Origin of the sequence: Paraburkholderia bryophila, assembly GCF_003269035.1 — a bacterium.
GTDB classification, from domain to species: domain Bacteria; phylum Pseudomonadota; class Gammaproteobacteria; order Burkholderiales; family Burkholderiaceae; genus Paraburkholderia; species Paraburkholderia bryophila.
In genome coordinates, this window is the sequence record NZ_QLTK01000009.1 from 55,203 (window position 1) to 170,545 (window position 115,343).

The following is a 115,343-nucleotide window of genomic DNA, read 5'->3' on the forward strand; positions in this document are numbered from 1 at the left end:
CTGACGCGCGGTCACGAAGACCTCGTGCGGCGTGCGTCGAGCATTTTCGACACGCTGGTGGTGGGCGTTGCCGACAGCCGTAACAAGAAGCCGTTCTTCACGCTGAAGGAGCGCCTCGACATCGCTCATGAAGTGCTCGGGCACTACCCGAACGTTCAGGTGATGAGCTTCAAGGGCCTGCTGAAGGACTTCGTGCGCAGCAACAACGCCCGGGTGATCGTGCGTGGCCTGCGCGCCGTGTCGGACTTCGAATACGAGTTTCAGATGGCCGGCATGAACCGCTATCTGCTGCCCGACGTCGAAACCATGTTCATGACGCCGTCCGATCAGTATCAGTTCATCTCCGGCACCATCGTGCGTGAAATCGCGCAATTGGGCGGCGATGTCAGCAAATTTGTGTTCCCGTCGGTCGAAAAATGGCTGAAAGAGAAGGTCGCCGCGCTGGATACCAGCGGCGAGGCGTCGGCGGGACAACCGTAACCGGCGTAAACTGTCGGTTTGACGGATCAAAGCCGGCTGCGGCCGGCGCGAAGTGAGAGAAGTATGGCCTTGATGATTACCGACGAGTGCATCAATTGCGACGTGTGCGAGCCCGAGTGCCCGAATGACGCGATTTCGATGGGCCCGGAAATCTATGTGATCGACCCGAAGAAATGCACCGAGTGCGTCGGCCATTTCGACGAGCCGCAGTGTATTCAGGTGTGTCCGGTGGAGTGCATTCCGCGCGATCCCGAGCATCTCGAAACGCCCGATGGGTTGATGGCGAAGTACCACGCGCTGGTGGCGGCGAAAGAGGCGTGATCGCTTTGAATTAACTCAAGGCGCGAATGGATGAACGGCGAGGCTTGGGCCTCGCCGTTTGCTTTTGGGGTTGCGCTTTTGCCACCGCGCAGAGCCTTGTCGGTCGCTTACCCGATGTAAGCCCCGAAAATATCGCGCAGCGCGGCCAGCAGAATGTCGCATTCGGCGTCGGTACCCACCGAGATCCGCAGATGCTGATCGATTCGCGGCGCCTTGAAATGGCGCACGAAAATGTCCCTTTCCCTGAGTCGCAACGCGAGCGTGGCGGCGTCGTAACCCTCATGGCGCGCGAACAGCAGATTCGCCGCCGACGGCACCACCTCGAAGCCCAGCGCGGTCAGTCCCCCGGCCAGCCGCTCGCGGCTCGCGATCACCTTGGCGCAACTGTCGCGAAACCACGCGTCGTCTTCGTAGGCCGCGGTAGCGGCGGCCTGGGCCAGCCGGTCGAGCGGATAAGAGTTGAAGCTGTCCTTCACGCGGTTAAGCGCGTCGATCAGCGCGGGATGGCCGAATGCAAAGCCGACGCGCATACCGGCAAGCGAGCGCGACTTCGACACGGTCTGAACGACCAGCAGATTGGAATAACGGTCGAGTAGCGCGATGGCCGACTCAGCGCCGAAATCCACGTAGGCCTCGTCGATCACCACGACGGAATCGGTGTTTCGCGCGACCAGGCGCTCGATATCGGCAAGCGGCAGCGGACGGCCCGTCGGCGCATTCGGATTCGGAAGCAGGACACCGCCGTTCGGCGTCGCGTAATCGTCGACGTGAATGGCGAAGCTGTCGTCGAGCGCAATGGTTGTGTAGTCCACCTCGAACAGCCGCGCGTAGGTCGGATAAAAGCTGTAGGTGATATCCGGGAACAGCAAGGGCTTGTCGTGCTTGAGCAGCGCCTGAAAGGTGAGCGCGAGCACTTCGTCCGAGCCGTTGCCCACGAAAATCTGCTCGGCGCGGATGCCATGATGCGCGGCCACGGTTTCGCGCAATTTGAGCGCCGTCGGATCCGGATAACGCCGCAAAGACTCGCCGGCGTCGCCCAACTCCCGGCGGATCGCCTCGACCACGCGCGGCGACGGCGGATAGGGATTCTCGTTGGTATTCAGCTTCACCGGATGCGCGGCGGCAGGCTGTTCGCCAGGCACATACGGCGTCAGGCGATGAACGACGTCACTCCAGTAGCGGCTCAAGCGATTCTCCTATCGAGGCGATGTAGCGTGAAACCCGATGCGAGCGGGACGAGACGAGTCGGCCCATATCTGGTCGCATCAAGTCAGGTCAGGTCAGCGATCGGTCACGGATTGCGATGCAGTTGTGTCATTGCCCGTTCCAGTTCACCTTTGATGATCTGGGGCATGACAGCGAGAGCGCGTTCGACCGACGCATCGATCACGTCCTGCTCTTCACGCCGCGGCGGCTTCAGCACGTAATTGGCGACATCCGGCTTGGCGCCGGCCCGCGCGCTTTCGGGAATCAGGTCACGCGGATGCCCGATGCCGATCCTCAGCCGCCAATATTGCTGCGACGACAAATGCGCGGAGATGTCCTTCAGACCGTTATGGCCGCCGCTGCCGCCGCCCAGTTTCAGCTTGACGCTGCCGGGTGGCATGTCGAGCTCGTCGTGCGCGACCAGAATCTCGTCGGGAAGAATTTTGAAGAACTGCGCCACCGCCACCACCGATTGACCCGAGCGGTTCATATAAGTCTGCGGTTCCAGCAGATGCACTTCCTCGCCGTGCAACCGCGCCTTTGCGTAGAAACCGTGGAAGCGCCGCTCGTCGCGCAGCGTCGTCCCTGCTTCGCGCGCCAATTGATCGACCAGCCAGAAGCCGGCGTTGTGGCGCGTCGCGGTGTATTCGGCGCCCGGATTGCCGAGCCCGACGATCAGCTTGATCATGATTGCGTTGGTCCGTCTGGCCCGGAAGCGGAATGCCGCCGCGCCGAAAAAAAAGCGAAAAAAAACCCGCCGGGGCGAACCTCGGCGGGTCACGTCGACCGTCTCATTGAAACGGATCGGGAGGATTACTTGTTCTTTGCCTGAGGTGCCCTTAAGCAGCCGGCGTTTCGCCTTCAGCAGCAGCGGCAGCGTCGCCTTCAGCGATTGCGCCAGCCGGGATCGTTGCAGCAGCGACCACCGGGTTTTCTGCTTCGACGTGAGCAACCAGCGACACACCTGCCGGCAGCTTGATGTCTTTAGCGTGAACCGAGTGACCTGCTTCGATCGTTGCCAGATCAACTTCGAGGAATTCCGGCAGTGCCGACGGCAGGCACTCGATTTCCAGTTCATTGATGACGTGCGAGATCACCGCGCTCGACAGCTTGACTGCCGGGTTCGATTCCTGGTTCATGAAGTGCAGCGGCACCTTGGTGTGCAGCTTCTTCTTCGCGTCGACACGTTGGAAGTCCACGTGCAGCACGAGCTGACGGAACGGGTGGTATTGCACGTCGCGCAGCAGAACCTGTTGCGACTTGCCGGCCACTTCCAATTCGAGGATCGACGAGTGGAAAACTTCTTTCTTCAGCGCGTGCCACAGCGCGTTGTGGTCCAGTTCGACCAATTGCGTTTCAGCACTAGCGCCATATACGATACCCGGGGTCTTACCCGCGACACGCAGGCGGCGGCTCGCACCCGTACCTTGCAAAGAACGCTCGAAAGCGACTACTTTCATGTTGAATCTCCAATGCACTGCCCGCGACCAGGCAGTAAAAACGGGGCCTCCAAGCCAATATGGCTGAGGCCCCAGAGCGGCGGCACAAACCTTCGTTCGTTCATGCCGATTGTGCAAAAGCGCCGCAGACCGCCGGAAGCGGCGCGCGGCGCCTTCGCAAATACTTAACTTTCAGCGAACAGTGACATGACCGAGTCGCCGCGGCGAATCCGCGAGAACGTTTCGGCCAGCAAACCGGCGCTGGTCAGCGAACGGATCTTTGCGCACGAGCGGGCTTCTTCGCCGAGCGGGATCGTGTCCGTGACAACCAGTTCGTCGAGTGCGGAAGCCGCGATACGCTCGCCTGCACCGCCCGACAGAACCGGGTGGGTAGCGTAAGCGAACACCTGCTTCGCACCGCGTTCTTTCAAAACCTGAGCTGCCTTGCAGAGCGTACCGGCGGTGTCGACCATGTCGTCCATGATCACGCAGGTACGGCCTTCGACTTCACCGATGATGTTCATCACTTCGGCAATGTTCGCCTTCGGGCGACGTTTGTCGATGATGGCAAGATCGCAATTCAGTTGCTTCGCCAAAGCCCGGGCACGCACCACGCCGCCGACGTCCGGCGAAACGACCAGCAGGTTCTCGTAGTTCTGCTTGCGCAGATCGCCGAGCAGCACGGGCGTAGCGTAGATATTGTCGACGGGGATGTCGAAGAAACCTTGAATCTGGTCAGCGTGCAGATCCATCGTGATGATCCGCTCGACGCCGGCGATTTCCAGCATGTTCGCCACGATCTTCGCCGAAATGGCGACGCGCGCGGAACGCGGGCGACGATCTTGACGGGCATAACCGAAGTAGGGGATGGCTGCGGTGATCCGGCCTGCGGATGCGCGTTTGAGCGCATCGACCATGATCATCAGTTCCATCAGGTTGTCGTTCGCTGGTGCGCATGTGGACTGCAGGACGAAGACATCCTTGCCACGCACGTTTTCCTGAATCTCGACCTGGATTTCACCGTCCGAGAAACGGCTAACCATTGCTTTGCCGAGGGGAATACCGAGGATTTTGACGACTTCCTGTGCAAGCGCGGGATTTGCGTTGCCAGTAAAAACCATCAGGCCGTCATGGCTGCTCATCGTGCACCTACTTCAGGCTGGGGGCGAGGGAAATGCGAGAATTTTTGGCAGGGGAGGAAGGAGTCGAACCTTCGAATGCCGGAATCAAAATCCGGTGCCTTAACCAACTTGGCGACTCCCCTACACTAACTTTGAGCCCCGCCGAACGTGGAGTTTCGTTCGACGACGCAAAACTATGACGCGAAAGTAAAGAGTGGATGTTGCTCTAGACTGGCGGCCACTGCACTGTTCCATTCGCCGGGCAGATTGGCTTGCGCAGCCTCTGCCTCAACTTTACTACGGAACGCTGCAAAGACACTTGCACCTGATCCAGACATCCGCGCTGGCGCGACGTTTTCAAACCATCGCAACACTTGCGCTACTTCCGCGTACTTCCCTACGACAACCTGCTGCATGTCATTCCGGCCAAAACTTTCCGGCCATTCAGTGTTGCAGCTAAGTTCTGCAGGAAAGTCCGTAATTATGAGAGGTTTCGAATCTCTTGTCAACGCTTTTTCGGAAAAAATCGCTGCAGTGGGAACCTGAACTCTCGGCGTCACTACTAGGAAATGGCGCGGCGGCAATTGTACAACGTCTAATGCTTCTCCGACACCCTCTGCGAACGCATTTTTTCCAAAAACAAAGAAAGGTACGTCCGCGCCGAGTTTCAGCGCCAGCTCCTGCAGTTCCAGGCGGGGTAGATCGAGCTTCCACAGGCGGTTCAGCGCAAGCAGCGTAGTCGCCGCGTCGGAACTGCCGCCGCCGAGGCCGGCGCCCATCGGCAGGCGCTTGTCGATTTCGATGTCGACGCCTTCGTGCGAGCCCGTATGCGCCTTCAACAGCGTTGCGGCGCGTACCGTGAGGTCGTGTTCCGCCGGTACGTCGGCGATCTCGGTGCTGCGCGTGATCAATCCGTCGTCGCGGCGCTTGAAGTGCAGCGTGTCGCCCCAGTCGAGCAACTGGAAGACCGTTTGCAGCGTGTGATAGCCGTCCGGCCGACGGCCCGTGATGTGCAGGAAGAGGTTGAGTTTCGCGGGCGCGAGGCAATCGCGTAGCGAATCGGTGGTTTCAATCATGAGTCATTCGAGGCTACGTGCGCCAGGGCGGCGCTAAAAACAAGGCCGCGCGACGACATCAGTCGACGCGCGGCGCGGGTCGAGACGTTACTGATCCAGTACGAGCTTGATGTCGAGCGGCGGCTCCGAGCGGCTGAGGTTCAGGCGCTTCACGCCGTTGGCCGGGGCGTCGGCATACGCAAGGTAGTCGATCGTCCAGCCGTCCTGAGTGATCTGCTTCAAACGCGACGGCTGGTCCGGATCCTTCTCGGTTTTGGCGCGCGAAGTCGGCGCCGGCGACGGTTGCAGCCAATAACGCAGCCCTTCGACCGGCAACGCAAAGCCAAGCGCGTTCTGCATCAACGTGGAGACGCTATCCGCGGTGAGCGGCTGTTTGTTCGGCAGTTCGAGCGTGGCCGAAGCCGGTGACGACGTCACGATTGCCAACGTCTGGCCGAGCGGATTGCGTAACTGCAGGGTCACGGTGTCGCCGGTTTCCTGCCACACGAAGTTGCCGTACGCGTTGCGCTGCTGGCCGTTCTGATCGTTGTACTGGATCGCGAACCGGCCTTGATAAGCGCGACTGGTCTGCGCGGTCACGGAAGTTGCCGCGTTCGACGTGGACGGCCCTTTCGGCGTGACCGATGCACAACCGGACAACGCCACAGCCGCCGCTGCTGCGAATCCGAGCGCCGCGCCACGCGGCGCCCGGGTAAAGGAAAGCAAACGGGAAAGACGCATCAAAGATCGTTCACCTGCAGTCGTTGGAGCGTTTTGACCAGCGTGTCGTTGTCCGGTTCGAGCTTGCGGGCGTCGCGGAAAGCCGCGCGTGCCTGGTCTTGCGCACCGGTTTTCCACAACACTTCGCCGAGATGCGCGCCGATTTCGGCGTTCGGCTGGATGTCGTATGCCTTGCGCAGCAGCTTGATCGCGTCCGTCGTATCGCCCATGCGGTATTTGACCCAGCCGACGCTGTCCATGATGAACGCGTCGTTAGGCGCCAGCGAAGACGCCTTCTCGACCAGCTTGTCCGCTTCCGGCAGACGCTGACCGCGATCGGCGAGCGAATAACCGAGTGCGTTGTATGCCTGGGGATTGTCCGGCTGCGTCTGGATCAGCTTGCGCAGTTGCGCTTCCATCACGTCGTAATGGCCGGTTTTTTCGGCGGCCATGGCGTAGTCGTAGGTCAGGTCGGGATCGTCGGGGAAGTTCGCCGTGGCCTGCTGCAGGCGCGATTCCGCCTCCGGGTAGCGCTTCGCGTCGAACAGGATCGCCGCGTCGGTGCGGGCGATCAGCGCCTGGTCACGCGGATCCTGCGCCGGCAACGTGGCCAGCAGCTTGCGTGCGTCGTCGGTCTTGCCTTGCTTGGCGAGCAACTGGGCACGCGTGATCTGCGCCGGCACGTATTGCTGGCTCTGCGGCGAAATCTTGTTCAGCCAGTCGCCCGCGGCCGCTTCGTTCTTCTGTTCGAGCGACAACTGCGCCAGATAGATATATGCCTGACCTGGATCAGCGCCCGGCGTTTTCTCGGCCTGCTGCGCGTATTGCGTCAGATAGGTTTGCGCGTCGGTGAAATTCTTCTGCTGGATCTTGATCAACGCGAGCGCCATGAGCGGCGTGAGATCTTTCGCGTCGTTCTTGTGCATGATCTCGAACTGCTTCTGCGCGTCGTCCAGACGGTCGCTTGCAAGGTACATCTGCGCGAGCGCGAGACGCGCGTCATGCGATTTCGGATTCTGCTGCACGTACTTTTCGAGCGACGCAATGCCTTCCTTGCGCTCTTCCGGGCCCATTTGCGACAGCATCAACGCGGCCGGCAGGTAATCCGGCTTGAGCGTGAGCGCCTGTTCGAGCGACTTGCGCGCGCCCGGCGCGTCGTCAGCCTGAATCTGCTGCCGCGCGATAGCCAGTTGCGCCTCGGGCCGGTCCATGTCGTTCTTCAACAGATCCTGCAGCACGTGCAGCCCGCCGACGCGATTCGGTCCGCGCGAGAGCAGCAACTGCAACGCCAGAATCGCGCTGCCGCGATTTTCGGCGGGTACCTTGGTGAGTTCGCGGGCGAGGATCGGCTCGGCGTCGTCAGGCTTGCCGGACAACACGAGCAGCGACGCGTCGAGTTGCGCGGCGCGTTCCGAACTCGGCGCATACTGCTGCCACAACTGCGCGGCCGCCAAGGCGTCCGACGGGCTCTGCGCGGCCAGCGCGATTTCGGTGGCGCGCTGCGCCATGCGCGGATCGTGCGTGTCGCGCGCGAGCGCAAGGTAGGTCTGGTAGGCGGGTGCAGGCTGATCGCGTTGCAACGCGACTTCGGCGGCAAGCACCTGGAATACGATCTGACTTGTCAGCGGTACATTCGGCAACGACTTCTGGTCTTCCGCCGACGCGGGCCCAAGCGGGTCCGGCAGGGTGACCGACGTGTCGTCCGAGTCCGGGGACGGGTCCTGCGCGTGCGCGGGCACGGCGGCCAGTGCCCAGACCGCGAGCGCGGCCGCACCTAGCATCCGGCGGGCGGACACGGCGTGAGGCACGCGGGATGCGCTAGCCGGGCGCTTCGAAAACAGCTTCACGAAGGACAAGTTCATGGAAATCCGTTCAATGTTTCGGACGATTGTAACGCGCTCGCTACAATACGCGCACAACCACTCACGCAAGTTGCAGACCAGTTAGACATGCCAGAGTTGCCAGAAGTTGAGGTTACCCGACGGGGAATCGAACCGTACGTGTCCGGCCGCAAGGTTGAGCGCGTCGACATCCGTACGCCCGCGCTGCGCTGGCCGATTCCGGCCGAGCTTGCGAAAACCTTGCGCGGCCATGTGGTCCGTCAGGTCGAGCGGCGCGGCAAGTACCTGCTGTTCGAAATCGACGCGGGCTGGTTCATTGTGCATCTTGGCATGACTGGCACGCTGCGGGTGCTGCGCCGCGTGCCACATCCGCCGGCCGCGGCAAAACATGATCACGTCGACTGGATTTTCGACGAATTCATTCTGCGTTATCGCGATCCCCGGCGCTTTGGCGCGGTGCTATGGCATTCGCGCGAAGCCGGCGACGTGCTCGAGCATCCGCTGCTCGCCGGGCTTGGCGTCGAGCCGTTTTCGCCGGCATTTTCCGGCGCGCTGATGCATCGTCTCACGCGCGGACGCAAGGTGTCGGTGAAACAGGCACTGCTGGCCGGCGAAATCGTGGTTGGCGTAGGAAATATCTATGCGTCGGAGAGTCTGTTTCGCGCCGGCATCCGGCCGACCACGGCGGCGGGCCGCGTCTCGCTGGTGCGCTACGACCTGCTCGCCGACGCCGTACGCGTGACGCTCGCCGCGGCGATCGAGAAGGGCGGCAGCACACTGCGCGATTTCGTCGGTAGCAATGGGGAAAGCGGGTACTTTCAACTCGACTATTTCGTCTATGATCGCGCGGGGCTGCCGTGCCGCGTGTGTGGAACGCCGATCAAACAGATCGTGCAGGGGCAGCGCTCCACGTATTTCTGTCCCACCTGTCAGCGTTAATTCCTCAATGCCTTCTCGCTTAACACCGCGTTCGAGTTCGTCCGCTGCGCCTCAAACCGCCTTCCCGGTCATGTCCGATTTTTCCGCGCGGCTGATCGCGTGGCAGCGTCAGCATGGGCGTCACGATCTGCCGTGGCAGAACACGCGCGACCCGTATCGCATCTGGCTGTCGGAAATCATGTTGCAGCAGACCCAGGTGTCGACGGTGATTCCGTACTACGCGAAGTTTCTCGCGCGTTGTCCCGATGTCGCCGCGCTCGCCGCCGCGCCGGTCGACGACGTCATGGCACTGTGGGCCGGCCTCGGCTATTACACGCGTGCGCGCAATCTGCATCGCTGCGCGCAAACCGTCGTCGAGCGGCATGGCGGCGCGTTTCCGGCTTCGGTCGAAGAACTCGCGGAGCTGCCGGGCATTGGCCGCTCCACGGCGGCGGCTATCGCGTCGTTCGCGTTCGGCGCGCGCGCGACGATTCTCGACGGCAATGTGAAGCGTGTGCTGGCGCGGGTGTTCGGTGTCGAAGGTTTCACCGGCGAAAAGAAAGTCGAAAACGCCATGTGGACGCTGGCGGAATCGCTGCTGCCGCTCAACGCGTCGGACGACGAAGTCAGCGCCTATACGCAAGGTCTGATGGATCTCGGCGCCACGCTGTGCGTGCGCGGCAAGCCCGATTGCCTGCGCTGCCCGTATGCGGTCGACTGCGTGGCCAACGTGACGGGACGTCAGCGCGAACTGCCCACGGCGCGTCCGAAGAAAACCGTGCCGACGCGGCGCACCTGGATGCTGGTGCTGCGCGACGGCAATGCGGTGATGCTTGAGAAGCGGCCGCCGTCGGGCATCTGGGGCGGCTTGTGGAGCTTGCCCGAAGCCGCCGACGAAGCCGCGCTCGCCGAGCGTGCGCGCGCGTTCGGCGGCGACGGTGCGGTGTCGCCGCTGGCGCCGCTCACGCATGTGTTCACGCACTTCAAGCTGGATATCGAGCCACGGCTCGCCGAGTTGGATCGCGAGGTAGGCGCACCGGCCGTGCTGGGCGACGCGGACACCGCGTGGGTCGCGTTGAGCGATCTCGATTCGTTCGGTGTGCCGGCGCCGGTGCGCAAGCTGCTGGACGGCTTGCAGGGTTCGTTGATCTGATCAATCGCCGGCGGGCGGCGGCTTGAGCGTCTGTCTGCCGGGAACGGATTCCCTTAGCGCCGGCTTTGCAACCCGCTCAAAGCAGTTGATGCTGCTGCATGTAGTGATGAACCACGTCGATCCGTGCGCCGGCGTCCTGCAATTCCATCAATTTCTGACGCGCGCGCAACGCGATCGGCAGCACTTCGGCGAGCCGGTTCGATACCCACGAAGGATCTTCGAGCCTGAACGGTTCGGCGAACGGCAGGCTGTCGGCGTCACGCTCACGGATCGTCGCGATGATCCGCTCGAGCACCTCCGCACACGCGCCGAATTTGGCCAGCAGTTCATTGCCCTCGAGCGGCATGTCTTCGCCGAGCGGTTCGGCCATGCCCACCAGCAAGCCGTTGTGTTCCACCCGATGCGACAGCAGCCGGAAGCGCCGCGTGCCGCGCGCGCGAATCAGCAGCATGCCGAAGGCTTCGACATCGCACTCTTCGATGTCGGCCAGACAGCCGATTGTTTCGGGTATCGAAGGCTCTTCGCTACGCGCGACCTCTGCGCCGCTTTTCAGCAGACAGACGCCGAACGGCGTTTTCTCACGCAGACAGTCGCGCGCCATGTCGAGATAGCGCGCTTCGAAGATCTTCAACGGCAGCAGACCGTCGGGAAACAGCACCGTATGCAGCGGAAACAGCGGCACATCGGCAAGCACAGTAGAAGTAGATGACATGGCGCAACGCTTCGAATTAAGGCCGCGCGATGCGGCCGGTTAAGCCACTAACTTCGATGATGCGCTGGCGTCGACCGGCGCATCGCGGTGCCGCACAATAATATTCGCCGAGCCTGCGAGACGCGCGGCAAGCGTCTCCGCGATGAACACCGAACGGTGCTGGCCACCCGTGCAACCGATCGCGACGGTCAGATAACTGCGGTTGTCGTCGCGGAAATGCGGGAGCCACTTGGCGAGAAACTTCTCGATGTCGTCGATCATTTCATGCACGACCGGCAACGCATCGAGAAAATCCATTACCGGTTTGTCGAGGCCGGTGAGCGGCCGCAATTCGTGATCGTAATACGGGTTCGGCAAGGTGCGCACGTCGAATACGAAATCGGCGTCGAGCGGCACGCCGCGCTTGAAGCCGAACGATTCGAACATCAGCACGAGCCCCGCATCTTCCTGCTCGATGAAGCGCTTGACCCACGCGCGCAATACGTTCGCGCGCAGATTGCTGGTGTCGATCTGATGGCCGAACTCCGCGAGACCCGAGACGAATTCGCGTTCACGTTCGATCGCTTCCGCGAGCGAGGTGAGCAGACCGACGTCCGCGTCGTGCGCGGTGGAACCGGATAGCGGATGGCGGCGGCGTGTTTCGGAAAAGCGCTGAATCAGCGACTGCGTACTGGCGTTCAGGAAGAGAACGCGTACGTCGTGAGCGCGCGACAGGTCGCGGATCATCGCGGGCATGTCGTCGAGCGAGGCGCTCGAACGGGCGTCGATGGCGACCGCGAGGCGGTCGTGCCCGCCTTCGGCGAGGTACGACGCCAGTTGCGGCAGGAAGCGCGGCGGCAAATTGTCGACGCAGTAATAGCCCGCGTCTTCAAGCGCGTTCAAGGCGACTGACTTGCCGGAGCCGGATATACCGGTGATCAGGATTATGCGCATGGAATCGTCAAAACCGTACATTTCATCATAGCATCTGGTCCCCAGGCTCGTAGCTGCGGCCTGCCGTGGACGGCGGATGCGTCACGGTGTCGCGCGGTGTGCCTGGTGTCGCGAACTCAGATCAGTTTGCCGGGAAACTGGCTGTCGGGGTCTTGCATGGCGAGGCGCTGACGATCCATGAAGTCGCGCAGCGTGTCGATGCCGCGCAGTTGCAGGATCGTGTTGCGCACCGCCGCCTCGACCAGCACCGCGAGATTTCGGCCGGCGGCCACCTGAATCGTGACCTTGCTGATCGGCAGGCCGAGCACATCGACGGTTTGGCTTTCCAACGGCAGGCGCTGGAATTCACCGTCGGGACGACGCACGAGTTGCACGATCAGCTTCAGCTTCATTTTTCGCCGCACAGCGGTTTCACCGAAGATCGTCTTGATGTCGAGCAGGCCGAGGCCGCGTACTTCGAGCAGATTTTGCAGCAGCGGCGGGCAACGGCCTTCGACGAAATCCGGGCCGAGGCGTACGAAGTCCACGGCGTCGTCGGCGACGAGGCCGTGGCCGCGGCTGATCAACTCCAGCCCGAGTTCGCTCTTGCCGAGGCCCGAGTCGCCGGTGAGCAGCACGCCCATGCCGAGAATGTCGAGAAACACGCCGTGCAGCGTGGCGCGCGGCGCGAGAATGCGCGACATGTACAAACGCAGGCTGTCGATCACCGCGGCGGCGGACATGGGCGTGGTGAAGAGCGGTGTGGACGAGCGCGTGCAGCGCAGCACCAGTTCCGGCGGTGCGGCAACGCCGCCCGCCACCACCAGAAACGGCGGCTCCAACGCGATCAGCTCGGCCATGTGGCGCGAGCGGTCTTCGTCGGTCTGGCGTTTGTAGTAGTCGATTTCGGCGTCGCCGAGCACCTGGATCCGGTTCGGGTGGATCAGGTTCAAGTGGCCGACAAGGTCGGCGCTCGACGTGGCATTAGCGACTGATTCCGAAGAAAAGCCGCGTTCCCAGCCTTCATGGCCCGTCAGCCAGCTCAGTTTCAGCATGGCGGCGTTGTCGTCGAAAATGCTCTGGGCGTTGATGCTGGACGTATCCATGAGTCAGTGACTCCAGTGTGGGCCGCTAGCCCGGCAACCAGGCGGCCGCGTAAACGCGGTCCGCTTCCGTTGCGAGACCTTACCCGCGCGCGGATGGCCACCGCGCATGCGGATCAGCGGCGTGCGGATAACCGCCGCTACATCAAGGTTGCCACTGAGTGAGCAGGCGATGCAATGATTCGCGGTCTTCTTCCGTGTGCAGGCGCTCGCGGGCTTCGCGATCGGACAGCAACTGGGCGATTTCCGAAAGAATTTCGAGGTGCTGCTGGGTGGCCTGTTCGGGCACGAGCAGGAAGATCAGCAGCGAAACCGGCTGACCGTCGGGCGATTCGAAGGGGATGGGTTCGGCAAGACGAACGAACGCGGCGAGCGGCTGCTTCAAGCCTTTGATCCGGCCATGCGGAATCGCGACGCCTTCGCCGAGCCCCGTCGATCCGAGGCGCTCACGCGCAAACAGATTGTCAGTGACCGTGCTACGGGCGATGCCGTTCTGGTTCTCGAAGATCAGGCCCGCTTGCTCGAATACACGTTTCTTGCTGGTGACCGATAGTCCGACGACGACGTTCTCGAGGGGAAGAAATTTGGCTAAACGATTCATGTTGACAGGCGAAAACGTGGCCTGGTTTCTCCTCGCTGGGGCGTTTGATTGGCGTTCCATTCGTTCGATGCTCGCGGCGACGTGCGTTGGAGTCCGAAAGCACAAGACTCCTGCCGACTTACGTTAGCGCTGGCTCGACCCCGATGGTAACCGGAACATTATAGAACAGGGTAGCAACAGATGGTGCGGCGCGCCATCGATGCGCGGCGGGTTTTTGAAGGATCGTTCGAGGTTGCACGATTCTCGCGGGGAACGTGCTCGCACAACGAAAAACCGCCCGGTCTCGGGCGGTTTGGCTAGGGTAGGGAATATGAAGCGGCGCTTCTAATTTGCCCTATTGCGGCGGAACGTCTATCTGCGGCGCCGGCTGATACTTGATCGCCTCATGCGCATGGCCTTGCAGACGATCCTTGTGACGTAACACCTGCCGATCGAGCTTGTCGATCATCAGATCGATCGCAGCGTAGAGGTCGCTGTCACAGCTCTCGACAAAGATGTCCTTGCCCTTCAGATGCAGGTTGATTTCAACCTTTTGACGCTTTTCCTTTTCCTTATGGTTGTCGACCGAGAGGACCACACTGCCGTCGATTACCTGATCGAAATGTCTTAGCACCCTATCCAGTTTGGTGATCACGTATTCGCGCAACGCAGGCGTTACTTCGAGGTGGTGTCCACTGATCTGCAGATTCATAGTGCTTCTCCAAGCTAATGGCCGCTTGTTCCGCACGATGACGTAGGTCCGGTCGATCTGTCGGCTTGCCTGAGTCGCCCCCCGGTGACTGACTTCTGGCAGGTCGCATCGGCCGGCCTGTCCGCCAACTGCGGAGCGGCCGGTAAATGCCCGCCACGGAAGGCGACGGGCTACAGAGACTTGCGCAGGTTGACTGCCGGAATCTTGAGTGCTTCGCGATACTTCGCCACGGTGCGGCGCGCGACCACGAAGCCCTGCTCCGCCAGCAGTTCGGCGATGCGGCTGTCTGAAAGAGGAGATTTCGGGTTTTCCGCTCCTATCAGTTGCTTGATGAGCGCACGGATCGCCGTTGAAGACGCCGCGCCGCCCGTGTCGGTCGAAACGTGTGATCCGAAGAAGTACTTAAATTCAAGCGTCCCGAATGGGGTCAGCATGTATTTACCGGTTGTCACACGCGAGACAGTTGACTCGTGTAGGCCTAGCGTATCAGCAATTTCTCGCAAGACCAAGGGGCGCATCGCAATTTCGCCGTGGACAAAAAAGCTCTTTTGACGTTCCACAATAGCTTGCGCGACCCGCAGAATGGTCTCGAAACGCTGCTGGATATTTTTGATCAGCCAGCGTGCTTCCTGCAGTTGCTGGCGCAACGAACCGCTGCCCGGATCGCCTCGGTTATTACGCAGGATATTGGCGTACAGATGGTTGATGCGCAGCTTCGGCACCACTTCCGGATTCAGTTCGGCCTGCCAACCCTGCGCCGTTTTGCGCACCATGATGTCGGGCACGACGTAGTCCGCTTCGGCCTTGCCGTAGGCGGCGCCGGGGAACGGCTCGAGCGAGCGGATCAGCACATGCGCGTCGCGCAGGTCGTCGTCGTTGGCCTTGAGCTGTTTGCGCAGGCGCGTGAAATCGCGAGCCGCGAGCAGTTCCAGGTGGTGGGCGACGATATCGAGCGCCAACGTACGCGTGGGCGACGTCTCGAGCCGCAGCAATTGCAGCTTGAGACATTCGGACGCAGAGCGTGCGCCCACACCCGCCGGGTCGAAGCTGTGCAGCAGCGCGAGCGCGGCATTCAGTTCGTCGGTATCGACTTCGAGTTCGTCGGGCAGATCGGCCAGCACTTCGTCGAGCGTGGCGGCGAGGTAGCCGTCGTCGTCGAGCGATTCGATCAGGAACGTGATCAGCGCGCGATCGCGTTGACCCGCCTGGGTCACGCGCAATTGCGCCATCAGATGATCGCGCAGCGAGGTGCTGGATTCGTGGATTTGCAGCGGCGGCAGATCGTCGTCGTCCGAGGCGTTGCCGGAGCGGCCGTAGTCGTCGAGATTCCATTGCGACGCGTCGCCGTTACTGTCGCCCGAGAGGCCGTTGTATTCGTCCACGCCTTGCGGTTCGCCGTTCTCGGCGCGCTCGCTGCTGCTCGACGATGACGCCGTATTGCCGCCCATCTGGTCGGGCGGTGTGGACGAATTGGGCGCTTGCGCAATCAGCGAACCGTCCGACGCCACGCGCAACGGGCTCGCGATCCAGTCGTCCTCGTTTTCGAGGAGCGGATTCTGCGAGATCGCCATGGAGACTTCCTGCTGCAGTTCGAGCGTAGACAGCTGAAGCAGCCGGATGGACTGCTGCAGTTGTGGCGTCAGCGCAAGATGCTGCGATAGGCGGAGTTGGAGGCTGGCTTTCATGGCAAATTGAGATTCATTGTAGAGAGTTTGCCACGACCGCGATACATTGCGACATTCGCAATTACGCGTGCGCCCGTTTTCGGCGGCGCCGGGCGCGAACGGCCCAGCTCGGAATGATGATGTGCAGTTGCCGCAAAGGGACCGGCCTATGCGCGTTGGCATAGCCGGCGTGTCCCTTGTGTGCTTACATGCGGAAGTGCTCGCCCAGATAGACGCGCCGCACGCTTTCGTTTTCGATGATGTCGCTCGGTGCACCGGCGGCCAGCACGCTGCCGTCGCTGATGATGTATGCGTGATCGCAGATGCCGAGCGTTTCGCGCACGTTGTGGTCGGTAATCAGCACGCCGATATTGCGTTGCTTCAGAAATTTGACAATCTTCTGGATTTCCAGCACCGCGATCGGGTCGACGCCCGCGAACGGTTCGTCGAGCAGAATGAAGCTCGGATTAGTGGCCAGCGCACGTGCGATCTCAACCCGACGGCGTTCGCCACCCGACAGCGACAGCGCCGGATTCTGCCGCAAATGCGCAATCTGCAACTCATCGAGCAGGGCTTCGGTACGGCTCGTGATGGTGTCTTTGTTCAGCCGCTTGCCGTTGTCTTCGTGCTGCAACTCCAGCACCGCGCGAATGTTTTCCTCGACGGTGAGCTTGCGGAACACCGACGCTTCTTGCGGCAGATACGACAAGCCCAGCGAGGCGCGTTTATGGATCGGCAGCAGGCTGATCGACTTGCCATCCAGATCGATTTCGCCGGCGTCGAGCGGCACGAGGCCGACGATCATATAGAACGAGGTCGTCTTGCCGGCGCCGTTAGGCCCAAGCAGACCGACCACTTCACCGCTTTTCACGTCCAGCGACACGTCTTTGACGACCGTGCGCGAACCATAGCGCTTCTTCAGATTACGTACGACCAGCGAACTGCTGGTGCCGGCCGGCTTGCGATTGGGGAGGGACGCGGAGGTGCTCACTGATTCGGCGCTCCCTGAATCGAGGTGGACGGCGCGAGCGTGGCCGACGCGCCGTTCAGCGGCGCGGCGCCGCCGTTGCGCGGCGACAGCATGGCGCGCACGCGGCCGCTCGGGTTCCCCGGGCCGGCGACGTCCTTGCCCGCCTTGGCGGTGTAGAAGTCGTTCTGGCCGTCATACGTAATGACGCTGCCGTGTACCTGGTCCATCACGGTGGCGAGGCCTTGCAGGCGTTTCACGGTCGCGTTGGTGGTGAGCGTGGTCAGGTCCTGCTTACCGTCGTAGTCGATGCGGATCGCCGTGCCTTCGATGTACTCGTCGAGGCCTTCACGCTTCTGGCGGAAATACGACAGGTTGCCGCCGCTCGACGTACCGGTCGCGTACTGATAACCCTGCGGATCTTGTGTCACTTCGACGCGATCGGCCTTGATCACGATCGTGCCTTTGGTGGCGACCACGTGGCCGGTGAAGATGTTGACCTGCTTGAGGTCGTCGTAAGTCATGTTGTCCGCTTCGACGTTCAGCGGCTTGTCCTTGTCGGCGCGGTCCGCGTGCGCAAGCGGCGCAAAGCCGGCGAGCGGCAACGCGACGAGCAGCGCGGCGAGTCCGGCGCGCCACGCGGACAAAGCGCGCGAGCGGCCGGTATTAAAACGGGGGAACGATTCGTTCATGCAGTCACGCCTGGAATGGATTACCCGGGTTGCTTGGGCGAGCTGCCACCGGCTTCGGACGGCGCGATCGAGCCTTTCACGTTGCCGAACAGCTGCATAACCCGGGTGACGTTGTTGTAATTCATGCCGCTGGCAGTCATCACCGACATGCCGCGCTGAAGTTTAACCGGCTTTTCGGTCTCGATCACATCGTCGTTGACCAGCACCTTAAAATGCTCCGAATCCGCCTGCATCTGCGGATCGCCGTAGCCTGGCGCCCGCAGAATGCGCGCATTGCCGTACAGATCGACGATCGAGGCGTCGCCGTTCACCTTGCCGGTGTCGCCGGTCGCCGTGACGATCGGTTTGCCGGGCTGGAACGCGCGCATGGCTGGCTTGACGAGGTCGCTCAGTTCGTCGTCTTCGTAATGAATCAGCGATTGGGCGGTCAGGCGGTATTGCGTCGAGCCCGATTGATCGAGTTCGGACACCGAGAAGTTGTCCGCGAAGTAGTCGGGCGTGTGCTCCTTGGGGCGCACCAGGCCTTCATTCTGCCGCGGCAGGGTGGCTTGCAGCAGCCACCAGGTGATACCGGCAAGCGCCGCCATGGCAACCAGCGGAATCAGCGAGGTCAGGCGAAACTGGTTCATCCGACGAGGCCCCGCTGTTCGCCGCTACAGGCCGCCGCGAGCAGCGCTTCGTATTTGTGCTGGGCGCGCAGCAGCGTGTCGACTACTTCGCGAGCCGCACCGTGGCCGCCGCGGGCCTCGCTCACCCAATGCGCGCGCGCGATCACTTCAGGATGCGAGTTGGCGGGCGCCGCGGCGAAACCGACCTTCAGCATGACCGCGAGATCGACCCAGTCGTCGCCCATGTAGCCGCATTCTTCCGCCGTCAGGCCGGTCTGCTGGAGCAGGTCCGCGAAGGCGGCCGGTTTGTCCTGCACGCCTTGATAAACGTGCGTGACGTTCATTTCTTTCGCCCGCACCGCGACGATGCCCGACTTGCGCCCGGTGATGATCGCCGTGTCGATGCCCGCCTGGCGCAGCAGCTTCATGCCGTGGCCGTCCATCGAGTGGAAGCCTTTCATCGTGTCGCCTTCCGCCGTGAACAGCAGGCCGCCGTCGGTCAGTACACCGTCGACGTCGAAAATCATCAGCTTCACGCGGCTCGCGCGTTCGGTAGCGGTTACGGGGGCGATGGCCATCAGATCACCTTCTTCGAGAACAGGTCGTGCATGTTGAGTGCGCCGATCAGCTTGCCTGCTTCGTCGACGACCAGCATCTGATTGATGCGGTGGCGCTCCATCAGTTCCACGGCTTCCACCGCGAGGTGATCCGGGCCGATGGTACGCGGACCGGCGGTCATGACCGAGGCGATCGACAGCCCACGGAAATCGCCGTCGCGTTCGAGCACGCGGCGCAGGTCGCCGTCGGTGAAGATGCCGGCAACGCGGTCTTCGTGATCGACGATCGCGGTCATGCCCATGCGCTTGGCGGTCAACTGGAACAGCGCGTCGCGCACGGTGGCCTCGGGCGTGACCTTCGGCACCTGGTCGCCGGTGCGCATGACGTCGCGGACATACGTGAGCAGCCGCCGGCCGAGCGCGCCGCCCGGATGCGAGCGCGCGAAGTCGTCGCGGCCGAAACCGCGCGCGTCGAGTACGACGACCGCGAGCGCGTCGCCGAGCGCGAGCGCGGCGGTGGTGCTGGCGGTGGGCGCAAGATTCATCGGGCAGGCTTCTTTCGACACCGCGGAATTCAGGTGCACGTCGGCCAGTTGTGCGAGACTCGACGACGGACGCCCGGTCATCGCGATCAGCTTCGCGCCGAGCCGCTTGATGAGCGGCAGGATCGCCACGAGTTCTTCGGTTTCACCGGAATTGGACAGGGCGAGAAACACGTCGTCGGCCGTGACCATGCCGAGGTCGCCATGACTGGCTTCCGCGGGATGCACGAAGAACGCCGGTGTGCCGGTGCTGGCGAGCGTGGCCGCGAGCTTGCGCGCCACGTGGCCGGATTTGCCGATGCCGGAAACGACCACGCGGCCACGGCAGCCCAGGATGAAATCGACCGCCCCGACGAAGCCTTCGTCGAGTTGATCGCGAAGCGCGCGCACGGCGTCCGCTTCGATGTCGAGCACGTCACGAGCGAGCGTGAGTGCCCGGTCGCCATTGATTTTCGCTATCATTCGCGGAGTATAGCAAAGGCGCTTGTTCGCCGCGCCGGGCCTGCTGTGCCATGCCGCTGCCTTTATTGCTGTTTTTTACGGCCCCTCAACCTTGTCGCACGGCGTTTTGCGTGCGCGGTTCCGCTGACGAACGAGGACGCTTTACCGATGCGTTTTTGCCGATGATTTCCCCCCTCGAAATGACGCTGTTCCTGCTGCTGGCATCGGTGGCGGGCGTGGTGATCTTTCGCTTCCTGAATCTTCCGCCGATGCTCGGTTATCTGTCGGTGGGGATCGTCGTCGGGCCGCATGCGTTCGGTTTGATCCCCGACTCGGCCGGCGCGCAGAACCTCGCCGAGTTCGGCGTGGTGTTCCTGATGTTTTCGATCGGGCTGGAGTTTTCGCTCGCCAAGCTGCGCTCCATGCGCCGGCTCGTGTTCGGCCTCGGTCTGTTGCAGGTGATCGGCACGATCGCGGTGGCCGTCACGCTCGGCTTCGTGCTGGAGCGTTGGGTGCATATCACGTGGCAGGCGAGCGTGGCGCTGGGCGGCGCGCTCGCCATGTCGTCCACGGCGATCGTCAGCAAGATGCTGGCGGAGCGGCTCGAAATCGAAACCGAGCATGGCCGCAATATCTTCGGCGTGCTGCTGTTTCAGGATCTGGCGGTGGTGCCGCTGTTGATCGTGATCGCGGCGCTCGGCGGCGATTCGAAAGACCTCGTGAGCGCGCTCGGCCTCGCGTCGATCAAGATCGTCGTGGCGTTGGCGCTACTGCTGATCGTCGGGCAGCGCTTCATGACGCGCTGGTTCAACGTGGTCGCGCGGCGCCGGTCGCAGGAACTGTTCATTCTCAATCTGCTGCTGGTCACGCTCGGTTCGGCATTCATCACCGACAAATTCGGTTTGTCGCTCGCGCTCGGCGCGTTTATCGCCGGTATGTTGATTGCCGAGACGCCGTACCGGCATCAGGTGGAAGAGGACATCAAGCCGTTTCGCGATGTGCTGCTGGGGCTGTTCTTCGTCACCACCGGCATGCTGCTGAATCCGCGCGTGATCTGGGAGCATCCGTTTATCGTGCTCGGCTTTCTGGTCGGTCCGATCATATTGAAAGCGGTGATGGTGACGGGGCTGTCGCGCCTGTTCGGCGCGTCGCCGGGCGTCGCGATGCGCACCGGTATCGGCCTTGCGCAAGCCGGCGAATTCGGCTTCGTGCTGCTGAATCTGATTCTCGACAAGCATCTCGTCGACGCCACGTTGCTGCAGGCGATTCTCGCGGCCATGCTGCTGTCCATGCTCGCCGCGCCGTTCCTGATCCAGAACGCCGACCGGATCGTGCTGCGCCTGTCGTCCACTGAATGGATGATGCAGTCGTTGCAAATGACGCGTATCGCCACGCAGAGTTTGAAACAGAGCGGTCACGTGATCATCTGCGGATACGGCCGGGCCGGCCAGAATCTGGCGCGCATGCTCGAACACGAAGGGCTCGCGTACGTCGCGCTCGATCTCGACCCCGATCGCGTGGCGGCTGCCGCGGCGGCGGGTGAATCCGTCGTGTTCGGCGACGCGGGGCGGCGCGAGTCGCTGCTCGCCGCCGGTATCCATCGCGCGGCCGCGATTGCGATCACCTACGCGAACACGCCGTCCGCCTTGCGCGTGCTGCATAACATTCACGAGCTGGAGCCGACGCTGCCGGTGATCGTGCGCACCGTCGACGACGCCGATCTGGAAAAGCTGCTGGCCGCCGGCGCGACCGAGGTGATCCCGGAAATCGTCGAAGGCAGTCTGATGCTGGCGTCGCACACGCTCGTGGTGATGGGCGTGCCGATGCGGCGCGTGGTGCGGCGCGTCGAGGAAATGCGCGACGAACGCTACGCGCTGCTGCGCGGTTATTTCCATGGCGCCGACGACGTGGAAGACGACGACGGCCACGAACAGGTGCGGCTACAATCGGTGCCGGTCGACGAAAATGCCGACGCCGTGGGCCGTACGCTTGCCGAACTGGGTCTGTTCGAAATGGGCGTCGAAGTCACGGCGATTCGCCGGCACGGCATTCGCGGCGTCGAGCCGGACCCGTCCACCAAGCTGCGCGCGAGCGACATCGTGGTGTTGCGCGGTTTGCCCGAGCAGTTGGCGAGCGCCGAGGAACGGTTGTCGAAGCACCGCCGCGCGGGCGCCGCCGCCGCGTAGGCGGGCGGCGGCCCGACCACCCCGAATTCGCTTTTCATCGGACCTGACAAGGTTCATCCGGAGACATCATGTCCAACGCGCTCCCGAGCGCGCCGCTCGATGCGGCCGACTACATCAAAAGCCACATTCGCACGGTGCCCGACTGGCCGCAACCGGGTGTGCAGTTCCGCGACATCACGCCGTTGTTGCAGGAGCGCAAGTCGCTGCGCGTGCTGATCGATCTGTTCGTGCAGCGCTATATCGACGCCAGGCTCGACTACATTGCCGGACTCGATGCGCGGGGCTTCATCATCGGGCCGATTCTCGCGTACGAGCTGAATCTCGGCTTTATTCCGATCCGCAAGGCGGGCAAGCTGCCGTACAAGCGGGTCGCGCAATCGTACGAACTCGAGTACGGCAGCGCGACCGTCGAGATTCACGAGGACGCCTGCAAGCCGGGCGATCGCGTCGTGATCGTCGACGATCTGATCGCCACCGGCGGCACGATGCTGGCCGGCAAGAAGCTGCTCGAGCGGCTCGGCGCGGTCGTGGTGGAAGGCGCGGCGATCATCGATCTGCCCGAGCTCGGCGGCTCGAAGCTGCTGCGCGACGGCGGCCTGCCGCTTTATACGGTGACGGGATTCGACGGTCATTGAGCCGTGGTAGCGAGTCTGCCGCGAACCGTGCTTCGCGTGGTGCATTGAGCGATGCGTTGAACCGGTTTCTTTCCTGAACACCATCACGAAGGTCAGAACGATGCCCAACTTCCTGCTGTTTCTCGCCACGTCGATCGCGATCACCATGGCGCCCGGTCCGGACAATCTGCAAGTGCTCGCACGCGGCATTTCCCAAGGCCGCGCGGCGGGTCTGATCGCCGCGCTCGGCTTCGCGGCCGGCATCACGTTTCACACCACGCTGGCCGCGCTCGGCGTCGCCGCATTGCTGCGTTCGTCGCCGGTTGCGTTCGAGGTGATCAAGCTGGCCGGCGCCGCCTATCTGGTCTGGATCGGTATCAAGGCGCTGCGCAGCCAGGGCCTCGCGACCGCGCACGAGCGTGCGCCGCAGCCGTTGTCGACGGTGTTTCGCCAAAGCGTGCTCGGCAATCTGCTGAATCCGAAAGTGACGTTGTTCTTCGTCGTGTTCCTGCCGCAGTTCGTGAAGCCGAACGGTACGCAAAGCGTGACGCTACAAATGCTCGAACTCGGCGTGCTGTTCATGCTGCAGACCGTGGTGGTGTTTTCGCTGTTTGGCGTGTGCGCGGGGGTGATCGGCGGCTGGTTGAAGCGCCGGCCGAGCGTGGGCGTGTGGCTCGACCGTCTGGCGGGCGTGACGTTCATTGCAATCGGAATTCGTGTCGCGCTGCGCGATTGAACACAGTTAGTCTGGAGTTTTGCATGACTTTGCCTTCTCTCATCGCCGCGCGCCGCTTCGACCCGCATGCGCACGTGCCGTTCTGGATCGACGCCGAACAGGTCGGCTGGATTCGTTCGAGCGATGTGCCCTTGCTCACGCGCTGGCCCGACGTGTTCGCGATCGACAGCGCTCGCGTCACGCTCGCGTCCGCGTTCGATACCGTCGATCTGCGCAGTGCGGCGCTCGGTTCCGTGATCGACGCGCTCGCCGCTGAAGGCCGCATTCCCGGTTGGCGCAACGAAACCTACGCGATCCGCAATGCGTTCGATGCACCGCCGCTCGCGTATATCGAGCGCGCGGCGTCGCGCTTCTTCGGCACGCAGACGTACGCGGTGCATCTGAACGGCGTCGTAGAATATGCCGATGGCGGCGCGCCGCAGTTGTGGATCGCGCGCCGCAGCGACACCAAGGCGACCGATCCGGGCATGCTGGACAACGTCGTTGCGGGCGGGATCGGCTGGGGCTTCGGCGTAGAGGCGACCATCATCAAGGAGTGCTGGGAAGAAGCCGGCATTCCGGAGGAAATCGCGGCGCGCGCCGTGGCGGGCCGCACCGCGCACGTGCTCCAATCGTTGCCGGAAGGCACGCAGGCCGAGCAGATTTTCATCTACGACCTCGCGCTGCCCGCCGATTTCACGCCGCGCAACCAGGATGGCGAAGTGGGCGAGCATCGCCTCGCACGCATCGACGAAGTCGCGCGCTGGATCGAGGAAGACGCCATGACGGTCGACGCGAGCCTCGCTACGCTCGATTGCCTGCTGCGCCGCCGCTGGATCGACGAAGAAGCGTGCGCGGGTATCGAAGTCCTGTTCACGCCGCCGGTGCTTGCATAAGATAGACGCTCGCGCCGCGTGGCGCGGCCCGTGCACGTTGCCGCTGCGTCTGAAATCGCGTCGGGAACACTGCATCGAGCCGCACACACTGAATAAACCACGCATTGAAGAAGGGAGTCATCCAGGTCATGTCGACCGATCACAGCTTTATTCTCAAACTGTCGTGCGCCGACCGGCCCGGCATCGTCCATGCGGTGTCGGGCTTTCTGTTCGAGCGCGGTAGCAATATTCTCGACTCCGCGCAGTTCGGCGACAGCCGCACCGGCGAGTTCTTCATGCGCGTGCATTTCCAGCAGGTGGGCGGCGATCCGGGTCTGGAGGCGCTGCGCGCGTCGTTCGTGACGCTCGCTGAACAGTTCGGCATGCGTTGGGAGTTGCACGACGCGTCGGTGAAGCCGCGCGTGGTGATCATGGTGTCGAAGATCGGCCATTGCCTGAACGATCTGCTGTTTCGCTATCGCACTGGCCAGTTGGGTATCGAGATTGCGGCGATCATCTCGAACCACAAGGAGTTTTATCAGCTCGCCGCCAGCTACGACGTACCGTTCCATCACTTCCCGCTGATGGGCGCCACGCCCGACGCGAAGGCGGCGCAGGAAGCGCGCGTGCTCGAGGTGATCGACGAGCATCAGGCCGACCTGGTGGTGCTCGCTCGTTATATGCAGATCCTGTCGCCGAAACTGTGCGAAGCACTGGCGGGCCGTGCGATCAACATTCATCACTCGTTCCTGCCGAGCTTCAAGGGTGCGAAGCCGTATTACCAGGCGTTCGACCGCGGCGTGAAGTTGATCGGTGCGACCGCCCACTACGTGACGACGGATCTCGACGAAGGTCCGATCATCGAGCAGGAAGTGGAACGCGTGGACCACAGCATGACGCCGGAGCAACTTACAGCGATCGGCCGCGACGTCGAATGCGTGACGCTCGCGCGTGCGGTGAAGTGGCACGTGGAGCATCGCGTCGTGTTGAACGGCAGCAAGACGGTGGTGTTTCGCTAGGAGCGGTTGAGGGCGGGTTGGGTTGGGAGACGCTCAGGCGTCATTCCTCAACGCCGCTTTGAACTTAGGCAGAAAAAAATGCGCCGGACGATTCCGGCGCATTTTTTTTAGGACCGTGCCGCGGATCGCACCGCATCTCGCGCACCATGCGCGTCATGCGCGTTTTGCGAGGAACGGCGGCGCGCATTCAGCTTCTTCAGCCAGATCAGCAAACCCGTTGCGCTCAATACAGCGACTGCAATACCCACGGCGCTGATCAGAATCCGTCCGCCCAGGCCGAGAATGCGTCCGGAGTGCAGCGGGAATTGCAACTGCATGAAGATATCGCCGGCTGTGCCCTTGCCGGGAATCAGCTTGCCGAGCGGTTTGCCGGTGGTGGCGTCCCAATACATCCACGGATTACCCAGGCCGATATCGCCGTGGTCGTTGCCGGGCGTGTAAAAGCCCACGCCGTAGGCGTGCAGGAATTCAGCGTAGTAGATGCCGCCCGGCGGCGCCTTCAGGTTCTGCGCTTTGCCGGCCTGTTCGGCGAGTTGCGCGATGCGCTCGCGGCTCAACACCGGGTCGCCGGGCTGTGGTGGGCGCAGGATTTCCGGGTTGTCGATCGGATTCGGCGTGAGCGCTGAGAACATCGACACCACCGGGCGCACGACCGGCCCGGATAGATTCATCGACACCGAGGTCAGCGCGACGATGATCAGCAACCCCCATATCCAGACGCCGCCGGAGCGGTGCAGATCGAAGGTGAGCGCATAGCCGCCGCGCTTCAGGCGAAACGCGAACGACTTGCGCCACGCCTTGAAACTCGGAAACGACAGCCAAAGCGCGATCATGCTGTCGAACAGCCAGATGATGCCGACGACGCCCATCAGCCAGGTGCCGGTGTCGATACCGCCGGTGAACGGCAGTTGCAGCGTGTAGTGGAATTTGTAGATGAACGGAATCAGGTTGATCCGCGCGAGCGAGACGACGCCCCATTCACGGCGGCCCTGGATCTCGCCGGTGGCGGGATCGACGGCGATCTGGGTGAAGTCGAGCGGATAGGGCCGTTTCGTCGCGGGGTCGATGCGTGGGAGCACCATCATTTGCAGCGTATGGCCGGGCTCGGCAACGAGCGGCAGATACGTGACCTGCAAACGCGGGTCCGCGGCTTCGACGCGGCGCGCCAGTTCCAACCCGGACAGCGCGGGCGCTGCGGTGCGAGCGTTGAAGAACGAGGGATTCAACGCGGCATCGAGTTCATGGTCCCACGCGATGATTGCACCGGTGAGCCCGGCCATGAATAGAAACAACGCGGTGGCGACACCGAACCAGCGGTGCAGGCGAACGAACTGGCGCCTCATGCGCGAGCCGGCGGGAACGAGAAAGGCGGGCGGAGTATCACGACCAGGATTGCGTGTAAATAGGAATTGTTCTCATCTTACGGGAAACTTGCGGTGGACGGCAAGTTTCCCGATGCGAGGCATCCTGGCAGTGTTTGAACGATGGTCGGCTTTCTGGTGGCTAGCTGAGCCCGCATTCCCTGCTTTGTCGCCTGAACGAGCCGTTTAGGGTTTTCTAGCAGCGCGGAATGTCGTCCATCTCCGCGTGCAGGGTCATGATGCGGCGGTCCAATGTAGCGTTCGCGTCCTGAATGCGTCGAAGATCATCCCGCAGTTTTTGCAACGTGTACTGCGTCTCCATGGACGGATGACCGCTCAGGCGAGCGGTGGTTTCGAGCATGTCGATTTCACGCTCCGTTGTCTGCTTCAACTGTGTCCCATCGTCGCGCGACCTGCGTAATTGAGCCAGATTGTTCTGCATCGTCTGTCGGACGTCGCGTGCTTCTCGCAGCACGCCTTCTACTTGCCATTCGCTGCCTTGTACCAGACGCTGGGCGTTTTCCAGAGACCTTTGCGCCTGTTGTCGCCGCATGGTCAGATCCATGCCCGGATTTTGAGTGTTTCGGCTCTCGGCGTCGATCGTCGCCATGTCTCGCTCTGCTTGCCGTCTTTCTGCCAGGGCGTGTTCGAGAATTCCTCGTGCGCGATTGAGCTCGCTCTGCAACGCACGCCCAGGCGAGCCGCCTTTGAGCCCTACCTCGCCGTGACGCTCGTAGTCGCCGTGCGCGTTCAGCCTGACGGGGATACCCGGCTTTGCTGGATTGTCCGGCTGATACACCCGTTCCGTTTTATTGTCGCGATCGTGGCGGATGGCGTAGGTGTTCATGCCGTCGCTGATGTAGCGTCGCCCGTTCTCGTCGATCCGGACGCCCGGTTTAACGGGATCGGGACGCAGCTTGCCGGTGGGCTCGGAGGCATACGACGCAGGCAATCCGGCCAACACGCGCGCCACCATCTCTACGCCGGTTTTGACGTTTGGAGAGGGCATCGCCTGCTCATGTTTGTCGATTCCCCGCGGCTGCGTCCCGTCGGACCGGTCACGGTCGGTTCGTGGCATCGCTTCGATTTTCTGGTGATCGGAGGTCTGCTGGGCCTGCTGGCTATCCTGCGGTGACTGATTCGCCCATGCGCTGGAGTCGGTACTGCTCGCCGAAATAAACATATGCTCACCTCGCTTTGCTGTTGAGAAGAGAACGTCCACACCAACGTGAGGACATGCTCATGACAACCGATTCGCCGGGGCACGAGGTGGTAAGTAAATGTGGCGATCGAGTTTGCATGCGGGGGCGCCGCTGCTCGACGGGCGCCTCGCCAAATAAAAAAGCGGCACCGAAGCGCCGCTCTCTCCTGCATCCGCCGCCTCGCGTGGCAGCCCAGCCGCCCGCGAGCTCGCCTCAAACCAGCCGCAGAAAAATCAGTTCCCGCTTGATATACGCGTAGAAAATCGGCGCGGCGACCACGCCGGGAATCCCGAACGCGGCTTCCATCACCAGCATCGCGATCAGCAGTTCCCACGCGCGCGCCTCGATCTGGCCGCCGACAATGCGCGCGTTCAGGAAGTACTCGAGCTTGTGGATCAGGATCAGGAACACGAGCGACATGACCGCCGCCGGGAAGCTCACCGACAGCGCCACCGCGACGATGATCGTGTTCGAGATCAGATTGCCGATCACCGGCAGCAAGCCGACGATAAACGTGACCAGCACCAGCGTTTTCGACAGCGGCAACGTGTCGTGGAAGATCGGCAGGATCACCAGCAGGAAGATGCCGGTGAACACCGCATTGATCGCGGAGATCTTCACCTGTGCGAACACGATGCGGCGGAACGCGTCGGCAAAACGCGTGACGCGCGTGACGAACGCCGTGGACAACGGCAGCCGGTTCATGTGCTTCTGCGCGCCGACCGCGATGATCGCGCCGATGATCATGCCGATCAGAATATGCGTGAACGCGCGCGCCGCCGTCTTGCCGCTTTGCGACAGCATGTTGGCGTGCGTGGTCATCAGTTCGGTGGCGCGGGCCTTCATCTGCTCGGTATCGACCGGTAGATAGTTGGCGATGAATTGCGGAATCCGGCCGCGCGCCTCGTCGACGAGTTGCATGGCCTGATCGAGCAGGTTCTGCACGCTCGGCACGTCGTTCTCGAAATGCGCGATGATCCCGAGCGTAAGCCCGGTCAACGCGCCCACGATTACCACCGACAAAAACACCACCGCTAGCCAGCGGGCCCGCTTGCTCGACATGTGACGCTCGATGCGCGGCGCGATGGTATGCACGAGCTGGAACACCAGCAGCCCGGCGAGCAACGCGCCGAGCAACCTCAGTTCGATGACCGCCCACATGCCGAACAGCATGACCGCATAACTGCCGATTTCGACCGCCGACAGTTTCGGCAGGCTCATGTCGCTAGTCAGCCTGACCGGGCGTGGGCGTAGGTCCTGCACTTGCCCGTCGTCGCGCGCCTGATTCCGCTTGGCCATGGCTTATTCCGTCTCCAACCCGTGAAGTACAGCGTTACTTTTTGCTGGCGGCCCGTTTCAGCAAGGGCGCCAGATACTTTCCGGTAAAACTTGCTTTCGACTTCGCCACCTGCTCCGGCGTGCCTTGGGCAATGATCTGACCGCCTCCCGCACCCCCTTCCGGACCGAGGTCGATGACCCAGTCGGCGGTTTTTATTACATCGAGATTATGCTCGATGATCACGACGGTATTACCCTGCTCGCTCAACCGATGAATGACTTCCAGCAGCAGCGCGATATCGTGAAAGTGCAGGCCGGTGGTCGGCTCGTCGAGAATGTATAGAGTGCGACCCGTGTCGCGCTTGCTCAGTTCCAACGATAGTTTGACCCGCTGCGCCTCGCCGCCCGACAGCGTGGTTGCCGACTGGCCCAGGCGGATATAGCCCAGACCCACGTCCAGCAAGGTTTTCAGCTTGCGCGCGACGACCGGCACGGGCTTGAAGAACTCATAGGCGTTCTCCACCGTCATATCGAGCACTTCGCTGATGTTCTTGCCTTTGTATTGCACGTCCAGCGTTTCGCGGTTGTAGCGCTTGCCGTGGCAGACGTCGCAAGGCACGTACACGTCCGGCAAAAAGTGCATCTCGACCTTCAGCACGCCGTCGCCCTGGCAGGATTCGCAGCGGCCGCCCTTGACGTTGAACGAGAAACGGCCCGGATCGTAGCCGCGTTCTTTGGCCGCGGGCACGCCCGAGAACAGTTCGCGGATCGGCGTGAAGAGGCCCGTGTAGGTGGCCGGGTTCGAGCGCGGCGTACGGCCGATCGGCGACTGGTCGACATTGATGACCTTGTCGAAATGCTCGAGGCCTTCGATCGACTGGTACGGCGCGGGCTCCGTGGACGACCCATACAGGTGGTGCGAAACCGCGTGGTACAGCGTGTCGTTGATCAGCGTCGACTTGCCCGAGCCGGATACGCCGGTCACGCAGGTGAGCAGGCCGACCGGCAGATCCAGCGTCACGTGCTTCAGGTTGTTGCCGTACGCCTCGACGATTCGCAGGCGCCGTTCGTCCGGCTGCTTGCGTTCGTCCGGATACTCGATGTTGCGCGCGCCGGACATGTACTGCCCGGTCATCGACGCCGGGTTCGCCTGCACCTGTTTCGGCGTGCCTTCCGCGATCACCATGCCGCCGTGTTCGCCCGCGCCCGGTCCCATGTCGACCACGTAATCGGCCATGCGGATCATGTCTTCGTCATGCTCGACGACGATCACCGAGTTGCCCAGGTCGCGCAGATGCTTCAGCGTGGCGATCAGCCGGTCGTTGTCGCGCTGATGCAGGCCGATGGACGGCTCGTCGAGCACGTACATCACGCCGGTCAGACCCGAGCCGATCTGCGAGGCGAGGCGAATGCGCTGCGCCTCGCCGCCCGACAGCGTTTCCGCACTGCGTTCGAGCGACAGGTAATCGAGCCCGACGTTGTTCAGAAACATGAGCCGCGCGACGATTTCCTTGACCACCTTGTCGGCGATCTCGCGCTTCGAGCCTTCCAGACGCAGGGTCTGGAAATAGCCGAGCGCGTCGCGCAACGGCCAGCCGCTGATTTCGAAGATGCCGCGCGCGTCGCTGTCCGCGCCGATCCGCACGAAGCGCGCCTCGCGGCGCAGCCGCGTGCCGGCGCAAGCGGGGCAGGGCTGGTTGTTCTGATACTTGGCGAGTTCTTCGCGCACCGCGACCGAATCGGTCTCGCGGTAACGCCGCTCCAGATTCGGGATGATCCCTTCGAACACGTGCTCGCGCACCGACGTGCGGCCGCGTTCGTTGATGTACGAGAACGGAATTTCCTGCTTGCCCGAACCGAACAGCAGGATCTTGCGAACCTTCTCCGGCAGATCTTCGACCGCCATGTCGATGTCGAACTCGTAGAACGCCGCGAGACTCTGCAGCATCTGGAAGTAGAACTGGTTGCGCCGGTCCCAGCCCTTCACCGCGCCGGCCGCGAGCGACAGCGACGGATGCGCGACCACCCGCTTCGGATCGAAGAAGGTGATCTGCCCCAGGCCGTCGCATTCCGGGCACGCACCCATGGGGTTGTTGAACGAGAAGAGCCGCGGCTCCAGTTCCTGCAGCGAATACGAGCAGATCGGGCAGGCGAACTTCGAGCTGAACAGCTTCTCTTTGTCGGTGTCCATTTCGAGCGCGATCGCGCGGCCGTCGGCGAGACGCAGTGCCGTTTCGAACGATTCGGCGAGGCGCTGCTTCATGTCCGGCCGCACTTTCAGACGGTCGACCACGACGTCGATGGTGTGCTTGTCGTTCTTTTTCAGCTTCGGCAGTGCGTCGACTTCATAGATCTTCGCGACGCCTTCATTGGCGGTGCCGCCGCCCGAGCGCACGCGGAAACGGATAAAGCCCTGGGCCTGCATTTCCTCGAACAGTTCGACGTGCTCGCCCTTGCGGTCGGCTACGACCGGCGCGAGGATCATCAGCTTCGTTTCTTCGGGCAGTGCGAGCGCCGCGTCGACCATTTGCGAGACGCTTTGCGCCTCCAGCGGGATTTCGTGGTCCGGGCAATACGGCGTGCCGACCCGGGCGAACAGGAGCCGCAGATAGTCGTGAATTTCGGTGACGGTGCCGACCGTGGAGCGCGGATTGTGCGAGGTCGCTTTCTGTTCGATCGAGATTGCCGGCGAGAGGCCTTCGATCAGATCGACATCGGGTTTTTCCATCAATTGCAGGAACTGGCGCGCATAGGCCGAAAGACTTTCGACGTAGCGCCGCTGTCCTTCCGCATAGAGCGTGTCGAACGCCAGCGACGATTTGCCCGAGCCCGAAAGGCCCGTAATGACGACGAGCTTGTGACGTGGAAGATCGAGGTTGACGTTCTTCAGGTTGTGGGTGCGAGCCCCACGAATACGGATTTGTTCCACGGATTTATTCCATGAACTGGCGGAAAGAGGAAGGGGCTAAACCTGCTACTATAACGACTTTTCAAGACCGCCGTTACGGCTTCCTGACAGGCTGAAGAAGCACTGAGGCAAGCTGTAAGGCAGCGGTTCAGCGCCGCGGGGAAGGGGTCTAACTGGGGCCGTTCCTCGTGAGTACAAGGCACCGCTAGGCGTCAGGGGGAGTGCTGCAAGGCCGTCGGCTCGAACGCCGCGCCGCAGGCTTCCCGCCGTCGCGCGGTAAGCCGCCCGCTGGTGGCCGCCCTTCGGCGGTGTGCCGCCCCGCTCATTCAAAGAACGCTCCCGATGTCCAATCCGTCCGCAACATCCTCACGCATGAGCGCGCCTGAACTGCGCGCGACCGTGTCGCTGGCCGCCATCTTCGCGCTGCGCATGCTCGGTCTGTTCATGATCATGCCGGTGTTCTCGATCTACGCGAAAACCATTCCGGGCGGCGACAACGTGCTGCTGGTGGGCATCGCGCTGGGCGCGTACGGCGTCACGCAGTCCATGCTCTACATCTTTTACGGCTGGGTTTCCGACAAGATCGGCCGCAAGCCGGTGATCGCGATCGGCCTGCTGATCTTCGCGCTGGGTAGTTTTGTCGCGGCGGGCGCGCACGACATGACGTGGATCATCGTCGGCAGGGTGATTCAGGGGATGGGCGCGGTGTCGTCGGCGGTGATCGCGTTTATCGCCGACCTCACGTCCGAAGAGCATCGCACCAAGGCGATGGCGATGGTCGGCGGCAGTATCGGCGTGTCGTTCGCGGTCGCGATCGTCGGCGCGCCGATCGTGTTTCAGTGGGTCGGCATGAGCGGCTTGTTCACGCTGGTCGGCATCTTTTCGATTCTGGCGATTGGCCTCGTGCTGTGGGTCGTGCCCGATGCACCGAAGCCGGTGCACGTGCGCGCGCCGTTCGCCGAAGTGCTGCACAACGTCGAGCTGCTGCGTCTGAACTTCGGCGTGCTCGTCCTGCACGCCACGCAAACCGCGCTGTTCCTCGTCGTGCCGCGCATTCTCGAAGCCGGCGGCTTGCCGGTCGCGTCGCACTGGAAGGTGTATCTGCCGGTCATGGGGCTGTCTTTCGTGATGATGGTGCCGGCGATCATCGCCGCGGAAAAGCGCGGAAGAATGAAAATCGTGCTGCTCTCGGCGATCGGCCTTATCCTGATTGGACAGTTGTTATTGGGCGTCGCTCCGCATACGATTCTGAGTGTGGCAGCGATCCTTTTTGTGTACTTTCTCGGCTTCAATATCCTTGAGGCGTCACAGCCTTCGCTGGTGTCGAAGCTGGCGCCGGGCACCCGCAAGGGCGCGGCGGCCGGCGTGTATAACACCACGCAGTCGATCGGCCTCGCGCTGGGCGGGGTGGTCGGCGGCTGGCTGCTCAAGGTAGATGGGGCGAGCGCAGTATTCTTTACCTGCTCGGGCCTCGTATTGTGCTGGCTTATAATCGCCGCCAATATGAAACAGCCGCCGCGCAAGGCGTAGCTGAACACCCAGAACTCACCCGGCGGCGGGCAGAGGCGCAGTTCTGGTCTCGGGCCTGCCGGCCATGAGACGCGAACCGTGTCGTACCGCGCCGCCCGCAACGGAATCAACAGGAGAAACTCATGGCATCCGTGAACAAGGTCATTCTCGTCGGCAATCTCGGAGCCGATCCGGAAGTCCGTTATCTTCCGAGCGGCGACGCAGTGGCGAACATCCGCCTTGCAACGACGGATCGGTACAAGGACAAGGCGTCCGGCGAAATGAAGGAAGCGACCGAATGGCACCGCGTGTCGTTCTTCGGCCGGCTCGCGGAAATCGTGTCCGAATATCTGAAGAAGGGCTCGTCGGTGTATCTGGAAGGGCGCATCCGGACCCGTAAGTGGCAAGCGCAAGACGGCACCGACCGTTATTCGACGGAAATCGTCGCCGAGCAGATGCAAATGCTGGGCGGCCGCGGCGGCTCGATGGGCGGCGGCGACGAAGGCGGCGGCGGTTATAGCCGTGGTGAGCCGTCGGAACGTAGCGGCGGTGGTGGCGGTGGCGGCCGTGCTGTGTCGGGCGGTGGGGCTTCGCGTGGCGGCAGTGGTGGTGGCGGCGGTGGTGCTAGCCGTCCGAGCGCGCCGGCCGGCGGCGGGTTTGACGAGATGGACGACGATATTCCGTTCTAAATCTGATTAAAGCGGTTTTTTGTTGTTAGCGGCCCGCGCTCCCATGGAGCGCGGGCCTTTTCTTTACCCACGCATTTGAGCGAAACCGCCGCCCCAGTCACGCGAACGTGCCGATGACTATTGGCTACAGGTAACGCATCGACTATCGAGCAGGGTCCGGAAAAACAGTGTTCCAATCCTCTTTCATATCGACGACCACCCACCCTTTGCCGGGGGCTTCGTCTAGCGCCTTGTCGAGCTTGCCCATCTTCGATGCCCGGTCGTACGAATATTCCCGCGACGCGTCCGTGTGGTGAATCAGCGCACCCAGACGCGGCCCGTTACCGGCGGTCGTCCATTCGAGCATCTGCAGATCTCCGTCCGAGTTGCCGAATGCGGCGATGGGCCGGCGTCCGATGATATGTTCGATTGAAGCCGGCTTACCCGGGCCATCATCGACGTCGTCTATCTGGGCGAGGCGCACCAGAACCGGCTTGCCGTCCACCACCGAATACTTATATTTCGCGGTACTCCCAATGACCTGCTCAGGCGGGACGCCGTACACGCGCTCCGCGTACTCGCGAATGAACTCAACCCCGCCGCCGGACACGATGTACGTCTTGAAGCCGTTGGTGCGCAGGTACGCCATCAACTCGAGCATGGGTTGATAAACCAGTTCGGTGTACGGTCGCCGGAAGCGGGGATCCTTCGCGGTAGCCATCCAGTCGTGCACGGTCGCGCGGAACGCTTCCGTGCTCATGCCTGCGTGGGTGGCAGCCAGAATTTTCGCCGCGCCGGTCTCGCCGGTCGCCGCGACGCTTTTCATGTCGCCCGCAAGCACGGATTTGAACGGCTCTTCCGTTTTCCATTCCGGATGCTGCGGCGCCAGCGCCTTGATGCGCTGGAGCGCAAACACCAACTGCACGTACGCCGGTTGCTCGACCCACAGTGTGCCGTCGTTATCGAATACGGCGATGCGCTCGGAAGGAGGCACGAAGTCGGACGAGCCGGGTGTGGTCACACGCGTGACGAAATCGATGAGCGAGCGCTTCGTTGCCGTGTCGTTCCACGACGGCAAAACCGACGTGGCCGACGAAACGGGTGCATGGGTCGACGCACCGGTTTGCGGGGGTTGCACACACGCGGCGAGAGCGAGTGCAAGGAATGTGACGAACACGCCAGGCGAAAAAATCGAGCGCATCTTTCATCCTCCGAACAGACTTTCGAATTAACCGCCATGCTGTCGCCTCGACTGGAGACGCTAGGCAAGTTGCGCCGCCATCCGACGCAGCGCGGGTCCCGCGTGGTCGTGAAAGCGCTTGATACCGGCGCATAGGTAGTTCAACCCGGGCTCGCCGTCCGGACTGCGGAGCAGGCGGTTTTTCGGACACTCGCCCCAGCAAAGTCTGACGTGTTTGCATTGCTTGCAGTATCCCGGGAGTGAATCCCGTTTCGCGTAGCCGAATTTCTGCTGCCTTTCGGAGAAAGCCATGATCCCGAGATGTTCCTGTTCGATGTTGCCGAGGGCGTACTCCGGGTAGACATAGTGGTCACATGAGTAGGCCGTTCCGTCGTGTTCTATCGCCAGCGCCTTGCCGCAGAATTCGGCGGTAATACAGGTCTGCGCCGGCTTGCCCATGGTCTGCACCACCGCCGTTTCGAAGAGGTTCACCAGCACGTTGCCCGCGTCTTTTGTGTACCACTCGTCGAACGTGCGGCTCAGAAAGTAGCCCCAATCGTCCGGATCCACGGACCAGTCGGTCACGATCGAGTCGGCGTTGCCCGGTTTCGCGGCAGGCGTGCCGAGGATAGGCATCGCGTTCGTGGGCCAGTGTTGAGGCGCAACCGTGTGAAAGTCCTTGGGCTCGACGCACGGAATGAACTGGATATAGGTCGAACCGACTTCGTCTCGCAGGAAGCGATAGACATCAATAGGGCGCTTGGCATTTTTCCGGTTCACCACCGTGAGGGTGTTGAAGCCGACCCCGTGTTTTTTCAGCAAGGCGATGCCGCGCATCACGTCGTCGAACGTGGGTTTCCCTTTCCGGTCCACGCGAAACGCGTCGTGAAGCTCTCGCGGACCGTCGATACTGACGCCCACCAGAAAGTCGTGGCGTTTCAGAAAGACGCACCACGGGTCGTTCAAAAGCGTTGCATTCGTTTGCAGGTCATTGACGATACGTTGCCCTGGCGGCTGGAAGCGTGCCTGCAACTCCACAATGTGTTCGAAGAATTCGAGCCCGAGCATGGTGGGCTCGCCACCCTGCCACGAGAACACGATTTCTTCACCGTTCTGCGCCTCGATGTATTGACGAATGTAGCGCTCGAGCATCGACGGCTCCATGCGGCGTCCACGATGCTGGTCGAGCAGGTGCTCCTTATGCAGGTAGTAACAGTAGGTGCAGTCTATGTTGCAGGTAGACCCGATGGGCTTGGCCATCGTGTGAAAGCGTCCCTTGCGTTCGGGCGCGGCAGGTTCCGACCGCGAGACTCGTTCCATGAACCGGACCGGCACAGCGACGCTGGCGTCGAGCGGATGGTCATTCATTGCCTGGCGCTCCCATACAAAATAAGCGTCGGCCGCGAGGCTACGGCCGACGCAGAACGGCAGGCTTAGTCTCCTGCTGCGGTTCCTTTCTGCAACTGTTCGAGGCGGCCTTTTAATGCCTCCACGCGCTGGAACTGCGAATTCCTCACGGGACCGGCATAGGAGACGCTTTGCACTTCGGCCGGCGGATACTTGACGTAGCTATCCACGACCTTCTTCAGGATGTCGTTGAAGATCGGCATCGTCCAGCTCTTCTCCGTCCAATTGGTCATGAAGATGTCGTAGTGCTCGCCCGGGTCCGCCTGCAGGTCGTACAGGCGCGGGACCGTTGCCGCGTATTTGTCCGGGCCACGCCAGCCGGTGTGGTCTTCATCCGCAAACGGCGGGTAATCGCCACGCAGGTTGAACACGGCCTTGAATTTGCCGACCCGGATCGCGCCAGGCGCGATTTCGTCTTCGGTCTGATAAAGCCAGTAGGTGCGCTTCGATTTACCTGTGCCCAGCAGAATCGGCGACATGTCGAAGCTGTCGAAGATGGTTGGCTTTCCATCCCGGTCGCTCTTCGGCAGCGTCGTGCCGCTCAGTTGCGCAAACGTGGCCATCAGGTCCAGGCCACCGACGACGTCCCACGACGTGCTACCCGGTTTGATGTGTCCCGGCCACCAGGCAATCGCAGGAACGCGGCTGCCGGCTTCCATGTCGGTCCCCTTGGTGCCGCGGAACGGGGTGTACCCGGAGTCCGGATAAACGTCCTGCCACGCGCCGTTGTCGACGGTGTAGAACACCAACGTATTGTCGCTAATGCCCGCCGCGCGAACGGCGTCGAGAATGCGGCCAACACGGGTGTCGAGCTCGACGACCGCATCGCCGTATTTCGTCTTCACCTCCGACTTGCCGACAAACTCCGGCGCGGGCAGATTGGGCTGGTGATTCTTCGTGAAGTTGATGCTCATGAAGAACGGTTTGCCGTCTTGCGCGTGGGCCTTGATGTAGTCTTCCGACGATGTTTCGATTCCCTGATCGAGCAAAGGAATGTCGTCGCCGCCTATCTTGCGCACCTCCTGGTATTTTTCGCCGGCCTTGCCTTGAATCTCACCAAGCGGATTAACCTTCGGAACGGCCGCAGGCCAATCGGGGTTCCACTTTGGATCGGCGTAGGTATAGGCGTTCAGGTGGTAGAGATAGACGTTCTTCATCTCGTCGTAGCCGTGCGCGGTCGGCATTGCGTAGTCGGCCTCGCCAAGATGCCACTTGCCCGTAAAGAAGGTCGAATAACCTGCTTTTTTCAATACGTCGGCGAGCGTCACTTCGCCTTTGGGAAGCCCGCCGCCCTGGCCGGGCGCCGCGACCGTCGTCATGCCGCTTCGATTCGGCAGCCGCCCGGTTTGCATGGCCGCGCGGCCGGGCGTGCAACTGGGTTGACCATAGAAGTCCCAGAACTGGATACCTTCGTGGGCCATTCTGTCGAGGTTGGGTGTCGGCGCGCCTCTGCCTTCGCCGCCTCCATAGACGCCGAGATCTCCCCAGCCCGTGTCGTCCGAGACGAGCAGGATTATGTTGGGCTTCTGGTTTGAAGTCTGCGCCAGGCTATTTCGACACGACGACGGCGGGGCAAGGGGGAAGCTATTCCGACACCCACGGCTGGGGCGTTGTCTACAGCGTTCGTGCTGCCTACTACGCCTCGAGCCGTTGGATAACCCAACTGCAACTCAATCGGGTACACGTTCAACGCGGACCCGACGCCACCAGCGTCATGTTCGGCGTGGGGTATCAACTCGATGCACCGGCTACACCCGGTCCGCGCGATTGGGCGGCAAGCAGTACGAGCAAGGTCACGAACAATGAAGTCGCCGTGTATCTGGGCAAGACCATTGTCAATTCAACGAGTTCGCCCTCTGCGTTAGGGGGCGCAATTGAATACCGTCGCGGTCTCGCAAAGTATCTCGACGTCACGGTGGGCTATCTGCACGAAGGCAGCAGCAGGCAGGCGCGCCGCGACGGCGTTACCACGCAGTTGTGGGCAACCCGCGCATTTTTTAACGACAAGGTCACGCTTGGCGTGGGCGCTGGTGCGTATTACGCCATCAATGAAAATGAAAATAGCGAATCGCCGGGGCCAGGCGCTGGAAAGTTCTCTGGTCTTGTCACGATCGCCGCGTCTTATCGCTTCACCGATCACTGGGATACGCGACTCGAATGGAACCGCGTGGTAACCCGTTACGACCGCGATACCGACGTCATATTTGCGGGCGTTGGATATCGTTGGTAGCGGCAAGAGGCTGGCACGGCGGGCCCAACTTCATGAGTAGCTCGAGCGCTTCTGCCATTCAAATTGTGAGGGACATCATGAGTTACGGTATAGGCAAGTCCGTAGCAAACCCACGGGTCGCAAGACTGTCTGTCGGCTCTGTTCTTCTCGCGATGGCGATGGGAGCGTCGCAGAGTACATGGGCGACAGAAGGGGGTATCGGGCGTCCGATTACAGGGATGCAAATTGCGCCCTATGCGGGTATCGTGCCGCCAACCGACGACTGGATTGTCTCCGTCACCTCGATTTACTACGAGGGCTCGCTCGGTGCCAGCAAGACCATTCCGATTGCCGGAACGGTCACTGCCGGGCTCGATTATCACGTCTCGTACAACCTGATCAACGCCGTCAAGACTTGGGGCATTACGGCAAGCGGATGGAACTTCGCGTCGTCGTTCGGCGTGCCGGTGCAATACACGGATGTTTCGTCCTTTCATGGCCGCTTGCCTGATGACCATGCGACGCAATTCGCAGACCTGTTTTTCACGCCCGTGGTTGCCGGTTATCACCTGACCAAAACCGACCACATCGCGTTTAGCGTTCAGGTATACGCACCGACCGGCGCATACAACACCAGCAATCTCGCGAACGCGGGGCAGAACACATGGACATTTACGCCGACCGTCGCTTATACGAAGCTCTTCCCGAAGCAGGAGATCGAATTGTCGGTGAACTACGGTGTCGAGTTTTATACGGCCAACGACGACACCCACTATCACAATGCGCCCGTCAGTGTTCTCGATCTGCTTGCGCTCAAGCGCTTTAAAGGTGGGTGGGGCGTGGGTCTGGTGGGTGGCTGGATCCAGCAACTCGGCAACGATACCGGTGGGCTCGCCAATATCACCGGCGGCACGAGCGGTCATTCGCTCGGCATTGGTCCGATGGTGACGTGGGCAGGCAAGGTCAGCAAGACGCCGGTTTCTGCTTCGCTACGCTGGGTGAATGAGTTCGATGTGAGCAACCGCCCGAAGGGCAATGCGGTCGAACTCTCCGTCAGCGCCACGTTTCAATGATCGCGGAGCGCCCATCCGTCGGGAAGCGCGCCGAGCCAGGGGCAGCCTAACCCGGGATGTAACCCGAGGCGGTCAATGCCCTGAACAAGCTGGGCGGTTATCCGCGCGGTCAGAAGAGATTTCGCATCAACGCAGACAGCATGACCGACACGGAACTCCCGGCCGGCCAACGCGTCGGCTTCCTCGATCGAACCGGGATGCCGGTCCGGCGTCCTGACAGGATGCGCGTGGTCGTCGTCTTGCGCACCACCATCACCTCTCCCTTCCCAGCCTGATCGACAGCGGCGCATTCCGCGCCTTTCCCGATGCATTTCGCGACGCATGGCGTCAACCGGTCGCAAACGGCTGGAGGCCAACCGCTGATAAGCCGACTATCCGTCTGTCGCACGAATTGATGTGAGGCGCAGGCAGAAAGGCAAGTCGCGAGAGAGAGAAATCCTCACCCCGCGATCTTCACAAGCCATCAAGCTATTTTCAACTAATCAAGGAATCTTAACCATGTCCAAGATGCTCGTAGGTATCGCTCTCGCCGTTGCCACCCTCGGCGCACCGGTTCTCAGCTTTGCTCAATCGAATGCGCCGCTTACGCGTGCCGAAGTCCGTGCCGATCTGGTTCGTGTCGAACAGGCGGGCTACAGCCCGAACCGCGGCGAGGATCTCGACTACCCGGCCGACATTCAGGCTGCCGAAGCAAAGATCGCATCGCAAGACGATCAGCAATTGGCCATGCAGGCGGTCGGCGGTGTCGCACAGAACGGCAGCACGGCGTCGGGATCGATGTCCCACACGTCGATGTCGATGCACTCGAATTGCGTCGGCCCGGTCAGCTTCTGCAACGTGTTCTTCGGTAGCTAGGTGGCGTGGTGCGCCGATCCTGCGCCCGCTGTCATGCGCAGGATCGCCAGCACGATGCACAGAAGAAGGTGGCTTGATAGACCAGCGCGTCGCAGGACTTTGCGTGGTGACGAATCAAGTCAGCTTTTTTTCAAATCCAATTCGTATCAACGTTTTTCAATGGAGTCTCCCGTGAAACTTTTGCCGTTCGCCGCTTCGGTTCTGTCTTTGTCCACCTGCCTGTTCGCCTCGTCGGCCGCCATGGCGCAAGATGCCAAACCGGCCGCCACGCCGATCAGAAACATCGTCCTCGTGCATGGCGCGTGGGTGGATGGTGCGGGCTGGAAGCCGGTGTATGACATCCTCACCAAAGACGGCTATCACGTCACGATGGTGCAGGAGCCGCTGACCTCGCTCGACGACGACGTCGCCGCGACCCAACGCGTCATCGACCTGCAGGACGGTCCGACCATTCTCGTGGCGCACAGTTACGGCGGCTCGATCATCACCGAAGCCGGCGTCGATCCGAAGGTGACGGGCCTGGTGTACGTCGCGGCCCATGCGCCGGCGGTCGGCGAGGACGAATCGGACCTCGGCAAGCAATACCCGAGCTATACGTCGAAGCAGCCCGGCGCCATCGAGAAGACGGACGACGGCTACACGTACCTGAATCCGGCCGATTTCCCGAAGGATTTCGCCGCCGACCTGCCGCTCAAGGACGCCCGGTTCGAAGCGCAATCGCAGATCCTGACGGCGGCCAAGGTCTTCTCGCAGCCGATGAGCGTCGCCGCCTGGACCACCAAACCGAGTTGGGGCATCGTCGCGGCCGACGACAAGATCATCAACCCGGACCTCGAACGGTTCTACTATCAGCGTGCACATAGCCACACCACGGTGCTGGCCGGCGCGAGCCACTCCGTCTACGAATCGCGTCCGAAGGAAGTGGCCGCCGTGATCGAAGACGCAGCGAAGCACGCCCAGCAGTGATACGCCGAGCGGGCAGCGGGACGAGGCGAAGTCATATCGAAGGACGCCTCTGTCTCGCGGCTCGTGACCGGCAGCGATTTACGCGTCAGCCTCAAACCTCCACCGACACCCCTCGCTTCAAACACCGCAGCGCGAAAATGGACCGGCTGTTCTGAAACCCGGGCAACCGGTACAGCTTGCGCCGCAAAAACGCCTCATAGCCTTCGGTACCCGCCACGGCGACCTTGATCAGATAGTCGTACTCTCCGGACACCAGAAACGCTTCGACCACTTCCGGCAGATCGACGAGCGCGTCGCCGAAACGCTCGAGCGTGCGCTCGTCGTGTTTGTCGAGCGTCACTTCGATGATCACGGTATCCGGTATACCGAGCGCCTTCTGATTCAGCAAGGCCGCATAGCCTTCGATCACGCCCGCTTCTTCGAGGGCGCGCACGCGGTTCCAGCATGGCGTGGCCGACAGACCGACGCGCTCCGCGAGTTTGGCGTTCGAAAGACGCCCGTCCTGGCGCAGTTCGCGCAGGATGCGCTGGTCGATGGCATCGAGTGGCATGGAGATCCCGTGGTTGGCGCGTTGCAGCATGTTTCGCTAGACGAACCATCTGCAAAAAAAGCTAAAAATAGGCAATCATTTTGCCACGACTGCCAAATCGCCAGATAAACAAAACGAAACCCTCAATTTGTCCGCCTAAACTCTTGCGACCGAGGCGCTTCTCCCGCGCCGCGTGTTGACTCCGTATGCGGCCGCGATCCGGCCGGCATATGGCATCGCGTGCAGCCATCGCTGCGCGCTCCATTCAAATTACCTGCCCACAAGGAAGGACCCAGATGGACCGACTGACGACCACTGCCGCCGGCACGCTTTTCGGCATTCACGGCGAACCCGCGCACGAACGCATCGTGCTCGCGACCGACGCCCCCACCGGCCTGCAAGCCGTGATCGCCGTGTACAGCACCGCGCGCGGCCCCGCGTTCGGCGGTTGCCGTTACTGGCAGTACGCGTCGGACCACGAGGCGTATAACGACGCGCTGCGTCTGTCGCAAGGCATGGCGTTCAAGAACGCGCTGGCCGATCTGCCGTTCGGCGGCGGCAAGGCGGTGATTCTGCGCAAACCCGAGGCCCTCGACCGCACTGCGATGTTCAAGGCCTTCGGTCGTCTGGTGCAATCGCTCGACGGCATCTACCTGACCGCCGAAGACGTCGGCACCACGGCCGACGACATGCGCGCGGTCCAAAGCGAAACCCGCTACGTGAGCGGCATTCCGCGTTCGGGCGACGTGTACGGCGGCAACCCGTCGCCGCGCACCGCGTACGGCGTGTTCATCGGCCTGCAGGCAGCGGTCGATTCAGCGCTGGGCCGCAAATCGCTCGACGGCGTCTCGGTCGCGGTGCAAGGGCTCGGCTCGGTGGGCTGGGACCTGTGCGAGCGTCTGCATCAGGCGGGCGCGCAGTTGATCGTGTCGGACATCGACGCCGCCAGGACCGCGCGTGCCGCGCAGTCGTTCGGCGCGCGCGTGGTGGAGATCGCTGAGATCGCCGGCGTGGAAGCGGATGTGTTCGCACCGTGCGCGCTCGGCGGCTCGATCACCGCCGAGGTCGCCCAGCATTGCCGCTTCAAGGTGATCGCGGGCGGCGCGAACAATCAGTTGATGTCCCTTGCCGAAGGCGACGTGCTGCACCAGCGCGGCATTTTCTACGCGCCGGATTTTCTCGTGAACGCGGGCGGCATTATTAGCTGCGTGCGCGAATATCTGGGCTCAGCGGAAGAGTCGTCGGTACTCGCCGAAGTCGCGCAGATCGGTCCGCGCGTGTTCGAACTCGCCGCTCGTGTCAGCGCGACGGGTGTTGCGCCGGCGCGCGCGGCCGTGGCCTGGGCACGTGAAAAGATGGTCGCCGCCTGAGGCGGCATCGAATTAAGCGCGAGCGTCAAATGAAGTGAAGTAGCGCGGCCTTCGTTCAGCCAGCCGGCGAGAACGCAAGGCCGCCGGTCCGCCGTGCTCCGCGAGCGAAGTTTCATCCCGCAAACTCTCGGCCCGCAAACTCCCCGCCATTCACTGACTCAGATGCCCCAGCGCATCTCGCATCGGCTGACTCGACACCACGATCGGCCCGGTGAACGGCGTATCCAGATCCACGATCACATACACCGCCGACGCGATCGAGACTGCCCCAAGGCAGATCGTGACGAGCGCCAGTGCATTGCGCGGCGCGATCAGGCCGAAGCTCAGAAAGATCACGCCCAGCCAGAAGGTCAGCGTGGTGAAAAACGGTTGCGAAATCGAACTGTGCGCTTCCTCGATGATTTTCCAGCGCGCGTCGACGGTCCGTCGGTATTGGGACAAGGCATCTTCGAGCGCGCGCTGTTGTAGCGGATCGTGCGGGTGCAGTTGCCGCAATTCCCGTCCCACCGCGGTCAGCATGTCGCCGAGCCGCACGTTCTCCAGCTTTTGCGAGTTGTCCTGCGTGCCGACATCCTTCGGATAGTCGCCGCCGGGCGCCGGCTCGCCGGGCCAGGTCGACGCGATGGCCGCCGCCGTGTACTGGCGCAACAGATCCCGGGCCCGGGCGGTGTCGGCGCCGTATTCGCGCAGGGTCGTATCGAACTCGATCAGATCGGCCGCATAGGTGCGCAGATCGTTCGACGTGGTATCGAAGCTCGCCTTCGCGGAGGCCGTCATCAAGCCGAGTACCAGCGCGGCGAACGTCACCAGCATGCCGATCACCAGTTGAATCAGCTGCACGGTTTCGTGCGCCTTATGTTCCTCGGGCAGCAGCGGGCGCACCCACACGCCAATGCCGGTCGTGCCGAGCAGTAAAAGAAAGACCAGCAAAGCCGAGCCTATTTCCGACATCGTGATGCTCCGAAGTCACGCGCCTCGTCACTGTCCGTCAACTCCGCTGCGGCGGCTAGCCGGGTAGTCCCGCAAACGCCTTGCGCGAATAGCGCTCCGCTGCCGCTCGTAGATTGAACCATCGCAAACGCTTGCGCTATTCACCATAAAGTTTTTTGTAAACCGGCCGTTGTCCCTTTGTGTGGCATTCGCTTAAATTTGAATAAATAGTTGCGGACCTGGCCGGACGGGCTTGGGCGCAGCACGCGTGGCCGAGGCGATTTACTGAACATTCGGTCAGGCAGCCCAATGGAGACTAGCCCGATGCTGAAAAATCTGTCGATTCGTACCTGCCTTACCCTGATGATCCTGTTTTTCGGCGCGCTGCTGCTGGCAGGCGCCGCCGCCGGTCTGTTGTCGCTACGGTCGAGCAACGCGTCGCTGCAGCAGATGTACACCGTGGACACGCCCGCCGTCGCCGATCTCGAAGGCAGCGCCGGACAACTGCTGCGTCTGCGGCTGGCGTTGGCGACTTACGCGTCGCTCAACGACCTCAACGACCAGGACGGCGCGAATGCCGTGCTCAAGCGTTTCGATCAGTACCAGAAAGCGTCCAACGACCGGCTTGCCCACTATGTGAGCCGCGCGAGCACGGATGCCGACGAACAGCGCCTGATCAAAGACATGATGGACAAGCGCGACACCTTCCTGCACGACGGCGTCGAACCGGCGCTCGCCGCGCTCAAGTCGGGCGACAAAATCGCGTTCCAGCAACTGCAGGCGCACAAGCTGCCGTCGCTCTATAGCGCGTTCGAAAAGTCGATGCTCACGCTCGAACAACTGCAACTCGATCACGGCGCGCAGCGCTATCAGGACGCGCAGGACCTGTTCTATGCGATCTCGATCGCGGTGGCGATCGGCATGGTGTTGTCGCTGCTGGGTTCGCTGATTGGCCGCGCGGTGCTGGTGCGCGCGATCGTCAGTCCGGTCGACGCCACCATCGCGCAGTTTCAGCGGATTGCCGACGGCGACCTGACGAGCCGCATCGACGTGCGCAGCAACAACGAAATGGGCCGCCTCGCGGCCGCGCTGCGCAAGATGCAGGACTCGCTGATCGCCACGGTGAACACGGTGCGCCAGGGCACGGAATCGATCGACACCGGCGTGAGCGAGATTGCTTCGGGCAACACCGATCTGTCGCAACGCACCGAGGAGCAGGCGGCGTCGCTGGAAGAAACGGCGGCGAGCATCGAGCAACTGACTTCCACCGTCAAGCAGACGGCGGACAACGCGAAGCAGGCGAGTTCGCTCGCGCAGGGCGCGTCGAGCCTGGCCGCGCAAGGTGGCGATCTCACCGAGCAGGTGGTGGGCACGATGCACGGCATCGTCGACGACTCGCGGCGGATTGCCGACATTGTCGGCGTGATCGAAGGGATCGCGTTTCAGACCAATATTCTGGCGCTGAATGCGGCGGTCGAAGCGGCGCGCGCGGGTGAGCAGGGACGGGGTTTTGCGGTGGTGGCGAGCGAAGTGCGCTCGCTCGCGCAGCGTAGCGCGGCGGCGGCCAAGGAGATCAAAGGCTTGATCGATGCGTCGACGGCGCGCGTGCAGGCCGGCTCGCAACTGGTCGAGCGCTCGGGTTCGACGATGACCGACATCGTCAACGCGATTTCCCGCGTGAGTTCGATCATGAGCGAGATCGCTTCCGCCGCGCTCGAACAGAGCACCGGCATCGATCAGGTCAATCTCGCGGTCGCGCAGATGGACGAGGTGACCCAGCAGAACGCCGCGTTGGTCGAGCAGGCTGCCGCGGCGGCGAGTTCGCTGGAAGATCAGGCGCGCAGATTGACGTCGGCGGTGGCCGTGTTTCAGACGGGCAGCGGCTCGACGTCGTCGCGGTCGGCTTCGGCTTCGGCCAGGCGGCGCGGCGGTTCAGCCGCTGCGTTGGGGATGGGTGAGGCCGCTGCTGCGTAAGCCGCCGACAGGCGCTCGTTCGCAGCGGCTCGATGCGTGCTTGATGCCTGCCCGATGCGTGCTGATACCTGTTACGGCATCGTGGCGTAGTACTTCGCCACGCTGTCGATTTCCGCGGGCGTCATCTGCCGCGCGACATTGCGCATCTGCTCATTGATGTCGTTGAGTCGCGCGCCGGCGGCAAAGGCATGCAACTGCGCCGCGAGATAAACGGACGACTGTCCACCCAGCCACGGCGCGGCGCCCTTGCGATCCAGTTGGCCATGGCATGCCGCACACGGTGCGATATTGCGCTGCGGATCGCCCTGCATGGCCAGCTTCACCGCGGTAGCGTCCGGTCCCGTGCCGGACGGCGGGGCCTCCGCCGCAGGCCCTCTCGACAGCGACGCGTAGTAAGCCGCCAGATCGTGCAGATCCTGGTCGCTGCGCGTGGCGATGATCGCCTGCATGATCGAGTTCTGACGCATGCCGCTCTGAAAATCGCGCAACTCCTTGTAGACCACGTCAGCGTACTGTCCGGCCAACGCGGGCGCGGTCACCGGCGGCGTGCCCTGCACGCCGTGACACATCGAGCAATTCTGCGTCGCGATGGTCGCGCCCCGGCCGATCGATACGGCGTCTGCGTTCGCCCGCCGCAACGGCGGCAACACCACCACGTCGCTCGGTGCCGGGCCGGTGAGATTGGCGCCGCCGTACCAGCTCGACGGCGCGCCCGCGGCGCTGCAGATCGTAGCCCACAGGCTGCGGTCGCCGAATGCATTGTTCGCCGACGGCAGCCAGATAAAGCCGATCAGGATGCCCACCACTGCAATCGCGATCGTGCCGCCCACGCTCAGCGTGAACCACGGGTTGCGCAAGCTGAAAACGCGTTCCTGATTCATCGCTGGGCTCCGACGATGACGGCCGGCACGGAGGTTTGCGGCAATCTGAGCAACTGTACGATCGGCACGCTGTAGTTGACGACTGTCAAGCCGATCATCAACGCCACCCACAAACCGAAGCTGTTGAGCGCGGCCGGCACGCGTTCCACCGGCTGTACCGCGCTCGCGAAGCGGAACGTCTGCTGCTCGACGACCGGGCCGAATTGCGACTTCGCGAGGATATAGATGAACATCACGCCTGACACCACCAGGATCAAGCCTCCCACCGCCGACATACCGACCCAGAACGCCTGCTGCTGCATGCCCGGCGCGTTGTAGTCGTAATAGGCCATGCGGCGCGGCGCGCCGAGCAGGCCGACGTAATGCCACGGCAGCGTGACTACCATCATGCCGACGAACCACAGCCACAGTTGCGCGCGCACCAGTTTCGCCGACACGATCGCGCGGCCGGTCAGTTGCGGCCACAGCTCGTACGCAATCGCGAAGTACATGATGACGATTGCGCCGCCGAAGATCAGGTGGAAGTGCCCGGTCACCCACTGCGTGTTATGCACGGTCGAGTTCAACTGGTAGCTCATGTTGATCAGCCCGCCCGCGCCGCCCAATCCCAGCATCACGAACGAAAACGCGATCACCAGCATCATCGGGTTTTGCCACGGCAGCGCGGTGAGCCAGCCGAACGCGCCCTTGCCGCCGCGCAACCGGCCGGCGATCTCCACCGAAGCGCAAATCGTGAACACCGTCAGCAGCGTCGGCACCGACACCATGCCGGTGAACACCGCGTGCAGGAACTTGAAGCCGGAACCGACCTGCGGATCGGCGAACAGATGGTGAATACCGATCGGCATCGCGAACACGAGGAACAGGATGAACGAGACGCGCGCCATCGAATCGCTGTAGAGCCGTCCGCCGATCGCACGCGGCACCAGCGTGTAGTACGCGATATACGCCGGAATCAGCCAGAAGTAGACGATCGCGTGCAGCGTCCACGAGAACAGGATGCGCGACAGGCCGGCGTCGATCGTATGGGTGAGGCCGAAGGCGACCGGCAGGATCTGGAACAGGATTTCGAGCGCCGCACCGATCGCGGTCCACGCCCACAGATACGCGCCGGCCACGTTGGCGAACATGGCGAGCGGGATCGGCCTGGCTGGGTTCGCGCGCTTCCAGATGCGCAGATTGACGTGCATCAGCGCGACCCAGATCCACGAGCCGACCACCACCAGCACCACGCCGAGATAGTAGAAGGGACTGCCGATCATCGGCGGATAGAAGGTGTACAGCACCGAGGCCTGGCCGAGCGCAACCGGCACCACGGCCATCACCGCGCCGACCGTCAGCATGATGAGCGCGGCCCAGGCCCATTTGAGACCGGCGAGGCGCTGGCCGAGCGCGAGTTCGACGATCGCGTAGCCGAAACCCATCGACACCAGCGTGGGCAGCACGTAGGCCATCACCGTGCCGTGCGCGGTCACCGAGCGATAGTAGAGTTCCGGGTCGCCGACCCACGGCATGAACGGACTGCGCGCCAGCATCTGCCACGCGCCGAGCAACAGCGCGATCAGAAACGCAATGAAGGCGAGCCAGAAATGGGCGAGAACGAGTCGCTTAGCGTGAAACACAGCTCAGCCTCCGGGATTGTCGGGCTTGCGCGAGGAAGGTGGCTTTGTCGATCACTTTGACGTGCGCCCACATGGTTTGATGGCCGAAGCCGCAGAATTCGTGACACGGCATGGTGTGGTCGCCCGGCGTGTCGAAACGCGTGTTCATCGTCGAGACGTAGCCGGGCACGACCATCGTGTTGATATTGGTGTCGGTTACCAGCAGGCCATGCACCACGTCCGCGCTGGTGGTGCGAATCGTGATCGGCGTGTCGGCGGGCACCAGCAGGCATTGCGGCGTGAACGAGTACTGCTGCGCGATGAAACGCACCACCACCGAGCCGTCCGGTTCGACCGCGCTGCCGAGGTTGTCCTCGACGAATTCGCCCGAGAGTTGCAGGCGCGACGGGTCGATCGTTTCGACGCGCGACGGCGGCATCATCGCCCAATGCAGCCCCGAGTACACGATGACGGCCAGCATCAGGACGATCAGCGCGACTGCGAAAATCGCCCAGCGCCGTTCGGCGCGCAGCGCGACGGCATGACCGCCGCCGGATGAATGATTGGTATCGGTCGACATGATCAATGCACAACGCCACGCGGCAGAAAGACGAAAAAGTAGAAGCCGAACCAGATCGCCATGACGATCAGCGTGGCAACCCCGGCTACCGCGATCGCGCCATGTGGCCCGGCCGCGACGACGCGTTCCACTTCGTCATCCGTCGGCGGTGCGCCGCTGCGGGTATCGTTCGCTTCCATCAAAAGATTCTCCAGTGCGGCGGTTCAGTGCAGCGGTGCCTTGCGCAACTCGTTGACTTCGCGGGACGTCACCGGCTGGCCGTGATTGCCCCACGCGGTGCGGATATACGTGACGACGGCGGCGGCGTCGGTGTCGTTCAGTTCCTGGCCGAACGGCGGCATGCCGTACGGCTCGGGATTGCGCATGGTGCCGGGCGGGAAACCGCCGTTCAGCACGATCCGGATCGGATTGACGGCCGAGTCCATTTCGATCGACTGGTTGCCGGCCAGCGGCGGGTAGTGCTGCAACTGGCCTTCACCCTTGGCGCCGTGACACAGCGCGCATTTGTCCGCGTAGATCTTCGCGCCCAGTTCGAACACGTTGGTGCTGGTCGACGCGGACGGTCCGGTCTTGCGGCCGCTCTTGTCGGGCAAGGTCTTCAGATACACGGCCATGGCCTTGACGTCGTCTTCGGTCATGTATTGAAGGCTGTGATAGGTGACCTCGGCCATCGGGCCGTACACCGCGCCGCGATCGGAAATACCCGCCTGCAGCAGATCGACGATGTCCTTGATGCTCCAGTCGCCGAGGCCGCCGTCCTTGTCGGAGGTCAGCGACGGCGCGTACCAGTTCTGCACCGGAATCAGGCCGCCCGCGAACTGCTCGCTTTGCGACGAGCCACCAAGCATGTTGATCTTGCTGTGGCACATCGTGCAGTGCCCGAGCCCTTCGACCAGATACGCGCCACGATTCCATTCGACCGATCGGGTCGGATCGGGCTGGTACTCGCCTTCGCGGAAATACAGCGTGCGCCAGCCGTACAGCAACTTGCGCTGATTGAACGGGAAGCGCAGGGTATGCGGGTGATTCGCTTCGCGCACCGGCGCGACGGTCTTCAGATACGCGAAGATCGCGTTCGAGTCGTCGCGCGTGACCTTGGTGTACTGGGCGATCGGCATGGCCGGGTAGATCAGCGTGCCGTCCGGCGTGCGGCCGGTGCGCATCATTTTGAAGAACGCCTCCTGGCTCCAGGTGCCGATGCCGTATTGCGCATCCGGCGTGATGTTCGGCGAGTACAGCGTACCGAACGGCGTTTCCATCGCGAGGCCGCCGGCGAACAGCTTGCCGCGCGGCGCCGTGTGGCACGCCACGCAGTCGCCGGCGCGCGCCAGGTATTCGCCGCGTTTGACGAGGTCGCTCTGGGCGGCGGTCGTGTCCGTTGCGGCGGCTACTGCCGGTGCGGCGAGCGTGGTAGCGGCGGCGCGAGCTTCGGTTATCAATAGTGTTTGCGGCACATTGAGCAAGACGGCGCCGCTGGCCAGGATCAGGCCGGTGATCAGCGTGAGAGATAAACGCGCGCGAAGTGTCGGCTTCATTGCGGTTGGCTCCCACAGGCGAGCGGCAGCCGCGTGGTCGTCGCCGGCGCGGGCCGTGGATCGGCCGGACGCGGCTGCCGCGCGAGCCAGCTCGATACCGCGGTGATGTCCTTGTCGCTCAGCTTGACGGCGATCGAATGCATGCAGTCGGGCGCAAGCGCGTGACGCGTGCCCGAGCGCCACGTCCCCATCTGTCCGGCGATATAGCTCGCGTGCAGACCGAGCAGGCCGGGAATGCCCGGCTGTGTACCGGTCATGCTCGCGCCGTGGCAGGCAATACAGGCGGGAATCTTGCGGGCGGGGTCGCCCTGCGTGACGAGTCGCTGCCCGGCGGCGAGCACCGCCGGCGAGACGGCGCGGTGGTCGGCGTCGGGATAAGGCGGTTGCAGATCGGCGAAGTACTGGCTGATCTTGCGCAGATAGTCGTCGGGTAGAAAGGCGAGCAGGTAGCCCATCGGCGGATAGGTCCGGCCGCCGTCGCGGAACGCGGTCAATTGATTGAACAGATAGTCGGCCGGTTTGCCGGCAATGCGTGGAAAGTAGTCGTTGTTCAGCCCCTGGCCTTGCACGCCGTGACACGAGGTGCAGGCGCGCACGCGCTCGTCCATGGCCGAGGGCATGACGCCGGGTGCGTCAGTCGCGGCGAGCGACGCGCCACTCCACATGACGTAAAACACGAACAGGACGGAAGATCCGAAAGTTCTGCGATGCACGCCAGGCCTCGTTGGGGAAACGTTCTTTTTTCTGAATGGCTTTCTCACGTATTCGCCCCTGCATTGACTGAATAAGCGAACGGGCAATGCGTGCCATCTCTGCCAATCTTATTGATAACGACGGCATCAATGGCGGATCGTAACGGACTTATTCTGGACGGCAATACAACGATTCGCTGCGGCGAAGCAATTGCTTGACTTAACTCAATGAGTTGCGTGAATGCACCGCTGGGTCGCGGTTTTCGGGCGGCCGGACATAACGCTGAAACATTCCGCAACAGCTAGCGGGTTGCGAATTCGACTCAATGTCTCAATGCTTCAATGGCAGGGAAAGCGTATTCGTCTGGGTATCAGACCATGATAGGCGGCGAGTCGCGCGCTTTCAATATTTCTATTGAAGCTCGTCTCGCACGAGTGCGCGAGGCCCTGTCGCGCGCTTCAGTTGAACAGCCGCATCAATGCCATGCGGGCGTTGGAGACGCGTTCGCTTTCGCCAACTTGTCCGGATAGCAGATGAAACTCTACGGCGGGCAAAGCCGGCAGGTTCACGCTGGGCGGGCAGGGCACCAAGCCGCCGCCCGTCGACGATTCGTTCAGGCAGGAAATGCCGAGCCCTGCCTTCAGCGCCAACTGCAAGCCGGCCACACCGGACGCCGAGTGCGACACCAGATAGGGCACCTTGTGTTCGTCGAGCAGCTTGACGACGAAGCGCTGCAATTGGCAACTCGACGGCAGCAGCACCAGCGAATACGGCGTGGCCGGTCGCGGACCGGCATCGGCCGCGTAGACCCACAGCAGCTTTTCACGCCGCACCACGGTGCTCGACGCGGCGCTGCGGCGACCGGCGGCGCGCGCCGTATCGGTGACGAGCCGCAACGACACGCCGATGTCGAACGACGGGGCGTTGCCGGCACTGCTGTCGATCACGGCGCTCGGCAGTACGTCGACATGCAGTTTCAGACGCGGATGCTGTTCTGAAAAGCTCTTGAGAATGCGCGCGATATCGTGCGGGCGGTAGTAGTCGGTGATCGCAATGCGCAGTTCGCCGTCGAGCGAACGGCCCTGCAGGTCTTCGAACGCCGCTTCGTTCATCGCGATGATGCGGCGCGCATGATCGAGCAGGCGGCTACCGGCGGGTGTCGCGGCCACGCCCTGCTTGCTGCGCACGAAAAGCGGCAGGCCGGCGCGCTCCTCGAGTTTCTTCAACTGCTCGCTGACCGAAGACTGCGAGAGGAACACGCGCTCGGCGCCTGCCGACACGCTGCCCGATTCCGCGACGGCGACGAAGGTTCGCAACTGCGTCAGGTCGAATCCACGCTGGCTCATGATTCGGTATATCCGATGGATGTGATCTAAATTTCCGGCTTTTCCGATGGAATGCCCAGCCGTAGGATACCTCCAGATTCTTACTTTGCGGAGGGTGTGATGAAAAACAGCACGGTGGCAATGTCGCCAGCTTCGAGCGGACGTACGGCAAGTCATCGATGGAAGGTTCTGGGCGTCGGCTTCGCTGCGAACGCGAGTTTTTCGGCTGCCTTTTCGGGCATTCCGACCACGGCGGTCTTCTTGCGCTCGGACTATCACCTCGGCAACGGCGGGCTCGGACTGGTGCTCGGCATGCTTGGACTCGGGATCGCCGTCAGCGAGTTGCCGTGGGGCCTCCTGACCGACCGCTGGGGCGACCGGCGTGTGCTGCTGCTCGGCCTGCTGACGACCGCCGCGGCGCTGGCCGGCATGGCGCTGTTCGTGGCGCCGTCGGGCACTCATGTGCCGAGTGTGACGATGCTCGCGCTGGGCCTGCTGCTGGTCGGTTTGCTGGGCGGCAGCGTCAACGGCTCGAGCGGGCGTGCGGTGATGGCCTGGTTCCGCGAAGGCGAGCGCGGGCTTGCCATGAGCATCCGTCAGACCGCGGTGCCCACCGGCGGCGGCCTCGGCGCGCTGGTGCTGCCGGTGCTGGCTTCGCACTTTGGCTTCGCTAGCGCCTATGCCGTGCTGGCGCTGGCCTGCGCGATCACGGCCGGCTTCACGTGGCACTGGCTGCACGAGCCGTCGCATGTCGACGCGGACGGCGCGCGCGCGGCTCATGGCGCGGCGGGTGCAGCGAGCGCGGCGCCCGCCAAGGTCTCGCCGTTGCGCAACATGGGCATCTGGCGCGTGGCGCTCGGCGCGGCGGCGCTGTGCGTGCCGCAACTCGCCGTCGTCACGTTCGGGACGGTGTTCCTCCACGACTTCAGCCGGGCGGGCGTGCTGGCGATCAGCGTGACGATGGCCGCGGTGCAAACCGGTGCGGCTGTCGCGCGGGTCTGGAGCGGCGGCTGGACCGACCGGCACGGCAATCGTCGGGCATACATGCGCGCCTGCAGTTTGCTCACGGCGGTGCTATTCGCGTCGCTGGCTCTGCTGACGGGACTCGCCGGGCTGCATCACGCGGCACTCTCCACGGTGTTCGCGCTGATGATCGTGCTGGGCGGCGTGAGCGCCTCGGCGTGGCACGGCGTCGCTTTCACGGAGTTGGCCACGCAGGCGGGCACGAGTCGCGCGGGCACGGCATTGGCGATCGGCAATACCTGCGTCTTTCTTACGCTGTTCCTGACGCCGCTCGCGATTCCACTATTACTCTCGATGGGTTCGTGGCCGATGGTCTGGGCCGTGGCCAGTGTCTGCGCGTTGATCGCGTGGCCGGTCTTTCCGCGCGCGTCGCGCGGCGGCAAGATTAGCGCGGCGCACGCTTGCGACCCGACCTGAGACGAGTGCGACAACCAGTTGCAATGCGACGGCCCTGCCACCGTCGGTTTGATCGCGGGTCGCGAAGCGCATCAAATTGAACGAAGCGATTCAGCGAAACACTCGCCATAAAAATGCCGCAAATATCCATTCTGGATATTTGCGGCATTTTGCCTTTCGGATACCACGCATTGAACTATTAGCTTTTTACAGGATTCGGAACGCTCCGATTTTCGCGGCGTGATAGCGGTGATTTTATGGCCGCCTTGGCTTGCTTATAGGCGTCGCCGGGTTGCCGTTAAAGCATGCGCAGAGTCCGTCGGTTTATTCCTGCGTATTAGCCAATTATCCCTACAACAAACGCGAGAAATCCTGGTGAACCTTCGAATCATTCTGGCGGACGATCATCCCTTCGTATTGCTTGGCATCCGGGCTGCGCTGGAAATGCGAGCCGGCGTCACGATCGCCGGTGAGGCAGCGACGCCGACTTCGCTAGTCGACCTGTTGCAGAGCACGCCGTGCGACGTGCTGGTCACCGATCTCTCGATGCAGGAACCTCGCGGCGATACCGAAGACGGGCTTGGCCTGATTCGGCGCATTCGCCGTGACTGGCCACTAGTGCGCATTGTCGTGATGACGACGCTGATGAACACCGCGATCCTGCGCGCTATCGTCGCGGACGGTGCGGTCAGCGCGCTCGGCAAAACGGAGTCGATGGACGAACTCTGGCGGGCGATCGAAGCGAGCGCGGACGGCGACGTGTACGTCGGGCGCTCTATCGTCGACGCGCTCGCGCATCCCCAGGACAGCGACACTCCGCGGCCGCCCGCGTCGCGACTGTCGTGGCGGCAGGCGGAAGTCGTCAGGCGCTTTGCCGGCGGACAGTCGATCGCCGAGATCGCCGCCGCGCTCGGTTGCCATCGTCGCACCGTGAGCCGGCAAAAGCGCGAAGCGATGGCCAAACTCGGCGTGACTAACGATCCGGGCCTCTTCTCTTACCTGCGAGCACACGGGATTATTAATTTTGAATCGCATATCTAAGCAATTGGACTAAAAAGCGGGCTGTGATTGGGGGTATTTCGGAGCGATCTTATGGTTATCTTCGGGAGAACGTTTAATGATCGAAGCTGGGTCGGTTGTACCGATCACAACGGCGAGCAGTCAAGATAGAAAGGGGATGTAATCGATGAACGACGTCGCTGAAACAGGCACACCCGTTAGAGCCATCATTGCGGACGACCATCCGCTGGTTTTACTGGCAATCGAAAATCTGATCGGTGGCTATCCGAATATGCAAGTAGTCGGTCGCGCGGCCGACGCCACTGAGCTCTTCATGGAAGTCGAGCGCAATCTATGCGACCTCGTGCTGATGGACCTCTACATGCCGGGCGGTTTCGACGGCAACGGGCTCGAAGTCGTCAGGCAGTTCAAGCTGCGCTTTCCCGGCGTACGCCTCGTCGTACTCACCATGGAAACGGAGGCGAGCGCGCTGCAGAAAGTGATCTCGCTCGGTGTCGACGGGCTGGTCAGCAAACGCGACCGGATCGATCTGATTCACGTGGCGGTCGTCACGGCGCTCGCGCGGGAGTGCTACGTCGGGCCGGCGGTGCGCGCGCTGATCGCCGACGCCACGGTGACACAGCGGCTCGATTTCGTGCGCACCATGTTGTCGCGCCGTGAACTCGAGGTGTTCACCCAATATGCTTCCGGGTTTGGCGTCACGGAGATCGCCGCGCGCCTCGGTCGCAGCGTCAAGACGATCAGCGCGCAGAAATGCACGGCCATGCGCAAGCTGGCTTTGCAGAGCGACGCGGAATTGTTCCGCTTCGCCGTCGAGCATGGCGTCGTGGCGGAGGAGCGTGCGCCGAGCCGGTAACGGGCAAGCGAGGTGTCGCGCCGCCACCGGTGCGGCGATCAGAAGAGACATTGGCACGACCTGGGGAAGCGCAACTCGTGCAGGGCGGGCCAGTCGATAACACAACAAGAAATGACAAGAAAAATCCGCGTCATCGTGGCCGACGATCACGACTGTGTTCGCGTCGGCGTCCGGCGGCTGCTGTCGGCCGCATCACATATCGAAATCGTCGGCGAAGCGGCCGACACCTATGGTCTGGCCGAACTCCTCGACACCTGCGCATGCGACGTCGTCGTGTCGGACATCAGCATGCCGGGCATCGACGGCGGAAGCAACGCGGTTTCGTTTCTGCGTCGCTTGTTGCGAGGCCGGCCACATCCTTGCATCGTCGTACTGACGATGATATGCCACGCGCACATGCTGTCCGGTCTGCTGCATATCGGCGTCAGCGGCATCGTCGACAAGCGCGATGTCGCCGCTGCGCTGATCGATGCAATCGAAGCCGGCATGACCGGCGGCGTCTATCTGTCGGAGCAGGCGCGCGTCGCGATGGAAGCGTCGGATACACCCGTGCAGCTTCGCGCGGGCATTTTGAGCGCGCGCGAGTGGGAGGTCTTTCAACTGTACGTGCAGGGCCTCGCCGTCCACGAAATCGCCGTCCGTTTGCAGCGCAGCGGCAAGACCATCAGCACGCAGAAGCGCAGCGCGATGCGCAAGCTAGGTCTTGAGACGGAGTCCGACCTGATCGACTACGCAAGGCAGATTGGGTTGACGTGAGATGGGGCTGAGAGGACATCGCCGCCCTGAGGTGAACAGGCTGTCGATATTTAGGACTCTTCTGATTGGTTTGGTGGTGTTGCCGCTCCATAGTCCAGAGTTCTCTGCGGCGTTGTGTTTCGTGCATTTGTCGAGCGCATTTATTTCACCATGCCGAATGGTGGTGCCGTAGGGAATTCAGGCCGACGTCATACTGTGATCGCGTACTGCCGTCTGCCTTGCCCAGATAAATTCGGAGACGGCATGGTCGCACTAGGTAAGCGGTTGTTCGCAGAGGGCGTCGGAACGGCATGGCTGGTGTTCGTCGGCTGCGGCAGCGTCGTATTGAGCACCGGCGCTGTTCAGCAAGGCTATGGCGTGCTCGAAGTGTCGTCGGCATTTGGGCTTGCGCTCGCTACCGCCAGCTACCTGTTTGGCGGCGTGTCCGGCGCGCATTTCAATCCGGCAGTCACGGTAGGTTTTACGGCCGCGCAGCGTTTCCCGGTCAGGGACGTCGTGCCTTATATCGTTGCCCAGCTCCTTGGGGCGACGGTGGCGGCGGCGCTGCTGGTTTATGTCGCAAGTGGGCGCCCCGGTTTCGCACTGGGCGCGAGCGAATTCGCCGCCAACGGCTTTGGCGAACATTCCCCCGCCGACTACTCGTTGCACTCGGCGCTGGTCGTCGAGTTCGTGCTGTCGTTCGCTTTTGTCATGTCAAGCCTGATGGTGGCGGGGCGCCACCACATGGCATCGATTGCGCCGCTGGTTGTCGGCGCATGCCTGATGGTCGTGTATCTGGTGTCGATTCCCGTTACGAACGGTTCGGTCAATCCGGCCCGTTCCACCGCGCAGGCGTTGTTCGTCGGCGATTGGGCACTCGATCAGCTCTGGTTGTTCTGGGCCGCGCCCATGTCCGGCGGCGTTGCGGCCGGCATCCTGTCTTCATTTCTGCACCGCAAGTCGGACCAGCCGGCTGACGCGCCAAGCGGTCGCCAGAGCGAATCCGCGTGAGCGGGAATCACGAGCCGCAGGTGGCGTTGCCCGTCCGTGTTCGGCAAGGTGTGGCGTCGAGGCGTGGATTCCAGTGCCTGTGGTTAGCGTTGCTACTCTCTCTCTTATGCGGCGCCGCGCACGCTTGGGTCGTTGCCCAACCGTCCGGCGAAGTCTCGCGCAGTCAAGCCGCCAGCGCCGCTCCCTCTGGCTTGACCGTCGGTGTACTGGCCGGCAACTGGCCGCCATTCGAGGCGCTGGAAGGCGGCCGACTCACCGGCATGAGCGTCGACTATCTGCGCGCGCTGGTCGGACCGGACGTCGTGATCGAAGCCAAAGCGTATCCCGACATGCCGCAACTCCTCGCCGCCGCATGTGCGGGCCAGGTCGACCTGTTGATGAGTCTTGCGCGCACGCCTGAACGCGAGCGTTGCCTGAGATTTACCGTGCCGTATTTCCGCTCTTCGATATCGGCTGTGGTCCGGCGGGAAGGGGCGAGTTACGCGACGGCATCGCAGCTTGGCGCGGCGCGCATTGCCATCGAGAAAGGTTTTGCGCTGGAGCGTTCAGTGCGCGAGCGCTTTCCGCATGCCTCGATCAACGCGTTTGCAACCAGCCACGCCGCGCTCGACGCGGTCATTCGGGGCGATGCCGACGCTTACCTCGGTTTTACGCCGGCTGTGCGATACGCACTGTCAACCGACCCGTTCCGTAGCTTAAGCGTCGCGTTCGAAGAAAGTAGCAGAACCGGAGATCTGCGCTTTGGCGTACCGCGCAGCCTGACTGCGCTGCGCGATCGGCTCGACCGGGCGCTGGCATCGCTCGACCCGGCTGACGACGCGGCGATGCGGGTGCGCTGGCTGTCCGGCAACGTCGACGCCGGGCCGGTGGCCGAAGCGCCCCGGCTGATGCTCACCTCGCAGGAGCAAGCGTGGCTTCGTTCATTGCCGCCCCTGACGGTGGGTTTTGATAACGCCTGGCCTCCGTTTAGCTATGTCGACACCGCCGGACATCCTGCCGGCATCGCCGCAGACCATCTGGCGTATTTGAGCCGCTCGCTGGGTGTGGTGTTCCGCCACGCTTCCACCTCCAATTGGCCCACCACCATCGCCGCTTTTCAACGCGGCGAACTGGCCATACTGGCCACCGCTTCCAGCCACGATCCGCGCCTGAAGAACGCGCAGCACACCCGCGCGTTCGAGAGCTATCCGCTGGTCATTGTGGGGCGCGAAGGCGAGCCGGCCGCGCGCGCGCTCAGCGACTTCGCGTCGCGTCGCATTGTCGTTTCCTCGCATGTCGCCGGCTCGATTCCGCATACGCTCGAGCAGGTTCCCCCTGGCAACATCTCGATCGCGCCCAGTCTCGACGACGCGCTGGCCATGGTCGCGGCAGGAGAGGCGGACGTGCTGGTAGGCAATGTTGCCGCAGTCGACGTCATGCTGAAGCGCCGCTATGTCGGCGTGCTCAAGATTCTTGGCGCGGTCGGCGAATCCGACGCGCTCAGCTTCGCTGTGCGCGCGGACCTGAGCCCGCTTGCTGGGCTGATCGATCGCGCGTTGCTGGCCATGCCGCCGGCGGAAAAGCAGCGCATCAGGCAGAAATGGGTCACCGGCAGTGCCACTGACGCGGGCATATGGAGCGTGACAGCGCTGCGTCTGCTGCCGTTGCTGATCGGTATCGGCATTGTTCTGCTGGTGACGCTGCGTGCCTATCTGTTATTGCAGCGCGAGGTCGGGCTGCGCAAAAAAACCGAGCGCGACCTCGCGCTGCAACTGAGCTTCCAGGAAACCATGATGAAGATGGTGCCCTATCCGCTGGTCGCAAAAGACCTCGATGGCCGCTATATCGCCGTCAATCAGGCCTATGAGGAAGCCTGCGGCATGCGCCGTGAAACGGTGGTCGGCCGCACTGCGACAGACGTGCAAAGTTGGGGCGAAGCCAACAGCCACATCCTCGACGAGATGACTCGCGAGATGCTCAAGGGCGGCGAAACGGCGAAGGCGGAGTTGCAGTTCGTGCGCAGCAGCGGCGATGTGCGGCATGGCCTGTTCTGGACCAGCACCTGTCGCGGCAGCGACGGCAAACCGGTGTGCGTACTCGGCACCATGGTCGATATCACCGATATCCGGCGTGCCGAGATGCTCGCTCGCGAAACCGAGCGGCGTCTTTTCGACGTCACGCGCTCGTTGCCGGCCGTGGTGTTTCAACTGCGCCGTGCGGCGGACGGCCAGTATTCGTTTCCGTATATCGGCGGCGACACGCGTTTGCTGCTGGGCGGTAGCGCTGCGCTCAAACGTGATCAGGTCGATTTCGAGCGCGTTTGCGAGGAGGACCGGCCGCTCGTGATCGCCAAGCTCGAGCATTCGGCGCGCTGCGAGACGCCGGTGCATATGGAGTTTCGCTTCGAAAGCGAAGGCGGTCTCAAGTGGGTGCGTGCCGAGTTGGTCCCGCGTCGGGAAGGCGCGGGCAGCGTCGTATGGAGCGGCTATTGGGTGGATGCCAGCGCGGAGCACGCGCGCTCCGACGAACTGGCGCGGGCACGCGACGTCGCCGAAGCGGCCTCGCGTGCCAAAGACGACTTTTTCGCCATGATGAGTCACGAAATCCGCACGCCGATGAACGGTGTACTCGGTCTCGTCGAAGTGCTGGAGCGCACGCCGCTCAACGCGGATCAAGGCGAAATGCTGAGCATGATTCACGAGTCGGCGGGTGCGCTGCTGCAGATTCTCGACGATCTCCTCGATTACTCGAAAATCGAAGCGGGCCGGCTGACTATCGAAGCCGAGCCTATCGACATACGTGAGTTGGTCGACAATGCTGTCGGTCTGCTCGCGGGCCGCGCGCACGAAAAGGGCCTGAAAGTGCGCGTGGATATCGCCGCGGAAGTCGCGGCGACCTTGCGGGGCGACAGCGTGCGCTTCCGGCAGATTCTGTTCAACCTGCTCGGCAACGCCATCAAGTTCACGCCGTCCGGCGAGGTCGATGTGGCGGTCTCGGTTGTCGCCCAAACCGGCGGCACCCAATCGCTCGCGGTGACGGTCGAGGACACCGGCATCGGCATTGCCCCCGAGGTGCAGGCACGGCTCTTCGAGCCTTTCGTGCAAGCCGAATCGTCGACCACGCGCCGCTTCGGCGGCACCGGCCTCGGTTTGACGATCTGCCGCAAGCTGATCGACCTGATGGACGGCACGCTCACGCTGCACAGCGAGCCCGGTCGCGGTACGCGGATGACCGTGCGGCTCGCCATGCCCGTCGAGACGCAGCGTTATTCGGTCAGCGCGTTGCGTGGTAAGCGCGGCGTCGTCGCCACTGGCGACGTGCGCGTCGGTCAGGCCTTGATGCACTTCGGCGAGGCGTTGGGTCTCGAACTGCGTCGGTTTTCGCCGGGCGCCCCGGAGCTTTGCGACCGCGCGGCACTAGCCGACGTGGATCTGCTGTTCGCGAGCGAGGACGTGACGTTTCCCGAAGACGTCACGCGGCGTTCCCGCGTTATCAGTCTGACCGAGAAGCCGAAGCCGACCGGCTATCGCATCGTCGACAACAACGTGCGCGTCAGTATCAATCCGATTTCGTGGCGCGGACTCGGCGCCGCGTGTGCGGCAGCGGTGACCGGTTTGCCGTCGGTGGCGCCGCGTCTGGCCGGCATGCCGCGTACGCCCGAGGGCGGCTCGACGATTCCCGATCGCGAACGCGCCATCGCCAGCGGCCGGTTGATCCTGGTCGCTGAGGACCATCCGGTCAACCAGGAGTTGATCCGCCATCAACTGGCGCTGCTCGGTTTCGCCTGCGACGTTGCGAACGACGGCGCGGAGGCGCTCGCCGCGCTTGAGCACACCGCTTATGGCTGCCTGATCACCGATTGCCACATGCCGAATCTCTCCGGTTACGAACTCACGCGGCGCGTTCGCGAGCGGGAGGTGGGCGGCGGACATCGATTGCCGATTCTGGGTATCACGGCGAACACCGCGCCTGAAGACCTGAATCTGTGTCGCGAAGCCGGAATGGATGACAGCCTGGTGAAGCCGACCCGGCTCGCCACGCTGCGCGATTACCTGAGCCGCTGGTTCGGTACCGACAGCGCGCGGCAGGCCGCGCCTGCGGAGGCAGTAGGCACGCCGGTCGCCGCTGGCGCCGGAACTGTCGCACCGCGCGCCGCCGAGCCCTTCATTCCAGTCGATCTGAGCTATATGACGCAACTCTGGGGGAGTGAGTCGACCGTGAAGGCGCTCCTCGACTCTTTCGTTTCGTCGGTGCGCGAAGATATGGCGTCATTGTCGCCGCTGCTCGAGCGTGCCGACACCGAGCGCGTGCGCGAATGGCTGCACCGGGTGGCGGGGGCGGCGAGCGTGCTGCAATACCCGCCTTTGCTCAATGCGCTCGAAACCTATCGTCGGGTCGTCGGCGTTGAGTCACCCGAACAGGTGCGTCTCGATGGACTCGCGCTGATCGGCACATGCAATGCCATGCTCGACGGTATCGAACAGCAGGCGGCATTGCTCGCGTGAGGCTTGCCACGGCGGTCGCGGCGATCGCTTTGTTGACCAATGCAATTGGCCGGACGAATCCAGCAGAATCGGGGGGGAAAGTAAAAAACGGACGAAAAAAAACGCGGCCGAAGCCGCGTTAAAGATTTGGAGACATCCCTCGATGAAGGAGTCACTTCTCGCAGACGGAAGCATAGCTGGGATGGCGCGATTCATTCACTACAAAAAGCGCAATTAACTGTTTGAAGAAATCGAAGAAAGCGTTGATAGCTGCCCGTTGTCGAACATTTCGACAAATGAATCAGCGTAGCGGACCCATGAGTGATGGCCATTGGTCGCGCAACCGGGCAGGTTATCGGCGGCGAATTATTCGGGCACCGACCCGACGTCTTTTTCACAAAAAGATCGTCGCGCAGCGATAACTATGCACAACTACGAAGTGCGCACCGCGCGCCAGATCGAAGCAGGCAGCGCAAGCCCCATGGCAGCATGGACCGCGCGTAACCGTAAGCGGTCGACTGCAAGCACGCGCGCTCTAACGCCAACGCCTGCGCGAAAATTGCACTAGTATGTGGTGGCTCCGCACGTAGCCGAACCGTCGGTGCGGCGGTGCATCAAGTCCGGAGAAGACCATGATTACGCTGCGAAAATTGAATCTGGCTGTGATGTTGTGGGCCTTGGCGTCGGGCGCTGCCTTCGCCGATACGGTGGCGCTGAAGGCGGATCTCGAACCTTCGAGCGAAGTGCCGCCGCGAGTGAGTCATGGCCACGGCATGCTGAACGCTACGTTCGACACGTCGACCAAATCCCTGCAGTGGACGGTCACCTACGAAGGCCTGAGCGGCCCGGCGACTGCCGCGCATTTCCACGGTCCGGCGCCGGTCGGGCAGAACGCCAAGGTGCAGGTGCCGATCGACAAAGATGCGCTCCCGAGCCCGATCAAGGGATCGGCGGCGCTGACCGAGCAACAGGTGACGGACCTGATGGCGGGTCAGTGGTACTTCAATGTCCATACCGCGCAGAACCCGACGGGCGAGATTCGCGGGCAGGTTTTACCGGCGAACTGAATGAGTCGGAAAAGCTTGGCCGGTGGGTGGATTGCGCATTTTTGGGATTAGAAGCCGCCGTCCACCGGCGCCGTATCGAACGCACGTACCATGGCGGGACACCAAAGAAGGAGTGTGTCCCCAATGAGCTGGCAAAGTGCACTCGCCACCTGGTACCTGCGCAGGCAGTTTCGTCCGGAAACCCTCAAGCCGGGCATCAATGTCGAAAGAGCGCGTGCGCTGACCGCCAAGCGGGCCTGGTCGCCGCGCGTACCACGCGGCTGGCGTCTGCGTGAGCTGTACGGCGCCGGCGACACACCCCTGCGTGGCGAATGGATCGAGCCCGCCGGCGAGTCACCCGCAGCGCACATCAGCCCGACCGTGCTCTTTTGCCACGGCGGCGGCTACTACTTCTGTTCTCCAAAAACGCATCGGTCGATCGTGTTCGGCCTCGCGGTGCGCGCCGAGGCGGCGGTATTTTCGCTCGACTATCGCCTCGCTCCCGAACATCGCTTTCCCGCCGCGCTCGACGACGCCACCGCGGCCTATCGTCAATTGCTCGCGGATGGTATCGCGCCCGAGTCGATCGTGATTGCCGGCGATTCGGCCGGCGGCGGTCTCGCGCTGGCCACGCTGGTGGCGTTGCGCGACGCCGGCGATCCGATGCCGGCGGGCGGCCTGCTGTTCTCGCCGTGGACCGATCTGGCCGCGACCGGCGCCAGCATTCGCAGCAACGACGGCCTCGACCCGATGTTCAGCGGTCGCGCGATCGCGCCGGCCGCGCAACTCTATCTCGGTGAGACGCCTGCCACGCACCCGCATGCCTCGCCGGTCTATGCCGACCTGCGCGGCTTGCCGCCGCTTTTCATGATGGCGGGCAGCACCGAGGTGTTGCTCGACGATTCGCGGCGCGTGGCCGATAACGCGCGCGCGGCAGGTGTCGACTGTGAGTTCGAGGTGTGGGAGAAGATGCCGCACGTCTGGCCGATCTTCGCGCCGTTCATTCCCGAAGCCAATCGCGCGCTCGACCGCTCGGCCGCTTTCGTACGGCGGGTGACGAGTCGCGCGGCAGGTGCGAATCAGCCGTCGAGCGCGATCTCGATGGTTTGATACGCGGCTTCGATCGTTTCCTGGCCGTATTGCCGCTCCAGCCTCCGCACGGTGAAGTGTCCGTGCGCGACCTGCTGGAAATGGTCGATGAACACCGTGTTGACCATTGCGCCGAGCACAGCACCGATCGCAGGGATCGATTTCGCGGCAATCTGTTCGCTCACCTGCACCGAAAAGCGCGCGGCGATCGTATTGAGCAGGCGTAGCAAGGCCGCCGAGCCGTGCGCGGTGAATCCCTTGGTGGCGATTTCCGACGACGCTTTCGACACCGCCTGCGCCAGCGCGCCGCGCATGATGAAGTAGCCGAAGTCCGCGTCGTCGTCAGCCGTGGACGTGCCGCCCATGCCGAGCACCGTCAGGCACTGCAACTGCGTGTCGATCGAACTCAGATCCTCCCCCTCGCTGCGCGCGATGTCGCAGATCGAGCGAAACATCAGTGTGGTCGTGACCGGCAACTCGACCGGCAGCGCGAACAGCCCGAACGCGCCGCCGGCCGCGCCGGTCGTCGCCACGGCGAATTTGTGCAGCAGGTTGCTCGGCCGGTCGGGCACGATGAGCGGCGCCGCGTCCCGGCGCCCGAGCGTGCGCAGCGCAATCGACAGGCATTTGCGCAAGGCCAGCTCCGTCGCGTCGGTGACCTTTTCGTTGGCGAACGCCGGCATGCGCGACATCAGCTTTTCGAGCGGCGAGCCGACGATACTGGCCAGTTTCATCGCCAGTGCGGGGCTTTCCAGTTCGTGTTTCGCGCGCCGCAGCGCGCTCAGGTCTTCTTTCGATAGGGCTTGTGCTGCGAGCGAACTCGGCTCCATGTGCCTCCCTGGCGTTATGTTGGATGCATTCTTCAGTCGATTGTCGCTACGGTAAACCGTGGCGACACGTCCCATTTAGAGCGCGACCTCGTGGTATGATTCCCAATCATTTGACGAGTCAACTGTTGCTCTATCAAAAATGGCTGTCCATACTGCGGCCCACCACTCGAGTGGGCAAGTTTTACCGTTCCGTGAATCGCTTCTGGCGATGCTCGGCATCTCCTTCGTCACGATGCTCGTGGCGCTCGATCAGACTGTGGTCGGCACCGCGCTGCCCACCATCGTCGCGGAACTCAAGGGGTTCGAGCTCTACGCGTGGGTCGCCACGTCGTACCTGCTGACCTCGGTGATCACCGTGCCGATCTTCGGCCGGCTCGGCGATTATTACGGGCGCAAGCCGTTCGTGATCGCATCGATCGTCGTGTTCACGGGCGCGTCCGTGCTGTGCGGCGCCGCGAACAGCATGATGTTCCTCGTGCTGGCGCGCGGGCTACAGGGCATTGGCGGCGGCATGCTGGTCGGCACTGCTTTCGCGTGCATTCCCGATCTGTTTCCCGATTCCGTGGTGCGTTTGCGCTGGCAGGTGCTGATGAGTTCGGCATTCGGTATCGCTAACGCCGTGGGGCCGTCGCTCGGCGGCTTCCTGACTCAGTATTACGGCTGGCGTTCGGTGTTCTACGTGAATCTGCCGGTCGGCCTGTTGTCGCTGTTTTTCGTCTGGCGCTTTCTGCCCCATCTCCGGCACGTCGAGCATAAAGGTAAGATGCGGCTCGATTGGCCCGGCGCCGTGCTGATCGCGGTGGCGCTCGGTTCGCTGCAATTGTTCGTCGAATTACTGCCAAAGCATGGCGTCACGTTGAGCGCGCTGGCGCTGCTCGCATTGAGCGTCGCCTCGGCTTACGCGCTGTGGCAATGGGAAAAGCGCTGTCCAACCGCGATCCTGCCCGTCGAGATGTTCCGCAATCGCAGTCTGGCCGCGCTCTTCACGCTCGCCGTGCTGGGCGGGTTTTCGATGTTCTCGCTGCTGTTCTACGCGCCGTTGCTGTTCCAGGGCGGCTTCGGCATGTCGCCGAAAGAAGCGGGACTCGTCATCACGCCGCTGGTGGTGTTCATCACGATCGGGAGTATCGCAAACGGGCGTATCGTGTCGCGCGTTCGCAATCCGAATCTGATGCTGTATATCGGCTTTACGCTACTCGCGCTGGCCTGTCTTGGCGTGGTCGTCGCGACGCGCACGATGCCGCAATGGCTGCTGATGACGTTCATGGTGACCGGCGGTCTGGGTCTCGGTTTCGTGATGCCCAACCTGACGATCTTCGCGCAGCAAACGGCCGGCCGTGAACACCTCGGTATCGCCACCGCGCTGCTGCAGTCGCTGCGAATGATCGGCGGCATGCTCGGCACGGCGCTTACCGGCACGCTGGTCAGCCACATGTACGCGAGCGGCGTGCGCAATGCGCTGGAAAGCGATCACGCGTCGCAATGGTTCAACGATCTCGGCGATCCGCAGATCCTGATCAATCGCGACGCGCAAGCCACGTTGCTCGGCCAGTTGGCGCATGCGGGCCACAACGGTGCCATGTTGCTGGAAAGCGCGCGCGAGGCGCTCGTCGCGGCAATTCATCTCGGGCTCGCGATGGCGGCGATCATCGCCGTGGTGTCGGTGTGGCAGAGCCGCCGCGTGCCGCCGGTCAAGCTTCAGCGCAAGCTGGAGCCGGTGATTCACGCGGATTGATTTTTTTAGACTTACCGGTTTATCGAAGCTATGGAAGAACAGGATCACGTCGCCGTCATGCAGCAATTCGGCCGCACCTATCGGGCGTTCATGTCGGCGTTCGAGGCGCAGGTCGGTCATCCGCTGCCGCGCTGGCGTATTCTGCTCGTGCTGCACGAGCAGGCGGGCGAGTCGTCGCAGAAGCGATTGGTGGAACGCTTGCGGGTGGATCCGGGCGCGTTGACGCGGCAGTTGAAGACGCTCGAAGCGTTGGGCTGGATCGCGCGCAGCATGGACACGCGCGACAACCGCGTGACCAACGTGCGCCTGACCGAAGCGGGGCGGGCGGCAACGGAGGCCAGTTTGCCGCGTCGCAAGGCCTTCGTGCACGACACGATGGCGGCGCTGCCGGACGACGTGCTGGCCGCGCTCTCCGGTGCGTTGAAGATGCTCGAGGCGAGGATCGGAGAAGTGGTGGCAACGGGCAACGGTAACGCTGTCGACACGCGTGCCACGCAAACTGCGGACGCGGCGAGCAGCGCAACGTCGCATTAGAAAACACCACCGGCGCGCTCCACATCCCTCGCAAAGCGCGCCGTTCAGAACGCAATCAGAAGAACGTCTCGATCACCTCAGTCACGCGATAAGCCGGGTCGACCACCAGCACCTGACGCCACTTGTCGAACGTCAGGCACGGGTGCGAAATGTCGAATGCGATCATGTCGCCCACTTTCAGATCGGCGCCGGCGGGAATCCGCAGATACGCGTGCTGATCCATCAAGCCAAAAATCTCCCAGCCTTCGCTTGCCGCGACATCGCGCGGGGCTTCGTTGCCCGGACGGTAGTGGCGCGCCGGCTCCGGCATACCCGCGTCGAACGCGGAGTCGCGCTTGCCGAGACCGATGATCGCGCGATCCGGCTCGGGAATCGACTGCACATACGCCCACAATTGCAGCGCGGGCAGCAGGCCTTCGCCCATTTTCTTCGCAACGGGATTGCGCGCGAAGATGTCGGTCTGCGCCTTGCGATAAACGCCGACGTCATGCGTCAGGTAACAGCCGGGACGCAACACGACCTCGACCTTGCCGTCTTCCGAGGCCTTCACGAATTCTTCGGCGACCACGTCGTACCACGCCGACCCCGCGCCCGACAACACCGCCGGCGTGCGCGCGAAGCGGCCTTCATCCACCAGCGCGCGCGTGACCGCGACCGCGCTTTGCAGGAACTCGCGTACCTCGTGTTCCTCTTTCAGCACGCCCTCGTATAGCTCGACGCCGGCGAGCTTCAGAACCTCCGGATAGCGCGCGATCGCGTCGAGCACCGCATTGCGCTGCGCTTCGTCGCGCACGCCGGTACGGCCGCCCGGCACGCCGAGTTCGAGCAGCACCTGCAACTGCTTATGCACCGACGTGAAGAACTCGCCCAACTGCTCGACCCCTTCGACCGAATCGACGAGGCAGAAGAATTCGAAATCCGGATCGCTCAACAACTCGGCGACCATCATCATGTTGCGGCGGCCCACCAGCTGATTGGCCATCAGAATTCGCGACACGCCGCCGTGATAAGCCGCGCGCACCTGGTGCGCGGTGGCGAGCGTGATGCCCCACGCGCCGGTGTCGAGCTGACGTCGAAACAGTTGCGGCGCCATGGTGGTTTTGCCGTGCGGCGCGAGCTTGACGCCGTATTCCGCGACGAACGCCTGCATCCATTTCAGGTTGTGTTCCACGCGATCCGCATACAGCACGGCGGCCGGCAGGCTCACGTCTTCATTCAACAGATTCCACTCGAGGCGGCCCGTGTCCGTGAGTTGGATGCTGGCGCCCGGAACCATGCCCAAGCCCTTGCTATAAGGATCAATCGTCGCGCCCTGATAGTTTGTAACTTTCATGTCTCCCTGCTCCATCGTCCAGTTAAATTGAATCAAAGTTGACTTTAGCATGTTACCGAAAGTACGATGATCGAAGAAATGTTATTTAGTACCACGGTTCGCTCCGCAATCCGACGAAGGTTTTTTGTCAGCCTTCGGGCGTCATCCCACAGTCTGCAATGAACTCAACCGCCGAGCCGTTGACCTTCGATATCGTCGCGCGCATCGCCGAATGCGCGCCGGAACTGCGTTCGGCCGAGCGCAAGGTCGCCGCGCTGATTCTCGACGATCTGACCGGCGCGTCGCGCGCCAGCATTGGTGCGCTCGCGCAGCAGGCCGAGGTGAGCGTCGCGACCGTCACGCGCTTTGCCAAGGCGGTGGGCTGTCGCGACGTGCGGGAACTGAAGCTGCGGCTCGCGCAGGCGGCCGCTGTCGGACAGCGCTTCCTGCAGCCCGGCGGCGCGGGTGACGCGCCCGAGCCGATCGCCACCCGCATCTTCGACGAATTGCAGAACGCGCTGGCGCATAACCATCAATTGTTGCGGCAGGCGCCGTTCAGCGAGGCGGCGGCCGCGTTGCGCGCGGCGCGGATGATCTACGTGTTCGGCATGGGCGGCGGCTCGACCGCGCTCGCCGACGAAATGCGCTTTCGTCTCGTGCGACTCGGCCGGCCCGTGGCAACCTATCAGGACGGCTTGTTGCAGCGTATGGTCGCGAGCACGGTGTCGCGCGAGTGCGTGGTGATTGCGCTGTCCACCACCGGGCGCGTGCCGGAAATGGTCGAGAACTGCAAGATCGCGCGCAGCTATGGCGCGAGCGTGATCGCGTTGACTGCGCCCGCCTCGCCGCTCGCCAGACTTGCCGACTGGGTGATTCCGATCGTCGCTTTTGAAACCGATTTCATTTACAAGCCGTCGTCGTCGCGCTACGCGATGATGATGGCGCTCGATGTGCTCGTTACCGAACTCGCCGTCAGTCAGGGCGACGAGAGCCGCGAATTGCTGCGCCGCATGAAGCACGCGCTCGACGCGCATCGCGGCGGTGGCGATCGACAACCGTTAGGAGACTGATCCATGCATTCGCATCCCGAAGCCGCGGACACGCTGATCGTCGGCGCGCAACTGTATGACGGCACCGGCGCGCCGCCGGTGGAGCGCGATGTCGCGGTTCGCGACGGGCGCATCGTCGCGATCGGCAATCTGTCGAACTGGCTGGCCGAAGACGTGGTCGAGGCGAACGGGCGCGCGCTGGCGCCGGGTTTCATCGACGTGCATACGCACGACGACACGCACGTCATCCGCTCGCCGCAAATGCTGCCGAAGATCACGCAGGGCGTGACGACGGTGATCGTCGGTAATTGCGGGATCAGCGCGTCGCCGGTGGCGCTGAGGGGCGACCCGCCGGATCCGATGAATCTGCTCGGGGAGCGCGACGCGTTCCAGTATCCGACCTTTGCCGCGTATGTCGCCGCGGTGAATGCGGCGCGTCCGGCGGTGAATGTCGGCGCGTTGATCGGGCACACGGCGTTGCGCAGCAATCAGATGGACCGGCTCGATCGCGCGGCGACGGCCGGGGAAATCGACGGCATGCGCGCGCAACTCGAGGAAGCGTTGGCGCATGGCGCGTTGGGTCTGAGTTCAGGGCTCGCGTATGGCTCGGCATTCGCCGCGCCGACCGAAGAGGTGATGGCGTTGGCCGAACCGCTTGCCGCCGCCGGCGCGCTCTACACCACGCACATGCGTACCGAGTTCGACGCGATTCTCGACGCGATGGACGAAGCGTACCGGGTGGGTCGTCACGCGCATGTACCGGTGGTGATTTCGCATTTGAAATGCGCGGGGCCGTCGAACTGGGGGCGCAGCGAGGAAGTGCTGAAGTCGCTCGACGGGGCGCGGCGTTTGCAGCCGATCGGTTGCGATTGTTATCCGTACAACCGCAGTTCGTCGACGCTGGATGTGAAGCAGGTAACGGGCGACATCGATATCACGATTACGTGGTCGGAGCCGCATCCGGAAATGGCGGGCAAGCTCGTCAAGGAGATCGCGGCGGAGTGGGGCGTCACGCAGCAGGAGGCGGGCAAGCGCTTGCAGCCGGCGGGCGCGGTGTATCACAACATGTCCGAGGACGACGTGCGGCGCATTCTCTCGCATCCCGCGACGATGGTCGGCTCGGACGGCTTGCCGAACGATCCGCTGCCGCATCCGCGCTTGTGGGGAGCGTTTCCGCGTGTGCTCGGCCATTACGCGCGCGACGCCGGCTTGCTGCCGCTCGAAGAGGCGGTGCGCAAGATGACTGGGTTGTCGGCGCGGCGGTTTGGGTTGGCGCAGCGGGGCGAGGTGCATATCGGCTACCACGCGGATCTGGTGTTGTTCGATCCCGCGAAGGTGCGCGACGCGGCAACGTTTGAAAAGCCGCAGCAGGCGGCGGATGGGATCGACGCGGTTTGGGTCAATGGTGTGCTGACGTATCGCGATGGCGAAGTGACGGGCGAGCGCGCGGGTCATTTCGTGGCGCGCGGCGCGGCGTCGAAGGGCGATGCGCAGGGTGCGTTTTGAGCGGTTTGGTTTTTCTGATTTTCTGATTGATGTGGCGGGTGGTGATGTTTGCGCTGCGTGCCGGACTTTTTAGGGAGTGTGATGATGAAGCGTTATGGCGTTGAGGGTGGGAAGGGGACGGGTGGTCAACATATGCCGTTTGCTCGCGCGGTTGAAGCGGATGGCTGGTTGTTCGTTTCCGGACAGACGCCGATGGAAAATGGCGAAGTGATCAATGGCGGGATCGTCGAACAATCGCACAAGGCGATTCAGAACGTGTTCGCGATTTTGAAGGAAGCCGGCTATGGGGCGGAAGATGTGGTTCGCTGCGGCGTGTGGCTGGATGATCCGCGGGATTTTGCTTCGTTTAATAAGGTTTTTCGCGAGTATTTCGGCGAGAATCCGCCTGCACGGGCTTGTGTGGTGTCTTCGATGGTGATTGATTGTCGGGTTGAGGTTGATTGTGTGGCTTATAAGAAGCCTGCTGCTTGATTGGGTTTTGGTTTTTTTGGGCCTTTCCTTGATTTGCTAGAAAGCAAGGAAAGGCCAACAACCCACCACCCCAAAAAAACCAGCAATTTTACTGCCGCGCCAACCGCATATTATCCGGCATAGGCAAATTATAGTTAGTCCGAAACGGATTAATATCCAGCCCACCGCGCCGCGTATAGCGCGCATAAACCGCCAGCTTGACCGGCTTGCAAGCCTTCAAAACATCAATAAAAATCCGCTCGACACACTGCTCATGAAAGCCAGTGTGATTCCGATAAGAAATGATATACCGCAACAACCCCGCATGATCGATTTGCGGCCCGACATAATGAATCTGCACCGTGCCCCAGTCAGGCTGACCCGTTACCGGACAATTCGACTTCAGCAGATTGGAAAACACCGTCTCCTCTACCGGGGCTTCGTCGAGCGCGGCACTCAGCAATGAGGCATCCGGCTGATAAACGTCGGTATCCAGCTCCAGCCGATCCAGCGACAAGCCCTCAAACTCTTCCATCTGCAATTTGCCGAACTCATACGGCGCCGTCAGATGTACGGAAACCGTCGCCCCGCAAGAAGCAGACACGTCCCGCTTGATCGTGTCGCGTACAGCCTCCATCGATTCGAATGCCGTCTGCGCAAACGAGCCGAGATAAAGCTTGAACGACTTCGACTCGACGATATTCGGCGAATCCGCCGGCACGAAGAACGTTGCTACCGCGATCTGCGGCTTGCCGCGCGCATTCAGCCACGACAGCTCGTACGCGTTCCAGATGTCCGTGCCGAAAAACGGCAACTGCGCGCCAATGCCGATCGCCTCGCGCGCGCTCTTGCGTGCAATCGGAAACAGCAACGAGGCGTCGTACTGTTCGGTGTAAGTGGAAGCCTTGCCCAGCGGTGATTGTTCGGGTGTCATGATGCGTTCACGATGCCACTCAGCACGTGCCCCGTCGCCGTCACGACGCGGGCCGATTCGCAATGGCCAATTTGGTCGTCGAAGAAAAAGTCCGGCTCGAATTCGCGCAAGAATGCGCTCTTGTCGAGGCCGCCGAGAAACATCGCTTCGTCGATTTCGATGTTCCACGCCATTAAAGTGCGGATCGCGCGCTCATGCGCAGGCGCCGAGCGCGCTGTCACCAATGCCGTACGAATATGCATCGGCGCAGCGTCATCCGCGAGTTTTTGCAGCCGGTGCAGTGCTTCGAGCAACGGCTTCAACGGACCGTCCGCGAGCGGCAGATCCTTGTTGTGAATCTCATGACCGAGGAATGCCTTCAGGCCGTCTTTCTGGAACACGCGCTCGGCTTCGTCGGAAAACAGCACCGCGTCGCCGTCGAAGGCAATGCGGATTTCATCCGGATACGTACTCGCCATTTTCGCCGATTCGGGCAATACGCGCGCGGCGGGAAATCCGGCGGCCAGCGCGTCGCGCACGTCGTCCTGATTCGCGGACAGAAACAGCGACGCGTTCAATGGCTTCAGATAGCCGAACGGCGCCCGCCCGCGAGTAAACACGCCGCGCTCGATCGCGAGGCCATGTTCGCGGCACGAGTGAAACGCCCGCAACCCGCTGATCGGATCGCTGCGCGACAAAATCACCACCTCCACGCGATGCCCGCCCGCGTTCAACGCCAGCAGCTTGCGGATCAGCGGAAACGCCACGCCGGGTTTGGCGGGTACGGTCAGCCGGTCGCGCTGCAGCGCTTCATATTGCAGGAGGTTGCCGTCCTCGTAGACGCGGTTCTCTTCCTCGAAGTCGAACAGCGCGCGCGACGAGATTGCCACCACCAGTTTGTCGACAAGCGTAAGAGCCATCTGCGTGTTTCGGTCCTAAAAGGTCAGGCAAGGAACAGCCGGTACACCGGATTCTGCGTCTCTTCCCAGTTCGGATAGCCGAGCGTGGCAAGAAACTGATCGAACGTAGGGTTCTCGCTTTCGGGCACCTGAATGCCGACGAGGATCGAACTGTAGTCCGCGCCCTGGTTACGATAGTGGAACAGGCTGATATTCCAGTTCGGCGCCATCGACGACAAAAACTTCATCAACGCGCCGGGCCGTTCGGGAAACTCGAAACGGAACAGACGTTCGTGGTGTGCGAGCGGCGAGCGGCCGCCGACCATGTAGCGGATGTGCTGCTTCGAGAGTTCGTCGAAGGTCAGATCCACGGTCGCGAAACCGTGTGCTTCGAACGCGCCCGCGATCTGCGCCGATTCGCTGCGATTGCGGATCTGCACGCCCACGAAGATATGCGCGGAATTCGCATCCGCAATCCGGTAGTTGAATTCGGTGACGCTGCGCGTGCCGAGCAGTTCGCAGAAACGCCGGAAGCTGCCGCGCTCTTCGGGGATCGTCACGGCGAAAACCGCTTCGCGCGCTTCACCCACTTCGGCGCGCTCGGCGACGAAACGCATGCGATCGAAATTCATGTTCGCGCCCGACGTGATCGCGATCAGCGTCTGATTCTCGATGCCTTCGCGCTCGGCGTATTGTTTCGCTCCGGCGACAGCGAGCGAGCCCGCGGGTTCGAGCACGCTGCGCGTGTCCTGGAAGACGTCCTTGATCGCGGCGCAGAGTGCGTCGGTGTTCACGAGCAGCACGTCGTCGAGATAGTCGCTGCACAGGCGGAAGGTTTCTTCGCCCACCAGCTTCACTGCGGTGCCGTCCGAGAACAGACCCACTTCGCTCAGCGTAACGCGTTCGCCTGCTTTCAGCGAGACGGCCATGGCGCACGAATCGTCGGTCTGCACGCCGATCACCTTGATCTCGGGGCGCACCGATTTGACGTACGCTGCAACGCCCGCCGCGAGTCCACCACCGCCGATCGGCACGAAGATCGCGTGGATCGGCCCCTGGTGCTGGCTCAGAATTTCCATCGCAACGGTGCCCTGGCCCGCGATCACATACGGATCGTCGAACGGATGCACGAAGGTCAGTCCGCGTTCTTCCTGCAACTTCACCGCGTGACCATAGGCATCGCTGTACGACTCGCCGAACTGCACGATCTCGACAGTCGGGCCGCCATGCGAGCGCACTGCATCGACCTTCAGTTGCGGCGTGGTCACCGGTACCACGATGATCGCCTTCACCCCCATGCGCGCCGCCGACAACGCCACCCCCTGCGCATGATTGCCCGCCGATGCGGTAATCACCCCACGCTCCAGCGCTTGCGCCGGAATGTGCGCCATCTTGTTGTACGCGCCGCGTACCTTGAACGAGAACACCGGCTGATTGTCCTCGCGCTTCAGATAGACCGGATTGCGCAGCCGCGCCGACAGGTTCGGCGCGTGTTCGAGTTCGGTCTCGCGAGCCACGTCGTACACGCGGGCGGTCAGGGTTTTCTTCAGATAGTCGTGGGAAGCCATGCGGGTGGCGCGGTGCGCTTTGCGGGACGGGAAAGGGTCCATGATAGCGCCAACGGTGCAGGCTCTGGCCTTCCGCAAATGCGCCGCAAGCCTGCCTCAAAGGCCAATCCGACCGTCCGGTCGGCAAATCCGCCGCATACATGTGTACACCCGATTCGCGACGAAAACGTGCCAGGGGCCGCCACGAACCCGATTTCAGCCGTCAACGCGTGGCGGGATCATGCGGTAGAATTCCATTTTGGAATAAGGATCGGAAGATGCACTGGCAGCCTCGGATCGCCCACTTGATGCCCGTCCCGCGTGAGTCTTGCCCCGCGGCGGAGCGTCTCGTCCGCCACGCGCGATCGTGTAGCTAGAACCGAGCGCCGCGAAGCGATCGATGTGGGTCAGGCCGTCGGTTGCGCTTCGCTCCCCTAGAAGATTTCCAGCATTGCGCCCCACGCGCACCGTCAGCCGACGCCTCTTCGACGAGCGCGCCGGGTTGACCTACCGAGTCGTCCGAATATGAACGCACCTCAAGTTTTCGATCCGCACGGCGCCGCCGCTGCGGTGGCCGCCGATCCTGAAGCGCGTCTGCGCGAAATTCCTTATAACTACACGTCGTTTTCCGACCGTGAAATCGTTATTCGCCTGCTAGGCGACGACGCCTGGGCGGTACTCGCCGAATTGCGCGCGGAACGCCGCACCGGCCGCTCGGCACGGATGCTGTACGAAGTGCTCGGCGATATCTGGGTGGTGCGCCGCAACCCGTATCTGCAAGACGACATGCTCGACAATCCGAAGCGTCGGGCGCAGTTGATCGAAGCGTTGCATCACCGCCTGACCGAGATCGACAAGCGCCGTCGTGCGGATCTGACCGCGCACGGCGACGAAGCCGGCGTGGACCGCGCCGCGCGCGTCGACACGCTGGTGCAGGCCGCGCGCCGCGCGGTCGACGATTTCAAGAGCGAGTTCCAGAAGACCTACGACCTGCGCCGCCGCGCGACCAAGGTGCTCGGCAAGGTCACGGAAAAAGACAACATCAAGTTCGACGGGTTGTCGCGCGTCTCGCATGTGACCGACGCGACCGACTGGCGCGTCGAATACCCGTTCGTCGTGCTGACGCCGGATACCGAAGCCGAGATCGCCGGCATGATCAAGGCGTGTTTCGAACTCGGTCTGACCGTGATTCCGCGTGGCGGTGGCACGGGTTACACCGGCGGTGCCGTGCCGCTCACGCCGTTTTCGGCCGTGATCAACACCGAAAAGCTCGAACAGCTTGGTGCGGTCGAAATGACCGAACTGCCGGGCGTCGACCGTAAAGTCGCGACGATTTTCTCCGGCGCGGGCGTGGTCACGCGTCGCGTGACGGAAGCGGCCGAGCAGGCTGGCTTCGTGTTCGCGGTCGATCCGACTTCGCTGGACGCGTCGTGCGTCGGCGGTAACGTGGCGATGAACGCGGGCGGTAAGAAAGCGGTGTTGTGGGGCACGGCGCTCGACAATCTGGCCTGGTGGCGCATGGTCGACCCGGAAGGGAACTGGCTCGAAATCACGCGTCTTGACCACAACATGGGCAAGATTCACGACATCGAAGTCGCGCGTTTCCGGCTCGACTGGTTCGACGGCAACTACGCGCCGGGCGAGAAGCTGTTGCGCACCGAGGCGCTCGATATCAAGGGCCGCGTGTTCCGCAAGGAAGGCCTCGGCAAGGACGTCACGGACAAATTCCTCGCCGGTCTGCCGGGCGTGCAGAAAGAAGGCTGCGACGGGCTCATCACGTCCGCGCGCTGGGTGCTGCACAAGATGCCCGCGCATACGCGCACCGTCTGCCTCGAATTCTTCGGCCAGGCGCGCGAGGCGATTCCGAGCATCGTCGAAATCAAGGATTACCTGTTCGAAACGTCGAAGCAGGGCGGCGCGATTCTAGCCGGTCTCGAACACCTCGACGAACGCTATCTGCGCGCGGTCGGCTACGCGACCAAGAGCAAGCGCAACGCGTTTCCGAAGATGGTGCTGATCGGCGACATCGTCGGCGACGATCCGGATGCGGTGGCGCAGGCCACGTCTGAAGTGGTGCGGATGGCCAACGGCAAGAGCGGCGAAGGCTTCGTTGCGGTCGCCGCCGAAGCACGCAAGCGTTTCTGGCTCGACCGCAGCCGTACCGCCGCGATCGCCAAGCACACCAACGCCTTCAAGATCAACGAAGACGTGGTGATTCCGCTGAACCGGATGGGCGAGTACACGGACGGCATCGAGCGGATCAACATCGAACTGTCGATCAAGAACAAGCTGCAACTGGTGGACGCGCTCGAAGCGTTCTTCAAGGGCGGCAAGCTGCCGCTCGGCAAGAGCGACGACGCGAACGAAATCCCGAGCGCCGAATTGCTCGAAGACCGCGTGCAGCAGGCGCTCGATCTGATGAAGCGCGTGCGCACCCGCTGGGAATTCCTGCGCGACAAGCTCGACCTGTCGGTGCGCGAGGCGCAGCACTATCTGGTCGGTCTCGGCTACGAGGCGCTGGCGGAGAAGTTCGCCGACCGCGCCGACGCGCAGCCGGACGCCACCGTGTTCCACATCACGCAGGACCGCACGATCCGCGTGTCGTGGAAGCAGGAGATCCGCGCCGAATTGCGGCAGATTTTCAACGGCGGCGAATTCAAGCCGATCCTCGAAGAAGCCCAGGCGATCCACAAAAAGGTGCTGCGCGGCCGCGTGTTCGTCGCGCTGCACATGCACGCGGGCGACGGCAACGTCCACACCAACCTGCCGGTCAACTCCGACAACTACGAGATGCTGCAGGACGCCCACACAGCGGTCGCGCGCATCATGAAGCTGGCGCGCTCGCTCGACGGCGTGATCTCCGGCGAGCACGGCATCGGCATTACCAAGCTCGAATTCCTGACCGATGAGGAAATCGGCGAATTCCGCGCGTATAAACAGCGTGTCGATCCGCATGGCCGCTTCAACGCGGGCAAGCTGCTCGAAGGCGCCGATCTGCGCAACGCCTACACGCCGAGCTTCGGCCTGATGGGCTACGAGTCGCTGATCATGCAACAGTCCGATATCGGCGCGATTTCCGAGTCGATTAAAGACTGCCTGCGTTGCGGCAAGTGCAAGCCGGTGTGCGCGACCCACGTGCCGCGCGCGAACCTGCTGTACAGCCCGCGCAACAAGATTCTTGCCACCTCGCTGCTGGTCGAGGCGTTCCTGTACGAAGAGCAGACCCGCCGCGGCGTGTCGATCAAGCACTGGGACGAATTCAACGACGTCGCCGATCACTGCACGGTCTGTCACAAATGCGTGACGCCGTGTCCGGTGAAGATCGACTTCGGCGACGTGACCATGAACATGCGCAACCTGCTGCGCAAGATGGGCAAGAAGAAGTTCAATCCGGGCAACGCGGCCGGCATGTTCTTCCTCAACGCGACCAATCCGCAGACCATCAATCTCGCGCGCACCGCGATGATGGGCGTCGGCTACAAGGCGCAGCGCCTCGGCAACGAAGTGCTGAAGAAGTTCACGAAGAAGCAGACGGCGCACCCGCCCGCAACCGTCGGCAAGCCGCCGGTCACGCAGCAGGTGATTCACTTCATGAACAAGAAGATGCCGGGCAATCTGCCGAAAAAGACGGCGCGCGCGTTGCTCGATATCGAGGACAACAAGATCGTCCCGATCATCCGCAATCCGAAGACGACCACGGCCGATACGGAAGCGGTGTTCTACTTCCCGGGCTGCGGTTCCGAGCGGCTGTTCTCGCAGGTGGGTCTTGCCACGCAAGCCATGTTGTGGGAAGCGGGCGTGCAAACCGTTCTGCCGCCGGGCTATCTGTGCTGCGGCTACCCGCAGCGCGGCTCGGGCCAGTTCGACAAGGCCGAGCAGATCGTCACGGATAACCGTGTGCTGTTCCACCGCGTGGCCAACACGCTGAACTACCTCGACATCAAGACGGTGGTGGTGTCGTGCGGGACCTGCTACGACCAGCTCGCCGGCTACGAATTCGAGAAGATCTTCCCGGGCTGCCGGATCATCGACATTCACGAATTCCTGCTGGAAAAGGGCATCAAGCTCGAAGGCGTGAACGGCGTGCGCTACATGTATCACGACCCGTGCCACTCGCCGATCAAGACGATCGACCCGGTCAAGCTGGTCAACCAGTTGATGGGCTCGGAGAAGGACGGCTACAAGATCGAGAAGAACGATCGCTGCTGTGGCGAATCCGGCACGCTCGCGGTCACGCGCCCCGACATTTCGACGCAGGTCCGCTTCCGCAAGGAAGAGGAGATGCGCAAGGGGGCGGCGAAGCTGCGTGGTATTCCGCTGGTGGCGGAAGCCGGTGCGAACGGGATCAATCAGGCTAATGCGTCGGCCGGCTCGGCGGGGGCGCCGGACGGCTCCGTGCTCAAGGCCGGCGACGGCCCGCAGCCGAACGGCGCCACCGACGTGAAGATCCTGACGAGCTGCCCGTCCTGTCTGCAAGGGCTGTCGCGCTATAACGCCGACGCGGGCACCGAGGCGGACTACATCGTCGTCGAAATGGCGCGCCATGTGCTCGGTGAAGACTGGATGTCCGACTACGTGCAACGGGCGAACAATGGCGGAATCGAGCGCGTGCTGGTTTAATGGCACGACTGACGATTCTTGCCTGAGGACGACGATGGACTGCGTTTTTTGCCGCGAAGACGGTGGCGATGTGCTTTGGCAGGACGACACCCTGCGTGTCGTCCTCGCGGACGAACACGATTACCCGGGCTTCTGCCGGGTGATCTGGAACAACCATGTGGCCGAATTTTCGGACCTCGCCGACGGCGACCGCGATCGCGTGATGAAGGCCGTGTACGCAGTAGAGCGCGCGACGCGGCGCGTCATGCAGCCGGTCAAGGTGAATCTCGCGAGCCTCGGCAATCAGGTTCCGCACGTGCACTGGCACGTGATTCCTCGTTTTTCGAACGACGCGCATTTTCCGCTGCCCATCTGGGCGCCGCGCCAGCGCACGGTGTCCGAGGCGATGCTGTCGTCGCGCCGCGCGCAGGCCACGTTGCTGCGCGAAGCGGTGCGTCAGGAAATCGAACAGGCATTGGGTTGAGCGCCGCGCTCAACCTGCCGCGTCGCGCCACGGCCCCTTCTTCGAGGGCGCAAAGCTGGGACGGCGCGGCGTTTTCTTATGAGGCTCGATCATGAGCGGATTGACCCCCGATACCCCCGTGCCGACCGGCGTGGTGGTGCATTCCAAATCGCGTGTGCTCGAATTGCAGTACGCAAACGGCGAAGTCTACCGGCTGCCGTTCGAGTTGCTGCGCGTGTATTCGCCGTCGGCGGAAGTGCAGGGCCACGGGCCCGGCCAGGAAACCCTGCAGACCGGCAAGCGCGACGTGACGATCACCATGATCGAAGGCGTCGGCAACTATGCGCTGCAGCCGACTTTCTCCGACGGGCACGGCACCGGAATCTATTCCTGGGACCAGTTGTACGACATGGCGGTGCGGCAGGATGAACTCTGGGCCGCCTATCTCGCCAAACTGCAAGCGGCCGGTGTCGACCGTGATACGCCGATGATTCCATCCGGCGCTGCGCACGGGCACTGTCACTGATACGATTCGCCCTGATCGCCGCGCTGATGCGGCGCAACATTTCAGAATACGCGAAAGGACAAGCGCGATGAGCAAAACCCACTTCGGCTTTCAATCGGTCGACGAACAGGACAAAGCGCAGAAGGTGGCGGGCGTGTTCCACTCGGTTGCCGCCAACTACGACTTGATGAACGACCTGATGTCGGGCGGAATGCACCGGGCGTGGAAGCTGTTCACGGTCGCTCAGGCCAACGTGCGGCCGGGTTACAAGGTGCTCGACATCGCGGGCGGCACGGGCGATCTGTCGAAGGCCTTCGCGAAGCGGGCCGGCGAAACCGGCGAGGTCTGGCATACCGACATCAACGAATCGATGCTGCGCGTGGGCCGCGATCGTCTGCTGGACAAAGGGGTGATTACCCCGGCGCTGCTCTGCGACGCCGAGAAAATTCCCTTTCCGGACAACTACTTCGACGTGGTCACGGTGGCGTTCGGCTTGCGCAACATGACGCATAAAGATGTCGCGCTGGCCGAAATGCGGCGCGTGCTAAAGCCGGCGGGGCGCCTGCTGGTGCTGGAATTCTCGAAGGTGTGGGATCCGCTCAAAAAAGTCTACGACGTCTATTCTTTTAAGGTGTTGCCTTGGTTGGGCGAACGCTTTGCGAAGGACGCCGAGAGCTATCAGTACCTGGCGGAATCGATCCGGATGCATCCGGACCAGGAAACTTTAAAAACAATGATGGAACAAGCGGGCCTGGACGGCGTCAAATATTACAATTTGTCAGCTGGCGTGGTAGCTTTACATGTGGGGACCAAATACTAGGGTTCCTAACCCATCGATTTTTAAAGGAAAGTACGAAAATGTCCGATTCAGGTGTGTTATCTCCCCGTAAGGTTAAGCGGTCGCTGGTGAGAAGAATCGGACTGATCGCGATGGTCGGTCTGATCATGGCCGGCTCGCTCGCTTCGCTCGATGCGGAAGCTCGCCGCATGGGCGGTGGCCGTAGTATTGGCCGTCAGTCGAACACGGTTCAGCAGCAATCCGCCCCCTCGTCGCCCTCCCAAAGCAATTCGGCCATGCAGCAGCGTGCGCAGCCGGCTCCGGCGCCTTCGCCGGCTGCCGCCGCCGCGCCTAACCGCTCGCGCTGGCTCGGGCCGATCGCCGGTCTGGCCGCAGGTCTGGGTATCGCCGCGTTGCTGTCGCATTTTGGTCTGGGCGGCGCGTTTGCCGGCGCCATGGCCAATATGATCGTGATCGCCGTGTTTGCCATGATCGGTATCTGGCTGGTCCGCCGCTTCATGAACCGCAAGCGCGACTCGGGGCAACCGGCGTACGCAGGCGCTTCGCCGTCGCTGAATGCCGGCAACACCGGCTACGCGCCGCAGGAACCGCGCTACAGCGCGCCGCCCGCCGGCTCTTATCTCGAGCCGCAAGGCAACCCGCTGAATACGCCGACCATCAACCCGGCGCCGGCTGTACCGGCCGGTTTCGATTCGGACGCGTTCCTGCGTAATGCCAAGGTGTACTTCGTGCGGCTCCAGGCCGCATGGGACGTCGGCAATACGGAAGACATCCGCGAATTCACCACGCCGGAAATGTTCGCTGAAGTGAAGGTGGATCTGTCCTCGCGCGGTTCGGAGTCCAACCAGACGGACATCGTCCAGTTGAACGCCGAGATGCTGGGCGTCGAAGAGCGCGCGAACGAGTACTTCGCGAGCGTGCGCTTCTCCGGCCTGATCCGCGAAGCGCCGGGTGCGGCTGCGGAGCCGTTCGTCGAAGTGTGGAACCTGTCGAAGGCGAACCGTGCTGGCGAGGGCTGGCTGCTAGCGGGTATCCAGCAGGTCGCGCAGCACTGACACCGTCACGCGACAGCGTCGGGGCAGCGCGGTTTGCCCTGACTTTGCACAAAGCGTTGGCCGTTCGGCATAGCAGGCCGCGAAGCGAACGGACGTTACAATAGGAACCCGCGCGGGCACATCGCCCGCGCGGGTTTTTTCTTGCCACTTTCAATGACCCTCGCCGCCAAGCCCTTCGCTGCTGCTGTCAATCATCTGCTCGCCCGCGAATCGTGGGCTCGTGAGCGCCTCGCCCCTTATGCGGGCAAGACCGCCAGGCTGGCATGCCCGCCGGTCGTGTTGACGCTGCTGGTGCAGCCCGACGGCTATCTTGGCGCGGTCGGCGAAACCGAGGCGCAACAGTTCGACGTGACCATCTCGGTGCCGCCCGACGCGTTGCCGGCCTTCGTGCAGGGCGGCCAGGCCGCCGTGATGAAGCACGTGAAGATCGAAGGCGACGCGGAGTTCGCCACGGTGATCGCCAAACTCGCCGAGCATCTGCGCTGGGAGCCGGAAGAGGATCTGGCGAAATTCATCGGCGACGGGCCCGCCTGGCGGGTGGCGTCGGTCGTGCGTACGGTCGGCGAACACGTGCAGCGCACCGGGCGCAACCTGCTCGACACCGCCGCCGAATATCTGCTCGACGAGAATCCGCAACTGGTGCGCCGCGCCGCGCTCGACGATTTCAACGTCGAACTGGCGCGCGCGCGCGACGCGCTGGCGCGGGTCGAAAAACGCGTCGAGCGTCTTGAACAGAAGGTCGAAGCCCGCGGCGCCGATGCGCCGGGCGGCGCCGCCATGTCGCGCGGCACGCGCTAGTCAACGGGCACAACTATGCGTTTTCTGCGTTTTCTCAAGATTTTTTTCACGGTTATCCGCTTCGGTCTCGATGAGATGATGCTCGGCCGTATCAACGATCGGCGCGTGCGGTTGCTGCTGCGCATCGCCATGATCGGCCGCAAGTTCGAAGCGCCGCCGGGCGTCCGTTTGCGGCTCGCGCTGGAAAGCCTCGGGCCGATCTTCGTGAAGTTCGGCCAGGTGTTGTCGACGCGCCGCGACTTGCTGCCGGTCGATATCGCCAATGAATTGGCGAAGCTGCAGGATCAGGTGCCGCCGTTCGATTCGGCAGTGGCGATCGGTTTGGTCGAGAGTGCGCTCGGCGCCCCGGTCGACGTGTTGTTCGACGACTTCGAGCGCGTCCCGGTGGCGAGCGCGTCGATCGCGCAGGTGCACTTCGCGAAAGTGAAGGCAGGGCAGCATGCGGGCAAGGCCGTCGCAGTAAAGGTGCTGCGCCCGAACATGCTGCCGGTGATCGACTCCGACCTCGCGCTTCTGCGCGATATCGCCGTGTGGGCGGAACGCTTGTGGGCCGACGGCAAGCGCCTGAAGCCGCGCGAGGTGGTCGCCGAATTCGACAAATACCTTCACGACGAACTCGATCTGATGCGCGAGGCGGCCAACGGCAGCCAGTTGCGCCGCAACTTCGCCGGGCTCGATCTGCTGCTGGTGCCGGAAATGTACTGGGAGTTCTGCACGCCCACGGTGCTGGTCATGGAGCGCATGGTCGGCGTGCCGATCAGCCAAGTCGAGACGCTGCGCGCGGCGGGCGTGGATATTCCCAAGCTGGCGCGCGAAGGCGTCGAGATTTTCTTCACCCAGGTGTTCCGCGACGGTTTTTTCCACGCGGACATGCATCCCGGCAACATTCAGGTGAGCCTCGACCCGGCGCACTTCGGCCGCTATATCGCGCTCGACTTCGGCATCATCGGCGCGCTGTCGGACTTCGATAAAAACTATCTGGCGCAGAACTTTCTCGCGTTCTTCAAGCGCGACTACCACCGCGTCGCCACGCTGCATCTGGAGTCGGGTTGGGTACCGCCCACCACTCGCGTCGAAGAACTCGAAAGTGCGATCCGCGCGGTCTGCGAGCCGTATTTCGACCGCGCGCTGAAAGATATTTCGCTCGGTCAGGTGCTGATGCGTTTGTTTTCCACGTCGCGCCGCTTCAACGTCGAGATCCAGCCGCAACTGGTCTTGCTTCAGAAGACCATGCTCAACGTGGAAGGGCTCGGCCGCTCGCTCGATCCTGAACTGGATCTGTGGAAAACCGCGAAGCCGTACCTCGAACGCTGGATGAACGAACAGATCGGCCTGCGCGGCTGGTACGAACGGCTGAAGATCGAGGCGCCGCAGTGGAGCAAGACGCTGCCGCAGTTGCCGCGCCTGATTCATCACGTGCTGGCCGAGCGGCACGACAACAAGCACGGCGCGAACGACGACATGATTCGCCAGATCCTGCTCGAACAGAAGCGCACCAACCGTTTGCTGCAAGGCCTGCTGTTGTTCGGCGTGGCGGTCGGCGTGGGCGCGGTGCTGGCGCGGGCGTTTCTGGCGCTCGCGTACGGCGGCTGATTCAGATCCGATCCACGAGGTATCCGATGAGCGACCCGACCCAACCATCCGTGCCCGACTTCGCGACCCGCGACCCCAATTCGCCGCGGTTCTGGGACGAGCGTTTCGAGCGCGGCTTCATGCCTTGGGATCAGGCGGGCGTGCCGTCGGCGTTTCAGGCTTTCGCCACTCGCCATGCAGGCGCTGCCGTGCTGATCCCGGGTTGCGGCAGCGCGTACGAGGCGCTCTGGTTGGCCGAGCACGGCAATCCGGTTCGAGCCATCGATTTCTCGCCCGCTGCGGTCGCGGCGGCGCACGCGCAGTTGGGCGCGCAGCACGCGCAACTCGTGGAGCAGGCGGACTTCTTCAGCTATGAGCCGCCCTTCGCGCCCGAATGGATTTATGAGCGGGCCTTTCTCTGCGCGTTGCCGATCGCGCTTCGCGCCGATTACGCAAGGCGTATGGCCGAACTTTTGCCCCACGGCGCGCAGCTGGCCGGTTTCTATTTCATTGGCGCGACACCGAAAGGACCGCCGTTCGGCATCGAACGCGCCGAACTCGACGCGCTGCTCACGCCGTATTTCGAGCTGATCGAAGACGAGCCGGTGAGCGACTCGATTCCGGTGTTCGCCGGACGTGAGCGCTGGCTAACCTGGCGTCGTCGCGGCTGAGCGCTATGCGTCCGCGTTCGGCGCGGGACGTCGGCCGCCCTTGATTCGACCCTCGCCGCCCCCATTTACGCGTCCGGCGGCTGCGTCGGGCGCCCATCCCTGAAAAGCGGGGGAGGGACATCGTTTGCGGCTATAATTCAAGGCTTTGCAAGCGTTTACTAGATTTCAGTAGGGAAAAGATCATGCCGATCTACGCGTATCGTTGCGAGTCATGCGGCTTCGGGAAGGACGTGCTTCAGAAGATGAGCGATCCCCAGTTGACGCAATGTCCCGAATGCGGGAAAGACACGTTTCGCAAGCAGGTGACTGCAGCCGGTTTCCAGTTGAAGGGTTCGGGCTGGTACGTCACCGATTTCCGCGGCGGCAATAGCGGCGCGGCTGCGCCGGCTAAAGCCGACGCGAATGGCGCGGCCAATGGCGGCGCGGGCGAAAATGCCGCGGCTGCCAATAATGGCAGCGCGAAATCCGACGCTGCCCCGGCGGCGGCCGGGTCACCGAATGCAGCCGCAACGCCGGCCGCGCCTGCTGCCGCACCGGCAGCGGCGCCGAGTTCGAGCGGTTCCGGCAGCGCCTAGTCGGACTGCCGCCCTGACGGGCGGCGCACACGCCGCGCGCCGGTCCTGGCCCGCGCGGCTTTCTGGCGGTACACATGACGACGAAAAAAACGACGCTCAAATCGGTGTTCCTGACTGGCCTGCTGGTGCTGGTGCCTTTGGCCATCACACTGTGGGTGCTCGGCCTGATCATCGGCACGATGGACCAGACGCTGTTGCTGCTGCCGAGTTCCTGGCAGCCGGAGCGCGCGCTCGGCTTCCGTCTGCCGGGGCTCGGCGCGGTGCTCACGCTCGCTTTTATCTTTGTCGTCGGGCTGTTGACGCAGAACTTCATCGGGCAGAAGCTCGTGAAGTGGTGGGAAGTCGTGGTCGCGCACATTCCGGTGGTCGGCCCGATCTACACCAGCGTCAAGCAGGTGTCGGATACCTTGCTGTCGAGCAGCGGCAACGCGTTTCGCAAGGCGCTACTGATCGAGTATCCGCGCCGTGGCTCCTATACGATTGCGTTTCTGACCGGGATTCCGGGCGGCGACGTGGTCAACCACCTGAAAGAAGATCACGTCAGCGTGTATGTGCCGACTACGCCGAACCCAACGTCCGGCTTCTTCCTGATGGTGCCCAAGAGCGAAGTGATCGAACTCGACATGACGGTCGACGCGGCGCTCAAATACATCGTCTCGATGGGCGTCGTGGCGCCGTCCGCGCCGCCGGCGCCGGTGCGCCGCACGACAGTCGAGCCTCCGCTGTAATGCCGGTGCGTGGCGTTCGTCGCCGCGCGCCGTTCAACCAATGCATAACGAAAGACAAACATCATGTCGATGAGATCTGAATACTGCGGTCTGGTGACCGAAGCACTGCTGGGCCAATCCGTCTCGCTGTGCGGCTGGGTAAGCCGCCGCCGCGACCATGGCGGCGTTATCTTCATCGACCTGCGCGATCGCGAAGGCCTCGTTCAGGTCGTCTGCGACCCGGACCGCGCGGAGATGTTCAAGACCGCCGAAGGCGTGCGCAACGAATTCTGCGTGCAGATCAAGGGCGTGGTGCGTAACCGTCCGGAAGGCACCACGAACGCCGCGCTGAAAAGCGGCAAGATCGAAGTGCTGTGCCACGAGCTGATCGTGCTGAACGCGTCGATCACGCCGCCGTTCCAGCTCGACGACGACAACCTGTCGGAAACCACGCGCCTCACGCATCGCGTGCTCGATCTGCGCCGTCCGCAAATGCAGCACAACCTGCGTCTGCGCTATCGCGTCGCGATCGAAGCGCGCAAGTATCTCGACGGTCAGGGTTTCATCGACATCGAAACGCCGATGCTCACCAAGAGCACGCCGGAAGGTGCGCGCGACTACCTCGTGCCGTCGCGTACGAACCCCGGTCAGTTCTTCGCGCTGCCGCAATCGCCGCAGTTGTTCAAGCAACTGTTGATGGTGGCCAACTTCGATCGCTACTACCAGATCGTCAAGTGCTTCCGCGACGAAGACCTGCGCGCCGACCGTCAGCCGGAATTCACGCAGATCGACTGCGAAACCTCGTTCCTGTCGGAACAGGAAATCCGCGATCTGTTCGAAGCGATGATCCGTCATATCTTCCAGGAAACGATCGGCGTCTCGCTGGACGAAAAATTCCCGGTCATGCTGTATTCGGAAGCGATGCGCCGCTTTGGTTCGGACAAGCCCGACCTGCGCGTGAAGCTCGAATTCACGGACCTGACCGACGCCATGAAGGACGTCGACTTCAAGGTGTTCAGCACGCCGGCCAACACGAAAGACGGCCGCGTTGCGGCGATTCGCGTGCCGAAGGGCGGCGAGCTTTCGCGTGGCGATATCGACAGCTACACGGAATTCGTGCGCATCTACGGCGCGAAGGGTCTGGCCTGGATCAAGGTCAACGAAGTCGCGAAGGGCCGTGACGGTCTGCAAAGCCCGATCGTCAAGAACCTGCACGACGAAGCGATCAAGGCGATCATCGAACGTACGGGCGCGCAAGACGGCGACATCATTTTCTTCGCGGCGGATCGCGCGAAGGTGGTGAACGACAGCCTGGGCGCGCTGCGTCTGAAGATCGGTCATTCGGAATTCGGTAAGGCCAACGGCCTCGTCGAGTCCGGCTGGAAGCCGCTGTGGGTGATCGATTTCCCGATGTTCGAGTACGACGAGGAAGACAACCGTTACGTCGCCGCGCATCACCCGTTCACAAGCCCGAAAGACGAGCACCTCGAGTATCTGGAAACGGATCCGGCGCGCTGCCTCGCGAAGGCCTACGACATGGTGTTGAACGGCTGGGAAATCGGCGGCGGTTCGGTGCGTATCCACCGTGAAGAAGTGCAGAGCAAGGTGTTCCGCGCGCTCAAGATCAACGCGGAAGAAGCGCAAGCCAAGTTCGGCTTCCTGCTCGACGCGCTGCAATACGGCGCGCCGCCGCACGGTGGCATCGCCTTCGGTCTGGACCGCATCGTGACGATGATGGCCGGCGCCGATTCGATCCGTGACGTGATCGCGTTCCCGAAGACGCAACGCGCGCAGTGTCTGCTCACGCAGGCGCCGAGCGAAGTGGACGAGCGCCAGTTGCGCGAGTTGCACATCCGTGTGCGTACGCCGGAACCGAAGGTGTAAGTCAGCAGGTTCGAGCGTCGCCCGCGCGGTCCGGAAACGGCAGCGTGCGGCGCACGAAGCGGCAACTGCAAGACGGCCGCGAGCGTAGGGAAACGAAAAAGGCGCAGAGGCAACTCCCGGCGCCTTTTTCGTTTTTTGCGTTACAGTCGCAGCACCAGCTTTCGACCGTCATCCGACATGTACCGCGCAGAGCCTGCGCCCAGTTTCCACACCATGCCGAAACCGCCGAAGATTCCGCAATCCGTACTCGTCGTCATCCATACGCCGGCGCTCGAAGTGCTGCTGATCGAGCGCGCCGATCATGCCGGCTTCTGGCAATCGGTGACCGGTTCCAAAGATCGGCTCGATGAAGCATTAGTCGACACTGCCGCGCGCGAAGTCGCCGAAGAGACCGGCATCGTGATCGGCGGCAGGCTCGTGCCGCAAAGCGCGTTGTTCGACTGGCAATATTCGATCGAATACGAGATCTACCCGGAGTTCCGCCATCGCTACGCCGACGGCGTAATCCACAATACCGAGCACTGGTTCAGCGTGCAGGTGCCCGAGCAACTGAACGTGAGGCTGGCGCCGCGCGAGCACACCGCGTTTATGTGGCTGCCCTATGAAGAGGCGGCGTCGCGCTGCTTTTCGTCGTCGAATGCGGATGCGATTCTGCAATTGCCCAGACGGCTCGCGGGGCGTCATGCGGCAGGTGCCGTGGCGGACGACAGCGAGCGTGGCCGATGAGTGTCGGCGGCGCGCGCCGTTTTGCCCGACTGCGTCAATCGCTGCTCGGCCGCCGCTACTGGCAGCGCTATCGCTTCACCAGCGGCAACGACGTCAAGCTGCTGCGCTCCGGCGATGAATTCTTCAGCGCGTTGGTCGCGCGCATCGATGCCGCGCAACGCGACGTGGTGCTCGAAACTTACATCTTCTGCCATGACGAGGCCGGCCGGGCGATCAGCGAGGCGTTGCTGCGCGCGGCCTCGCGTGGCGTGAAGGTGCGCGTGATTACCGACGGCATCGGCACCGCGCGCCTGCCGATGTTCACCGAGTGGCCGTTGGCCGGCGTCGACCATCGAATCTACAACCCGCATCTGTTCGGCCGCTTCGGCTTCTCGCGCACGCACCGCAAACTGGCGGTGATCGACGATCAGTTCGCCTATTGCGGCGGCATCAATATCGTCGACGACTACGAGAATGACGGACAGCGGCTGCCTTACCGGCGCTGGGATTTCGCCGTCGAATTGCACGGACCGGTGGTGGCCGACGTGCGTCAGGCATTCGAGGTGCAGTGGCGGCGGATCAGGCTCGGACATCGGCCGATCGAGTCGCTGGAACCGGACTTCGGGCCGAACACGAACGCGTCGCTCGGCAGTTTGCGGCGCCGCCGGCGACGGCGCAACGAGGCCTTGTGGGCGGGCGGCCAACCGTGCGTGGCGTTTGTCGCGCGCGACAACCTGATCAACCGTCGCGCCATCGAGAAGGCTTATCTGACCGCCATTGGCCAGGCGCGCAGCGAAGTCCTGCTGGCCAACCCGTACTTCATGCCGGGCCGCAAACTGCGTCGCGCGCTGGTGTTGGCGGCGCGGCGCGGGGTGGACGTGAAGCTGATTATCGGGCGCAAGGAGTTCAAGGCGCTCGACTATGCGGTGCCGTTTCTGTACCGCGCGTTGCTGAAGGCCGGCGTGCAGATCGCCGAGTACGAGAAGACGCTGCTGCACGGCAAGGTCGCGGTGGTGGATTCGAACTGGGCGACGGTCGGGTCGTCGAACCTCGACGCGCTGAGCCTGATGCTCAACAACGAAGCCAATGTCGTGCTGGTGAACGATCCCGCGATCGACGCGCTGCGCGAAGCGATTCTGGTCGCATTCAGGGACTCGCGGCGCATCGACGAGGCGCATTACGACGCGCGGCCGGCCGGCGAACGGGCGCTCAACTGGCTGGCTTATACGACGTATCGGGCCGTGATGAAGGTGTTGACGGTGGGTGGGTACGACTGAGCATGAGGCTGAACCCGCGCCTGCGTCTTCCCGACGCACGCGCGTTTCAGACCGATCCTAAAGACTTCGCCGTGACGCGGCAAACATAATCTGCGCTCGACAAAAACCGGCGGCCAGATGCATGGCATGCGTCGCCGGTCCAACGACCTTCTTCACGCCCAGCAGCCGGTTCGACTGCGCACTCACGGCAAGCGGACCGGCCGCGTCACGGAGACGCTCTTGCCCACCTCGCCTGCCGCATCCTCTACGCTATCCGACGATCTTTCCCGCCTTCACGACCGCGCCGTGGAGGCCTATCAGGCCGGTCGTTTCGACGAAGTCCAGGCCCTCGCCAATCGAATCCTCGAACACAACGCCGCGCACGTCGGCGCTTTGCATCTGCAAGGCCTGCTGGCACTTGCCGCGGGTCATGCAGAAGCCGCCCGCACCTCACTCGAACGCGCGATCCAGATTCACCCGGCACCGGTCTTCTACAACACGCTCTACGCGATCCAGCTCAGGTTGGGCGACTTCACGGGAGCGCTCGACAGTCTGCGCCAGGGGCTCGCGATCGACCCGGACTTCGCGGCCTTGCACTACAACCTCGCGTTGACGCTGCAGCATCACGACTGTCTCGAAGACGCGGCCGTCAGCTATCGCCGCACGCTCGAACTCGACCCGGACAACTCGGCCGCGCATAACAACCTCGGGCGTATTCGCGGCGACCTCGGCGCTTTCGACGAAGCCGAGCGGCACTACCGCCGTGCGCTCGAATTGACGCCTGCGAATCTCATCGCCCGAAACAACCTGGCGATGGTTTTACTCGCCACCGGCCGCTATGCAGAGGCGTGGCCGTATTTCGAAGACCGCTGGATCAGCTTCCGGCACGCCGACGGCCGTCCGGCACGCGAGCCTGTGCGGGTGCCGCTGCCGCGATGGGCCGGCGAGGGCCTGGGCGTTGGCATCGATCAGCCGACCGGACGCGTGGCTTATCGAAACCTGCTTGTGCTGGACGAACAGGGCTTCGGCGACAGCTTGCAGTTCGTCCGCTATTTGCCGTTGTTGCTTGAGCGTTTTCCCCGGGTGGGCTACGTCTGCCCACCGGCATTGCGTCGTCTGTACGAGCAGTCTTTATGCGCCCGCTGGCCGGGACTCAAACTGCTCGACGCCGTGCCGGTCGAACTGAACGACTGGGATTGCTACTGTCCGCTGATGTCGTTGCCGATGGCGTTCGATACGCAGGTGAACACGATCCCGGCCGGGCGGCCCTACCTGCACGCGGATTCGAAACAGGCCGCCGTCTGGCGCGCGCGACTGGATGCGCTGCCAACGAGGCGTCTACCGCGCGTCGGCATCGTGTGGGCGGGCGGCCATTCGGGTCTTGCCGTAGACCGCTTGCGCAGCCTCACGTTCGGCCAGATCGCGCCGCTGCTGACGCTGCCGCACATTCATTGGATCAGTCTGCAAAAGACAGACGACCCGTCCAAACTCGCCACCCCCACGGCCTGCCCAGACCCAAACCAGAACGCGAATCCCCACCCGCTAACCGACTGGAGCGCCGATCTCACGGACTTTGCCGACACCGCCGCCTTGATCGCCAACCTCGACCTCGTGATTTCAGTCGATACTTCAGTCGCCCATCTCGCCGCGGCGATGGGCAAACCCGTCTGGTTGCTCAATCGTTTCGCGGGTTGCTGGCGCTGGCTTCAGGGTCGCGACGACAGCCCGTGGTATGCGAGCCTGCGTCTCTTCACGCAGCCGCGCCGAGGCGACTGGGGCGACGTTCTGACGCGGGTCGCCACGGCCCTCCAGCAGCGCTTCGCCAACGCCGCCACACCGCTCCAAAACCCGCGCTGACGCTAATCCTTCTCGATTCCGGCCGACTTGCTGCATCATGTCGGCCGGCTGCGGCAATTGGAGAACGTGAGCACCTTCACCGGCAACCTCTGTCTGAAGGCAAAGGCCTGGCAAAGGCCTCTAAAAAATCTGATTCCTCCGATTGACGGATACCGCAGAATTGGAACCTGGTTAGAAACCGGTTTCTAATAAAGTCCTTGTTTAGCGGGCGGCCGCCCACAATAATAGTACGGCCGTTCGATTTTCTTTCGGTCACATTAGAACGGTAAAAAGCTATGCGAAAAGGCGAACAAACGCGAGCCGCGATTCTCGAAGCAGCACTCGATCTGGCAAGCCGCGACGGACTGGAAGGTCTGACGATCGGGCTACTGGCCGAGCGCATGCAGATGAGTAAAAGCGGTGTGTTCGCGCATTTCGGGTCGCGCGAGGATTTGCAGGTCGAAGTCGTGCGCGAGTATCACCGTCGTTTCGAAGACGAGGTGTTCTTCCCGAGCTTGCGTGAGCCTCGTGGCTTGCCGCGCTTGCGCGCGATGATTTCCCGCTGGATCGAGAAACGCATTCAGGAAGTCACGACGGGGTGCATCTACATCAGCGGCGCCGTCGAGTACGACGACCGCGCGGATAACCCGGTGCGTGAGCAACTGGTATCGAGCGTGACGATCTGGCGTGCGGCACTCACGCGCGCCATTTCGCAGTCGATGGAAGAAGGGCATCTGCGTGCCGACACCGATCCGCAACTGATGCTGTTCGAACTGTATAGCTTCACGCTCGGCCTGCATCACGACGCCCGTTTCCTGCACCTGCCGGACGCTGTGCGCCTCACGTGGGCCGCGCTGGAAAAATTGATTGTTTCGTATCAAAGCGAAAGCCGTTAGCCGAGCCGCCGAACCTCAAAAGATTCGCGGCGCAGAAAGTTCCGATCCACGAACGCAGCTAACAGCCTGGCTTCTTGTCAAACTTGGAGAGAGTCATGGGACAGTACGCCGCGCCGCTGCGCGACATGCAATTCGTGTTGCACGAACTGCTTAACGTCGAAGCCGAAATCAAGCAGATGCCGAAGCACGCGGATCTCGACGCCGACACCATCAACGCGGTGCTCGAAGAGGCCGGCAAGTTCTGCGCCGAAGTGCTGTTTCCGCTCAACCACAGCGGCGACCAGGAAGGCTGCACGTACGTCGGCGACGGCGTCGTGACCACGCCGAAGGGCTTCAAGGAAGCGTACAGGCAATACGTGGAAGCCGGCTGGCCCGCACTGGGCTGCGATCCGGAATACGGCGGCCAGGGCCTGCCGGCGTTCGTCAACAACGCGTTGTACGAAATGCTGAACTCGGCGAACCAGGCATGGACCATGTATCCGGGTCTGTCGCACGGCGCGTACGAATGTCTGCACGCGCACGGCACGCCTGAACTGCAAAAGGCTTATCTGCCGAAACTGGTGGCGGGCGTCTGGACCGGCACGATGTGTCTGACCGAGCCGCATTGCGGCACCGACCTCGGCATTCTGCGCACCAAGGCCGAACCGAATAGCGACGGCTCGTACGCGATCAGCGGCACCAAGATTTTCATCTCCAGCGGCGAACACGATCTCGCCGAGAACATCGTTCACCTGGTGCTCGCGCGTCTGCCGGGCGCACCGAACGGCACCAAGGGCATTTCGCTGTTCATCGTGCCGAAGTTCGTGCCGAACGAAGCCGGTGAACCGGGCGAGCGCAACGGCGTGAAGTGCGGTTCCATCGAGCACAAGATGGGCATTCACGGCAATGCGACTTGCGTGATCAATCTCGACAACGCGCGAGGCTGGCTGGTCGGCGAGCCGAACAAGGGCTTGAACGCCATGTTCGTGATGATGAATGCCGCGCGTCTCGGCGTCGGCATGCAGAGTCTGGGCCTGACCGAAATCGGCTATCAGAACTCGTTGACGTACGCGAAAGAGCGTCTGCAGATGCGTTCGCTGACGGGCCCGAAGGCGCCGGAAAAGGCCGCCGACCCGATCATCGTGCATCCGGACGTGCGCCGCATGCTGCTCACGCAGAAGGCCTATGCCGAAGCCGCGCGCGCGTTCTCGTACTGGTCCGCGCTGCATATCGACAAGGAACTGTCGCACGCCGACGAAGCCACGCGTAAAGACGCCGCCGACCTCGTCGCGCTGCTCACGCCGATCCTGAAGGCCTTCCTGTCGGACAACGCGTTCGAAAGCACCAACCACGCCATGCAGATCTACGGCGGCCACGGTTTCATCGCCGAGTGGGGCATGGAGCAGTACGTGCGCGACGCGCGTATCAACATGATCTACGAAGGCACCAACGCGATCCAGGCGCTCGACCTGCTCGGCCGCAAGATTCTCGGCGACATGGGCGCGAAGATGAAGAAGTTCGGCAAGCTGGTGTCGGATTTCGTCGAAGCCGAAGGCATCAAGCCGGAAATGCAGGAGTTCATCAACCCGCTCGCCGACATCGGCGAAAAGGTGCAGAAGCTGACCATGGAAATCGGCATGAAGGCCATGCAGAACCCGGACGAAGTCGGCGCCGCCGCTGTGCCGTATCTGCGTACCGTCGGTCACCTCGTGTTCTCGTACTTCTGGGCCCGCATGGCACGTGTCGCACTCGATAAGCAAGCGTCGGGCGATCCGTTCTACAAGGCCAAACTCGCCACCGCGCGTTTCTACTTCGCGAAGCTGCTGCCGGAAACGGCCATGACGATCCGTCAGGCGCGCGCCGGTTCGAAGTCGATGATGGAAGTCGACGAAGCGCTGTTCTAAAGCCACATCACGGCAGGCGCCGCGCGCAACGCGAGCGGCGCCTGTGTCAGCCACACATCACATCGTGGAGCGTCCATGGGCGTTTCACGACATCCGCATAACTCCCCGGAGGAACGACGTGAGCAATCTGATCATTCGCAAGGTAGCCGTGCTCGGCGCCGGCGTGATGGGCGCGCAGATCGCCGCGCACCTGATCAACGCCAAGGTGCCCGTGCTGCTGTTCGACCTGCCCGCCAAGGAAGGCCCGAAGAACGCGATCGCGCTGAAGGCGATCGAGAATCTGAAGAAGCTGTCGCCGGCGCCGTTCGGCGTGAAAGACGACGCGCAATACATCCAGCCCGCCAATTACGACGACGACATCGAGAAGCTCGCCGAATGCGACCTCGTGATCGAAGCCATCGCCGAGCGAATGGACTGGAAGCACGACCTGTACAAGAAGGTCGCGCCGCATCTCGCGCCGAACGCGATTTTCGCGACCAACACGTCGGGTCTGTCGATCACGTCGTTGTCGGAAGGTTTTCCGGATGAGCTGAAGGCGCGCTTCTGCGGCGTGCACTTCTTCAATCCGCCGCGCTACATGCATCTGGTCGAACTGATTCCGACCGCCACGACGCGGCCGGAAATTCTCGATCAGCTCGAATCGTTCCTGACGAGCGTGGTCGGCAAGGGTGTCGTGCGCGCGAAGGACACGCCGAACTTCATCGCCAATCGCGTCGGGATTTTCTCGATCCTCGCGGTCGTGACCGAAGCCGCGAAATTCGGCCTGCGTTTCGACGAAGTCGACGATCTGACCGGCGCGCGTCTGGGCCGTGCGAAATCCGCGACGTTCCGCACCGCGGACGTGGTCGGTCTGGATACGATGGCGCACGTCATCAAGACGATGCAGGACACGCTGAAGGACGACCCGTTCTTCCCGGTCTACGAAACGCCCGCCGTGCTGGCCGAATTGGTGAAGAAGGGCGCGCTCGGTCAGAAGACCGGCGGCGGTTTCTACAGGAAAGAAGGCAAGGCGATCAAGGTGCTCGACCCGAAGACGGGCGAGTACGTGGACGGCGGCGCGAAGGCCGACGAACTGGTCGGCCGTATCCTGAAGCGTCCGGCGGCCGAGCGTCTGAAGCTGCTGCGTGAATCGGAACATCCGCAGGCGCAGTTCCTGTGGGCGATTTTCCGCGACGTGTATCACTACATCGGCGTGCATCTGGAATCGATCGCCGACAACGCGCGCGACGTCGATCTGGCGATCCGTTGGGGCTTCGGCTGGAACGAAGGTCCGTTCGAAGGCTGGCAGACGGCCGGCTGGAAGCAGGTCGCCGAGTGGGTGCAGGAAGACATCGCGGCAGGCAAGGCGCTGTCGAACGTACCGCTGCCGTCGTGGGTGCTCGAAGGTCCGGTCGCTGAAAAGGGTGGCGTCCATACGAACGAAGGCTCGTGGTCGCCGGCGTCGAAGACGTTCGTGCCGCGCTCGTCGCTGGGCGTGTACGACAGGCAGGTGTTCCGTGCACCGCTGGTCGGCGAGACCTCGGCCGATCCGAAGACCTACGGCAAGACGCTGTTCGAAACCGATGCCGTGCGCGCGTGGGTCGACGACCGCGCGGGCGAGAACGACGTGTTGATCGTGTCGTTCAAGAGCAAGATGAACACGATCGGACCGTCGGTGATCGACGGTTTGACGCAGGCTATCGAACTCGCCGAGAAGGACTACAAGGGTCTGGTGGTGTGGCAGCCCACCTCGCTGAAGCTCGGCACGCCGGGCGGCCCGTTCTCCGCCGGCGCCAACCTCGAAGAAGCGATGCCCGCGTTCATGATGGGCGGTGCGAAGGGTATCGAGCCGTTCGTCAAGAAATTCCAGCAGGGCATGCTGCGCGTGAAGTACGCGAGCGTGCCGGTCATCTCGGCCGTGTCGGGCATCGCGCTCGGCGGCGGTTGCGAGCTGGCGCTGCATAGCGCGAAGCGGGTTGCGCATATCGAAAGCTATTTCGGCCTGGTGGAAGTCGGCGTCGGCCTCGTGCCGGCCGGCGGCGGCCTGAAGGAAGCGGCGCTGCGCGCGGCGGAAGCGGCGACGCAAGCCGGCGCGACCACCGACCTGCTGAAGTTCGTGCAGAAGTCGTTCGAAAATGCGGCCATGGCAAAGGTCTCGGCCTCCGCGCTGGACGCCCGCGCCATGGGTTACCTGAAGCCGTCGGACACGATCGTGTTCAACGTGTTCGAACTGCTCGACATCGCGAAGAAGGAAGCGCGCGCGCTGTCCGCGGCGGGTTACCGTCCGCCGCTGCGCGTCACGCAGGTGCCGGTGGCTGGGCGCTCGGCGATCGCCACCATCAAGGCGTCGCTCGTCAATATGCGCGACGGCCGCTTCATCAGCGAGCACGACTTCCTGATCGCGAGCCGCATCGCCGAGGCGGTGTGCGGCGGCGATGTCGAAGCCGGCAGTCTCGTCGACGAAGAATGGCTGCTGCAACTCGAGCGCCGTGCGTTTGTCGACCTGCTCGGCACGCAGAAGACGCAGGAACGGATCATGGGCATGCTGCAAACCGGCAAGCCGGTTCGTAACTAAGCGGCCAACACGTGTATGGGGTGGGAGCGGGCGCCAAAGCGCCAACTCCCACCGACAATGGAGCTAAAAATGTCAAAGCAATTGCAAGACGCATACATCGTCGCCGCGAGCCGCACGCCGATCGGCAAGGCGCCGCGCGGGATGTTCAAGAACACGCGCCCGGACGAACTGCTGGTGCACGCTATCCGCTCGGCCGTGGCGCAGGTGCCGGGCCTCGACACCAAAGTGATCGAAGACGCGATCATCGGCTGCGCGATTCCGGAAGCGGAACAAGGCCTGAACGTCGCGCGGATGGGTGCACTGCTGGCCGGCCTGCCGAACTCGGTTGGCGGCGTGACGGTGAACCGCTTCTGCGCGTCGGGCCTGACCGCGCTGGCCATGGCGGCGGACCGCATCCGCGTGGGTGAATCCGACGCGATGATCGCCGGCGGCTGCGAATCGATGAGCATGGTGCCGATGATGGGCAACAAGCCGTCCATGTCGCCGCACATCTTCGATCGCAGCGAAGACTTCGGCATTGCCTACGGCATGGGCCTGACGGCCGAGAAAGTCGCCGAACGCTGGAAGATCAGCCGCGAAGCGCAAGACGCGTTCTCGGTCGAATCGCACCGCCGCGCGATCGCCGCGCAGCAGTCCGGCGAGTTCAAGGACGAAATCGCCGCGTACACGATCACCGAGCGTTTCCCCGATCTCGCCACCGGCGAAGTGAAGGTGAAGACGCGCGAAGTGTCGCTCGACGAAGGTCCGCGCGCGGAAACCACGCTGGAAGGCCTGGCCAAACTGCGCACGGTGTTCGCGAACAAGGGCTCGGTCACGGCGGGCAACAGCTCGCAGACGTCGGACGGCGCAGGCGCGTTGATCGTCGTGTCGGAAAAGATGCTGAAGGAATTCAACCTGACGCCGCTTGCGCGTTTCGTCAGCTTCGCCGTGCGCGGCGTGCCGCCGGAAATCATGGGTATCGGTCCGAAGGAAGCGATTCCGGCCGCGCTGAAGGCCGCCGGCCTGAAGATCGACGACATCGACTGGATCGAACTGAACGAAGCGTTCGCGGCGCAATCGCTGGCGGTGATTCAGGACCTCGGGCTGGACCCGTCGAAGATCAACCCGCTCGGCGGCGCGATCGCTCTCGGCCACCCGCTGGGTGCGACGGGCGCGATTCGTGCGTCGACGGTGGTGCATGGTTTGCGCCGCCGCAACTACAAGTACGGCATGGTGACGATGTGCGTCGGCACCGGCATGGGCGCAGCAGGCATCATCGAGCGTCTGTAAACCGGATAACGCCGGCGACCCCGGTGTTTGCACAGGTCCCCATGGGCACCCCTTAAGGACCGCGGAACGGTTCGCAGGCCACTGGCTTGCGAACCGTTTCCACATTCTCAGCAGGATCACGAGGAGAAGACGGAGATGACAATGGATATTCTGGTCGAGCGCGCCGAAGGCGTGCTGACGATTGCCTTCAACCGGCCCGACAAGAAAAACGCGATCACGGCCGCGATGTATCAGACCATGGCCGACGCGCTGGTCGACGCGCAAGGCGATACGTCGGTGCGCGCGATTCTGATTCGCGGCAGCGCGACTATTTTCAGCGCCGGCAACGATCTCGAAGACTTCATGAAGACGCCGCCGATGGGCGAAGACGCGCCGGTGTTCCAGTTCCTGCGCGCGATCAGTTCGGCGGAGAAACCGGTGGTGGCGTCGGTGGCGGGGCCGGCGGTGGGCATCGGCACGACGCTGCTGCTGCACTGCGATCTGGTCTACGCCGCCGATTCGGCCAGCTTTTCGCTGCCGTTCGCGCAACTCGGACTGTGCCCGGAAGCGGCGTCGAGCTTGCTGCTGCAACGCGTGGGCGGCTATCAGGCGGCGGCGGAAAAGCTGCTGCTCGGCGAGGCATTCGACGTGACCGAAGCGCAGCGCATGGGCTTCGTGAATCGCGTATTGCCGGCGAACGAGGTGGATGCGTTCGCCGCTGCGCAGGCCGCGAAGCTGGCGGCGTTGCCGGCTTCGTCACTGCGCGTAACCAAGAGTTTGATGAAGCGCGCGAGCCAGCAGGAATTGCAGACGCAGATGTCGGAAGAAGCCGTGCATTTCGGCAAGATGCTGCTCGCACCGGAAGCGCGCGAAGCGTTCAAGGCGTTCTTCGAGAAGCGCAAGCCGGATTTCCGGGCGTTTCCGTAAGCGTCGACCGTCGTTGCAATGCGGGGTGGCGGGGACGGGGGGACGGCGACGCGCATCAAAGCGCCATCGCCTGAACCGCGCGCGTTATTCCGCGATCGAAAAGCGCGCTGGACGCTTGTGCGGCGCCGCCGGACGTTTCACGCGCGCCGTTGCGCCGCGAATGAAAAGAATCGCGCAAAAGGCGACCATCGCCCAGATGCAGAGAATGACGGTCAAAGCACTCATTTCGGTTCTCGGCGTTGCGACATGACCGCGATACGGCGATGAATTCCGCCGGCCTCGCGGCTGCTCAATGTGTCGTAGGTTGGTCCGTGCCGTCGAGCAGAAGCTGGTCGATCAGGCTGGTAGAGATGGCGAGCTGCCTTTCGAGCGATGCCCGCGCCGCTTCCGCGGCCGCCGCATCGCCGCGCGCCACGGCCTGATGCGTCAGCGTGGCGAGCTGCAATACTTTCCCGGAGGAGCGGTGCAGGCCGTCCATCATGTCGGCATCGACACCCGACGGGAGCATCTGTTCGGACGTGAACAGCTCGGGCAGATCAAGACCGAACGGGCGATTTTTGGCGTGACGGGATGACATTTTCGGGCGGCTCTCTCGATTGGCACGATGCTAGTGTGAGCCGATCGGCGCGCGGGTAATTCGCCGAAAAGAGGCCAGATTCGAAGTCAATCCGTGGTGTGGGATGCCTCCGCTCAACCCGGCGCGGGCTGCAACGTGTCGTAGTCGACGTAGCTCGTCTCGCGGCAGAAGCTGACCAGCCGCACGCCCGCCTTGCGGGCAATCGCAATGGCCAGCGACGACGGCGCCGAAATCGTCGCGACCATCGGCACGCCGACGCGCGCCGCTTTGCGCACCAGCTCGTAGCTGGCGCGGCTCGACAGGAACACAAAACCCTCTTTCGTATCCACGCGATCCAGCACGAGCTGGCCGATCAGCTTGTCGAGCGCGTTATGACGGCCGACGTCCTCGAACGCGTAGCGGATCGCGCCTGCCGCGTCGCACCACGCGGCGGCGTGCAGGCCGCCGGTCAGCCGCGTCAGCGCCTGATGTTCGGGCAGGCCGTGGGCGGCGCGGGCGATCGCGTCCGGCGCGAGCCGTTGCAGAAAACCGGTGTCGGGCACCCGTTCCGGGTTCAGATCCAGCAGATCGATGCTTTCGATTCCGCAGACGCCGCAGCCGGTGCGCCCGGCGAGCGCGCGGCGCTTTTCCTTCAGCGCGACGAACGCCTGCTGCACCACCTGCAATTGCACTTCGGCATGCGGCAATTCGCCGTCGTCGTGCAACTCGACTTCGATGTCGTGAATGTCGCTGCCGCGTGCCACGATGCCTTCCGAAATCGCGAAACCGACCGCGAACGCTTCCAGATCGCGCGGCGTACACATCATCACCGCGTGCGAAATACCGTTGAAGACCAGCGCGACCGGCCATTCCTGACCGACGTGATCAGTGACGGTTTCGACCGCCGCGCCGCGATGCCGATGCACCTGACGTTCCACCGCGCCCGGTTGTCCGGCTGTTTCCAGTTCGTTCAAGCTCATTGACTCCTATACCTTGCCGCGTGCCGCTCTCGTGCCGTCACCGCGCGAATAAGGTTCTAAAATACCTCAAGCCGGGCTTGCATGTTGCCCGCTATCCACGAGGACACTGTCATGGGACTCAACGAAGCACCGCTTCTGTTCAACTTCGAGGTCGAGTCTTCGGAGAATTTCACCTTCATCCCGATGTCGGTTCGCTTCAACCTCGACCGTTTCGGCTTGCGTATCACGCTGGCGCAATGGCAGATGCTGCCGCTCGAAGACCGCAAGCTGCTGGCGCGTTTTCCGGTCGACGACGACACGGAAATCGAACCGAATTTCGACCACGCGCTGTTCGAAATGCTGCGCACTCACGCCAATGTCGAGCCGGAGTGGTTTACGCCCGAGGAAGCACCGCTCTGGCGCCGTACCGATAGCGTGCCGGAAGGCGTCACGCACCAGGCGGGATTGGCGGGTCTGACCGCGCCGAGCGTGGCGCGCTGGGCCGAACTCGATCCGTTCAAGCGCTACGTGCTCGCCAAGCTGTCGCGCAAACCGGAGGCCAACCACGACTTCGTGCCGGCCATGAAGGAATTTGGAGGCGGCGCCTAGCTCGGGGCGCCTATTTTTTCACCCTCACCCTCAACCCGCTCCGAACCCTGCCGTTATCCATGGGTTGGCGTGTAAAAAAACTCGCATCGATGCAGCCTGATGCACCGAAAGCGACCGCGCGCTCCCGCCCTCGGAACGATCTGACGTTCGGAATCCATGAATTCTTTTTTATCGAAGCGGCTGCTGATCAATCTGGCAGTCGTTGCTGCCGCGGTCGGCGCGAACGCGTTCGTCGCTTATTCGCAGATTTGCGGTCAGCGCGATGCCGACGCGCGCATGCTGCGTTCGACCAGCGTGCGCGAGAACCTCGACGCCTACCAGGCGGCGCTCGACGGCGGTCTTGCCACGCTTGGCCGCTTCGAGGCGACGGGGGAATCGGCGCCGGTCAGCGCGGCCAGCACGACGCGGGCGACGCTCGCCGCCCTTGAGCACGAGCTGCGCAGCGAACTGGCCGGCGAACCGGCCATGCTCGACAAGCTGGCGCGACTGAGCGCCGACAGCCACGCGCTGCAACACGATATCGACGATGCGCTGTTGAAGAGCGCCAGCGCCGAGCCGAACGCGTCGCGTGCGTGGGCGGCGTCGACCTATACGCATCTCGGGCTGGGGCTCGATCGCGTGGAGGCCGGTCTCGCGGCGTTGCGCAGCGAGGAAAGCCACGCCCTGCAGGCGTCGCTCTCGGCGTCGGCCAGCGAAACCCAGCGTGCCATGTTCCTGCTGATCGTCACCATGCTGGCCGGCAGCGCGCTGCTGATCTTCACCTTCGGCGCCCGCGAAAGCAGCGCCCGCGAAAAACTGCGCACCGTGCGCGCGCTGGGCCGCAACGACGAGCGCTTTCGCGGCCTGTTCGACGATCATCCGGTGCCGATGTACATCTTCGATCGCGAAACCATGCGGTTTCTCGCCGTCAATGCGGCCGCGATCCAGCAATACGGCTACTCGGAAAGCGAATTTCTCGGCATGACGATTCGCGCGATCCGGCCGAACGCGGAAATCGCGCGGCTCGAATCGCATCTGCAGCGCAGCGATATGGCGCCGCGCGGCCGCACCATGGCCGGCATCTGGCATCACCGGCGCAAGGACGGTTCGACGATCAGCGCCGACATCTCTTATCACGCGCTGAACTTCATGGGCCGCGCCGCGTTTTTCGTGCTGGCCGACGACGTCACCGACCAGATCAACGCCGAAGCCGAGGCGCAGCGTTCGAACCAGATGCTCGAAGCGGTGATCGACAACATTCCGCAGCGGATTTTCTGGAAGGATCTGGAGTCACGCTATCTCGGCTGCAACATGGCGTTCGCACGCGACGCGGGGCTTGCCTATCCGGAGCAGGTGGTCGGTAAAAGCGACTCGGACATGCCGTGGCGCGCATTCGCCGAACTGCTCGGCGATCACGACAAGGAAGTGGTGAGCACCGGCGTGCCGAAGATGAGTTTCGAAGTCGATCTGGTGATCGACGGCGTGCATCGCACCACGGTCACGAGCAAGCTGCCGTTTACCGACGGCGACGGCCGCGTGATCGGTGTGCTCGGTTCGTACACCGACATCACCGAACGCAAGCGCGCCGATCTCGCGCTGCGTCTGCAAAGCCGCGCGCTCGACGCGAGCGTCAACGCGATTCTGATCACCGCGCCGTCGCCGACGGGCAATCTGATCGAATACGTGAACCCGGCGTTCATGCGGATCACCGGCTACGATCCCGCCGAAGTGATCGGCCACGACTGCCGCGTGCTGCAGCGCGACGACCGCGACCAGGAAGGCGTCGCGCTGATCCGTCAGGCGCTCGGGGCGAACCGCGAAGTCAGCGCGGTGGTGCGCAACTATCGCAAGGATGGCGCGCTGTTCTGGAATCAGCTGTTTATTGCGCCGGTGCCGAATACGGACGGCGTGATCACGCATCACATCGGCGTGATCAACGACGTGACCGATCTGATGCGCTATCAGGAACAACTCGAATACCAGGCCAACTACGACAGCCTGACGCGCCTGCCGAACCGCAATCTGCTGCGCGACCGTTTGCAGCATGCGCTGATCGTCGCGCAGCGGCAGCACAAGGGCGTGGCGGTCGTGTTCATCGATCTGGACGGCTTCAAGAACGTCAACGACAGTCTCGGCCACAGCGTCGGCGACCGGCTCCTGAGCGTGGTCGCCGAGCGGCTTGCGCGCTGCACGCGGACCAGCGACACGGTGGCGCGCCACGGCGGCGACGAGTTCGTGATCGTGATGACCGACACCGTCGACGAACAGTCGCTGATTGCGTGGATGGAGCGTGTGCGCGCGTCGATTTCCGAGCCGGTGTGGCTCGACGGCACCGAGTTGTACGTAGGCTGCAGCATGGGCGCGAGCCTGTTCCCGCAAGACGGGGAAGACGCCGAAACGCTCATGAAAAAGGCCGACCTCGCGATGTATCGCGCGAAGGACATGGGCCGCAACACGTTCCAGTTCTACCAGCCGGAGATGAACGCGAGCGCCGGTGCGCGTCTGAATCTGGAGCGGCGTCTGCGGCGCGCGCTGCGCGATAAAGAATTCCTGCTGCACTACCAGCCGCAGGTGGACATCAGCAGCGGGCAGATCGTCGGCACCGAGGCGCTGGTGCGTTGGCTGGATCCAGAGGTGGGGCTGGTGCCGCCGTCGTCGTTCATTCCGCTCGCGGAGGAGAGTGGGCTAATCGGGCCGCTGTCCGAGTGGGTACTGCGCGAAGCGTGCCGCCAGAACAAGGCCTGGCAGGATGAAGGTTTGCCGCCGACGCGGGTCTCGGTGAATCTATCGGCGCGGGTTTTCCAGCAGCGCGATATCGCGAAGCTCGTGATGCAGGTGCTGGCCGAAACCGGTCTCGAACCGCAGTACCTCGAACTCGAACTGACCGAAAGCACGATCATGCGCAACGCCGAAGAAGCGGTGTCGATGCTCAACGAACTGCACGCACTGGGCATCGGGCTTGCCATCGACGACTTCGGCACCGGCTATTCGAGCCTCAGCTATCTGAAGCGTTTTCCGGTGGATCGGCTGAAGATCGACCGCTCGTTCGTCTCCGACATCGGTGTGTCGGGCGACGACGAGACGATCACCTCGGCGATCATCGCGCTCGCCCATTCGCTGAAGTTGCAGGTGATCGCCGAGGGTGTGGAGACGTCGGCGCAACTCGACTTCCTGCGCGAACGCGCGTGCGATGAAATGCAGGGGTTCTATTTTGCGAAGCCGATGGGCACGGAAGCGATTGCCAAATTGCTGCAGGGCGGGGCGCAGCGGGAGCTGGCGACGGTCTGAGGCGGGCGGCGGGCGGCGGGCGGCGTGCTCAGCGTGCTTGAGCCGGCTGAGCATTTAGCCAGCCGGCTCGCTCGATGTCACACCGGCGGCGTGCTCACGAACACCGGCAAGGCCTCCGCCAACGCGGAAAACGCTTTTAGATGCGGATACGCAGCTTCGCTGACGATCTCCGGCAGCATCATCTGCGTGAAACGCCACGCGACCGCCACGCTGATATCCGCCGCGTCGAAGCGATCGGTTTCAGTGGGCGGCGGCGTGATGGCGAGAGCCTGTTCGAGCGCGGCGTAGGCGGCGAGCAATTGCGAGCGCACGCGCGCGACCCACGGCTCATGCTGTTTTTCCGCCGGTCGCAAATTGCGTTCATAGACGATCTGCACGGTCTTTTCGCTGGCGGCCAGCGCAAGACCGGTCAGGTGGGCGGCGCGCAACGCGTCGTCCGGCCGCGACGGAAACAGCCGCTGCTGCGGCCCGGCGAGCGTTGCCGCGTACTGAAGAATCGCGGTCGAGTCCATGACCACCAGGCCGTTATCGGCGATCAGCGTCGGCGCTTTGACGACCGGGTTGATCTTCGCGAACTGGTCGTAGGTGCTGAACACCGAAATCGATTCGTGTTCGAACTCTAGCTTCAGCAATTTGAGGCAGATGGCGACCCGGCGCACGTAAGGCGAGTCGAGCATTCCGATCAGTTTCATCTCATTTCCGTTAGAAGTTCTTTCATGGGCGCCTAAGGCGCCAGCGTCGGGCCAGTTTCAACGCCGGCGCAGATCGTGGCGTATCCAGCCGTTAGATTAAGCATCTCTGTTCGCTAAAAAAAGCGACATTAATCGACGGTTTACGTCAGAATTTCTTACATGAAACCGATCCCGCCATTAACCGCGCTGCGCTGCTTCGAGGCGGTTGCCCGCTTGGGCGGCGTCACCCAGGCCGCGCGCGAATTGCATGTCACGCACTCGGCGGTGAGCCAGCAGATCAAGGTGCTGGAAGACAGCATGGGTCTCGCCTTGTTCATTCGCGAGGCGCGTGGGCTGCGGCTGACCGAAATAGGGCGTCTCTACGCGCTCGAAATCCGCACCGCGCTGCGCGACATCACGCACGCCACGCGCCGCGCGCAGGCGCGGCCCCAGGAAAGTGAGCTCGTGATCGCGACGTTGCCGTCGTTCGCGCAGCATTGGCTCGTGCCGCGTCTCGCGAGTTTCCGCGAGGCGCATCCGTACTACCGGGTCCGTTTGCTGACGAGTCTCCAAGTCGAGGATTTGCGCCAGGGCGCGTGCGATGTCGGCATCCGGATGGGCCAGGGGCATTGGCCCGACGTCGCGCAGCAAAAGCTGTTCGACGACGAAATCGTCGCGATCGCGGCGCCGCATTTCGCGCTCGCGCCGAACGGGCGCTTTCCGCTCACGGCCGAAGACGTGATGAGCTGTCCGCTGATTTCCAGTCCCGATACGCCATGGACCGATTGGTGCCGCGCGGCCCAGGTCGCGGAGCCCGAGGACGAAGCCGTGGTGTTGTCGGCGAACGATTCGAACATCGTGATCGGCGCCGTGTTGATGGGGCAGGGCGTCGCGCTCGAACGGCGCAGCCTGGTCGGGCATGCGCTGGCACGCGGCGAGCTCGTGCAGATCACTGGTATCCGCGTGCCCTATCGTTATCCGTACTGGCTCGTGTGGCAGCAGCGCGAAATGCTCAATGTCCGGCAAGCCCACTTCGCCCAGTGGATCGAAGGACAGGTCGACGTTTATCTGCACGGCAACGCTTCCGCCTGAACGCCGGTTCGCCTGCGATGGCCCCGTGCTGGTGCGCGGAAACCGTTTTGCGGACGGGTTTCGGTCGGCTATATTCGGGGTTCCCGGCTCAAGCTGCGCTGGGAACCCCGAAGCATCGATTCACGTGGCGTGGCGCCCACTCGTTGTCGCTGCTCGTACCAGGTCATGGGCGCTGCGCCGTCGTACGGATTGCCAACTCGACTGGAGAGAGAACAATGACGTCTTCACCTGCAAAGAAGCTGAGTGTGTTGCTGGCATCGGTGGTACTGAGTGTGGCGTGCGCCGCACCAGCGTTTGCGCAAAGCGGCGGCGGCGGTGGCGCGGCGGGCGACGATTCGGATGCGGCCAAGCCCGTGGCCGCGTCGAAAGCGACCACCACGAAGGCCCAGCGCAAGGCCGCGCGCAAGCAGGCGCGCGCCAAGAAAAACGCGGAGTTGAAGAATCTGGAAGCCAACGGCTACAACCCGTCGCGCAACGATCCGAACTATCCGACCGACCTTCAGAACGCGCAGAAAAAAGCGGCTGCCGCAGCGGCGGCGAGTCAGTAAGCGGACTCACGGCGCGGCAGGTTTACAGCGCGGTGCTGCTGGGTCCGGGTGACGAATTGCCGAATCTGGCCACGGCCGCCGCGCTACTAATTGCTGGCACGTAAAGCGGAATGCAAACGAGGCGCCCAGGCGCCTCGTTGTCGTTCAGGTCCGCTGTTTAGCGGCGTGCGCAGCGGCGTGTTTCAACCAAGCCCGTTTATTCCACCACCGGCAACGCGCGCGGACGGCGGTCGCTATCGGTCGCGACGTAGGTCAAAAGCGCCTCGGTCACTTTCACGACTTCTTCGGTCAGGCTCATACGTTGTGCGTAAACCTCGACCGACACCGTCACCGACGTGTTGCCCGTCTTGACGATATCCGCGTAAAAGCTCAACAGATCGCCGACGAAAACCGGCTGCTTGAACACGAACGAATTGACCGCGATGGTCGCCACTCTGCCGTTGGCGCGGCGGCTCGCCGGAATCGAGCCGGCAATGTCCACTTGCGCCATGATCCAGCCGCCGAACACGTCGCCGTGGACGTTCGCGTCCGACGGTTGCGGTACGACGCGCAGCGCGCAGGACTTTTGCGGGAGTTGAAGGAGATCGGTCATTTGGACACTCTTGAGAAACGGATGGGCCAGGTCGACTCGACCGGCGGGCGACGGCGTTCACGGACTATCGTGCCAGCGCCTCGTGGAGGGGCGGCCCGGCTGCGCGGCCAGCGGATGACCGGCGGCCCGACTGCCCATGGAAAGCGGCGCCAGCCGGCTTCTGCGACAATACAAAGATCAGGAATTGTACGGGAAAGCGCCCAGCCGGGTCGCGCGACAAAAAGCAGTGTGCCGAGCCCTTGGCCTGCTGCGGTCGGCGCGCCGCTGCGAACTCCGGCCGTTCCATCCTCTCCCCAAGCCGACCTCCATGCGCCGCACGCCCTCGTCCGAACCCTCGCCGATCTCCACCCAGCCGCGCAACGACTGGCAGACGATTCTGTCGCTGCTGCCCTATCTCGCCACCTACAAATGGCGCGTCGCCTTCGCGCTGAGCTGCCTGATCGGCGCGAAAGTCGCCAACCTCGGCGTGCCGATCGTGATGAAGCGGATCGTCGACAGCCTCGCGTCGGTGCAGCATCTCACCGCGCTCGGCCGCGCACACGATTCGCCGGCTATCGTGCTGCTCGGCGGCGTCGGTTTGCTGGTGGTCGCGTATGCGGTGGTGCGGCTGTCCACGTCGCTATTTACCGAGCTGCGCGAGATTCTGTTCGCCAAGGTGACCGAGAGCGCGGTGCGCCAACTCGCGTTGAAAGTGTTCCGCCATCTGCACGCGCTGTCGTTGCGCTTCCATCTCGAACGGCAGACCGGCGGCATGTCGCGCGATATCGAGCGCGGCACGCGCGGCATCACGCAACTGATCTCGTACTCGCTGTACAGCATTCTGCCGACGCTGGTCGAGGTTGGCCTCGTGCTTGGCTTTTTCGTCGTTAAATACGAGTGGTATTACGCGGTCGTCACGTTTATCGCGCTGGCCACGTACATCGTTTTCACGGTGAAGGTCACCGAGTGGCGCACGCATTTTCGCCGCACGATGAACGACCTCGATTCGAAGGCGAACTCGCGCGCGATCGACTCGCTGCTCAACTACGAGACCGTGAAGTACTTCGGCAACGAAGAGTGGGAAGCGAGCCGTTACGACGAAAACCTCAAGCGCTATCGCACGGCCGCGATCAAATCGCAGCGCTCGCTGTCGGCGCTGAATTTCGGTCAGCAGGCGATCATCGGCACGGGACTCGTGTTCATTCTGTGGCGCGCCACGCAAGGCGTGATGGCTGGGCGGCTCACGCTCGGCGACCTGGTGCTGATCAACACGTTCATGTTGCAGCTTTATATTCCACTGAATTTTCTCGGCGTGGTGTATCGGGAATTGAAGCAGAGCCTCACCGACATGGACCGCATGTTCACGCTGCTCGGCGCCGCTCAGGAAGTGCCCGACCTCGACGGTGCGCCGGCGTTGCAGGTGCGCGGCGCGCAGGTGCGCTTCGAGCGCGTGAACTTTGCGTATGAGCCGGCGCGGCAGATTCTGCACGACGTGAGCTTCACGATTCCGGCGGGCACCACGACCGCGGTGGTGGGACATAGCGGCTCGGGTAAATCGACCCTCGCGCGCCTGATGTTCCGCTTCTACGATCTGGACCGCGCGACCGGCGGCGCGATCACCATCGACGGTCAGGATATCCGCGACGTCACGCAGGATTCGCTGCGAGCGTCGATCGGGATCGTGCCGCAGGATACCGTGCTGTTCAACGATTCGATCTACTACAACATCGCTTATGGCCGACCTTCGGCGACGCGCGAAGAAGTGATCGCGGCGGCGCGCGCGGCACATATTCACGACTTCATCGAAGGACTGCCGAAGGGCTATGAAACGCCGGTCGGCGAGCGCGGCCTGAAGCTTTCCGGCGGCGAAAAGCAACGCGTGGCGATTGCGCGGACCATTCTGAAGAATCCACCGATCCTGCTGTTCGACGAAGCGACCTCCGCGCTTGATTCGCGCTCCGAACGCGCGATCCAGCACGAGCTCGATCAGATTGCCCGCGAGCGCACCACGCTGATCATCGCGCACCGGCTGTCGACGGTGGTGCACGCGCAGCAGATCATCGTGATGGACAAAGGGCGGATCGTGGAACGCGGCACGCACGCGGAATTGCTGCAGGCGAACGGTCTGTTCGCGCAGATGTGGGCGTTGCAACAGCAGCGCGTGGCGCAAGCGCCGGAAGCGGTCGACGCGGTGGGGGCGGGCGAGAGTTAAGCGGCGCTGAGGGATGGCGGAGAGTTGAACGGCGTTGCGGGCGATCGAAACCGACGCGGCGCTGCGGGCAGCCGATAGTCAAGCTGCGCTTCAGGGGCCTCTAGCGCCCGTTTTTCAACCGCAGATCCAGCTCGCCGAGCTGAGCCGCCGTGCCGACGTTCTCCCACAAGCCTTCGTACAACTCGCCGCTCGCGAGCCCGCGCGAAATCGTGTCGCGGTAGTACGGCGTCAGCGCGCGCCGCGTGCCGCGCGGCAGATCGCGGAACATCCGCGTGTCATAGAGACCGATGCTGCCGAACGTCAGGCGCGGTTGCGCGTCGAGCGACAGCACGCCGTCCACCAGGCCGAAATCGCCGTCCGCATGAAACACCGGATTCGGCACCATGACCAGATGCATGCCCGGCTCGGGCAAGCTGCGGAGTCTGTCGGCGTGGGCAGTCAGCGCGGCGTAGTCGAAATCGGCGTATACGTCGCCGGCAACGCCCACGAACACTTCGCCGCTGTCCGCCTCTTTGCCGCCGTCTTCCAGCAACGGTAACGCGTGCGCGATCGCGCCGGCCGTTTCCAGCGCTTCATGCTCGGGCGAGTAGCGCAATTCGACCTGCCAGCGCGAGCCTTTGCCCAACGCGGTTTCGAACTGCTCGCCGAGCCACGCGTGGTTGATCACGATGGTGCGAAAGCCGGCTTGCGCAAGCCGTTCGATCTGCCACACGATCAGCGGTTTGCCGCCCACTTCGAGCAACGGTTTCGGACAGGTATCGGTCAACGGACGCATGCGCTCACCGCGGCCCGCGGCGAAAATCATCGCTTTCTTCACGGAGGTCGTCATTGCTCAGAAGGTGTAGCCGACTTCATCCGCGCGGCCTTCGAGCTCGTCGAGCAGCCTGGCGAACGGACGCAGCGGCGCGTAACGTTCCGCGACCTTGCGCGCATAACCCATGAAACGCGGCAGATCTTTCATGTAATGCGCTTTGTTATCACGGTAGTTGATCCGGCAGAACAGCCCGAGCACCTTGATATGGCGTTGCAGGCCCATCCATTCGAGCTGGCGGTAAAATTCGCCGAAGTCGGGATCGACCGGCAGGCCGGCTTTTTTGGCGCGCTCCCAGTAGTACACGAAGCAATCCAGCTCGAACTCTTCGTCCCAGCCAAGGAACGCGTCGCGCAGCAGCGACGCGACGTCGTAGGTGATCGGACCGTACACGGCGTCCTGGAAGTCGAGCACGCCGGGGTTCGCAGCAGGAGTCGCCGCACCGTTCGCCGCGCTCGACCCGTTCGACCCGTTCGCGGTCGTGGTGACCATCAGATTGCGCGGCATGAAATCGCGCAGCATGAACACCTGCGGCTGCGCGCGCGCGCTCGCGATCAGCAGCGCAAAGGTGCGGTCGAGCAGACCGCGCGTCTTTTCGTCGACCTCGCGGCCCAGATGACGGCCGATGAACCACTCCGGCATCAATTCCATCTCGCGGCGCAGGAAGGATTCGTCGAACGGCGGCAGCACGTCTTCGCGCGAGGTGAGCTGCCAGCGGATCAGGGCGTCGAGCGCGTCGCGCAGCAGCGTGCGCGGACGGCGCGCGTCGTGCGCCTGCTGCGCGTCGGTCAGCGCGCCGAGGTACGAATCGGTGCCCAGATCGGTGACGAGCATGAAGCCGGCGTCGAAGTCGACTGCCAGCACGCGCGGCACGTTCACGTTGGCGGCCTCGAGCAGCTGGGCGACCTGCACAAATTCGCGGCACTTTTCAGGGGGCGGTGCGTCGACGGCGATCAGCGTGCCGGTGCCGTCGTCTTCCGGCGCCTTACCGGCGAGCCGGAAATAGCGGCGAAAACTGGCGTCGGACGAAGCCGGCGCGAGCGTGTCGAGCTCGAGCGAATAGCCCGCCGCATGGCGGTTCAGCCAGGCTTTGAGCAGGTCGAGACGGGGATCTTGGGTGTCTTGGGAGGAGGGCAGCGTCATGAAAACCGGCGGCAAATTCTGAGGGGCAACGTCTTGCCATATAATACCCCACGACTTTTTTGACGCGACTCACGCCAGCTTTCGCGCGTTCCGCTTCACCGCCCGCCTCACCGTTCGAAAGATTGTCATTTGATGTGCAGCCGACTGTCACGGTCGGCGTGTGCAGGCGGTGGATCGTGACTGTAAAAGCTGGCGGATGGGCCGATTCGCCAAACGATACATGCCGCCTAGACAGCTTTCCCTAACGACTCCCTCTTGTGCCGTAGTGCCGCGCAAAAGGCGGCTCGTCGCGGCGTTGATCGCCGTTCCGGGCCTGATGCCCGCGCTTGCGCACGCCCAGCTGGTGGGGGAAGCCGCGCAGCCGCAACCGATCGACGCGCCATGGGGCATGCAACTCGCCCCGCAACTCGAAGAACATCCGCTGCTGCAGGGGCAGAAGTCGGCCACCTTCGTGCTCGGTGACACGACCACCGGCACCTCCGACCAGGACATGGCGGCCAAGGGATCGGCCGAGATTCGCCACAACACGATGGTGATCAAGGCCGACGCCCTGCATTACGATCAGGACACGGACATGGCCGACGCGTACGGCCAGGTCCACGTCAACAACAACGGCAATAACTTCGTCGGACCCGAAGCGCACATGCGGCTGGATTCGAGCGAAGGTTTCATGACCGCGCCGAAGTACCACTTCAATGTGACGGGCGGCTCGGGCAGCGCGCAACGGGTCGATCTGCTCGACAGCGAGCGCTCGGTCTTCACGAAGGGCACCTACACCGCCTGCCAGTGCGCGGACGATCCGGCCTGGTACATCAAGGGCAGCGAGTTCGATTTCGACACCGGCGCGGACGAAGGCGTCGCGCATAACGGCGTGCTGTTCTTCCAGGGCGTGCCGGTGTTTGCCTCGCCGTGGCTGTCGTTCCCGCTCTCGGGCGAGCGGCGCAGCGGGGTTCTGCCGCCCACGTTCTCGCTGAGTTCGTCGAATGGCTTCGAGCTGGCGGTGCCGTATTACTTCAACATCGCACCGAACCGCGATCTGACCATCACGCCGCGCCTGATCTCCAAGCGCGGCGTGCAGTTGCAGTCGTCGTTCCGTTACCTGTCGCCCACGTATTCCGGCTCGATCACCGGCGAATTCCTGCCGGACGACCGGCTGACCAAGACCAACCGCTACGCGCTGTACATCCAGCACAACCAGAACTTCGGCAACGGGTTCGGCGGCTACATCTACTACAACAAGGTTTCGGACAACACGTATCCGGAAGACCTGTCGTCGTCGGTCAGTCAGTTCATGAACGGCACCCAGCTCCTGTTTCAACAGGAAGCCGGGCTGACGTACAACAACGGTCCGTGGTCGGTGCTCGCGCGCGAACAGCACTGGCAGACGCTGACGCCGTCGATCGCGCCGTATGGCCGCGAGCCGCAGTTGAACGTGAAGTACGCGAAGTACAACATCGGTGGATTCGATTACGGCGCGGAAGCCGATTACTCGAATTTCCGCATCACCACCGCGGACACGACGCAGGGTCAGCGGGTGATGTTCAACCCGTACCTGTCGTATTCGGTGGTCGGGCCGGGCTACTTCGTCACGCCGAAGGTGCAACTGCACCTCGCGTCGTACGACCTGAACAACATCAGCAGCACCGCGCCGGCCGGCACGCCGAAGAATTTCACCGAATCGATCCCGACCTTCACGTTCGACACGGGCCTGATTTTCGACCGTTCGGTGCGGATCTTCGGCGAGGATTACATCCAGACGCTGGAGCCGCGGCTGTACTACGTGTACACGCCGTACCGCAATCAGCAGTTCGCGCCGCTGTTCGATACCGCCGAATCCGACTTCGGGCTGGCGGAAATTTTCTCGCCGAACACCTTCGTCGGTAACGACCGGATCGCCGACGCGAACCGTCTGACCGCAGCCATCACCACGCGCTTCATCAACCCGGCCACCGGCGACGAACGCGCGCGCTTCGTGATCGCGCAGCAGTATTACTTCCAGGATCAGCGCGTCACGCTGGATAACACGCAGACCAGCACGCAAGCCACGCATTCGGACCTGATCGTGGGTGCGTCGCTCAAGCTCGGCGCCGGTTTCGCTTCGGAAACGGCGTTCCAATATAATGCCGACAACAACCAGCTGGTGAAGACGAGCGTCGGCTTCGGGTTCAGTCCGGCCAGCGGCAAGGTGATCAACGTGGCGTACCGTTACACCCGCGCGAACACCACGCTGGAAAACACGCCGATCAATCAGGTGCTGGTTTCGGGGCAATGGCCGCTCTCGCACCACGTGTACGGGGTGGCAAGGTTCAACTACGACCTGGGCGGAAAACGGATCGTCGACGGCCTGGTGGGCCTGCAATACGATGCCGA

The 115,343-nt window shown here is 63.0% G+C and carries 100 protein-coding genes, 1 tRNA gene and 1 pseudogene (2 of these 102 cut by a window edge); 56 read left to right on the top strand and 46 right to left on the bottom strand.

The window, feature by feature from the left end; genetic code table 11:
- Positions 1-480, top strand: partial view of a pantetheine-phosphate adenylyltransferase gene (coaD, locus tag BX591_RS16075; RefSeq protein ID WP_111932396.1) — the 3' portion only. The gene continues 36 nt to the left of window position 1, outside the view; 480 of the gene's 516 nt are visible here — the last part of the coding sequence; its start codon lies beyond the left edge, outside the window; it ends in the stop codon at positions 478-480.
- 63 nt (positions 481-543) lie between these two features.
- The gene (locus BX591_RS16080) at positions 544-801 is read left to right on the top strand and encodes a YfhL family 4Fe-4S dicluster ferredoxin (protein ID WP_035553594.1); all 258 of its coding nucleotides are present in this window, start codon (positions 544-546) and stop codon (positions 799-801) included.
- A gap of 107 nt (positions 802-908) precedes the next feature.
- Here the strand turns inward: BX591_RS16080 and hisC are convergent, their stop codons facing one another.
- From hisC to BX591_RS16120, 8 genes are all read right to left on the bottom strand, one after another.
- Positions 909-1,988 carry a histidinol-phosphate transaminase gene (gene hisC / locus BX591_RS16085; RefSeq protein ID WP_111932397.1) on the bottom strand — a complete coding sequence of 360 codons (1,080 nt, stop codon included), beginning with the start codon at positions 1,986-1,988 and terminating at the stop codon, positions 909-911.
- A 104-nt stretch (positions 1,989-2,092) separates the two neighbouring features.
- Positions 2,093-2,695, bottom strand: a complete 603-nt coding sequence (gene pth / locus BX591_RS16090; RefSeq protein WP_111932398.1) for an aminoacyl-tRNA hydrolase — start codon at positions 2,693-2,695, stop codon at positions 2,093-2,095.
- Positions 2,696-2,846: 151 nt separating this feature from the next.
- A complete protein-coding gene (locus tag BX591_RS16095) occupies positions 2,847-3,467 on the bottom strand; it encodes a 50S ribosomal protein L25/general stress protein Ctc (RefSeq protein WP_111932399.1) in 621 nt (206 codons plus the stop codon).
- 164 nt (positions 3,468-3,631) lie between these two features.
- On the bottom strand, positions 3,632-4,588 hold the full coding sequence (locus tag BX591_RS16100; protein WP_035553584.1) for a ribose-phosphate pyrophosphokinase: 957 nt from the start codon (positions 4,586-4,588) through the stop codon (positions 3,632-3,634).
- A 45-nt stretch (positions 4,589-4,633) separates the two neighbouring features.
- A tRNA-Gln gene (locus BX591_RS16105) sits at positions 4,634-4,710 on the bottom strand.
- Between the two features lie 51 nt (positions 4,711-4,761).
- Positions 4,762-5,643, bottom strand: a complete 882-nt coding sequence (gene ispE, locus BX591_RS16110; RefSeq protein ID WP_111932400.1) for a 4-(cytidine 5'-diphospho)-2-C-methyl-D-erythritol kinase — start codon at positions 5,641-5,643, stop codon at positions 4,762-4,764.
- Between the two features lie 87 nt (positions 5,644-5,730).
- Positions 5,731-6,363: a lipoprotein insertase outer membrane protein LolB gene (gene lolB / locus BX591_RS16115; RefSeq protein WP_111932401.1), complete on the bottom strand. Its 633-nt coding sequence runs from the start codon at positions 6,361-6,363 to the stop codon at positions 5,731-5,733.
- The gene (locus BX591_RS16120) at positions 6,363-8,204 is read right to left on the bottom strand and encodes a tetratricopeptide repeat protein (RefSeq protein ID WP_111932402.1); all 1,842 of its coding nucleotides are present in this window, start codon (positions 8,202-8,204) and stop codon (positions 6,363-6,365) included. Before BX591_RS16120 ends, lolB begins: the two co-directional genes overlap by 1 nt.
- An 87-nt stretch (positions 8,205-8,291) precedes the next feature.
- Between BX591_RS16120 and mutM the strand changes: the two genes are divergently transcribed.
- The gene (gene mutM / locus BX591_RS16125; RefSeq protein ID WP_111932403.1) at positions 8,292-9,122 is read left to right on the top strand and encodes a bifunctional DNA-formamidopyrimidine glycosylase/DNA-(apurinic or apyrimidinic site) lyase; all 831 of its coding nucleotides are present in this window, start codon (positions 8,292-8,294) and stop codon (positions 9,120-9,122) included.
- A gap of 7 nt (positions 9,123-9,129) precedes the next feature.
- The gene (mutY, locus tag BX591_RS16130) at positions 9,130-10,254 is read left to right on the top strand and encodes an A/G-specific adenine glycosylase (protein ID WP_420849386.1); all 1,125 of its coding nucleotides are present in this window, start codon (positions 9,130-9,132) and stop codon (positions 10,252-10,254) included.
- Positions 10,255-10,330: 76 nt separating this feature from the next.
- Here mutY and BX591_RS16135 read toward each other — a convergent pair whose 3' ends face one another.
- The 11 genes from BX591_RS16135 to kdsD all read right to left on the bottom strand — a co-directional run bounded on the left by BX591_RS16135 (position 10,331) and on the right by kdsD (position 19,765).
- Positions 10,331-10,966, bottom strand: a complete 636-nt coding sequence (locus BX591_RS16135) for an LON peptidase substrate-binding domain-containing protein (RefSeq protein ID WP_111932405.1) — start codon at positions 10,964-10,966, stop codon at positions 10,331-10,333.
- Positions 10,967-11,005: 39 nt separating this feature from the next.
- Positions 11,006-11,899: an RNase adapter RapZ gene (rapZ, locus tag BX591_RS16140; protein WP_111932499.1), complete on the bottom strand. Its 894-nt coding sequence runs from the start codon at positions 11,897-11,899 to the stop codon at positions 11,006-11,008.
- Positions 11,900-12,015: 116 nt separating this feature from the next.
- Positions 12,016-12,984, bottom strand: a complete 969-nt coding sequence (gene hprK, locus BX591_RS16145; protein WP_012431656.1) for an HPr(Ser) kinase/phosphatase — start codon at positions 12,982-12,984, stop codon at positions 12,016-12,018.
- 142 nt (positions 12,985-13,126) lie between these two features.
- Entirely contained in the window at positions 13,127-13,642 is a 516-nt protein-coding gene (locus BX591_RS16150) for a PTS sugar transporter subunit IIA (protein WP_111932406.1), read from the bottom strand.
- Positions 13,643-13,916: 274 nt separating this feature from the next.
- Positions 13,917-14,273 carry a ribosome hibernation-promoting factor, HPF/YfiA family gene (gene hpf / locus BX591_RS16155; RefSeq protein WP_035553562.1) on the bottom strand — a complete coding sequence of 119 codons (357 nt, stop codon included), beginning with the start codon at positions 14,271-14,273 and terminating at the stop codon, positions 13,917-13,919.
- A 170-nt stretch (positions 14,274-14,443) separates the two neighbouring features.
- Positions 14,444-15,958, bottom strand: a complete 1,515-nt coding sequence (locus BX591_RS16160; protein WP_111932407.1) for an RNA polymerase factor sigma-54 — start codon at positions 15,956-15,958, stop codon at positions 14,444-14,446.
- Between the two features lie 184 nt (positions 15,959-16,142).
- On the bottom strand, positions 16,143-16,928 hold the full coding sequence (lptB, locus tag BX591_RS16165) for an LPS export ABC transporter ATP-binding protein (protein WP_111932408.1): 786 nt from the start codon (positions 16,926-16,928) through the stop codon (positions 16,143-16,145).
- On the bottom strand, positions 16,925-17,596 hold the full coding sequence (lptA, locus tag BX591_RS16170) for a lipopolysaccharide transport periplasmic protein LptA (RefSeq protein WP_111932409.1): 672 nt from the start codon (positions 17,594-17,596) through the stop codon (positions 16,925-16,927). The genes lptB and lptA overlap by 4 nt, the downstream gene beginning before the upstream one ends.
- A gap of 20 nt (positions 17,597-17,616) precedes the next feature.
- The gene (lptC, locus tag BX591_RS16175) at positions 17,617-18,225 is read right to left on the bottom strand and encodes an LPS export ABC transporter periplasmic protein LptC (RefSeq protein ID WP_111932410.1); all 609 of its coding nucleotides are present in this window, start codon (positions 18,223-18,225) and stop codon (positions 17,617-17,619) included.
- Entirely contained in the window at positions 18,222-18,782 is a 561-nt protein-coding gene (locus tag BX591_RS16180) for a KdsC family phosphatase (RefSeq protein WP_035553550.1), read from the bottom strand. The genes lptC and BX591_RS16180 overlap by 4 nt, the downstream gene beginning before the upstream one ends.
- Positions 18,782-19,765, bottom strand: a complete 984-nt coding sequence (gene kdsD / locus BX591_RS16185; RefSeq protein ID WP_111932411.1) for an arabinose 5-phosphate isomerase KdsD — start codon at positions 19,763-19,765, stop codon at positions 18,782-18,784. The genes BX591_RS16180 and kdsD overlap by 1 nt, the downstream gene beginning before the upstream one ends.
- 161 nt (positions 19,766-19,926) lie before the next feature.
- Here kdsD and BX591_RS16190 point away from each other — a divergent pair, with 161 nt between their 5' ends.
- The 5 genes from BX591_RS16190 (at position 19,927) to purU (ending at position 25,153) form a co-directional block, all read left to right on the top strand.
- A complete protein-coding gene (locus BX591_RS16190; RefSeq protein WP_111932412.1) occupies positions 19,927-21,930 on the top strand; it encodes a monovalent cation:proton antiporter family protein in 2,004 nt (667 codons plus the stop codon).
- Between the two features lie 68 nt (positions 21,931-21,998).
- On the top strand, positions 21,999-22,565 hold the full coding sequence (locus BX591_RS16195; protein ID WP_111932413.1) for an adenine phosphoribosyltransferase: 567 nt from the start codon (positions 21,999-22,001) through the stop codon (positions 22,563-22,565).
- Between the two features lie 100 nt (positions 22,566-22,665).
- Entirely contained in the window at positions 22,666-23,280 is a 615-nt protein-coding gene (locus BX591_RS16200; RefSeq protein WP_111932414.1) for a LysE family translocator, read from the top strand.
- Positions 23,281-23,303: 23 nt separating this feature from the next.
- Positions 23,304-24,155, top strand: a complete 852-nt coding sequence (locus BX591_RS16205; RefSeq protein WP_111932415.1) for an NUDIX hydrolase — start codon at positions 23,304-23,306, stop codon at positions 24,153-24,155.
- Between the two features lie 128 nt (positions 24,156-24,283).
- Positions 24,284-25,153 (top strand): formyltetrahydrofolate deformylase, encoded by an 870-nt coding sequence (purU, locus tag BX591_RS16210; RefSeq protein WP_111932416.1) that lies wholly within the window; start codon positions 24,284-24,286, stop codon positions 25,151-25,153.
- Positions 25,154-25,260: 107 nt separating this feature from the next.
- Here purU and BX591_RS16215 read toward each other — a convergent pair whose 3' ends face one another.
- The 4 genes from BX591_RS16215 to uvrA all read right to left on the bottom strand — a co-directional run bounded on the left by BX591_RS16215 (position 25,261) and on the right by uvrA (position 31,923).
- Complete coding sequence (locus BX591_RS16215) at positions 25,261-26,496, bottom strand: PepSY-associated TM helix domain-containing protein (protein ID WP_111932417.1); 1,236 nt, start codon at positions 26,494-26,496, stop codon at positions 25,261-25,263.
- 214 nt (positions 26,497-26,710) lie between these two features.
- Complete coding sequence (locus BX591_RS16220; RefSeq protein WP_111932418.1) at positions 26,711-27,697, bottom strand: hypothetical protein; 987 nt, start codon at positions 27,695-27,697, stop codon at positions 26,711-26,713.
- Between the two features lie 232 nt (positions 27,698-27,929).
- Positions 27,930-29,015 (bottom strand): AI-2E family transporter, encoded by a 1,086-nt coding sequence (locus BX591_RS16225; protein WP_111932419.1) that lies wholly within the window; start codon positions 29,013-29,015, stop codon positions 27,930-27,932.
- A 34-nt stretch (positions 29,016-29,049) separates the two neighbouring features.
- A complete protein-coding gene (gene uvrA / locus BX591_RS16230) occupies positions 29,050-31,923 on the bottom strand; it encodes an excinuclease ABC subunit UvrA (RefSeq protein ID WP_111932420.1) in 2,874 nt (957 codons plus the stop codon).
- 321 nt (positions 31,924-32,244) lie between these two features.
- Here uvrA and BX591_RS16235 point away from each other — a divergent pair, with 321 nt between their 5' ends.
- Together BX591_RS16235 and BX591_RS16240 are read left to right on the top strand one after the other, a co-directional pair.
- Positions 32,245-33,432: an MFS transporter gene (locus BX591_RS16235; protein WP_111932421.1), complete on the top strand. Its 1,188-nt coding sequence runs from the start codon at positions 32,245-32,247 to the stop codon at positions 33,430-33,432.
- Between the two features lie 122 nt (positions 33,433-33,554).
- The gene (locus BX591_RS16240; RefSeq protein ID WP_111932422.1) at positions 33,555-34,100 is read left to right on the top strand and encodes a single-stranded DNA-binding protein; all 546 of its coding nucleotides are present in this window, start codon (positions 33,555-33,557) and stop codon (positions 34,098-34,100) included.
- A 142-nt stretch (positions 34,101-34,242) separates the two neighbouring features.
- Here BX591_RS16240 and BX591_RS16245 read toward each other — a convergent pair whose 3' ends face one another.
- From BX591_RS16245 to BX591_RS16255, 3 genes are all read right to left on the bottom strand, one after another.
- A complete protein-coding gene (locus BX591_RS16245; protein WP_111932423.1) occupies positions 34,243-35,280 on the bottom strand; it encodes an HAD family hydrolase in 1,038 nt (345 codons plus the stop codon).
- Between the two features lie 60 nt (positions 35,281-35,340).
- Complete coding sequence (locus BX591_RS16250; protein WP_244147024.1) at positions 35,341-36,627, bottom strand: anaerobic sulfatase maturase; 1,287 nt, start codon at positions 36,625-36,627, stop codon at positions 35,341-35,343.
- A 65-nt stretch (positions 36,628-36,692) separates the two neighbouring features.
- Entirely contained in the window at positions 36,693-38,213 is a 1,521-nt protein-coding gene (locus tag BX591_RS16255; protein ID WP_111932424.1) for a sulfatase-like hydrolase/transferase, read from the bottom strand.
- Positions 38,214-38,215: 2 nt separating this feature from the next.
- Between BX591_RS16255 and BX591_RS16260 the strand changes: the two are divergent.
- The 5 genes and pseudogenes from BX591_RS16260 to BX591_RS16280 all read left to right on the top strand — a co-directional run.
- Positions 38,216-38,896, top strand: a pseudogene (locus BX591_RS16260) (hypothetical protein); the annotation flags it as partial.
- A gap of 218 nt (positions 38,897-39,114) precedes the next feature.
- Positions 39,115-39,948, top strand: coding sequence for a SphA family protein (locus BX591_RS16265; protein ID WP_244147025.1), 834 nt, complete (start codon positions 39,115-39,117; stop codon positions 39,946-39,948).
- An 80-nt stretch (positions 39,949-40,028) separates the two neighbouring features.
- A complete protein-coding gene (locus BX591_RS37355) occupies positions 40,029-40,223 on the top strand; it encodes a DUF2092 domain-containing protein (RefSeq protein ID WP_111932426.1) in 195 nt (64 codons plus the stop codon).
- Positions 40,224-40,446: 223 nt separating this feature from the next.
- Positions 40,447-40,803: a DUF4148 domain-containing protein gene (locus tag BX591_RS16275; RefSeq protein WP_111932427.1), complete on the top strand. Its 357-nt coding sequence runs from the start codon at positions 40,447-40,449 to the stop codon at positions 40,801-40,803.
- A 159-nt stretch (positions 40,804-40,962) separates the two neighbouring features.
- Positions 40,963-41,769 carry an alpha/beta fold hydrolase gene (locus tag BX591_RS16280; protein ID WP_111932428.1) on the top strand — a complete coding sequence of 269 codons (807 nt, stop codon included), beginning with the start codon at positions 40,963-40,965 and terminating at the stop codon, positions 41,767-41,769.
- Between the two features lie 91 nt (positions 41,770-41,860).
- Here BX591_RS16280 and BX591_RS16285 read toward each other — a convergent pair whose 3' ends face one another.
- Positions 41,861-42,319: an Lrp/AsnC family transcriptional regulator gene (locus BX591_RS16285; RefSeq protein ID WP_111932501.1), complete on the bottom strand. Its 459-nt coding sequence runs from the start codon at positions 42,317-42,319 to the stop codon at positions 41,861-41,863.
- A 275-nt stretch (positions 42,320-42,594) separates the two neighbouring features.
- On the opposite strand from BX591_RS16285, the gene BX591_RS16290 reads away from it, so the two are divergent.
- Positions 42,595-43,668, top strand: coding sequence for a Leu/Phe/Val dehydrogenase (locus tag BX591_RS16290; protein WP_111932429.1), 1,074 nt, complete (start codon positions 42,595-42,597; stop codon positions 43,666-43,668).
- A gap of 150 nt (positions 43,669-43,818) precedes the next feature.
- Here the strand turns inward: BX591_RS16290 and BX591_RS16295 are convergent, their stop codons facing one another.
- Positions 43,819-44,619, bottom strand: coding sequence for a bestrophin-like domain (locus BX591_RS16295; protein ID WP_111932430.1), 801 nt, complete (start codon positions 44,617-44,619; stop codon positions 43,819-43,821).
- 303 nt (positions 44,620-44,922) lie between these two features.
- On the opposite strand from BX591_RS16295, the gene BX591_RS16300 reads away from it, so the two are divergent.
- Positions 44,923-46,572 (top strand): methyl-accepting chemotaxis protein, encoded by a 1,650-nt coding sequence (locus BX591_RS16300; RefSeq protein WP_111932431.1) that lies wholly within the window; start codon positions 44,923-44,925, stop codon positions 46,570-46,572.
- Positions 46,573-46,643: 71 nt separating this feature from the next.
- Here the strand turns inward: BX591_RS16300 and BX591_RS16305 are convergent, their stop codons facing one another.
- The 7 genes from BX591_RS16305 to BX591_RS16330 form a co-directional block, all read right to left on the bottom strand.
- Complete coding sequence (locus BX591_RS16305) at positions 46,644-47,453, bottom strand: c-type cytochrome (protein ID WP_111932432.1); 810 nt, start codon at positions 47,451-47,453, stop codon at positions 46,644-46,646.
- Complete coding sequence (locus BX591_RS16310; RefSeq protein WP_111932433.1) at positions 47,450-49,075, bottom strand: b(o/a)3-type cytochrome-c oxidase subunit 1; 1,626 nt, start codon at positions 49,073-49,075, stop codon at positions 47,450-47,452. Before BX591_RS16310 ends, BX591_RS16305 begins: the two co-directional genes overlap by 4 nt.
- Positions 49,062-49,634 carry a cupredoxin domain-containing protein gene (locus tag BX591_RS16315; RefSeq protein ID WP_111932434.1) on the bottom strand — a complete coding sequence of 191 codons (573 nt, stop codon included), beginning with the start codon at positions 49,632-49,634 and terminating at the stop codon, positions 49,062-49,064. Before BX591_RS16315 ends, BX591_RS16310 begins: the two co-directional genes overlap by 14 nt.
- A gap of 2 nt (positions 49,635-49,636) precedes the next feature.
- Positions 49,637-49,813, bottom strand: coding sequence for a hypothetical protein (locus BX591_RS36505; RefSeq protein ID WP_167444571.1), 177 nt, complete (start codon positions 49,811-49,813; stop codon positions 49,637-49,639).
- A gap of 24 nt (positions 49,814-49,837) precedes the next feature.
- Positions 49,838-51,169, bottom strand: coding sequence for a c-type cytochrome (locus BX591_RS16320; RefSeq protein ID WP_111932435.1), 1,332 nt, complete (start codon positions 51,167-51,169; stop codon positions 49,838-49,840).
- On the bottom strand, positions 51,166-51,882 hold the full coding sequence (locus tag BX591_RS16325) for a c-type cytochrome (RefSeq protein WP_111932436.1): 717 nt from the start codon (positions 51,880-51,882) through the stop codon (positions 51,166-51,168). The genes BX591_RS16320 and BX591_RS16325 overlap by 4 nt, the downstream gene beginning before the upstream one ends.
- 438 nt (positions 51,883-52,320) lie before the next feature.
- A complete protein-coding gene (locus BX591_RS16330) occupies positions 52,321-53,208 on the bottom strand; it encodes a LysR family transcriptional regulator (protein ID WP_111932437.1) in 888 nt (295 codons plus the stop codon).
- A 99-nt stretch (positions 53,209-53,307) separates the two neighbouring features.
- Between BX591_RS16330 and BX591_RS16335 the strand changes: the two genes are divergently transcribed.
- The 8 genes from BX591_RS16335 (at position 53,308) to BX591_RS16370 (ending at position 64,847) form a co-directional block, all read left to right on the top strand.
- Positions 53,308-54,627 (top strand): MFS transporter, encoded by a 1,320-nt coding sequence (locus BX591_RS16335; protein ID WP_111932438.1) that lies wholly within the window; start codon positions 53,308-53,310, stop codon positions 54,625-54,627.
- A gap of 354 nt (positions 54,628-54,981) precedes the next feature.
- Positions 54,982-55,647 (top strand): response regulator, encoded by a 666-nt coding sequence (locus BX591_RS16340; RefSeq protein ID WP_111932439.1) that lies wholly within the window; start codon positions 54,982-54,984, stop codon positions 55,645-55,647.
- 145 nt (positions 55,648-55,792) lie between these two features.
- Entirely contained in the window at positions 55,793-56,482 is a 690-nt protein-coding gene (locus BX591_RS16345) for a response regulator (RefSeq protein WP_111932440.1), read from the top strand.
- A 111-nt stretch (positions 56,483-56,593) separates the two neighbouring features.
- A complete protein-coding gene (locus BX591_RS16350) occupies positions 56,594-57,238 on the top strand; it encodes a response regulator (protein WP_111932441.1) in 645 nt (214 codons plus the stop codon).
- 243 nt (positions 57,239-57,481) lie between these two features.
- On the top strand, positions 57,482-58,228 hold the full coding sequence (gene aqpZ / locus BX591_RS16355; protein WP_111932442.1) for an aquaporin Z: 747 nt from the start codon (positions 57,482-57,484) through the stop codon (positions 58,226-58,228).
- 191 nt (positions 58,229-58,419) lie between these two features.
- Complete coding sequence (locus BX591_RS16360) at positions 58,420-62,712, top strand: ATP-binding protein (RefSeq protein WP_420849387.1); 4,293 nt, start codon at positions 58,420-58,422, stop codon at positions 62,710-62,712.
- Positions 62,713-63,323: 611 nt separating this feature from the next.
- Positions 63,324-63,758 carry a CHRD domain-containing protein gene (locus tag BX591_RS16365; protein ID WP_111932443.1) on the top strand — a complete coding sequence of 145 codons (435 nt, stop codon included), beginning with the start codon at positions 63,324-63,326 and terminating at the stop codon, positions 63,756-63,758.
- Positions 63,759-63,881: 123 nt separating this feature from the next.
- On the top strand, positions 63,882-64,847 hold the full coding sequence (locus BX591_RS16370; RefSeq protein WP_111932444.1) for an alpha/beta hydrolase: 966 nt from the start codon (positions 63,882-63,884) through the stop codon (positions 64,845-64,847).
- On the opposite strand, the gene BX591_RS16375 is transcribed toward BX591_RS16370, so the two are convergent.
- Positions 64,817-65,656, bottom strand: a complete 840-nt coding sequence (locus BX591_RS16375; RefSeq protein ID WP_111932445.1) for an EcsC family protein — start codon at positions 65,654-65,656, stop codon at positions 64,817-64,819. The genes BX591_RS16370 and BX591_RS16375 overlap by 31 nt on opposite strands.
- A 139-nt stretch (positions 65,657-65,795) precedes the next feature.
- On the opposite strand from BX591_RS16375, the gene BX591_RS16380 reads away from it, so the two are divergent.
- Together BX591_RS16380 and BX591_RS16385 are read left to right on the top strand one after the other, a co-directional pair.
- Entirely contained in the window at positions 65,796-67,391 is a 1,596-nt protein-coding gene (locus tag BX591_RS16380) for an MDR family MFS transporter (protein ID WP_111932446.1), read from the top strand.
- Positions 67,392-67,421: 30 nt separating this feature from the next.
- Positions 67,422-67,925, top strand: a complete 504-nt coding sequence (locus tag BX591_RS16385; RefSeq protein WP_111932447.1) for a MarR family winged helix-turn-helix transcriptional regulator — start codon at positions 67,422-67,424, stop codon at positions 67,923-67,925.
- A 55-nt stretch (positions 67,926-67,980) separates the two neighbouring features.
- Here BX591_RS16385 and BX591_RS16390 read toward each other — a convergent pair whose 3' ends face one another.
- Positions 67,981-69,258, bottom strand: a complete 1,278-nt coding sequence (locus tag BX591_RS16390) for an amino acid deaminase (RefSeq protein ID WP_111932448.1) — start codon at positions 69,256-69,258, stop codon at positions 67,981-67,983.
- A gap of 158 nt (positions 69,259-69,416) precedes the next feature.
- Here BX591_RS16390 and BX591_RS16395 point away from each other — a divergent pair, with 158 nt between their 5' ends.
- From BX591_RS16395 to BX591_RS16405, 3 genes are all read left to right on the top strand, one after another.
- Positions 69,417-70,307, top strand: coding sequence for a MurR/RpiR family transcriptional regulator (locus tag BX591_RS16395; protein WP_111932449.1), 891 nt, complete (start codon positions 69,417-69,419; stop codon positions 70,305-70,307).
- 3 nt (positions 70,308-70,310) lie between these two features.
- Positions 70,311-71,792, top strand: coding sequence for an N-acyl-D-amino-acid deacylase family protein (locus BX591_RS16400; protein ID WP_111932450.1), 1,482 nt, complete (start codon positions 70,311-70,313; stop codon positions 71,790-71,792).
- Positions 71,793-71,876: 84 nt separating this feature from the next.
- Positions 71,877-72,263 carry a RidA family protein gene (locus tag BX591_RS16405; RefSeq protein ID WP_105510936.1) on the top strand — a complete coding sequence of 129 codons (387 nt, stop codon included), beginning with the start codon at positions 71,877-71,879 and terminating at the stop codon, positions 72,261-72,263.
- 88 nt (positions 72,264-72,351) lie between these two features.
- Here the strand turns inward: BX591_RS16405 and queF are convergent, their stop codons facing one another.
- Genes queF through ilvA form a run of 3 tightly spaced genes read right to left on the bottom strand, consistent with a single transcriptional unit; the run spans position 72,352 to position 75,664 of the window.
- Positions 72,352-73,176 carry an NADPH-dependent 7-cyano-7-deazaguanine reductase QueF gene (gene queF, locus BX591_RS16410; protein ID WP_111932451.1) on the bottom strand — a complete coding sequence of 275 codons (825 nt, stop codon included), beginning with the start codon at positions 73,174-73,176 and terminating at the stop codon, positions 72,352-72,354.
- On the bottom strand, positions 73,173-74,075 hold the full coding sequence (locus BX591_RS16415) for a 5'-nucleotidase (protein WP_111932452.1): 903 nt from the start codon (positions 74,073-74,075) through the stop codon (positions 73,173-73,175). The genes queF and BX591_RS16415 overlap by 4 nt, the downstream gene beginning before the upstream one ends.
- Before the next feature lie 23 nt (positions 74,076-74,098).
- Positions 74,099-75,664 (bottom strand): threonine ammonia-lyase, biosynthetic, encoded by a 1,566-nt coding sequence (ilvA, locus tag BX591_RS16420; protein ID WP_111932453.1) that lies wholly within the window; start codon positions 75,662-75,664, stop codon positions 74,099-74,101.
- 462 nt (positions 75,665-76,126) lie between these two features.
- Here ilvA and BX591_RS16430 point away from each other — a divergent pair, with 462 nt between their 5' ends.
- From BX591_RS16430 to BX591_RS16520, 19 genes are all read left to right on the top strand, one after another.
- Positions 76,127-80,221 carry a DUF3683 domain-containing protein gene (locus BX591_RS16430; RefSeq protein WP_111932454.1) on the top strand — a complete coding sequence of 1,365 codons (4,095 nt, stop codon included), beginning with the start codon at positions 76,127-76,129 and terminating at the stop codon, positions 80,219-80,221.
- A gap of 34 nt (positions 80,222-80,255) precedes the next feature.
- On the top strand, positions 80,256-80,684 hold the full coding sequence (locus tag BX591_RS16435; protein ID WP_035553468.1) for an HIT family protein: 429 nt from the start codon (positions 80,256-80,258) through the stop codon (positions 80,682-80,684).
- A gap of 91 nt (positions 80,685-80,775) precedes the next feature.
- On the top strand, positions 80,776-81,189 hold the full coding sequence (locus BX591_RS16440; protein WP_111932455.1) for a gamma-butyrobetaine hydroxylase family protein: 414 nt from the start codon (positions 80,776-80,778) through the stop codon (positions 81,187-81,189).
- 67 nt (positions 81,190-81,256) lie between these two features.
- Complete coding sequence (gene ubiE / locus BX591_RS16445) at positions 81,257-81,988, top strand: bifunctional demethylmenaquinone methyltransferase/2-methoxy-6-polyprenyl-1,4-benzoquinol methylase UbiE (protein ID WP_111932456.1); 732 nt, start codon at positions 81,257-81,259, stop codon at positions 81,986-81,988.
- Between the two features lie 38 nt (positions 81,989-82,026).
- Positions 82,027-83,022 (top strand): Tim44 domain-containing protein, encoded by a 996-nt coding sequence (locus BX591_RS16450; protein WP_111932457.1) that lies wholly within the window; start codon positions 82,027-82,029, stop codon positions 83,020-83,022.
- Positions 83,023-83,175: 153 nt separating this feature from the next.
- Positions 83,176-83,820 (top strand): ubiquinone biosynthesis accessory factor UbiJ, encoded by a 645-nt coding sequence (locus BX591_RS16455; protein WP_111932458.1) that lies wholly within the window; start codon positions 83,176-83,178, stop codon positions 83,818-83,820.
- Positions 83,821-83,835: 15 nt separating this feature from the next.
- Positions 83,836-85,413: a ubiquinone biosynthesis regulatory protein kinase UbiB gene (gene ubiB, locus BX591_RS16460; protein WP_111932459.1), complete on the top strand. Its 1,578-nt coding sequence runs from the start codon at positions 83,836-83,838 to the stop codon at positions 85,411-85,413.
- A gap of 26 nt (positions 85,414-85,439) precedes the next feature.
- On the top strand, positions 85,440-86,063 hold the full coding sequence (locus tag BX591_RS16465; protein WP_111932460.1) for a methyltransferase domain-containing protein: 624 nt from the start codon (positions 85,440-85,442) through the stop codon (positions 86,061-86,063).
- Positions 86,064-86,245: 182 nt separating this feature from the next.
- Positions 86,246-86,638, top strand: a complete 393-nt coding sequence (locus BX591_RS16470; protein WP_111932461.1) for an FmdB family zinc ribbon protein — start codon at positions 86,246-86,248, stop codon at positions 86,636-86,638.
- 74 nt (positions 86,639-86,712) lie between these two features.
- Positions 86,713-87,366: a DUF502 domain-containing protein gene (locus BX591_RS16475; RefSeq protein ID WP_035553453.1), complete on the top strand. Its 654-nt coding sequence runs from the start codon at positions 86,713-86,715 to the stop codon at positions 87,364-87,366.
- A gap of 63 nt (positions 87,367-87,429) precedes the next feature.
- Positions 87,430-89,229, top strand: a complete 1,800-nt coding sequence (gene aspS, locus BX591_RS16480; RefSeq protein ID WP_111932462.1) for an aspartate--tRNA ligase — start codon at positions 87,430-87,432, stop codon at positions 89,227-89,229.
- Between the two features lie 213 nt (positions 89,230-89,442).
- Entirely contained in the window at positions 89,443-89,955 is a 513-nt protein-coding gene (gene nudB, locus BX591_RS16485; protein WP_111932463.1) for a dihydroneopterin triphosphate diphosphatase, read from the top strand.
- Positions 89,952-91,211: a cardiolipin synthase ClsB gene (clsB, locus tag BX591_RS16490; protein WP_111932464.1), complete on the top strand. Its 1,260-nt coding sequence runs from the start codon at positions 89,952-89,954 to the stop codon at positions 91,209-91,211. Before nudB ends, clsB begins: the two co-directional genes overlap by 4 nt.
- Positions 91,212-91,430: 219 nt before the next feature.
- Entirely contained in the window at positions 91,431-93,047 is a 1,617-nt protein-coding gene (locus BX591_RS16495) for a tetratricopeptide repeat protein (protein WP_244147028.1), read from the top strand.
- Positions 93,048-93,322: 275 nt separating this feature from the next.
- A complete protein-coding gene (locus BX591_RS16500) occupies positions 93,323-93,922 on the top strand; it encodes a TetR/AcrR family transcriptional regulator (protein WP_035553448.1) in 600 nt (199 codons plus the stop codon).
- Positions 93,923-94,017: 95 nt separating this feature from the next.
- The gene (locus tag BX591_RS16505) at positions 94,018-95,805 is read left to right on the top strand and encodes an acyl-CoA dehydrogenase C-terminal domain-containing protein (RefSeq protein WP_111932465.1); all 1,788 of its coding nucleotides are present in this window, start codon (positions 94,018-94,020) and stop codon (positions 95,803-95,805) included.
- Positions 95,806-95,923: 118 nt separating this feature from the next.
- Positions 95,924-98,359 carry a 3-hydroxyacyl-CoA dehydrogenase/enoyl-CoA hydratase family protein gene (locus BX591_RS16510; RefSeq protein WP_111932466.1) on the top strand — a complete coding sequence of 812 codons (2,436 nt, stop codon included), beginning with the start codon at positions 95,924-95,926 and terminating at the stop codon, positions 98,357-98,359.
- Positions 98,360-98,428: 69 nt separating this feature from the next.
- Entirely contained in the window at positions 98,429-99,628 is a 1,200-nt protein-coding gene (locus tag BX591_RS16515; RefSeq protein ID WP_111932467.1) for an acetyl-CoA C-acyltransferase, read from the top strand.
- Between the two features lie 135 nt (positions 99,629-99,763).
- Complete coding sequence (locus tag BX591_RS16520; RefSeq protein ID WP_111932468.1) at positions 99,764-100,534, top strand: enoyl-CoA hydratase; 771 nt, start codon at positions 99,764-99,766, stop codon at positions 100,532-100,534.
- Between the two features lie 289 nt (positions 100,535-100,823).
- Here the strand turns inward: BX591_RS16520 and BX591_RS16525 are convergent, their stop codons facing one another.
- Positions 100,824-101,111 (bottom strand): hypothetical protein, encoded by a 288-nt coding sequence (locus BX591_RS16525; RefSeq protein WP_111932469.1) that lies wholly within the window; start codon positions 101,109-101,111, stop codon positions 100,824-100,826.
- Positions 101,112-101,224: 113 nt separating this feature from the next.
- A complete protein-coding gene (fdhD, locus tag BX591_RS16530; protein ID WP_111932504.1) occupies positions 101,225-102,064 on the bottom strand; it encodes a formate dehydrogenase accessory sulfurtransferase FdhD in 840 nt (279 codons plus the stop codon).
- 117 nt (positions 102,065-102,181) lie between these two features.
- Between fdhD and BX591_RS16535 the strand changes: the two genes are divergently transcribed.
- Positions 102,182-102,658 carry a nitrate reductase associated protein gene (locus BX591_RS16535; RefSeq protein WP_035553436.1) on the top strand — a complete coding sequence of 159 codons (477 nt, stop codon included), beginning with the start codon at positions 102,182-102,184 and terminating at the stop codon, positions 102,656-102,658.
- Positions 102,659-102,814: 156 nt separating this feature from the next.
- Positions 102,815-105,925, top strand: a complete 3,111-nt coding sequence (locus BX591_RS16540) for a sensor domain-containing protein (protein ID WP_111932470.1) — start codon at positions 102,815-102,817, stop codon at positions 105,923-105,925.
- Positions 105,926-106,002: 77 nt separating this feature from the next.
- Here the strand turns inward: BX591_RS16540 and BX591_RS16545 are convergent, their stop codons facing one another.
- Positions 106,003-106,617, bottom strand: a complete 615-nt coding sequence (locus BX591_RS16545) for a glutathione S-transferase (RefSeq protein WP_111932471.1) — start codon at positions 106,615-106,617, stop codon at positions 106,003-106,005.
- 159 nt (positions 106,618-106,776) lie between these two features.
- Here BX591_RS16545 and BX591_RS16550 point away from each other — a divergent pair, with 159 nt between their 5' ends.
- Entirely contained in the window at positions 106,777-107,688 is a 912-nt protein-coding gene (locus BX591_RS16550) for a LysR substrate-binding domain-containing protein (RefSeq protein ID WP_111932472.1), read from the top strand.
- A gap of 215 nt (positions 107,689-107,903) precedes the next feature.
- On the top strand, positions 107,904-108,236 hold the full coding sequence (locus tag BX591_RS16555; RefSeq protein ID WP_111932473.1) for a DUF4148 domain-containing protein: 333 nt from the start codon (positions 107,904-107,906) through the stop codon (positions 108,234-108,236).
- A gap of 196 nt (positions 108,237-108,432) precedes the next feature.
- Here BX591_RS16555 and BX591_RS16560 read toward each other — a convergent pair whose 3' ends face one another.
- Entirely contained in the window at positions 108,433-108,828 is a 396-nt protein-coding gene (locus BX591_RS16560; RefSeq protein ID WP_105507248.1) for an acyl-CoA thioesterase, read from the bottom strand.
- Between the two features lie 307 nt (positions 108,829-109,135).
- Here BX591_RS16560 and BX591_RS16565 point away from each other — a divergent pair, with 307 nt between their 5' ends.
- Positions 109,136-111,019 carry an ABCB family ABC transporter ATP-binding protein/permease gene (locus BX591_RS16565; RefSeq protein ID WP_111932474.1) on the top strand — a complete coding sequence of 628 codons (1,884 nt, stop codon included), beginning with the start codon at positions 109,136-109,138 and terminating at the stop codon, positions 111,017-111,019.
- A gap of 100 nt (positions 111,020-111,119) precedes the next feature.
- Here BX591_RS16565 and murU read toward each other — a convergent pair whose 3' ends face one another.
- Positions 111,120-111,848 carry an N-acetylmuramate alpha-1-phosphate uridylyltransferase MurU gene (gene murU, locus BX591_RS16570; RefSeq protein WP_111932475.1) on the bottom strand — a complete coding sequence of 243 codons (729 nt, stop codon included), beginning with the start codon at positions 111,846-111,848 and terminating at the stop codon, positions 111,120-111,122.
- A gap of 3 nt (positions 111,849-111,851) precedes the next feature.
- Positions 111,852-112,973: an aminoglycoside phosphotransferase family protein gene (locus tag BX591_RS16575; RefSeq protein ID WP_111932476.1), complete on the bottom strand. Its 1,122-nt coding sequence runs from the start codon at positions 112,971-112,973 to the stop codon at positions 111,852-111,854.
- A gap of 220 nt (positions 112,974-113,193) precedes the next feature.
- Here BX591_RS16575 and BX591_RS16580 point away from each other — a divergent pair, with 220 nt between their 5' ends.
- Positions 113,194-115,343 carry the 5' portion of an LPS-assembly protein LptD gene (locus BX591_RS16580; RefSeq protein ID WP_111932505.1) on the top strand. It continues 217 nt past the right edge of the window, so the window shows 2,150 of its 2,367 coding nt (coding positions 1-2,150); it begins with the start codon at positions 113,194-113,196; its stop codon lies off the right edge, out of view.

Excerpts from the sequence above, each read along its gene's own strand:
- ispE (WP_111932400.1), bottom strand. The coding sequence starts at position 5,643 with ATGATTGAAACCACCGATTCGCTACGCGATTGCCTCGCGCCCGCGAAA.
- BX591_RS16370 (WP_111932444.1), top strand. The coding sequence starts at position 63,882 with ATGAGCTGGCAAAGTGCACTCGCCACCTGGTACCTGCGCAGGCAGTTT.
- pth (WP_111932398.1), bottom strand. The coding sequence starts at position 2,695 with ATGATCAAGCTGATCGTCGGGCTCGGCAATCCGGGCGCCGAATACACC.
- BX591_RS16435 (WP_035553468.1), top strand. The coding sequence starts at position 80,256 with ATGGACTGCGTTTTTTGCCGCGAAGACGGTGGCGATGTGCTTTGGCAG.
- BX591_RS16400 (WP_111932450.1), top strand. The coding sequence starts at position 70,311 with ATGCATTCGCATCCCGAAGCCGCGGACACGCTGATCGTCGGCGCGCAA.
- BX591_RS16240 (WP_111932422.1), top strand. The coding sequence starts at position 33,555 with ATGGCATCCGTGAACAAGGTCATTCTCGTCGGCAATCTCGGAGCCGAT.
- lptA (WP_111932409.1), bottom strand. The coding sequence starts at position 17,596 with ATGAACGAATCGTTCCCCCGTTTTAATACCGGCCGCTCGCGCGCTTTG.
- BX591_RS16520 (WP_111932468.1), top strand. The coding sequence starts at position 99,764 with ATGACAATGGATATTCTGGTCGAGCGCGCCGAAGGCGTGCTGACGATT.
- hprK (WP_012431656.1), bottom strand. The coding sequence starts at position 12,984 with ATGGATACGTCCAGCATCAACGCCCAGAGCATTTTCGACGACAACGCC.
- BX591_RS16280 (WP_111932428.1), top strand. The coding sequence starts at position 40,963 with ATGGAGTCTCCCGTGAAACTTTTGCCGTTCGCCGCTTCGGTTCTGTCT.
- BX591_RS16215 (WP_111932417.1), bottom strand. The coding sequence starts at position 26,496 with ATGAGGCGCCAGTTCGTTCGCCTGCACCGCTGGTTCGGTGTCGCCACC.
- BX591_RS16535 (WP_035553436.1), top strand. The coding sequence starts at position 102,182 with ATGGGACTCAACGAAGCACCGCTTCTGTTCAACTTCGAGGTCGAGTCT.
- BX591_RS16275 (WP_111932427.1), top strand. The coding sequence starts at position 40,447 with ATGTCCAAGATGCTCGTAGGTATCGCTCTCGCCGTTGCCACCCTCGGC.
- lptC (WP_111932410.1), bottom strand. The coding sequence starts at position 18,225 with ATGAACCAGTTTCGCCTGACCTCGCTGATTCCGCTGGTTGCCATGGCG.
- BX591_RS16545 (WP_111932471.1), bottom strand. The coding sequence starts at position 106,617 with ATGAAACTGATCGGAATGCTCGACTCGCCTTACGTGCGCCGGGTCGCC.
- BX591_RS16250 (WP_244147024.1), bottom strand. The coding sequence starts at position 36,627 with ATGAATGACCATCCGCTCGACGCCAGCGTCGCTGTGCCGGTCCGGTTC.
- BX591_RS16305 (WP_111932432.1), bottom strand. The coding sequence starts at position 47,453 with ATGAATCAGGAACGCGTTTTCAGCTTGCGCAACCCGTGGTTCACGCTG.
- BX591_RS16080 (WP_035553594.1), top strand. The coding sequence starts at position 544 with ATGGCCTTGATGATTACCGACGAGTGCATCAATTGCGACGTGTGCGAG.
- nudB (WP_111932463.1), top strand. The coding sequence starts at position 89,443 with ATGCCGAAACCGCCGAAGATTCCGCAATCCGTACTCGTCGTCATCCAT.
- aqpZ (WP_111932442.1), top strand. The coding sequence starts at position 57,482 with ATGGTCGCACTAGGTAAGCGGTTGTTCGCAGAGGGCGTCGGAACGGCA.
- BX591_RS16375 (WP_111932445.1), bottom strand. The coding sequence starts at position 65,656 with ATGGAGCCGAGTTCGCTCGCAGCACAAGCCCTATCGAAAGAAGACCTG.
- BX591_RS16365 (WP_111932443.1), top strand. The coding sequence starts at position 63,324 with ATGATTACGCTGCGAAAATTGAATCTGGCTGTGATGTTGTGGGCCTTG.
- BX591_RS16330 (WP_111932437.1), bottom strand. The coding sequence starts at position 53,208 with ATGAGCCAGCGTGGATTCGACCTGACGCAGTTGCGAACCTTCGTCGCC.
- aspS (WP_111932462.1), top strand. The coding sequence starts at position 87,430 with ATGTCGATGAGATCTGAATACTGCGGTCTGGTGACCGAAGCACTGCTG.
- BX591_RS16265 (WP_244147025.1), top strand. The coding sequence starts at position 39,115 with ATGCAAATTGCGCCCTATGCGGGTATCGTGCCGCCAACCGACGACTGG.
- clsB (WP_111932464.1), top strand. The coding sequence starts at position 89,952 with ATGAGTGTCGGCGGCGCGCGCCGTTTTGCCCGACTGCGTCAATCGCTG.
- BX591_RS16470 (WP_111932461.1), top strand. The coding sequence starts at position 86,246 with ATGCCGATCTACGCGTATCGTTGCGAGTCATGCGGCTTCGGGAAGGAC.
- BX591_RS16135 (WP_111932405.1), bottom strand. The coding sequence starts at position 10,966 with ATGTCATCTACTTCTACTGTGCTTGCCGATGTGCCGCTGTTTCCGCTG.
- rapZ (WP_111932499.1), bottom strand. The coding sequence starts at position 11,899 with ATGCGCATAATCCTGATCACCGGTATATCCGGCTCCGGCAAGTCAGTC.
- BX591_RS16540 (WP_111932470.1), top strand. The coding sequence starts at position 102,815 with ATGAATTCTTTTTTATCGAAGCGGCTGCTGATCAATCTGGCAGTCGTT.
- BX591_RS16565 (WP_111932474.1), top strand. The coding sequence starts at position 109,136 with ATGCGCCGCACGCCCTCGTCCGAACCCTCGCCGATCTCCACCCAGCCG.
- ilvA (WP_111932453.1), bottom strand. The coding sequence starts at position 75,664 with ATGGACCCTTTCCCGTCCCGCAAAGCGCACCGCGCCACCCGCATGGCT.
- lolB (WP_111932401.1), bottom strand. The coding sequence starts at position 6,363 with ATGCGTCTTTCCCGTTTGCTTTCCTTTACCCGGGCGCCGCGTGGCGCG.
- mutY (WP_420849386.1), top strand. The coding sequence starts at position 9,130 with ATGCCTTCTCGCTTAACACCGCGTTCGAGTTCGTCCGCTGCGCCTCAA.
- BX591_RS16290 (WP_111932429.1), top strand. The coding sequence starts at position 42,595 with ATGGACCGACTGACGACCACTGCCGCCGGCACGCTTTTCGGCATTCAC.
- BX591_RS16320 (WP_111932435.1), bottom strand. The coding sequence starts at position 51,169 with ATGAAGCCGACACTTCGCGCGCGTTTATCTCTCACGCTGATCACCGGC.
- BX591_RS16560 (WP_105507248.1), bottom strand. The coding sequence starts at position 108,828 with ATGACCGATCTCCTTCAACTCCCGCAAAAGTCCTGCGCGCTGCGCGTC.
- BX591_RS16500 (WP_035553448.1), top strand. The coding sequence starts at position 93,323 with ATGCGAAAAGGCGAACAAACGCGAGCCGCGATTCTCGAAGCAGCACTC.
- BX591_RS16205 (WP_111932415.1), top strand. The coding sequence starts at position 23,304 with ATGACTTTGCCTTCTCTCATCGCCGCGCGCCGCTTCGACCCGCATGCG.
- BX591_RS16180 (WP_035553550.1), bottom strand. The coding sequence starts at position 18,782 with ATGGCCATCGCCCCCGTAACCGCTACCGAACGCGCGAGCCGCGTGAAG.
- BX591_RS16245 (WP_111932423.1), bottom strand. The coding sequence starts at position 35,280 with ATGCGCTCGATTTTTTCGCCTGGCGTGTTCGTCACATTCCTTGCACTC.
- BX591_RS16555 (WP_111932473.1), top strand. The coding sequence starts at position 107,904 with ATGACGTCTTCACCTGCAAAGAAGCTGAGTGTGTTGCTGGCATCGGTG.
- ubiB (WP_111932459.1), top strand. The coding sequence starts at position 83,836 with ATGCGTTTTCTGCGTTTTCTCAAGATTTTTTTCACGGTTATCCGCTTC.
- BX591_RS16465 (WP_111932460.1), top strand. The coding sequence starts at position 85,440 with ATGAGCGACCCGACCCAACCATCCGTGCCCGACTTCGCGACCCGCGAC.
- BX591_RS16100 (WP_035553584.1), bottom strand. The coding sequence starts at position 4,588 with ATGAGCAGCCATGACGGCCTGATGGTTTTTACTGGCAACGCAAATCCC.
- BX591_RS16190 (WP_111932412.1), top strand. The coding sequence starts at position 19,927 with ATGATTTCCCCCCTCGAAATGACGCTGTTCCTGCTGCTGGCATCGGTG.
- BX591_RS16195 (WP_111932413.1), top strand. The coding sequence starts at position 21,999 with ATGTCCAACGCGCTCCCGAGCGCGCCGCTCGATGCGGCCGACTACATC.
- BX591_RS16430 (WP_111932454.1), top strand. The coding sequence starts at position 76,127 with ATGAACGCACCTCAAGTTTTCGATCCGCACGGCGCCGCCGCTGCGGTG.
- BX591_RS16285 (WP_111932501.1), bottom strand. The coding sequence starts at position 42,319 with ATGCCACTCGATGCCATCGACCAGCGCATCCTGCGCGAACTGCGCCAG.
- mutM (WP_111932403.1), top strand. The coding sequence starts at position 8,292 with ATGCCAGAGTTGCCAGAAGTTGAGGTTACCCGACGGGGAATCGAACCG.
- BX591_RS16160 (WP_111932407.1), bottom strand. The coding sequence starts at position 15,958 with ATGAAAGCCAGCCTCCAACTCCGCCTATCGCAGCATCTTGCGCTGACG.
- BX591_RS16405 (WP_105510936.1), top strand. The coding sequence starts at position 71,877 with ATGAAGCGTTATGGCGTTGAGGGTGGGAAGGGGACGGGTGGTCAACAT.
- BX591_RS16575 (WP_111932476.1), bottom strand. The coding sequence starts at position 112,973 with ATGACGCTGCCCTCCTCCCAAGACACCCAAGATCCCCGTCTCGACCTG.
- BX591_RS16440 (WP_111932455.1), top strand. The coding sequence starts at position 80,776 with ATGAGCGGATTGACCCCCGATACCCCCGTGCCGACCGGCGTGGTGGTG.
- BX591_RS16200 (WP_111932414.1), top strand. The coding sequence starts at position 22,666 with ATGCCCAACTTCCTGCTGTTTCTCGCCACGTCGATCGCGATCACCATG.
- queF (WP_111932451.1), bottom strand. The coding sequence starts at position 73,176 with ATGACACCCGAACAATCACCGCTGGGCAAGGCTTCCACTTACACCGAA.
- BX591_RS16380 (WP_111932446.1), top strand. The coding sequence starts at position 65,796 with ATGGCTGTCCATACTGCGGCCCACCACTCGAGTGGGCAAGTTTTACCG.
- BX591_RS16385 (WP_111932447.1), top strand. The coding sequence starts at position 67,422 with ATGGAAGAACAGGATCACGTCGCCGTCATGCAGCAATTCGGCCGCACC.
- BX591_RS16300 (WP_111932431.1), top strand. The coding sequence starts at position 44,923 with ATGCTGAAAAATCTGTCGATTCGTACCTGCCTTACCCTGATGATCCTG.
- hpf (WP_035553562.1), bottom strand. The coding sequence starts at position 14,273 with ATGAATCTGCAGATCAGTGGACACCACCTCGAAGTAACGCCTGCGTTG.
- BX591_RS36505 (WP_167444571.1), bottom strand. The coding sequence starts at position 49,813 with ATGGAAGCGAACGATACCCGCAGCGGCGCACCGCCGACGGATGACGAA.
- BX591_RS16295 (WP_111932430.1), bottom strand. The coding sequence starts at position 44,619 with ATGTCGGAAATAGGCTCGGCTTTGCTGGTCTTTCTTTTACTGCTCGGC.
- BX591_RS16415 (WP_111932452.1), bottom strand. The coding sequence starts at position 74,075 with ATGGCTCTTACGCTTGTCGACAAACTGGTGGTGGCAATCTCGTCGCGC.
- BX591_RS16455 (WP_111932458.1), top strand. The coding sequence starts at position 83,176 with ATGACCCTCGCCGCCAAGCCCTTCGCTGCTGCTGTCAATCATCTGCTC.
- BX591_RS16150 (WP_111932406.1), bottom strand. The coding sequence starts at position 13,642 with ATGGAACGCCAATCAAACGCCCCAGCGAGGAGAAACCAGGCCACGTTT.
- purU (WP_111932416.1), top strand. The coding sequence starts at position 24,284 with ATGTCGACCGATCACAGCTTTATTCTCAAACTGTCGTGCGCCGACCGG.
- BX591_RS16120 (WP_111932402.1), bottom strand. The coding sequence starts at position 8,204 with ATGAACTTGTCCTTCGTGAAGCTGTTTTCGAAGCGCCCGGCTAGCGCA.
- BX591_RS16505 (WP_111932465.1), top strand. The coding sequence starts at position 94,018 with ATGGGACAGTACGCCGCGCCGCTGCGCGACATGCAATTCGTGTTGCAC.
- BX591_RS16225 (WP_111932419.1), bottom strand. The coding sequence starts at position 29,015 with ATGGCCAAGCGGAATCAGGCGCGCGACGACGGGCAAGTGCAGGACCTA.
- BX591_RS16390 (WP_111932448.1), bottom strand. The coding sequence starts at position 69,258 with ATGAAAGTTACAAACTATCAGGGCGCGACGATTGATCCTTATAGCAAG.
- BX591_RS16475 (WP_035553453.1), top strand. The coding sequence starts at position 86,713 with ATGACGACGAAAAAAACGACGCTCAAATCGGTGTTCCTGACTGGCCTG.
- BX591_RS16450 (WP_111932457.1), top strand. The coding sequence starts at position 82,027 with ATGTCCGATTCAGGTGTGTTATCTCCCCGTAAGGTTAAGCGGTCGCTG.
- ubiE (WP_111932456.1), top strand. The coding sequence starts at position 81,257 with ATGAGCAAAACCCACTTCGGCTTTCAATCGGTCGACGAACAGGACAAA.
- BX591_RS16315 (WP_111932434.1), bottom strand. The coding sequence starts at position 49,634 with ATGTCGACCGATACCAATCATTCATCCGGCGGCGGTCATGCCGTCGCG.
- BX591_RS16525 (WP_111932469.1), bottom strand. The coding sequence starts at position 101,111 with ATGTCATCCCGTCACGCCAAAAATCGCCCGTTCGGTCTTGATCTGCCC.
- BX591_RS16335 (WP_111932438.1), top strand. The coding sequence starts at position 53,308 with ATGAAAAACAGCACGGTGGCAATGTCGCCAGCTTCGAGCGGACGTACG.
- murU (WP_111932475.1), bottom strand. The coding sequence starts at position 111,848 with ATGACGACCTCCGTGAAGAAAGCGATGATTTTCGCCGCGGGCCGCGGT.
- BX591_RS16220 (WP_111932418.1), bottom strand. The coding sequence starts at position 27,697 with ATGTTTATTTCGGCGAGCAGTACCGACTCCAGCGCATGGGCGAATCAG.
- BX591_RS16095 (WP_111932399.1), bottom strand. The coding sequence starts at position 3,467 with ATGAAAGTAGTCGCTTTCGAGCGTTCTTTGCAAGGTACGGGTGCGAGC.
- BX591_RS16235 (WP_111932421.1), top strand. The coding sequence starts at position 32,245 with ATGTCCAATCCGTCCGCAACATCCTCACGCATGAGCGCGCCTGAACTG.
- BX591_RS16350 (WP_111932441.1), top strand. The coding sequence starts at position 56,594 with ATGACAAGAAAAATCCGCGTCATCGTGGCCGACGATCACGACTGTGTT.
- BX591_RS16395 (WP_111932449.1), top strand. The coding sequence starts at position 69,417 with ATGAACTCAACCGCCGAGCCGTTGACCTTCGATATCGTCGCGCGCATC.
- kdsD (WP_111932411.1), bottom strand. The coding sequence starts at position 19,765 with ATGATAGCGAAAATCAATGGCGACCGGGCACTCACGCTCGCTCGTGAC.
- BX591_RS16515 (WP_111932467.1), top strand. The coding sequence starts at position 98,429 with ATGTCAAAGCAATTGCAAGACGCATACATCGTCGCCGCGAGCCGCACG.
- BX591_RS16345 (WP_111932440.1), top strand. The coding sequence starts at position 55,793 with ATGAACGACGTCGCTGAAACAGGCACACCCGTTAGAGCCATCATTGCG.
- BX591_RS16550 (WP_111932472.1), top strand. The coding sequence starts at position 106,777 with ATGAAACCGATCCCGCCATTAACCGCGCTGCGCTGCTTCGAGGCGGTT.